Origin of the sequence: Mycolicibacterium iranicum, assembly GCF_002101705.1 — a bacterium.
Classification (GTDB): domain Bacteria; phylum Actinomycetota; class Actinomycetes; order Mycobacteriales; family Mycobacteriaceae; genus Mycobacterium; species Mycobacterium iranicum.
On sequence record NZ_LQPC01000002.1, the window covers coordinates 57672 to 173014 of the forward strand.

Below are 115343 nucleotides of genomic sequence, written 5' to 3' on the forward strand. Positions count from 1 at the left end.
CATCACCGTCACGACCCATCGATCAGCGAAGTGTCCGGCTCGGCCTAGCCGGGCGAAATCACCTGAAGGAGAGGCAATTTCATGACCCAACCCCAAGTGCACACCCACGAGCACACGCACGGATCGACCAGTCACACCCACGCCCACGGTGCGCACGACCACGAACACGTCGAACACCAGCATCAGCACACCCATGATGGCGGCGTCGAGCACAGCCATCCACACGTCCATCAGAGCGAGCTCACAGAGGACCATTCGCACGCCCACGCCTGACGCTACTCCCGCCGAGTGAAGCTTCTCCGGCACGCATGAATCGGGCACATGCGGTCAAGCGCCGAGCGGGCGCAGGAGATCTGAGCCTTACGGTGTGGCAGTCGTATTCGCTGAGGCCCTCCTCAGTCGGCACCCCACCGCCGAACGAGTTGCCGCCACGGTCGCGTCGGAGTCGCAAAACGAAGACTTCTCCTTCGTCTTGTGTCTCACGGGCTACCGGTGTGCGCATTACGCACCGCCGCATCGGCCGAGAGGAATCGATCCTGCGGTGAAAGGGCTAACTTGTTCTCCATGGGCGGCGATCGAGACGAGCGCGAGAGTGGACAACTCCGTGCCGAACTCGACGACGTGCTCGCAGCCCGCGACCAGATGCAGGGACTGGTTCAGGCGATCGTCTCCATCGGAGCGCACCTCGACCTCGACATCACCGTGCATCGGATCGTCGATGCGGCCAAGCAGCTCAGCGGTGCGCCCTATGCCGCACTCGGAATGTGCAGCCTCGACGGCACCTTCGAGTCATTCGTCTGTTCGGGTATCGACGACGACACGGCGCGGCTGCTGGGCGACCTCCATCTTGGTGCAGGCATGCGGTGGGATGACATGGCCACCCATCCGCCCTTCGACGAGTCGCGTATCCCGCCGTTCAAGGCGCTGTTGGGCATCCCGATTGTGGTGCGCGGGAAGGGTTTCGGCGCGCTCTATCTCGCCGACGACCGCACCGGCAGAGTCTTCACCGATGCGCAGGAGAACACGGTCAGAGCACTGGCGACGGCGGCGGCCGCCGCGATAGACAATGCGCGACTGTTCGAACGTGAGCGGGAATCGGCGAAGTGGACGAAGGCCAGCCGCGAGATCACGACGGCGCTGCTCTCGGGGGACCCCCAGACCGGTCCGTTGCAGCTGATCGTCAACCTGGCGTTGGAATTGGCCGATGCGGAACAGGCCATCCTGCTGGTGCCGCACGAATCGGAGTCGCCCGGCGCCGACCCCGACACCCTCGTCGTCTCGGCGACCGCGGGGCGTTATGCCTCGGAGGTGATCGGTCGCGAAGTTCCGATGGGCAGTTCGACCACCGGTGGTGTAGCTCGTCGCGGCGTGCCTCTGATCACGGATTCCTTTCAGTATCCGATCGAGGGCTTCACCGACGTCGGTGAGCGATCGGCGATCGTCATGCCGCTCATCGCCGACGGTTCCGTGCTCGGTGTCATCGCCGTGGCTCGCCGCCCCCATCAGCCGGCCTTCGGCGATGACTACTTGGATCTCGTCAGCGATTTTGCCCGTCACGCAGCGCTGGCGCTGGCATTGGCTGCCGGCCGTGAGAACGCGCTCAATCACGAACTGGCCGGCGCCGACACCGTCGACGACGCGGTCGTCGCCGCGGCCGAGGAACTGCGCAGGCTCTGGCGCGCACGCCGCGTCCTGGCCGTCACTTTTCCGAACCGTCCGGGCATCGCCGAGTCCGTCCCGAAAGTGGTGTGCGCCGGTGAGGAGGTGCAGTGGCTGGAGCTGCCCGCCGACATCCGCCGGATACTGGCAGCTCTGCGCGACGGTGACCTGCTCAGCCCCAACGCGGCGCAACCGGGCACCGCCGGGATCGCCGTCCAGCATCCGGCCGGATTGCTCGTCGTGTGGATCGAGCTCGCCGATGACCGGTCTTTCACGCTCGAGGACCAGACCTTGCTGACGGTTCTCGCGGGCCGGCTCAGCGCGGGACTGCAGCGCGTGCACCGGGTCGACCAGCAGCGCGAGACCGCGCTGGCATTGCAACACGCGATCCTCGGGCCCGCGAAATTGCCGCACGGCTTCACCGTGCGGTATCAAGCTGCCAGTGCTCCCCTGGAAGTAGGTGGCGACTGGTTTGACGTCATCGACCTCGACGACGGGCGCATCGCGATGATCGTCGGCGACTGCGTAGGCCACGGCCTCACGGCCGCGACGGTGATGGGCCAGGTGCGCAGCGCCTGCCGGGCACTGCTGTTGGACAACCCGAGTCCAAGCGCTGCTCTGCGAGGCATGGACCGGTTCGCGGCCCGGCTGCCCGGCGCGCAATGCACGACCGCCGTGATCGCCGTGCTCGACCCCTCTACAGGTGAACTCGTCTATGCGAGTGCGGGACACCCGCCGCCCATCGTGGTGCCCGCCGACGGCTGTCCGAGCGTGCTCGACGAGGCGCACACCATCGCCCTGGGGCTACGAGCCGACTGGCCTCGCCGTGAAAGCCGCGTCATGATGCCTGCCGGTGCGACGGTCGTGCTGTACACCGACGGTCTGGTGGAACGCCGCCGTGTCCTGCTGGACGAGGGCATCGGCGACGTCGCGGCCCTCGTCGAGGACGGCCGGGGCGCGGCACTCGAAGGGCTCGCGGACACCGTCATGTCAGAACTGGTACCCGACGGGGGATATCAGGACGACGTCGTCCTGCTGCTCTACCGCCACCCGGGTCCGCTTGAGCTGACCTTCCATCCTGACGCCGATCAACTGGCACCCACTCGCGCCGCGCTCCGCCGGTGGCTTGCACGGACCCGAATGACGCAGGCGACCGCGATGGAAGTCCTTGTGGCAGCAGGGGAAGCGGTCGCCAACGCCATCGAGCACGGCCACCGGCACGGTCTTCAGGGAACCGTGAGCGTGCTTGCCACGGCCATGGTCGACCATGTGCAGCTGACCATCACCGATACCGGGGCGTGGAAGAGTCCCGAAGTGCCACGCGATATTCACCGAGGCCGCGGCATCGGCCTCATGCGGGCCCTGATGCAGGACGTCACGATCGCTCACGACGCCACTGGAACCACCGTTCATCTTTACGCGAGGATGACCTGATGCCTACGCAGTTGAACCTCCGCATCACGCGCCGAGGAGACCGGACCGAACTGGTTGCGGTGGGCGAGATCGACCTGAGCAACATCAATGAGTTCACAAGCGCCTTGGATGCTGCCACCGCCGAAAAATCAAGCATCAGTTCACAACTCATCGTCGACCTCGCGGCGGTCGAGTACGTGGACAGCGCCGCCATCAATGTGCTGTCCGGAGGCGCCGACCACATCGGCAAGCTCATCGTCCATCCGCTTCTGATGACGACTTTTGCCGTAAGTGGACTGACCGAACTGATCTCCATCGAGGCTGCCTCGTCCTGACGGCACATCAGCGCTGGCCCTGAACTTTTTCCCCATCACATCTATTACCGCTGCCAGTGTGCTGCCAAATCGCTGGTTCTTCTCACCTGCGACGTCAGCCATCGCGGCACCCTTCAGTGGCCGGAATTCGGGCTTCGCAGGGGCTGTCGCGCGCAGCGGATGCTTTACGTTAACCGCGTCTGAAAGCACGCTTCAGCAGCAGGAACCGCACACCGGGGTCAGCGCCGATCGCATCAGGTGCCAAGCGACAAAGACCGACGGCCCGCCGAGGCCGTCGACAACCGGCTAGGGAGATCATGAAGGCAATTTCTCGGGTGTTGATGGTGGTGGTGGCGTCCGTCGCGGCTTTGTTCGTGAGCACTGGCACCTCAAACGCAGGTCTGGACAACGAGCTGAGCGTCGTCGACGGCCAGGGCCGCACTTTGACTGTGCAGCAGTGGGATACGTTCCTCAATAGTGTGTTCCCGCTCGACCGTAACCGTCTGACCCGTGAGTGGTTCCACTCCGGCAAGGCGACCTACATCGTGGCCGGCGAGGGCGCCGATGACTTCGAGGGCACCTTGGAGTTGGGTTACCAGGTCGGCTTCCCCTGGTCGCTGGGTGTGGGCATCAACTTCAGCTACACCACGCCCAACATCGCCTTCGACGGTTACGCCTTCGATGCTGCCGATCCGGATTTCGGCTTCGGGAACAACATCGTGACCCCGCCGCTGTTCCCCGGTGTGTCGATCACGGCAGACCTCGGTAACGGCCCGGGCATCCAGGAAGTCGCCACGTTCTCGGTCGACGTGTCGGGCGCGGGTGGTTCGGTTGCCGTGGCCAACGCGCATGGGACGGTGACCGGTGCTGCCGGTGGCGTGTTGCTGCGTCCGTACGCGCGTCTCATCTCGAAAAATGGCGACAGCGTCAGCACCTACGGCACCCCCTGGAACATGAACTGACATTTCTCGATCACGTCAGTGGCTGCCATGTATTCACAACGGACGCCGGGTGGGATGATCGGTGGTAAAGCTTGGACAACAGCTTCGTCGACGCGGGGGATCGTGTGATCGGCTGTTGAGCGAGAACGCACCTGCAAGTTGGAGGCCGCTCTATTGCCCACCACCCAGACGGCGCAGCCGGCCGCGTGACCGACGGCGACATTCCGGTCGACGATCTGGTTCCCGTCGGTACGCCCATCGATCTCGACAACTGTGCGCGCGAGCCGATCCACATTCCTGGCAGCATCCAGCCGCGCGGCGTGCTCGCCGTGGTTCGCGAGCCCCAGTTCGAGGTCCGGCAGGTCAGCGCCAACGTCGCCGACCTTCTCGGCCGTCCCCTCGACTCCGTCCTGGGGCACCACCTGTCCGCGCTGATGGGCGCGGACCAGGCCGCCCGCGTCCAGACCGCGGCGTCCATGATGGGCGATCTCCACCGGCGCAACCCCGTCGAGTGCTCCATCGAGGTGCACGGCGAACGCCGCGAGTTCGACGCCATCCTGCACCGCGAACCCGGTGGCATACTCCTCGTCGAGCTGGAGGTCGCCTTCGGCGAGCGGCCCTACTCGTTCCCGAACACCTATCAAGCGGTGCGCAGCTCCGTGGCAGAACTGAACCAGGCCGCCACGCTCAGCGAGCTCTATGACACCACCGCCAGGGCGGTCCGTGAACTCACCGGTTTCGACCGCGTGATGGTTTACCGCTACGACGAGGAATACAACGGCGAGGTGGTTGCCGAGTCAAAGCGAGACGACCTCAACTCGTTCCTCGGCCTGCACTACCCGTCGACCGACATCCCTGCGCAAGCGCGGGCGCTATACGAGAAGAGCTGGCTGCGCCTCATTTCCGATGTCGACTACAAGCCCGCACCCCTGGTCCCGGCTGTCGATCCCGCCGTCGGCGCGCCCCAGGACCTGACGCACGCCACTCTGCGCAGCGTCTCACCGATTCATATCGAATACCTGCAGAACATGGGTGTGCACGCGTCGATGTCGATCTCGCTGCTGCGGCACGGACGACTCTGGGGATTGATCGCGTGCCACCACTACGCCGGCCCGCATCTGCCGCCGTTCGGCACCAGAGTGGCGGCCGAATTCCTTGGCTCGACGCTGTCGTTGCGTCTCGTCGATCAACATGAGGACGACCAGCTTCACAAGCGCCTCGACGCGCAGGCCATGCTGACCAAGCTGACGGCCGCGTTCATCGACCACAGCAAACCGCTGACCTCCGCCCTGCTTGGGGCGCCCGATCTGCTCGACCTTGTTCCCGCCGACGGCGCCGTCGTCGACATCGGCGGCGACCGGCAGGTCCGCGGGACGGTCCCCCAACCCGAGGTGGTCGCCGCGGTCGTCTCGTGGGCCCGCAGCGCAGGCGATGACATTGCTCGCACCGACAGACTGGCACGAACGCTGCCGGACGTAGCCGTCGACGCACAGCTGGCCGCCGGGGCCCTCGTCCTCAATCTTCCAGACGGTCAATATGTCGCCTGGTTCCGGCGTGAGGTTCTGCGATCGGTGGACTGGGGTGGCGATCCGTATAACAAAGCCATCGCCAACAGCGAGGGCGAGGGGGTCCGGCTGAGCCCCCGCAAGTCGTTCGATCGGTGGCAGGAAGTGGTGCGCGAGCGCTGCGAGCCGTGGACGGCCACCGAACTTGAGTCGGCTGACTCGCTGCGACGCCACCTGGTGGAGTCGCTGTATCTCCGTGCGCGCGGCGCGTTGCGCGTCGCGGAGCTGGTGCAGCGCAGCCTCATCCCCAAATCCCTTCCTACGCTCAAGGATTGGCAGCTGACCGCGCACTATGAACCTGCGGCCGGTGGTCGAGTGGGCGGAGATTGGTACGACGCGTTCGAGCTTCCCGACGGCAGATTGATCGTGGTGGTGGGCGATGTCGCCGGACACGGGGTCACCGTCGCGGGCACAATGGCTCAGCTGCGCAACGCCCTTCGTGCCCAGCTGTTCGCCGGAGCCTCACCCGGTGATGCGGTTACGCAGCTGAACGACTTTGCCGTGTTCATGCTGCCCGGCGCGTTCGCTACGGTGCTGGTCGCAAGGGTGGATCTGACCTCTGGAGCGGTGGAGGCTGCATCGGCCGGCCATCTGATGCCTTTCCTGAGCACTTCGGCGCCCACCGCAATTCAGGCACCGATCCGGTTGTCGCCGCCGATCGGAGTCAACCGGGCCAAGCACACACAGAGCACGTTCGTCATCGAGCCGGGGCAGGGGCTCGTGCTGTACTCCGACGGGCTCGTCGAACGGCGCGGCGAGGTCATCGACGACGGGATCGATCGCCTGGCGAACAGTCTGGGCGGCGTCCATGCCATTCCCGCTTCGGCGATTTGGACGGCGATGTCGTCCGGGTATACCGACGACGACGTCACCATTGTCACGCTCCACCGGCTGTAGCGTGTCTAGCCAGCGGGGCCTCGCGTAGGCCAAAATCATTGCGCCGCACAATGTTTGCGTGCTGATCGGATAGCCCGTCGACCGCTGCGACGAATGGTGGTGTCGCGGACCCACGGCCCTCGGACTGTCACTACTTTGCTGTCGACGTCGATATAATCCACGATGCCGTCAATTCCGGGGGCGACGGCTGGCGTCTGCGGGTCGGTGCGCCGGAGAGGTTCGACGTGTTGCTAACTGATCTCTGAAACTCAACATAACACTGTGCTAGATCAAGCCCTTTGCATGGCGAATTTTTATTAGCGTACGGCCCAGCGGCAACGTTTGAGCGGATTTGAATGCATATAGTGCATATGCGCCTTCTGTGACTGTTGTGGCTTATACGTATTTGCTTATTGACTTCGTTGCACTTCAAGGCTCAATAGGTCGGAAGAATATGCCAGCTCCTAGCGAGGCCCGTGGGTTGAAACCTCTCATACAGCGAACACTGGCGAAAGCAAACCCCTTCGCTGAAATCGCGCGTATTAGAATGACAAAAATTTTGCTAGGGGGTTTAGGAATGCCGCCCATATGCTTTCCTGGCGCCGGTGATCCGGCGACTCAAAACATCGCTTTCACCGGGGAGATCTCATGGGAATCAATCTGCGCAAAACGGGTGTCGCCTGTGGCGCCGTCTTTGCCTCAGCCGCTCTGGCGCTGTCCACCGCATCGATAGGTGAGGCCGCGAGCAGGGCTCTCATCATCGGCGGTATCTCGACACCGTCGATGAGCGACACCCTCATGGCGCCGCTGTTGGGCGGCGCATTCAAGAACCAGCAGCGCGTCAGCGTCAACTGGCCGGCCCAGGCCGGCCCGACGACGGGCAAGAACCATCTCACCCTCGGTCAGTCCATCACCGCAGGCAAGACAAACCTCACGACGCAGATCAATTCCGCTCTGGGCCAGCTCGGCGCCGGTGAGAAGGTGACGGTCGTCGGACTCTCGGCAGGATCGCTCGTCGTCAACGAGGTGCTTCGCGATCTCGCCGCCAACACCAATGCGCCCGGCAAGGACAAGATCACGTTCGTCGTGGTCGCGGACTCCAGCCGACAGAACATCATCGACGACAACGCCAAGTACAACAAGAAGTTCGACTACACCTACCGGCCCGCACCCGAGACGAAGTACGACGTCATCGTGATCACCGGTGAGTACGACGGCATGGCCGACTTCCCGGACCGCTGGTGGAACGCGCTCGCCGTGACCAACGCCATCGCCGGTGCCCTTTACCAGCACGTGCCGGTGATGTACGCCGACCTGTCAAAGGTTCCCGCCAAGAACGTCGACGTCGACGTGAACTCGTTGGGCGGCAAGACAACTCACTACCTGGTGCCGGCCGAGAAGCTGCCGCTGGTGCGGATGTTCCCGTCACTGGCCTCCCGGGAAGCCGAACTCAAGGCGAAGATCGATGCGGCCTACACCCGCAACGACGTGGTCGTTGCCAAGACCGCGCCCAAGTCGCTCGTCTCCGCGATTCCCGTCGCCCTCACGGCACCGACCGGCGCTCCGGTCGCGACGACTGCGCGTGTCGTCGCCGCGGCGCCGGCGGTCGAGGCTGCACCGGCCGTCGAGGCCGCCCCGGTCCGGGTGGCCACCACGAAGGCCAGCCGGGTCGCCGCCAGCAGCGTGGCCGAGGTGCCGGCCACCGCGGCGGCATCCCTGCAGGATGACGAAGCCGACGAAGACGCCAAGGTTGACGAGGACGAGATCGAAACCGTCGCCGACGAGGATGCTGCCGCCGTTGCAGACGACAGCGACGACGACGCCGCCGAGTCCTCCTCGGACACCGAGGATTCCGACGCCAACGCGGAGTCGGGGGACTCCGCTGCTTCGAGCGACTCCGGCTCGTCGGACGACAGCGGATCTGCTGATCCCTCAGGATCTTCGGAGTAACCCTCCCCGGGCTCCGCTGACCCGATGCCCCGGCCTTTCGGCCGGGGCATCGTGGTGACCGCGGCGATTCAGCGGTCAGGCCGGGAGGTGCAGGAGCGTGCCGCGGCTGAGTAGCTGCGTCGCGGTGAGTCCGAAGGTAGATTTGAACCGGTCCGACAAGTGAGACGGGCTGGCGAACCCGGCATCAGCTGCCGCGTCTGTTAGGTTCTTGCCGTCGCGGACCGCGGCCCCCGCGGCGATGAGCCGCATCCACAATCGATACCGGCGCAGCGTGGTGCCGACCTGATCGTGAAACAGGTGGAGGAACCGCGATTCCGAGAGGCCGACGTCGGCGGCGAGCTCCCGCGCCGACGGGGCGTCTGCAGGATCGGCCACAATCAGTGCTACCGCGTTCGCGACTCGCGGATCAAGCCACGACGGTGATGCCGGTGCCGCCAGGTCCAGCCAGCGTTGGGCAGCGGCATTGTCAGTCGGAAGTTCCTCCAATGCTGAGGAATTGACATGGTCCAGGGCGAATGGTCCTGCGACGCCTCGACACTTGGCGCGACAGGCTGTCACGCGGTTGGAGGATGCGTCGACATAGCACGACACCAGACGGCCGCCGTGGGTGTCCAGACGGTGGGTCAACCGGGGCGGCACGAGAACGCTGCGCGCGACGACCTCGATGTCGCCGGCAGTCACCGTCACGTCCTCGTCGGCGCCGACGACAAGGCACCATACCGATCCGGAATGCGGCTCCAGGTTCAAACTCGGTCCGGCATACAGCGCTTGACCGGGCCACATCCACACTGCCGGGTAGCAGGATTGTGGAAGCGCAGGGATCTCCGCGGCTGTCATCGTGAACTCCTCGGACGCCAAAGGCCGTCGAAGGGAGATTAGCGTGGTCACAGCCGTCATCGTCATCGCAGCGGTGTTCTTCGCGGGCATGGGTCTCTATGCCCTGGTCGCGCCCGGCCGGTTGGTGGGCCCGTTCGACGTGACACTGGGCTCGGCGACGGCACGTTCCGAGGTGCGGGCCGTCTATGGTGGTTTCGGCATCGCCATCGCAGCAGTGCTCACACTCGCCCTCGCCGAACCCGGCCTCAGAGCCGGGATCGTGGCAACGGTGGCCGCCGCTCTGGCCGGAATGGCGTTCGGTCGTCTGGTCTCCGCGGCGGACGGTCGAACCCGCTTCTATCCCAACTGGTTCTACTTCGTGGTCGAAACCGTGGCCGCCGGCGCATTGTTCGCGGTGGCCTGATGAGCACTCTCGATGCGAGCGAACGTGCGGTGAAAGCCACGAATTGCGTTGTGTCGCTGGGCAGACACGCGCGCTCGCGGTGCAGGGCGCGGCTCAGGGGATCAGCTGCACCTTGAGATGCTCCGCCGACCGCGAGACGGCGGCGTCGTAAGCCCGCGGCGCATCCGCCAGCGGAAGCGTACCGGTGAAGATGCCCTCCACGCTGAGCCGGCCGGCCTGCAGCAGCGGGATGAGCTCGGGCCAGGTCTGCTGCACGGGTGCCGTCGTCATCCGGATGGTCAGGCTGCGCAGCAGGCAGACAAGTGCGGGCAGGGGATAGGGCTGTAGGTCGTGCACACCCACGACGGACAGCGTCCCGCCGGTGCGTATCGAGGCCAGGGCATCGTCGAGGGAGGCATCCGTTCCGACGGCGTCGATGACGCAGTCAGCGCCCAACCCGTCGGTGGCGTCCAGAATCGTCTGGGCGCCGGGGGCCGGCACGGCGTGCGCACCGACGGCCGTCGCCCGGACGCGTCGCGCCTCGACGGGGTCGACGGCGAAAACCGTCGCCGCACCGAGAAGAAAAGCGCTCCGGATGGCACATTGGCCGACCGCGCCCGCACCGATCACCGCGACGGTGCCGCCGATCGGGATGTCGGCGCGCTTGGCGGCCGCCCATCCCGTGGCCAGATTGTCGGTCAGCAGCAATGCCTGTTCGGTGTCGATGCCGTCCGGCACGGCGAGCAGCTGAAAGTTCGCGGCCGGAACTGCGAGCAGGTCGGCTTGTGCTCCGCCGAGCAGACCGGAGCCGAAGATCTGCGGACCGCGGACACATTTCACCGGATCCTGCGTGTGACAGCCCGCGCACCGGCCGCAGCCGGATACCGACGAGACCAGAACTCGGTCGCCTACCCGGAAGTCCGTTATCTCAGAACCGGTTTCGACGACCACGCCGACGGCTTCGTGTCCGATCGACACCGGCTGGTCGATCGGATAGTGGCCCTCCAGGAAGTGCAGGTCCGATCCGCAGATGGCGGTGGCTGTCACTTCCACGATGGCGCCGTCAGCTCCGGGCAGCTCAGGGTCGGGCAGGGTTTCCACCCGGATGTGGCGCTCACTGTCGATGACGACGGCCCGCATGTCAGCGCTCCTCGACGATGCGGAAGTGCGACCAGTCGGGATCCTGCAGTGCGGCGCGGTATTCGCACAGCCGCCACGGGCTCACCGTATGGATCTCCCCGTCGGGATTCTTGAAGTAGGAATGCTTCACCGCGGGGTGCGCCCACACTGTCTGCTTGATCTTTTCCTGCGTGCGCTGATGCCAGTCCGCCGTGGGTCGGGCGTGTGGCTCCATCGAACGCGCTCCGGTGGATACAAGGCGTTCGATGCACGCGTTGATGTACTGCATCTCGAGCTCGGAGTTCATGATCAGGCTGCCGCCGTGCGCCAGATGCGTGCCAGGCCCGTAGATCATGAAAAAGTTCGGGAACTTGGGCACCGTGATGCCGAGGTAGGCGAACGGCCTGTTGCCCCACTCGGTGTGCAGATCGGCGCCGTCGCGGCCGGTGACCGTCATCGGCGCGAGAACCTCGGTGGCGCGGAAGCCGGTGGCGTAGACGATCACGTCGGTGTCGTAGGCGAGACCGTCCTCGGTGACGACGCCGCGCGGGGTCACCTCCCTCACCGGCGTGCGAATGAGGTTGACGTTCGGACGCTTCAGTGTCGACAGCCAGCTTCCATTGTCCTGCAGAGTCCGTTTGCCCGTCGCCGGATAGTCGGGCAGCACGTTGGCCAGCAATGCCGGATCGTCGCCCACCTGGGTCGTGATCCAGTCGGTGAACATCATCCGGGCGAGGGCATTGACCTCGCTGACGGCGTAGCTCGTTCCGCCGTCCTGATCGACGTAGCCCGGATCGACTCGGGCGGCATCGAGACCCTTGTCGGCGCCCGGCCACATCAGTAGGAAGCGGTACCACCGCGCGTAATACGGCAGATGCTCCATCGCCCAGCGAACGCCGTCGGGCACCGGGTCGTGATACGCGGGGTTCGGGAACATCCACTGCGCAGTGCGCTGGAAGATGTCCAGACAGTCGACCCTCTCCGCGATCGCCGGTGCGATCTGAAACCCGCTGGCACCGGCCCCGATCAGCGCGACTCGCTTGCCGTCGATGTCCACCGAGTGGTCCCACGCCGCGGAGTGGAACGACGGGCCGGAGAACGTCTCTTGCCCCGGGAAGTCGGGCATGTTTGGACGGTTGAGTTGACCGACGGCGCTGATGATGGCGTTGGCGTTCAGCGTCTCGGTTCCTCGGGCCGATCGCACGGTGACGGCCCACATCGCCGTCGAGTCGTCCCACGTCGCCGACACCACCTCGGTGTTCCAGCGCGTTCGGCCGTGCAACTCATGGCGCGTCATGACGTCGTCGAAGTAGGCCGCGAGTTCGGGTTGCTCGGCGAAGAAGTGCTGCCAGTGGTTGCTCGGTTCGAAGCTGTAGCAGTACAGGTGGTTGGCGACGTCCACTCGGGCGCCGGGATAGGTGTTCTCCCACCATGTTCCACCCGGGCCGCCGTTCTTCTCGATGATGTCGAACGCGACACCGGCTTGCTGAAGACGAAGTCCGGCGAGAATTCCCGACTCCCCGCACCCGATGACGATCACCCGGAAATTTCTGGCGCGAGCCGAATCCAGCACTGCTGGGCGGCGCGGGTCGGCACCGTCGAGGTCGAGCTCCTCCAACACCAGCGCCAGGTTGTCGTCGTCCACCGGCTCGGCGGCCGCCCAGTCGAGCATCTCCTTGATCAGATCGGGGGCCAGCGGGGCAGGCTGCGGGCAGCCCCGGTCCCGGTATTCCTCGATGGCGGGCAGTGCGGCCGCGCGGGCGCGGGCTTTGTCCTCCTCGCTCATGAATCCCTGCACTTCGTTGAGGAACAGGCCGGCCTGAGAGAAGTCGCGGATGAACGTCGGATCGCCGGTGATGTGCACCAACGACAGCAGCAGTGTCGGGACGCTCACCTGTTGCAGGGCGTCGGCGATTTCAGACGTCGGGGTGGAGAAGCGCGCCCCGGAATGAAAAGTGCGCGTCATCGTGTCCTCTCATCGAATACGCTACCAGCCGTAACGTATATCTGTGGGTGACGGTACCGCAATGCCCTCGACAAATCCCTGGCGATCAGCACCGGGGGCGAAGCGCGGTCGTGCGGGCACCCAACCGGGTTCACGAGGAGCGCAGCCGCAACGGCTAGCCCGCGATGCCCGCGATCCCCGCAGATCTGGCCTTCTTGTCGGCATACATGAGTTCGTCAGCCCGTGCCAGCAACTCGTCGAGCGTGCTGATGTCGGTGTGCGGAACCTCGGTGACCCCCATGGAGGCGGCCAGTTGGTAGCGGCGGGACGCCGTCTCGTTGAACCGACGAAACGCGTCCATCAGCCGAGCTTTGAGCACGGCCGCATCGTCATTGAATTCCGGTATCAGCACGGAGAACTCGTCGCCGCCCAAGCGGGCCACGATGTCGGACCGACCCATCGTGTCGCGCAGCACTCCGGCAACGTCGGTGATGAGCTTGTCGCCGACGTCGTGGCCGTCCGCATCGTTGACCTGCTTGAGGCCATCAATATCGAGAAACGCCAGCGCGCTGTCATGGCCGTGGGTCCGCGCGGCGAGCAGCGCGGCGTTCGCCAGCAGGTGGAATCCGCGGCGATTGTTGAGTCCGGTCAGATCATCGGTGAGTGAGAGCTGCCTGATCTCCTCGTTGGCCTGCTCGAGCTCGGCGGTGCGGTCTCTGACCCGTTGCTCCAGCTCGGCGTAGATCTGGACGTGCTCCATCGCGATCGACGTCGAATCGGCCAATGCCTGCAGCAGCGACACCTCGCGCGGGGTGGGTTGGCGTTCGCGTGCCCAGTAGTTGCCGATGGCGCCGACCGGGTCGAGCTTGCGGATCGGGACCATCACCAGGCTCTTGACGAACGTCGGTCGGTAGGCCTCGTGCGGAATGCGGTTGTCGACGTAGATGTCCGGGATGATCGCGGCCTCGCGATTGAGCATCGCCCACCCGCTGATGCAGATCTCCATCGGGAAGCGGCTGCCCTTCCACAGGGGAGCGATCGCGTACTCGTCGGCGTAGTAGCACTTGCCGTTGTCGCGAAGGACGAATGTCGCACCGTCGCAGCCGGTGAGTTCTCGCGCCGCGGTCCGCACGACTTTCTGGATCTCGGGCAGGCTGCGGGCCAACGACAGCTCCTGGACGCCCTGGAGCAGGCGGGCCATGCCGCGGACATAGTCGGCATCGGAGGTGTCCGCATCGGCATCAACCGGCAACGGGGACACGCGCATCGCGCTCATGCGAACCTCCACATGGACACCTGACCGCCGCGTCTCGACGGGCACCTAGCAAAGGCTACACCGCCGTCAGTCGCCGAACCGTGAACACCGGCATTTCTGATCCGCGTCTCTCTTCCTGTTGAGATCGTGCCGGTGCCGGGCTCTGACGTCGTCCGATGCGGCATCGCCCAGTTCGCGGAGCATCTTTGGCGCTTCGGCTGCTCGCGCCCCGCGCGGGTTCCGGTTAGCCAAGGCTCGCCTAGTCCGCGGGCACATCGGTGCGGGATGGGTGGCGAGTCTCGGATACGCACCGTGTCGATCGCGGAACCGAGCAAATTCAGGCTCCGCCGCATGGACGTCGCCGTGACTAGGTCGCACGGCAGCGGGTACGTCCTCGACATGAGTGAGACCGCGCTGCTCGTGATCGACATGTTCAACACCTACTCCCACCCCGACGCCGAAGAACTGGCCGAGAACGTCGGCGAAATTGTGGGTCCGCTCGCAGATCTCGTGACGAGATCGCGAGACCGCGAGGACGTCGACGTCATCTATGTCAACGACAACTACGGGGACTTCACGGCGGACAAAGACGGCATCGTCGAATCCGCCCTCAGCGGCGCACGCCCCGATCTGGTAGAACCGCTGAGCCCCCGTACTGACAGCCAGTTCCTCTTGAAGGTGCGCCACAGCGCGTTCTATGCGACCCTTGAAGGTGCGCCACAGCGCGTTCTATGCGACCCCGCTGGACTACCTGCTGACGCGTCTCGGGGTGAGTCGCATCGTCCTGACCGGGCAGGTCACGGAGCAATGCATCCTCTACACCGCGCTGGACGGCTATGTCCGCCACTACGAGGTGGTGGTTCCGCCGGATGCCGTGGCGCACATCGACTCAGAATTGGGGGAGGCCGCGCTAACGATGATGCAGCGCAATATGAAGGCCGAACTCTCGGAGTCGACGAACTGCCTGCCGTGACGGATGTCCTGATCTGAGCGGTTCGGGGCGCTTTCTGAGGGTCCGCAGCGTCGGTGTTGTTGTACCCTCACGCCCATGGAAGTACTACGGTCTGTAGTTGTCTTGCTGCATATCGTCGGCTTTGCCCTTACCTTCGGGGCGTGGGCGGCAGAGGCTGCGGCGAGGCGCTTCCGCACCACGCGCCTCATGGACTACGGATTACTGGTCTCGTTACTGACCGGATTGGCGCTCTCGGCTCCTTGGCCCGCCGGAATCGAACTGAATTACCCGAAGATCGGGATCAAGCTGGCCATCTTGGTGGTCCTCGGCGGTCTGCTCGGGATGGGGAACGCGCGCCAACGTCGTACCGGCAATGCGGTGCCGCGCCCGGTGTTTTACGCCGTCGGCGCGCTCGCCTTCACCGCGGCTGCCGTCGCGGTCCTCTGGTGACTACTGCTCGCCCAGGCCCAGCAGGTCTGTGACGTGATGGTCGCGGCCGGCGGTGTAGCCCCCGTCCACCGCGATCGCTTGGCCGCTGACAAAGCTGGCCTCCGTGGACACGAGAAAAGCTGCGACAGAAGCAACTTCGGCGGGCCTGCCGAAGCGACGAAGTTTGTGTTCATGGCGTAGTCCTTCCCGCGGCCCCTCCATCCCCGGAATGCCCATGATCGATTCGAACAACGGCGTCTGGATGAACCCGGGGCAGATCGCATTGACCCGAATTCCGCTGGGGCCGTAGTCAATTGCGGCGTTCTTCGTGAGCAGGACGACGCCGCCCTTGGAGGCGTTGTAGGCACTGCCTCCAGCGGTACCTTCGAGGCCCTCGACGCTCGAGAGCGTGACGATCGAGCCGCGTTCACCGTCGACACGCTCCTGGGTGATCATCGCCGCGAGCGCGGCGCGCATCACCACGAAGGTGCCTTTGAGATTGATGTCGACGACGCGGTCCCACTCGTCGTCGGGCACAAGGTGGATCGGGCCACCGCCGCCGACCCCTGCCGAGTGGACGACGCCGTCGAGGCGTCCGGTTCTGTCGATCACCGTCGCGACCGCGCGCTCGACCATCGCAGAATCGAGCACGTCGCCGCTGAGATAGTGGAAGGCGCCCTGCAGATCCTGGGGTCCGTCGGGTGCGACGTCTATCCCGACGACGGTTGCGCCTTCGTCGAGCAGTCGTCGTGCGGTCGCCTCGCCGATGCCCGACCCAGCACCCGTCACCAGAACACCCTTGCCGGCCAGACCCTTGAGCATCGGCACAGTATGGCCTACGGGAATGGCGACGGGGCCGCCGTTAACATCCGAAGATGATGTCTGCCCCCGAGCACTTCCTCACCGACGGGCACGGCGGGGTACGGATCGCCGCCGACCGTCAGGGTGATCCCGCGGCGCGTGCCGTGGTTTTTCTGCACGGCGGCGGCCAGACGCGCCGTTCGTGGGGCCGGGCGGCCACCGCTGTCGCGCGGCGAGGGTGGCAGTCCGTCACCGTGGACATGCGCGGCCACGGTGAGTCCGACTGGTCGACTGACGGGGACTACCGAGTCGCCACGTTCGCCGCCGACGTGCGGGAGATCCTTCTCCGGTTGCCGCCCCGCCCCGTACTGGTCGGGGCCTCTCTCGGCGGGCTCACCTCGATGCTGCTCGCCGGCGAACTCTCGCCCGGCATCGCGTCGGCGGTCGTGCTCGTCGACATCGTGCCCGACATGGATCCCTCAGGTGCGGAGCGAATTCACGCCTTCATGGCCGACAAGATGGTGGACGGTTTCGGATCGCTCGACGAGGTGGCCGACATGATCGCCGAGTTCAACCCGCACCGGCCGCGGCCGGCCGACCTCGACGGGCTGCGAAACAATCTGCGCCGCAGGGGAGATCGTTGGTACTGGCACTGGGATCCGCAGTTCATCGACGGTTCCGCCGCGCATCCTCCGATGGAGGTCACCGACGTCGAACGCCTGCACGCCGCCGTCGCGAGGATTGTCGCCGACGGCGTTCCGATGTTGCTGGTGCGTGGGCAGGTCAGCGATCTGGTCAGCCATGAGCGCGCATCCGAATTCCTGGCACGTTTCCCGCAGATCGGTTTCGTCGACGTCGAGGGCGCCGGTCACATGGTGGCGGGTGATCGCAACGATCTGTTCGCCGACGCGGTGCTGGAGTTTCTGACCCGCCACGAAGCCTCGCAATCCTGACCATCCATCAGGTCTGATGTGTATGGTGCGGGGCGTGCGACATCTCACCGGCGCGGAGGTGCGCGATCCCGAACTGGCTCGCCTGACAGGCCTTCCGTTCGACGATGATGACATCCTCGGCTGCATCGACATGATCCTCTCCGCCGAGCCCCGCGCCGACGTCTGCACCGATTACGACCGGCGTAGCCCGGCGCGATTGCAAACCATGGTGTACGCGCACCCCGCCGTCAGCAGCTACTACAAGAACAGTGCCGGCGAACTACCCACCTTGTTTGCGTGGCGGATCGCCGAGTACTGGAAATGGACACACCGCCCGACCCTGGGCGACTACACATTCGACACGCCCCGAGCACAGGAGGATTCATGACAGAACGGTTGGCGGGCAAGGTCGCTCTCATCAGTGGCGGCGCCAGAGGCATGGGAGCCTCGCACGCGCGGTTGATGGCCTCGCACGGCGCCAAGGTCGTGTGCGGCGACATCCTCGACGACGACGGCGAACTCGTGGCCAAAGAACTCGGCGACGCCGCGCGTTACGTCCACCTAGACGTCACCCGCAGCGAAGACTGGGAGACCGCGGTCGGCACCGCCGTCGAGGAATTCGGTGGCGTTGACATCCTGGTGAACAATGCGGGCATCCTGAACATCGGCACCGTCGAGGACTACGACCTCGCCGAGTGGCACCGCATCCTCGACATCAACCTGACCGGAGTGTTCCTGGGAATCCGTGCCGTGACACCGACAATGAAGGCTGCCGGCCGCGGCTCGATCATCAACATCTCCTCGATCGAGGGCATGGCAGGCACAGTCGGGTGCCACGGTTACACGGCCACCAAGTTCGCGGTCCGTGGACTCACCAAGTCCACCGCTCTGGAGTTGGGGCCCTTCGGAATTCGCGTCAACTCGGTACACCCCGGACTGGTGAAGACACCGATGGCCGACTGGGTTCCCGAAGACATCTTCCAGTCGGCGCTGGGCCGCATTGCCCAACCCCATGAGGTCAGCAACCTCGTGGTCTACCTGGCCAGCGACGAGTCCAGCTACTCGACGGGCGCCGAGTTCGTCGTCGACGGCGGTACCATCGCAGGCCTTGCGCACAAAGACTTCTCCGCGGTCGATGTCAACCAGCAGCCGGAGTGGATCACCTAGGGGTTGCCCGCGTCGCCTTGATCCATCCGTCTGCCCAGCTCAGCGCGTGAGCTGATACCGAGCTTGCGGTAGATCTTGGTCAAGTTGTGCTCGACGGTCTTGCTGCTGATGAACATCGCTGCCGCGATGTCCTTGTTCGTCGCTCCCGTCGCCGCCATCTCCGCGACCCGCTGTTCGGACGGCGTCAACGGACTGAGCCCATCGGATGGTGCGACGACAGCGCGCGACAGCTCAGCTTTGGCCCGCCGCACCCACAGCGGCGTGCCCAGCCGTTCGAACGTCTGCACCGCCTCGGTCAAGTTCGTTGCCGCCGTATGCTTCTGGCGCAGCCGCCGCTGCAGCTGCCCCAACAACAACTGAGTCCTGGCGCGTTCGAAGGGCATCGGCAGACTGTCGTGGGTTGCCATGGCGCGGTGCGCCTCCAGTTCGGCGGCGCCCACATCGCCTCGGGCTGCCAGCAGCATGGCGCGACAGCGCGACCCCACCGCCCTCGTCCAGCTGCGGTTGTGCATCGCAGCGTTGCGTTCAAGAACTCCGGTCAGGAATTCGGCATCGTCGAGGCGCCCGACGCCGACCATCGCCTCGATCACGTCGGGAAGATGCCACCCGTACATCAGCTCCGTCGAGGGCGTCTGGTTGCGCGCCAGGAACGAGGTGTCCAATGCCTCCAGGGCTTCCCGATGGTTGCCGAGTGACTCCTCCAGGAAGCACAGCGTCATCCCCGGCCAATCCGCGATATGAGACACCCGGCGGTTCTTGACCGCGCCGAGAACCCACTGCGCATCGGCGCGCGCGGCCTCGACCCGGCCCGCGTACGCGGCGATCGCCCCGCGCACCGTCATCGGGATGATGAGCACGTCAGCGCCGCCGAGTTGCTCCGCGCGCTCCACAGCCTCGGCAGCTTCAGCCTCCGCCGCGGAGAGCTGACCCTGCCAGAGGTGATTGATCGCGAGAAAGCCTGCGATCGCCATCATGTCGCTTTCGGCGCCCCGCTCGACACAGACACTGCGCACCTCGGTGAGCTCTCGGTGAGCCTGCTCGAGTCGTCCGGTCCACGACATCATGAGGGCATGGACGAACGGGGCGCGGAAGATGATCGGGACATCGAAAGCACTGTCATAGAGCTTGAGTGCCCGCGTCAGCGATTCCTCGTCGAGACCCCGTCCGCATTGGAAGCCGACGTTTACCGACCAGGCCAGCGCGGCGCTGACAACCCCGGGAACCCCGAGCTCCTCGGCCAGCTTCACTGCGTCGCGGGCATGCCGGCGCGCATCGTCGAGCTCGCCGATGCTGTTCAGCGCGAACGACAGGCGCAACAGCACCTGGACCTGCACCGGAGCGTTGCCCGCCGCGTCGTCCAGTGCGGTCCGCAGCAGCTCGACGGCCTCACGGTGCTCGTTGTCGTACATGCGCACTGTCGCCAGCAGGCTCGTCGCGAGCGCTCGCAACATCGCGGGCTCGATCGACTCGACCCGGCCGAGCGCGGTCGCTGCCTTGGCCGTGTTTCCCGCAAGGAAATGGTTCTCCGCCGCCTTCATACGGCGTATGGGGTTGTCCCCGCCCAGCCCGATCGCGAGGTCGACCAGTTCGGCGGCGGCGGCGGGCGCCCCGCGGGCGCGGGCAGCGTCGGCAGCCTGGTCGAGGGCGGCGAAGATCTCTTCGTCCCCGCTGGCCGAAGCCAGTGCCAGGTGCCGTGCCCGCAGTTCGGGCTGCGTCTCCAGTGAGCCCATCCTGCGATGCATCGCCCGCCGCGCGGTCGGTCCGGCGTCGGTGTAGACACCGCTGGCGAGCAGCGGATGGGCGAACCGCACCCGATTGCCCTCAAGCGCGATGATGCCCGCCGACTCGACCTGCTCCAGCCGGCTGGTGATCTCCTCGACTGTCACGTCGTTGGCGCGAGCCAGAAGGTCGGTGGTCGGGTCGGCGACGCATGCCGCAGCGAGCAGCAGTTCGCGTGTCGGGTCGTCGAGCTGGCCGATGCGGCGCCGCACCAGATCGGCGAGTGTGGCAGGAAGCGGAAGTTCGGGGCCTGCCCGGCTTTCGCCGAGTGCCTGCGCCAGCTCGAGCGCGAAAAAGGGGTTCCCACCAGATATTTCGACGATGCGCAAGAGGGAGGGTCGAGTCAGCTTGCGGCCAAGTCGTTCTGAGATCAGCGTGTGCACCTGCGCCGAATTCATCGGACGCACGGACACCCGGCCTACACCGTCGGGGCGGTCGAGTTTCAGCCAGCCCGCGGCCGTGCTTTCGCCCGGCGCACAGCGCTCGGTCAGCAGGACACCGAACGGGCCCTTGAGGCGTCGCATCGCGAACTCGATCGCGGCGCGGCTGGAGGTGTCCAGCCACTGAACATCGTCGATGGCAATCAGAACCGGTGACGTCTTGACCAGCGCGTGCAGCACCGCCACGAAAGCCGCCGCGACCACCCGCTGGTCGGTCGGTGGCCCGTCGCTGCCCGCACGTAGCAGCAGGCGATCGAGGGCCAGCCGCTGCAGATCGGGCAGCGAGGCGAAGTGCTCGTCTTCGACGTCGTCGAGCAGATCGGCCAGCGCGGCGAACGCCATCACCGACTCGGCCTGCCCGACCCGGGCGGTCAGCACCCGGAAGCCGAGGTCGGTCGCGTGACGTAGCTGAGCCAGCCACAGCGTGGTCTTACCGATCCCGGCTTCGCCCTCGATGATCAGTCCGGTCGGTTTCGTGGTGGCCGCCGCCAAGAACTCAGCAACCAATCGATCGTCGCCTACTGCCTTGTCAGCGCTGGACACGCCGTTCATCATCGCAGCGGGCAAAGCGTCGCGCACCACTTCGGCGACTTCGCCACCAACATTCCGGCAATCATCGCTCACCGAACCGCGACGACGACCTTGCCCAACGCTGAGCGGTCCTCCAGTGATGCGATCGCCTCGCCGGCGCGCTCGAGGGGATACACCACCGGTACGGGCGCAGGCACCGCGCCCGAAGCCAGCAACGGCTCCAGCGCGGCCCACTGCTCCTGCAGGTAGCCGGGATGTGTCAGGGTCCACGCACCCCAGCCGACACCCACCACATCGACGTTGTTGAGCAGCAGCCGGTTCACCTTGACTGTCGGGATGTCACCGCCGGTGAAGCCGACCACGAGTAGTCGGCCGCCCGGCGCGAGGGAGCGCAATGAATCGGTAACCCGGTCGCCGCCGACGGGGTCGAGCACGATGTCCACGCCGCGCCCGCCGGTGAGCTCTTTGACCGCGTCCTTGAATCCGTCGGCGAGAACCACGTCCGAGGCCCCGGCCGCGCGCGCCACCTCGGCTTTCTCCGCGGTGCTGACCACGGCGATGGTGCGTGCTGCGCCCAGCGCGGGTGCGATTCGCAGGGTAGACGTGCCGATGCCGCCGGCCGCGCCGTGCACGAGCACCGTCTCACCCTCGGCCAACCTGCCGCGGGTACCCAACGCGAACTGCACCGTCAGGTCGTTGAACAGCACCCCGGCGCCCGCCTCGAAAGACACCGAGTCCGGCAACGTGAACACCCGTTCGGGTTGCAGCGCAACGACTTCGGCCATCGCACCGCACAGCATCGTCAGCCCGATCACCCGGTCGCCCTCGCGGACGTGCGCTCCGTCCGGAGCGCTGCGCACCACCCCGGCCACCTCTGCGCCCGGCGTGTACGGCATCGCGGGCTTGTACTGGTAGAGCCCGCGAGACTGCAGGGCGTCGGGGAACGCGACCCCGGCCGCGTGCACCTCGACGACCACCGTGCCGTCGTCAGCTGCGGGTTCGTCGATCTCGACGAGCTTCGCCGCCTGGGGTCCGTCGAGTTCGGCTATCTGTATCGCACGCAATGTCGGCCTCCTGTGTCGTCGCAGACCATTTAACCCACCCCTTGTCTGCGGCCCGCCGGTGGTGCCTGCCGGGTACAGTCACGACCCGGCAATGTGGCCGAACGGGAGGAGCGCACATGGCATCAGTCAGGAGCAGCCGACTTCGGAACAGGGCATTCGCCCCTGCCGAAGCCCTGTCTCAGGGTCGCGTGATCGACGTGCGTTCCAAGGACGGCGTGCGGATCCACACCGAGGTGTTCGGTCCCGAGGATGGTTACCCGATTGTCCTGGCGCACGGCATCACATGCGCCATCCGCGTGTGGGCTTACCAGATCGCCGAACTGGCAAGGGATTACCGGGTGATCGCTTTCGATCACCGCGGACACGGCCGCAGCGGAGTGCCGCCGCGACGGGGCGGTTACAGCCTGGACTACCTGGCCGCCGACCTCGACGCTGTGCTGGAGGCGACACTGGCGCCGGGGGAGCGGGCGGTGATCGCAGGACATTCGATGGGCGGAATTGCGATCTCGTCCTGGTCCGAGCGTCTGCCCGACCGCGTCGCCCAGCGTGCAGACGCCGTCGCTCTGATCAACACGACCACCGGTGATCTGCTGCGCAACGTGAACCTGCTCCCGGTGCCCGCGCGATTCGCGGACGCCAGGGTGCGCGCCGCCGGCGGGGTGTTACGTACGTTCGGGGGCGCGCCTCTGCTGCGCGCCGCCGACCGGCCCAGCCGCCGTTTCGTCTCGACGGTCGCCGTGGGTCGCGACGCCGACCCTGCGGTTGCCGACTTCGTCTTCGAGCTGTTCAACGGCACTCCGGCGGCCGGGCGCGGCGGCTGGGCGCGAGTTCTCATCGACCACCTCGGCCCGCGCCACATCGTGCTCGACAACCTGTCGGTACCCACGCTGGTGATCGGCAGCGCCAAAGACCGCCTGCTGCCGATGGTGTCGTCGCGCCGGATTGCGGCCACGGCGCCGAACCTGGCCCGCTTCGTCGAGCTGGCCGGTGGGCACTGCGCGATCCTGGAGCGTCCCGCCGAGGTCAACGAGCACCTGCGGTGGCTGGTCGAGTCGGTCGCGGGGGATCGAGCCAGGGCGAGCGAAGCGACGGGGAATCGAGCCGGGGCGAGCGAAGCGACGGGAGTTCAAGCCGGGGCGAGCGAAGCGACGGGGGATCAAGCGCGCCGGGCCAGTTCCTGATGCGCCTCGTCGGCCGCCCGCAGCCCGGAGCGCACCGCGCCGTCGAGAAAGCCGGTCCAGCGATCCGCGGTTTCGGTGCCCGCCCAGAAGATGTTGTCGACGGGGGCGCGTAGCCACCGGCCGTGCGCGGTCCACGATCCGGGCGGCACTGCCGCCGTCGGCCCTCCCGGGGCGAACGACTCTGCGCCCCAACGATGATCGACGTAGTCCAGCGGCCGCGACGCGGCATCGCCGAACAGCGCGGAGAAGCCGGCGAGCGCGACCTCGCGGCGCTGCTCGTCCGGTAACGGGTCGAACGTCCGGGCGTCGGTGAAGCCGAGCAGAACCCCGGGCCCGGCATCGCTTGGGCTGACGTCAAAGGTGATGAACACCGGTCCTTCGTCGGAAAGCGCCTCGCCGGAGAAGCCTTCGGCGCGCCAGAATGGCGTCGAGTACGCGGCGTACGCCTTGCTCAGGTGGCCCTGCGGCCAGTTGCGGCTCAGCCGGTCGTACTCAGCAGGAAGGGCCGGATCGAACTCGATGGCGGCGCGATGTTCGGGCGCCACCGCGACGACGACGGCGGCCGCGGCGTGTCGCCCGCCATCGGTGGTGACGGTCAGGGACCGATCGGCGTGCCGGGCGATACCACGGACGCGGGTATTCAGAACGACGCGCTCGCCCAACTCGGCCGCCATCAGCTGGGCGATCTGCTGGGTGCCCGCCAGAAACCGGTTCTGCTGCGCGCCGCCCTCGACGTCGAGCATACGGTTCAAGCCACCCGCGGCCGCCACGTAGCGCACGGCGTGCAGCATCGAGACGGCGTCGGGCTCGGCGCCCCAGGTCACCCGCGCCATGATCGCCATCAGGTCCCTCGTGGACGCGCCCGCGTGCACCGACCGCAACCACTCGTCGAGGGAGACCGCATCGAGTTGCGCGGCGATCGGCGATTTCCACGGCTGGTCCACCGGGACCTTGCTGCGGATGCGGTCGAATCGCCACTGGATTCGCGAGACGTCGAGAAGTTCGAGGATCGACAGCCGCGGGATCGTGCTGCGATACGAGCGCACCTTGCCGCGCCAGCGGATCAGGTTCTTGCCGCGCCCGTAGGTCGGCATGGTGTCGACGCCCAGTTCGGCCGCAAGGGCGAGCACGGCGTCCTGCGTCGGTCCCACGAACGTCGCACCGAGGTCGACGGCCACTCCGCCCACGAATCCGGTGTGCGACCTGCCCCCGACACGATCCCGGCCTTCCAGAACGGTCACGTCGTGTCCGCGGCGGGTGAGTTCGCGGGCCGCAGACAGTCCTGCGAACCCCGCTCCCACGACAACGACATCGGCCATCGCCCCATCCTCGCGGATCGGGCGCGCTGACGGACGCATAGTGTCGTTTTGCGCGCCGGATTCGCACTAGGCTCCCTCGTTGTGCAGGTGATGACAGCGCTGTTCGGGCCCACTGACGCGATCGATCGGGCGCGCGCGCTGCGCGACGCGGGCGCCAGCGGGGTTTTCACCTTCGAAGGTCCGCACGACGTGTTCACCCCGTTGACCCTGGCGTCCACCGTCGGCGGGTTGGACCTGATGACAAACGTCGCGATCGCGTTCCCCCGCAACCCCATTCACCTCGCGCACCAGGCCGTCGACCATCAGATCCTGACCGGCGGCCGATTCACGCTCGGGCTGGGAACGCAGGTGCGCGCCCAGATCGAGAAGCGTTACGGCACCGACTTCGACAAGCCGGTGGCCAGGATGCGGGAACTCGTCGGCGCGCTGCGGGCCATCTTCGACACGTGGACCACCGGCGAGCGGCTGAACTTTCGCGGGGAGTACTACCGGCACACCCTGATGACGCCGACGTTCGTTCCGCGCGCGGAGTTCACTCCCCCGCCCATCTACGTGGGTGCGCTCGGACCTTTACTGACTCGGCTGACAGCCGAGGTCGCCGATGGACTGCTGGTGATGCCGTTCGGATCGAAAAAGTTCCTCAACGAGGTCACGATGCCCAATGTCGACAAGGGCCTCGCCTCGGCGGGGCGCAGCCGCGCCGATCTCGCGGTCGTACCGGAGATCATCGTGTCGGTCGCCGACGAGGATCCCGATCACGCGATGGCGAGGCGACTGCTTGCGTTTTACGGCTCGACTCCCGCCTATCGGCCGGTGCTGGAGGTGCACGGGTGGGGTGAGTTGCAGCCCGAGCTCAACGCGCTGTCCAAGCAGGGGCGGTGGGAGGACATGGGGCGCCTCATCGACGACGACATGTTGCACACCATCGCCGCGTGCGGCACCCCGGCCGACGTGGCCAAGCACATCCGGGACCGGGTGGACGGAGTATCGGATCGCATCTGCCTTTATCAGCCCGGCCCCATCGACGTGAATTCGTTGGCCGAGATCGTCGACGCGCTGGGGGACTGAGTCCTAGGGTGGTACGTGACCGGACCAAAGGAGGTTGCGGGTGCAGAACCACAGTTTTCCCGGGGACGCCGATCGGTACGCCGATGGGGACTTCTCCGACGTTCTGATCATTGGTGCGGGCATCTCCGGAATCGGTGCCGCGTACCGGATCCAGGAACGTAATCCGCAGCTCAAATACACGATTCTCGAGCGCCGCTCACGCATCGGCGGCACATGGGACCTGCACCGCTACCCCGGTATTCGCTCCGACAGCGACATCTTCACGCTGTCGTTCCCCTGGGAGCCGTGGGACCGCCCCGAGAACGTCGCCGACGGCGAGGACATCCGTCAATACCTGATGAACGCTGCGCGCAAGCACGGCATCGATGGCCACATCCGGTTCGACACCAGGGTGATCTCGGCGGATTGGGACTCGACCACCGATACATGGACGGTGCGAACCGAGGTCGATGGAGCGGCACGCACCTACCGGGCGCGATTCCTGTTCTTCGGCACCGGCTACTACGACTACGACCATCCGTACCGTCCGGAGTTCCCGGGCATCGAGAGCTTCGGCGGCGCAGTGGTTCACCCGCAGCACTGGCCCGAAGACCTTGACTACACAGGCAAGAACGTTGCCGTCATCGGCAGTGGTGCCACCGCGATCAGCATGATCCCGGCGCTAGCACAGCGCGCCGGCCACGTCACCATGGTGCAGCGCTCACCGACGTATCTGCTGTCCGGTCAGCGGATCAACCCTGTCGTCAACCTGTTGCGCAAGGTGCCGCCGCGCAAGCTGGGTTACCGACTGGCCTGGTTGTACAACGTCGCCTTCATCGTGCTCGTGTACGCGATCGCCCGAAAGGCGCCGCGCCTGAGCAGGCGCTTGATCCGTGCGGTGGCCAAACACTATCTGCCCGACAACTATCCGGTCGACACGCATTTCAATCCGCGCTACGACCCCTGGGACCAGCGGCTGTGCTTGATCCTGTCGGGCGATTTCTACGAGGCAATCGCGGCGGGACGCGCCGAGGTGGTCACCGACCAGGTCGACCACATCGACGCCGCCGGAGTGGTTCTCAAGTCCGGCAAGCGGATCGACGCCGACGTTCTGGTCACCGCCACGGGTCTGCAGCTGCAGGCGCTCGGCGGCATCGAACTCAGCGTCGACGGGCAGAAGGTCGCGCCGTCGGAGCGGTTCGTCTACAAGGAGCATCTGCTCGAAGACGTCCCGAACCTGGCCTGGTGTGTCGGTTACATCAACGCGTCGTGGACGCTGCGTGCCGACCTGACCGCGCGGGCGGTGGCAAAGTTGTTGGCGTACATGGATTCTCACGGCTACACCCATGCCTACCCGCATCTGGGCCAGACGCCGATGCCGGAGAAGCCGGCGTGGAACATCAACGCCGGTTATGTGCACCGCTCCGGTCACGTGCTGCCCAAGTCCGGTATCCATCGGCCGTGGAATGTACGGCACAATTACGTCCTCGACGCGATCGACCAGCGCTTGGACAAGATCGACGAATCGATGGTGTTCGGCCGTGTGTCACCGGAATTGCATTCCAGTAGCCACATGTCGAGTGAGGATCTGCTGGAACGCAATTCCGGCTGACGTTACGGCGCGACGGTGAGCCAGTCGGCGAAGCCCGAGGGGTCGTGCCGGCCCAGCGCTCCGTGCTCGAAGAGGCCCCACCCTTCGCGCTCGACTCCGTCGGCGTCGCGGCAGACCGCGCGGCCGACATGGTCGATGACGCCGAAGCCCGCCCGACCGATGATGGCCGGGTCGTTCATGTCGTAGGTGAAGCGTTCGGTGAAGTTCTCGCCCTTCCACATGCCGTGGACCCAGTCGGAGTCCCCGCCGTAGCCGCCACCGACGTGAATGGGTACCGGAAGCTTGGATTCGACGTCGAAATGGACTGCGCTGCCGTCGAATGCGGTGGCATCGATTGTCGCACCCGTGGGGATGCGCGTGCCCGACCGGTAGTGAATCTTGATCCGCGGCCAGCCGAGCTGTTCGACGCGGCCGTCCTTCCAGATGCGGGTGCAGTCGTTGAGCGAACGGAAACCGAGGTGGTCCTCCTGGATGATCACCACGATGCCGAAATCGTCGAAGGCCATCGGCACATACAGCCACCACATGCCTTCGAAGGGCGGATCGTCGGGACGGCCGGCGGGCTCGGCCTCACCGATTGGGCGGATGCCCCATGAGCGGTCCCGGGTTCCGATCCACTGGGCCGGGTCAACCGTGATGTCGGAACCGTCGATCGAAAGGTGTCCGCTCCACGTGCCGGCCTGGGCGAAGCGCTGCGCGTCCAACGTCACGCGGTTGCCGCGCCGCATAATGTGGGGCTGCTCCTGCACGACGTCGAACAGCCCCTCCCAGGTGAGATCCGCTGCGATTCCTTCGGTTTCCTCAAGTGTGATGCGCAGCTTGCGTAGTGGTTCGACGACCTCGACGCGGTAGTTGCCGACGTGCTGATTGAGTCGGTCCTGGTCGATGGCATCGGATAGGTGCACTGCGGTCTGCGTGTCGCCGCGCCTCACGAGCAGGAAGGCGTCCTTGACCCCTAGGTTCGGGTAGTAACCGATCCCGGTGATGACGAAGATGTCGCCGGTGCGGTCGTGGGCGTTGTAGTAGGAGCGGTCGTAGAAGTTCCGATCCGAGGATCCGGGCCATGCGATTGGCTGGGGTAGCTGGTGAATCGGGTATTCGTCCATCGGTCCGAGCATCAGGCGGTCTCTCCGATCAGTCGTTTGAGCAATGATGCGTGGTAGAACAGCGACTCGACGTCGTCGGGCTTTTCGATCTCCCCGAAGTGCACGCGGCGCGCCCCGGTGCGCATGAACACGCAACACCAGACCACCGCGGAATACACGTAGAACCACCCGAGATCCCCGAGCTCCACACCGGTCAGGTGCTTGTAGGTGGCGCGGACATCGTCCTCACGCAGGAAGTCGGGCATGCCGGGTAACCCTGCCAGCTTCGACAGTTCTTGAAAAACCATATGCGCAAAGCTGATCCACGCGACGTCGAATTCGCGAGACCCAACTGTCGCCATCTCCCAGTCGAGGACGGCCACGGGTGTGAAGTCCTGGTAAATGACATTGCCGATACGCGAATCGCCCCACACCAGAACAGGTTCGGTAGACGCGACGTCATCGGGGAAACGCTCCTCAAGCCAGGCCAGGGCCCGCTCGACCAGTGGGGAACTGCCGATGTCGGGCACGCTGAACGCATACCATTCCTTGAGCCACCCGAAGTGGCGGTGCAGTGCCGTCTCTCCAGGTGGATCGACGTCTTGAAGAAATCCGAAGACCTGCTGCGCGTTCGGGATTGAATGGAGCTTCGCCAGCACCTCGACGGTGCGGTCCTGAAGCTGCCGCTGCCGCTCGGGTGCCGCGTCGAAGAGCCAGTTGCCTCCGAACGTGTAGGGCATCACGTCGGGCGGCACGACGCCGTCGACGCGGTCCATCAGAAAGAACGGCCGGCCCAGCACATCGCCCGTGCTCTCCAGCCAGCGCACCGACGGAACCGCCACGTCCGTCAATTCACCGACAAGTCTCATCACCTCGTGCTGATGGTCGAGGCGGTAGTGTTTGAAGACGGGGATGTCCGCTTCGGCGGGCGCGACCCGTGCCACCCAGTTGTGCTCGACGGGGTTGCCGGCTTGCAGCCAGCGCCCGCGCAACAGAATCGTTTCGGAGGACATGCCGTTGGCATCGACGCCACTTTCCACGGTGATCTCGGGCGTGGTGTTCGGCAGCACGGTCGAGAGCCACTGTGACAGTGCGGCCGGAACGTCGGACATGTCGCGGCTGGAGCGCTGGAGTCGGTCCACGTTGTCGACGGCTGGTTCGCTGGGCACAGAAATAGTCCTTCCCGCCGCTCTGCGGTCGTCGCACGGCACTAATACGATACCGTGGGTAGCGATATGAAAACAGGCCCGTCTTCGCCAGGCAAGACCTCAGGCGCCGGACGCCCGAGAGATCCACGCATCGACGCTGCCATATTGCAGGCCACGGCGGATCTACTTGTGGAAATCGGGTATTCGAACGTCACGATGGCCGCCGTCGCTGAGCGGGCCGGCACCACGAAGACCGCCCTGTACCGCCGATGGTCGAGCAAGGCCGAACTTGTGCACGAGGCCGCCTTCCCGGTGACACCGACAGCGATTCAGGCGCCCCCCGGCGATATCGCCGCCGATCTGCGCGGAATGATCGAGGCGGCCCGCGACGTGTTCCTCAGCCCGGTGGTGCGGGCCGCGCTCCCGGGACTGATCGCGGACATGTCGGCCGATCCTGAGCTCAGGGGCCGCGTCGGTGCGCGGTTCACCGATCTGTTCACCCTGGTGCGGGCCCGACTGCATGACGCCGTCGAACGCGGTGAGGTCCGCGACTCTGTCGACCCGGATCGGCTCGTCGACCTCATCGGCGGTGCGACTCTGCTGGCGTTGCTGCAGACACCCGACGATCTCGCGCGGACGTCCTGGGTCGACAACACCACGGACATCCTGTTGCACGGGGTGGTGACGTAGCCGCTGTGGACGCGGGATTTGCACCGCGAGCGCGCGTGTCTGCCCGCCGACACACCGTGCTGCACTGACTTTTTCTGCACGCTCGCGGGCGACGAGCGCGCGTTGGATGTCGCGGATTGCGGCGCGTCGGCGGGCAGACACGCGCGCTCGCGGTGCCGACGTCCGGCATCAGGTGCGGTCGATCTGGCTCTTGTTGCGTCGCGTCACCGCGTCGAACCGGTGGCCGAGGCCCTGGAGGCCTTGCGAATCTCCGTGCTGGGCGAACGCGATCGTCTCCTCGGCCCTGAGGGCGGGCGTGATGATCGCGGCAGCGCCGGTCGTGTAGATCTCCTTCAGGCCCCGCATCGTCGGTCGCGGCACCTCGGCGATCTGCGCGGCCAGTTCCACCGCCCGCGGCAGGAGCCGATCGTGTGCCACCACCTCGGTGACAAGGCCGATCCGCTCGGCGCGCACGGCGTCGACCACCTCGCCGGTCATCGACAAGCGCCGCGCCATCGCGGCACCGACGAGCTGCGGAAGCCTGGCCGTCATTCCGCCGCCCGGCAGAATGCCCACCCGGGCGTGCGTGTCGGCGAACACCGCACGTTCGGACGCGACCAGGAAGTCACACCCCAGCGCCATCTCCAGGCCGCCGGTGAACGTGGCGCCGTTGATCGCACCGACAACCGGTGTCCGCATCGCCGCGACGGCCGCGATGCAACTCTGCGAGCGGAACTCCTCGAAATACGAGAGGCCATCGCGGGCAGCCTCTTTGAGGTCCACGCCCGCACAGAAGGCCGGATCGCTCCCGGTGAGTACGACGGCCCGCACGGACTCGTCGTCGTCGGCGTTCGTCAACGCCGCATACGTCGCAACGATGAGGCCGCGGCTGAGCGCATTCCTGGCGGCCGGCCGGTTCAGCGTGATCACCCGCACGCCGTTGTCGTCGGACGTCAGCACGAGATCTTCGGGCATCGCAGCCGCCTATCAGAAAAAGCGGTCAGCGGAGTTCGCCAGGTCCAGCAGCGGCTGCGGCAGCGCACCGAGGGCGAACGTGACCGCTGCGGTGACGGCGACCACTGCGGTCGTCAGTGCGCTCGGAACCACCACGCTAGGGGCGTCGTCGGGACGGTCGGTGAAGAACATCAGCACGATCACACGCACGTAGAAGTACGCCGCGATCGCGCTCGCGATCACGCCGACCACGACGAGCGGGATCGCGCCGCCCTCACCGGCGGCCTTGAACACCGCGAACTTGCTGACAAAGCCGCTCGTCAGCGGAATGCCCGCGAACGCGAGGAGGAACAGCGAAAAAACAATGCCAACAAGCGGATAACGTTTACCCAGGCCGGCCCAGCGGGCCATCGCGGTGTCCTCCTCACCGTCAGCGTCGCGCACCAGGCTCACAATTGCGAACGCTCCGACCGTCGAGAAGCCGTACGCGAACAGATAGAACAGCGTCGACGACAACCCCGCCTCGTTGCCCGCGATCACCCCGGTCAAGATGAAGCCGCTATGAGCGACCGCTGAATACCCCAGCATCCGTTTGACGTCATTCTGGGTGACCGCGGTGACGGTGCCGACCACCATCGTCAGAATCGCGACTGCCCACAGCACCGGCCGCCAGTCGTCACGCAGCCCGGGAAGGGCGACGTAGAAGATGCGCAGCATCGCGCCGAAGGCCGCGATCTTGGTGGCTGCGGCCATGAATGCGGTAATCGGGGTCGGTGCGCCCTGATACACGTCGGGAATCCACGAATGGAAGGGCACCGCGCCGACTTTGAACAGCACGCCGACGAGTAGCAAGGCGATGCCGATCAGCGCCAGGGACAGATTGCCGGTTCCCGCCGCAACCGCCTCGGCGATACCCGGCAGCTTCAGCGTGCCTGCATAGCCGTACAGCATCGCGGCGCCGTAGAGGAAGAACGCCGACGAGAATGCGCCCAGCAGGAAGTATTTGAGCGCCGACTCCTGCGAAAGCAGACGCCGGCGCCGCGCCAGCCCGCACAGCAGATACAGCGGCAGCGACAGAACCTCCAGCGCGATGAACATCGTCAACAGGTCGTTGGCCACCGGGAATATCAACATGCCGCCCACGGCGAACATGGTCAGCGGGAACACCTCGGTCTGAATGACACCGGCCTTCGATGCGAGCTTCTCGGCGACACTTCCCGCGACTGCCGAAGCCTGCGGGGTGAAAGCGTCCAGCCCGCGTTCGTTCTCGGCACCGTCCTCGACGGCGATCTGACGTTCACCGATCAGAAGGATGCCAAGTACGCCGATCACGAGAATCGTGCCCTGCAGGAACAGCGCGGGCATGTCGATGGCGAGCGCACCCATGACCGCGGCGTATCCGGGACCGCCGTGCAGGTCCGTGGCAACGAGCACGACGGCCCCGAACGCGGCGACCAAAGCCACCAGGCACAGCCCCACCTGAGCGCCATAGCGTCGACGGCGCGGCAGAAACGCCTCGACGAGCACACCGAGCACCGCGGCGCCCAGCACGATCAGCATCGGGGAGATGAGGCCGTATTCGACTGTGGGGGTTGGGAGATTCATCGCGCAGGGCCTTCCGCCATCCGGGGTGCCGGGTCGGTCTGCTGGATCGTCGTCAGGGTGTGGGTGACTGCGGGGTTGATGACGTCGAGTGCGGGCTTCGGGTACACCCCGAGGACGAGCAGCAGGGCGATCAACGGTGCCACGACCGCGAGTTCCCGCGGGACGAGGTCACGGATCTTGTGCTCACCCTCGGCCAGCGCGGCGGGTACCGGACCCGTCATCATCCGCTGGTACATCCAGAGGATGTAGATCGCGGAGAGCACCAGCGCGCTGGCGGCCAGCACCGCGAACACCGGGTATCTGGTGAAGGTGCCGATGAGTACCAGGAACTCGCTGATGAACGGCGCCAGCCCGGGCAGTGACAGCGTCGCCAGACCCGCGACCAGGAACGTGCCGGCCAGCACGGGAGCCACCTTCTGCACGCCGCCGAAGGCAGAGATGAGCCGGGATCCGCGCTGCGACACCAGGAATCCGGCAATCAAGAACAGCGCCGCAGTCGAGATGCCGTGATTGACCATGTACAGCGTGGAGCCGGATTGCCCCTGTGTGGTCATCACGAAGATGCCGAGAATGATGAAGCCGAAGTGCGAAATGGACGTGTAGGCGATCAACCGCATCACGTCGGTCTGGCCGATCGCCACGACGGCGCCGTAAACGATCCCGATGACAGCGAGCGTGATGATCGTCGGGCTGAACCACGCCGCCGACTCGGGGAACAGCGGCAGGCAGTACCGGATCATGCCGAATGTGCCGACCTTGTCCATGATGGCCATCATCAACACCGCGCTTGCGGGAGTCGCCTCCACCGCCGAGTCGGGTAGCCAGCGATGAAACGGCCACAGCGGCGCTTTCACCGCGAACGCGAACATGAAGCCGCCGAACAGCAGATGCATCACCGCCGGGTTGACGACGAACTCGCCGCCGGCGACGGCCGCGACGATTGCGCGGAAGTCGAACGTGCCGGCCTCGAACGCATCGCTGTTGGCCGTCGCAACGTACAGGCCGACCACCGCTGCGAGCATGATCAGCCCGCCAAACAGGTTGTACAGCAGGAATTTCACTGCCGCCTTGCTGCGATTGGCGCCGCCGAAGCCTCCGATGAGGAAGTACATCGGGATGAGCATCGCCTCGAAGAACACGTAGAACAGCAAGATGTCGAGCGACACCAGCGAGATCAGGACCATGCCCTCGACGGCGAGCGTCAGCGCGAAATAGACGTGCACCGACCTGCCGCCCCAGCTGAGCTCGTCGCGGGCGTCGTTCCAGCCGGCGACGATGAGCAGCGGCAAGAGCACCGCGGTCAGCACGATCAGCGCCAAAGCGATGCCATCGACCCCGAGGATGTAACCGGTGCCGAAAGACGGTATCCAGCGGTAATTCTCGACGAACTGATATTGCTCACCGGCCGGGTCGAAGCTGACGGCGATGACGACGGTCACCGCGAGCACGGCCAGCGACACCGTCAGCGCCACCCACTTGGCCAGGTTGCGCGCCGTCGCGGGCAGCAGCATCACGACAGCGGCGCCCAGCATCGGGACGGCCCACAAGATGGTCAGCACGGGAAACGACGTCACCACAGGTTCACCGCCAGGATCATCGCAACGACGGCGACAGTGCCCGCCAGCATGGACAGCGCATAGGAACGCGCGAAGCCGGTCTGCAACTGCCGCAACCTCTCCGAGACCCGGGAGACCCCCGCAGCCAGGCCGCCGGCCACACCGTCCACCGCCTCGTCGTCGATCTCCACCAGGCCCCGGGTGAAGCTGAGACCGGGACGCATCAGCACCCTCTCGTTGAACGCGTCGCCGTAGAGGTCGCGGCGCGCGGCGACCGTCAGCGCCGATCCTTCAGGCACCTCTTCGGGGACCGCGCGGGTCCCATACATCCGGTAGGCGATCACGATGCCCACGGCGACGACTCCCAGCACGATGGCAGTGACCGCCCACACCGGCAGCACGTGGTGGATCTCGTGTGCGCCGACCACCGGCTCCAGCCAGTGTTCGAGCGTGCCGCCGATCGCCAGCGCGCCGCCTGCTGTCACCGAACCGACCGCGAGCAGGATCATCGGCCACGTCATCACCGCGGGCGCTTCGTGGGGATGAACCGATGCAGCCCAACGTTTTTCGCCGAAGAACGTCATCAGCATCACCCGCGTCATGTAGAACGCGGTGATACCGGCGCCGAGAATGGTTGCCGCGCCCAGGATGACGCCCTTCGCGCCGCCCGCACCGAGTGCGACCTCGATGATGCCGTCTTTGGAGAAGAACCCCGCCAGGGGCGGGATACCGATGATCGCAAGATATCCGAGCCCGAACGTCACGAACGTGATCGGGAGGGCTTTGCGCAGCCCGCCGTACCGGCGCATGTTCACTTCGTCGTTCATTGCGTGCATCACCGAGCCCGCACCGAGGAACAAGCCGGCCTTGAAGAAGCCGTGAGTGAGAAGGTGCATGATCGCGAACGCGTAGCCGGCCGGGCCCAGACCCGCGGCCAGCACCATGTACCCGATCTGGCTCATGGTGGACGCGGCCAACGCCTTCTTGATGTCGTCCTTGGCGCAACCGATCACCGCACCGAAGAGCAGTGTGACCGCGCCGACGACCACCACGGCCGTCTGAGCATGGGGCGCGAGGTCGAAGACGGGACCCGACCGCACGATCAGATACACCCCGGCAGTGACCATCGTGGCCGCATGGATGAGCGCCGACACCGGCGTCGGGCCCTCCATCGCATCACCGAGCCACGACTGCAGCGGCACCTGCGCGGACTTACCGCAGGCGGCCAGCAGCAGCGTCAGCCCGATCGCGGTCAGTGTGCTCTCGCCCAGTTGCGGTGCGGCCTCGAACACTTCGCTGAACGACACGGCGCCGATCACGGCGAACATCACCATCAGCGCGACGGCCAAGCCGATATCACCGACCCGGTTGACGACGAACGCCTTCTTGGCAGCGGTGGCCGCCGACGGCTTGTGCGACCAGAATCCGATCAGCAGATACGACGCCAGACCGACGCCTTCCCAGCCCATGTACAGCCCGAGGTAGTTATCGGCGAGCACCAGCAAGAGCATGGCCGCCAGGAACAGGTTGAGATAGGCGAAAAACCTTCTGCGGCCTGCGTCCTCCTTCATGTACCCGATCGAGTAGATGTGGATCAGCGAGCCGACACCGGTGATCAGAAGCACGAAGCAGATCGACAGCTGATCGAGTTGCAGGCCGAAGTCCACCCGCAGATCGCCGACGGGCACCCAAGTGAACAGCCTCTCGTGGATGGCCCTGGATTCGGAGTCGCGACCGAGCATGTCGGCGAACAGCGCAGCGGCGCAGACGAACGACGCCAGCGAGGCGGCGGTGCCGAGCAGATGGCCCCAGCGGTCGGTCCGCCTGCCGCACAGCAGCAGAACGGCCGCGCTCGCCAGGGGGAGCGCGATGAGCAGCCACACAGGAAGAGTCATCGGGTCAGTTCTTCAGCAGACTGGCTGCGTCCACACTGGCCGACCGGCGGGTGCGGAAGATGGTCATGATGATGGCCAGCCCGATCACGACCTCGCACGCGGCAACCACCATCGTGAAGAAGGCGACCACCTGGCCGTCGAGGTGACCGTGGATGCGGGAGAACGCGACGAACGCCAGATTCCCGGCGTTGAGCATCAGCTCGACACACATGAACATGACGATGGCGTTGCGGCGCAGAAGCACACCGGCCGCACCGATCGTGAACAGCAGCGCCGACAGATAGAGGTAGTTGTCCGGGTTCACGGGCGCTCCTCACCTTGTCCATGCTCTTCGCGTGAGCGATCATCGGGCACCGGACGCACCTGCAAGATCGCGCTCACCGAAAGTTCGGAGCCGGAGCCATCCGGGAGCCGAGCCGGGACGTCGACTGCGTTGTGTCGTGCGTAGACACCGGGATTGGGCAGCGTGGTTGGATGCCCGCCGGGGGCGAAGCGCTCGATGGCGAGCTCACGCTGAGTCTTGCGGCGCTCGAAGCGCTCCCGGTGCGCGAGCACCATGGCTCCGAGCGCGGCGGTGATCAGAAGCGCCCCCGTCAGCTCGAACGCCCAGAGATACTGCGTGAAAATGAGGGCGGCCAGACCCTCGACGTTTCCCGCCTGATTCGCCTGTTCGAGCCCAACGAACCCGGCCACCGATACGTTGCCGATCCCGGCGACGAGCAGGATTCCGAAGCCGATTCCGACCGTGATTGCCGCGACTCGTTGTCCGCGAATGGTTTCCACGAGTGATTCCGAGGAGTCGACGCCGATGAGCATCAGCACGAACAAGAACAGCATCATCACTGCGCCCGTATACACGACGATCTGCACCACCCCGAGGAACGGCGCATCCTGGGCGATGTACAGCACGGCCAACGCAATCATGGTGGTGGCCAGCGAAATTGCCGAGTACACCGCCTTCGGGGCGGCGACGACACCGAGCGCTCCGACCACCGACACCAGGGCCAGCACCCAGAACAAGATCGTCTCCGTCACTTGACGCCCCCGGGCCCTGCGTCCGCAACTGCTTCTTCGCTCCTCGCGTCCGCTTCTGCTGTTTTGCTCCTCGCGTCCGCTTCTGCTGTTTTGCTCCTCGCGTCCGCTTCTGCTGTTTTGCTCCTCGCGTCCGCTATGGCGCCGAGGACGTTGCCGCGGTAGTAGTCCTCGTCGGTGGTGCCGGGCTGCATCGCGTGCGGGGGAGCCTCCATACCCGGCTGGAGCGGCGCCAGCAGTTTGTCCTTGCCGTAGATCAGATCGGCGCGATTGTCGTCAGCCATCTCGTAGTCGTTGGTCATCGTCAACGCGCGGGTCGGGCACGCCTCGATGCACAGACCGCACCCGATGCAGCGCAAGTAGTTGATCTGATAGACCCGCCCGTAGCGCTCACCCGGCGAGAACCGTTCGGCCTCGGTGTTGTCGGCGCCCTCGACGAAGATCGCGTCCGCCGGGCAGGCCCAGGCGCACAGCTCGCATCCGATGCACTTCTCCAGGCCGTCGGCGTATCGGTTCAGCTGGTGGCGGCCGTGGTATCGCTTGGCGACGGGCCCCGGTTTCTCGGGGTACTCCTCGGTCACCGGCTTCTTGAACATCGAGCCGAACGTGACGCCGAAACCGGCGAGGGCATCGAGGAACTTAGGCATCAGCGTGCTCCTTCACCGGTAGCGGCGGCACCGGGAAGGCGCCGTCGTCCGCAGACGGGACGGGGGGGACCGGTGCGGTCCGAGTGTTCTTGGCGCGCCACCGTCTCCATCCGATCACGGCGCCCAGGATGACGACGACGATCGCAAGCCCGATCAGCGCGGTGGCCCACGCCTGGTAGCCCTGGTTCTGCAGGGTGTGCGTGGTCGCGACGATCGCGATCCAACCCAGCGAGACGGGAATCAGGATCTTCCAGCCCAGCGCCATGAACTGGTCGTAACGCATCCGAGGCAGCGTGGCGCGCAGCCACATGAAGAAGAACAGGAAGAGCCAGACTTTGGCGGTGAACCACAGCAGCGGCCACCACCCGGTGTTCGCGCCATCCCAGATGCTGAGCGGCCACGGTGCGTGCCAGCCGCCGAGGAACAACGTGGTGGCCAGTGCCGACACCGTTGTCATGTTCACGTACTCGGCGAGCATGAACATCGCGAACTTCAGCGACGAGTACTCGGTGTGGAAGCCGCCGACGAGTTCGCCTTCGGCTTCGGGCAGATCGAAAGGCGCCCGGTTGGTTTCGCCAACCATCGAGGTCAGGTAGACCAGGAACGACGGAAGCAGCAGAAAGATGTACCAGGTGTTCTCTTGCGCGGCGACGATACCCGAGGTCGACATCGTGCCCGAGTAGATGAACACCGCCGCGAACGACAGTGCCATCGCGATCTCATACGACACCACCTGGGCCGACGATCGCAGCCCGCCCAGCAGCGGATACACCGAGCCCGAAGCCCAACCGGCCAGCACGATGCCGTACACGCCGATGGAGGTGACCGCCAGGATGTAGAGCACTGCGACGGGAAGGTCGGTCAGTTGCAGCGCCGTGCGGTGTCCGAAGATCGACACCTCGCCACCCAGCGGGATCACCGCGAATGCCATGAACGCGGGGATCACTGAAATCACCGGGGCGGCAAGGTAGATCCACTTGTCCACGCCCGCTGGAATCAGGCCTTCCTTGAGCGCGAGCTTGACTCCGTCGGCCAGCGACTGCAGCAGCCCGCGTGGGCCAACCCGGTTGGGGCCGAATCGCAACTGCATCCGGCCCAGGATCTTTCGTTCGAGGAGGATCGCCGCCAGCACGGTGAGCACCAGGAAGCCGAAGATGCCGACGGACTTGGCGAGGATCAGCCACCACGGGTCGTGGCCGAACAGCGTCGGATCGGGATACGTCATTGGCCTGCCCGTCCGATCGAAACGACGGCCCCCGACGACACGCCGAGCGTCTCATGCACATGGCTGCCGGGGGAGTTCAGCGGCAACCACACCACCCGGTCGTCCATGTCGGTCACCTCCAGCGGCAGCGTGATCGCGCCGCGGTCGGTGCTGACCGCGACCAATTCACCTGCAGCCACTCCGATCTCGGCCGCAGTGGATTGCGACAGGCGCACGACGGGCGTGCGCGCGGTGCCGGCCAGGTAAGGTTCGCCATCTTGGAGCCGCCCCGCGTCGAGCAGCATGCGCCACCCGGTGAGCACGGCCTGACCGGCCGTCGCCACCGCCGGCGGAGACTCGGCTTTGGCAAGCTCGGCACGTGCCCCCGACCACATCCCTAGGCGGGACCGTTCCGCGGCAGCGGCGGCAGCCGTCGGAATGCCCAGATCCACACCGATCTCGTCGGCCAGGAAGTTCAGCACCCGAAGGTCGGTGACGGCGTTGGTCTGAAGCGCAGGCTCGAACGGACGGGCACGGCCCTCCCAGTTGAGGAACGACCCCGCCTTCTCGACTACGGGGGCGACCGGGAACACGACGTCGGCGCGCTCTGTGACTGCGCTGCGCCGCAGTTCCAGGCTCACCACAAACGGGGTGGTGTCGATCGCGGCCAACGCGGCGGCGGGGTCGGGCAGGTCGGCGACCTCCACACCACCGATCAGCAGTGCGGCCAGTTCGCCCTCCAGAGCCGCTTGCAGAATTTCTGCGGTGTCCCTGCCTTGAGCCCGGGGAAGTTCGTCGACATGCCATGCGGCAGCGGTCTGTTCCCGTGCCACGGCATCGTCGGCGGGACGTCCCCCCGGCAGCAGGTTCGGCAGCGCGCCCGCTTCGAGCGCACCTCGGTCGCCCGCGCGGCGAGGTATCCACGCGATCCGCGCTCCGGTCGCTGCGGCCAGACGGACAGCCGCCGACATCGCCCCGGGGGACATGGCCAGCCGCTCGCCGACAAGGATCAGCGCTCCGGGCATGCCCAAAAGTTCGTTGTCCGCCAAGGCGTCGAGCGCGGCCGCCTCCATGGCCGGCGCCGACCTGATGAGCGTGCCGGACAGCTTACCGAGACTGCGGGTGGCGAACGGTGCCACCGACAAGACCTGAACCCCGTGCTTGCGGACCGCCTTGCGCAGCCGCAGGAAGACGATCGGCGACTCTTCCTCTGGTTCCAAGCCGGCCAGCAGGACCGCCGGCGCCTTCTCCACGTCGGAGTAGGTGACCGTCATCGGCTTTCCCGCGATGTGCGCAGCGAGGAACGCGGCCTCCTCGGCACTGTGCGGCCGCGATCGAAAATCGATGTCATTGGTTTTCAACACGATCCGAGCAAACTTCGAGTATGCGTAGGCCTCTTCAAAGGTCGAACGACCGCCGATGAGCACGCCGGCGCGGCCCTCCGCTGCCATCAAACCGGTGCTAGCGACGGCGAGGGCCTCCGACCACGAAGCAGGGCGCAGTTCGCCGTCGTCGCGTACCAGCGGTGTCGTGATTCGGTCACCGACCGTCGCATAGGTGAACGCCCACCGGCCTTTGTCGCAGTTCCACTCCTCGTTGACCTCGGGGTCATCACCGGCCAGGCGGCGCAACACCTTTCCGCGCCGGTGATCGGTGCGCTGTGCGCATCCGGACGCGCAGTGCTCGCAGACGCTGGGGCTGGACACCAGGTCGAAGGGCCGCGCACGGAAGCGGTAGGCGGTGCCGGTGAGGGCTCCGACCGGGCAGATCTGCACGGTGTTGCCGGAGAAATAGGACTGGAACGGTTCACCGGGTGCGATGCCGACCTGTTGGCGCGCCCCGCGTTCCAGCAGGTCGATGAAGCGGTCGCCTGCGATCTGGTCGGAGAAACGCGTGCACCGGGCGCACAGGACGCAGCGTTCGCGGTCGAGCAGTACCTGTGAGGAGATATTGATCGGTTTCGGAAAGGTGCGTTTGACATCCTCGAAGCGGGTTTCGCTGCGCCCGTTCGACATTGCCTGGTTCTGCAGTGGGCACTCGCCGCCCTTGTCACAGACCGGGCAGTCCAGCGGATGGTTGATCAGCAGGAGTTCCATCACGCCGTGCTGGGCCTTGTCGGCCGCCTCGGAGGTGTGCTGCGTGCGCACGACCATGTCCGGCGTGACCGTGGTGGTACACGACGCCAGCGGTTTGCGCTGACCTTCGACCTCGACCAGACACTGCCTGCATGCCCCAACCGGATCGAGCAGCGGATGGTCGCAGAAACGTGGAATCTGCACGCCCATCAACTCGGCAGCACGAATCACCAAGGTGCCCTTGGGCACCGTGATCTGGTGGTCGTCAATCGTGAGCGTCACCATCTCGACCGGTGGCGCGTCACGGCTGCTTTCAGCGAGGGTCATGCACCCACCCCTTCCGGTGCGGCCAGCATCGATGCGTACGGGTCGAACGGGCAGCCACCAGCGAGGTGGGCCTCGTACTCGCTGCGGAAATACTTGACGGACGAGATAATTGGGCTCGCGGCGCCGTCTCCCAAAGCGCAGAAGGACTTTCCGAAGATGTTGTCGGCGATGTCGAGCAACTTGTCGATATCGGCTTCGGTGCCGGCCCCGGTCTCGAGCCGCTCGTAGATCTGGGCCAACCAGTACGTACCTTCTCGACACGGCGTGCACTTGCCGCACGACTCATGGGCGTAGAACTCCGTCCAGCGGCGGACCGCCCGCACGACGCACGTCGTTTCGTCGAAAATCTGCAGCGCCTTGGTGCCGAGCATCGAGCCGGCCTTGGCCATTCCCTCGTAGTCCAGTGGTACGTCGAGGTGTTCGGCAGTCAATAGCGGTGTGGACGATCCGCCCGGAGTCCAGAACTTCAGCTCATGACCTCCGCGCACCCCGCCCGCGTACTCGAGCAGTTCACGCAGCGTGATCCCCAGCGGCGCCTCGTATTGACCGGGTGTCGTGACGTGACCCGACAGCGAGTACAACGTGAAGCCGGGAGATTTCTCCGACCCCATCGAACGGAACCAGTCGACACCGTTGAGCAGGATCGGCGGCACGCTGGCGATCGATTCGACGTTGTTGACCACCGTCGGGCAGGCATACAGGCCCGCGACGGCGGGGAAGGGCGGGCGCAGGCGCGGTTGACCGCGCCTGCCTTCCAGCGAATCCAACAGTGCGGTCTCCTCACCGCAGATGTAGGCGCCCGCACCGGCGTGCACGATGAGTTCCAGGTCGAACCCGGAGCCATGAATGTCGGACCCCAGATGTCCTGCTTCGTACGCCTCGGCGACTGCAGCCTGCAACCGTCGCAACACCGGGACGACCTCGCCGCGAAGATAGATGAACGCGTGGTGCGCCCGGATCGCGTAGGCCGCGATGATGGCCCCTTCGACCAGAAAGTGCGGCGTCGTCAACATCAGCGGAATGTCTTTACAGGTACCGGGTTCCGATTCGTCGGCGTTGATCACCAGGTAGTGCGGCTTGGCCGCCGCACCTTCATCTCCCTGGGGGATGAACGACCACTTCGTGCCGGTCGGGAACCCCGCCCCACCGCGTCCGCGCAGACCGGAATCTTTGACGGTGGCGATCACGTCGTCGGGATCCATCGCGAGCGCCCGCTCCAGGGCCTGGTATCCGCCGTGGCGCCGATATGTGTTCAGCGACCACGGCTGCGGATCGTCCCAAAACCGGCTCAGAACAGGCGTCAGTGGAGTCATTGCGCGGCCCTCGGGTCGGTCTCCGGAGTCGACGGCCGGGCCGGAACGGTGGCCTCCGGTGCCGGGGCTGGCTCGTCTGCGACGGACTCGGCGGCCTCGGCCTGTTCGCTTGCGCCTCCCGGTGCGGAATCCGACGGCACACCGGCCTCGGGCGCCGACATGTCGTGCTCGTGTGCGTACCGCAGTCCAGCCAGCGTGGCTTCGCCGATCGGTCCAGGGTCGGGTGCATCGGAACTCGGCAGGCCGGCAAGCGTTCTCGCGGTTTCCCGGAACGTGCACAGCGCGCCGCTGCGTGACGGCACCGGCCGTTCACCGGCCCGGAGCGCATCGACCAGATCGCGGACCGACGACGGCGTCTGGTTGTCGAAGAAGTCCCAGTTGACCATGACGACCGGGGCGTAGTCGCACGCGGCGTTGCACTCAACATGCTCCAGGGTGATTGTGCCGTCGGCGGTGGTCTGGCCCGGCGCGATGTCCAGATGGCTCTCAAGGCTTTCCAGGATCGCGTCGCCGCCCATGATCGCGCACAGTGTGTTGGTGCACACGCCGACAAGATAATCCCCGGTCGGGGTGCGCCGGTACATGGAGTAGAAGGTGGCCACTGCCGTGACTTCAGCGTCGGTCAAACTCAATTGTTTTGCGCAGAAGCTGATCCCGGCAGGTGTGAGGCAGCCGTCCTCGGCCTGCACGAGGTGAAGCAGCGGCAACAGCGCCGATCTGGACTGCGGATAGCGCGCGATTATCGTCGCCGCATCGGCCGCCAAGCGTTCGGCGACGTCGGCCGGGTAGTTGGCGCGGCCGTGGATCGGCGGACCGGGTTCGTCGGGTCGCTGCCCGAGATCGAGGAATACCGTCATGACCGTCTGTTCTTCGCGCAAGCGCTCATCACCTGTCCACCCCGCCCATCACCGGATCGATCGACGCCACTGCAGTGATCGCGTCGGCCACCATGCCGCCTTCGCACATCGCCGCCACAGCTTGCAGATTCGTGAACGACGGGTCGCGGTAGTGCACGCGGTAGGGCCGCGTTCCTCCGTCGGAGACCATGTGGACGCCCAGTTCGCCGCGCGGTGACTCAACCGCTACGTACACCTGGCCTGCCGGCACCCGAATGCCCTCGGTCACCAACTTGAAGTGGTGGATAAGGCCCTCCATCGAGTGACCCATGATCTTGGCAATGTGCTCGGGCGAGTTGCCGAGGCCGTCGGGACCGACCTTGAGGTCGGCGGGCCACGCCAGCTTCTTGTCGGTGATCATCACCGGTTCACCCGTTGAGCGCTCCAGTCGCTCTACGCACTGTTCGACGATCTTGATGGATTCGCGCATCTCCTTGACGCGAATGAGGTAGCGCCCGTAGGAGTCGCACTGATCGTCGGTGATGACGTCGAAATCGTAGGTCTCGTAACCGCAATAGGGCTGTGCCTTTCGAAGATCGTGCGGCAGCCCGGTCGAACGCAGCACCGGTCCGGTGATGCCGAGCGCCATGCAGCCCGTTAGATCGAGGTAGCCGATACCCTTCGTCCGGGCCTTCCAGATGTAGTTCTCGTTGAGCAGATTCTCCATGTCGCGCAGTCGCGTCGGGAGCAGCTTGAGTAGATCGCGAACCTGGGGGAGACCTTCGTCCGGCAGATCGGCGGCCACACCTCCCGGGCGGATATAGGCGTTGTTCATTCTCAACCCGGTGATGGTCTCGAACACCGACAGGATCAGCTCGCGCTCGCGGAATCCGAGGAACATCGCCGTCATCGCGCCGAGTTCCATGCCGCCGGTGGCAAGGGCCACCAGGTGACTGGAAATCCGGTTGAGCTCCATCATCATCACGCGGATCGTCGATGCACGCTCCGGGATCTCGTCGGTGACACCGAGCAGCTTCTCCACCCCGAGGCAGTACACCGTCTCGTTGAAAAACGGTGACAGGTAATCCATTCGGGTGACGAACGTGACACCCTGCGTCCAGGTGCGGAACTCCAGGTTCTTCTCGATGCCTGTGTGCAGGTAGCCGATTCCGCAGCGCGCCTCGACAATCGTCTCGCCTTCGATCTCAAGGATGAGCCGGAGTACGCCGTGCGTCGACGGATGCTGCGGACCCATGTTGACGACGATGCGCTCACCGGCGTGCTCGGCGGCGTCCCCGGCACGCGACGAGGAAGTCGCGGCCTGCCTTGCGGCAGTGACCACTTCGTCCCAGTCCTGGCCCCCGACGACGACGAAACGCTCGGGCCGTTGCGAGGTGGTCATCAGTTGTACGCCCTCCGCTGATCGGGCGGCGGTATCTCGGCTCCGTGGTACTCGACCGGAATACCGCCCAGCGGGTAGTCCTTCCGCTGCGGGTGACCCACCCAGTCGTCAGGCATCTCGATGCGGGTCAGCGACGGATGACCGTCGAAGATGATGCCGAAGAAGTCGTAGGTCTCCCGCTCGTGCCAGTCGGTGGTCGGATAGACCCGGAACAGCGACGGGATATGCGGATCGGCGTCCGGCGCGGCCACTTCCACCCGGATGCGGCGATTGTGGGTGATCGACATCAACGGATAGGCCGCATGCAGTTCGCGGTCGACATCGTCGGGATAGTGCACGCCGCTGACACCCAGGCACAGTTCGAATCTCAGCGCAGGATCGTCGCGCAGCGTTTGCGCGACCTCGACCAGTCGATCGCGATGCACCTCGAGGGTGAGCTCGTCGCGGTAGACCACCACGCGCTCGACGGACTCGGCGAATGTGTCCTCACCCAGGGCGGCGGCGAGCGCGTCGACGACATCGTCGAAGTAGCCGCCGTAGGGGCGAGGTGTGCTTCCCGGCAGTGCCACCGGGCGGATCAGCCGACCGTAACCCGAGGTGTCACCCGAGCCTTTCGCGCCGAACATTCCGCGCCGGACGCCGATCACCTCGGGGGCGTCGTCGTCTGCCTGGTGGCCCGCGTTCGCGCTCACCGCAACAGACCTTTCAGCTCGATCGTCGGGGTCACCGCCATCGCTGCCTGCTCTGCCTCCCTGATGGCCTCCTCGCGATTCACGCCGAGTGGCATCTCCTGAATCTTGTCGTGCAGTTTCAGGATTGCGTGCAACAGCATCTCCGGTCGGGGTGGGCATCCCGGCAGATAGATGTCCACCGGCACCACGTGGTCGACGCCCTGAACCACGGCGTAGTTGTTGAACATTCCGCCCGAAGACGCGCACACACCCATGGCCAGCACCCACTTGGGTTCGGCCATCTGGTCATAGATCTGACGCAGGACCGGTGCCATCTTCTGACTCACTCTGCCCGCCACGATCATCAGATCGGCCTGCCGCGGCGTCGCCGAGAAGCGCTCCATACCGAAGCGGCTGATATCGAAACGTGGGCCCGCGGTGGCCATCATCTCGATCGCACAGCAGGCCAGGCCGAACGTCGCCGGCCACAACGACCCTTTGCGGACATATCCGGCGACCTTTTCGACCGTCGACAGCAGAATGCCGCCGGGCAGCTTCTCTTCTAATCCCATTGCAGGCCTCCCCGGCGCCACACGTAGGTGTAGGCCACGAACACGATGACCATGAAAAGCAGCATCTCGACCAGGGCGAACAGGCCGAGGCTGTCGAACGCCACAGCCCACGGATAAAGAAACACGATCTCGATGTCGAAGACGATGAACAGCATCGCCGTCAGGTAGTACCTGATCGGGAAGCGCTGAGCGGTCCCGGCAACGGCGGGGTCGGAGGCGTCCATCGGCTCAATGCCGCATTCGTAGGCCTCGAGCTTGGCGTGGTTGTAGCGTCTCGGGCCGATCAGCAGGGCGATCCCCACCGACCCGACCGCGAATACAGCAGCGATCGCACCAAGCACCAGGATCGGCGTGTACAGATTCATACTGCGCAGCAGCTCCTCGGGGGCTGTCGATGTGAGCTAGCCCACAGCCTAGCCCGGTTTTGGATGCAAGCCACTCATTTTGGTTAGTATCGCTACTGGCGCCATTCGGCGATACCGCACTGCCTCCAATGGGTAAGCGCAGCAGTAATTTTCGCTAAGCGTGGTGCTAGATCGCGGGGCGAAGGAGCGACACGACCGCGTCGCCCAGCCGGATCGGGTCGATCGGGTGCGGAACTGCCGCCTCAGCCCGCGACCAGCGGGCCAGCCACGCGTCGTCGGGACGTCCGGTCAGAACCAGTATCGGTGGGCAGTCGTCGATCTCGTCCTTGAGTTGCTTGGCGATTCCCATCCCGCCGACCGGGGTGGCCTCACCGTCGAGGATCGCGAGGTCGAAGCCGCCCGCGTCCATCTGCCGGATCACCATGGGACCGGTGGCGACCTCGACGTAGCTCAGCTCTGGCAGTGCGGGATGGATCCGTTTGCCGAGCGCCAGCTGGACCTGCTCCCTGGTCCTCGGATTGTCGCTGTAGACCAGGATCCGCAGAGGTCCCGCCGTTCGCGATGGCTCGGAAGAGGGCACAGCCATGGGCGCGATGGTAGCCGCGCACGGCTGCGGCGGTTTTCGACTTTCGGAAAATGACTGTCGCTGAAAGTGTTACAACAAGGGTCGGATCTCCGCGGGATCGAAATACTCATCAATGCGTGTGATCTGGCCACCCTCGTCCACTTTGATCACGATGCACACGCGCATCGCGATCGCGGCCCCGGTGCGGGCGGTGGCATGGAGAATGTGCTGCTGAACGAAGCCGCCCTCGAAGTGCCGGCGATCCAGGATCTCGTAGCGCCGCTCGCTGGTGGTGGTGATGAACCAGTTGATGATCTTGACCGAGCGACTGTGGTCGTTGTCCCGCGTGTCGCCGCTTTTCCACACCGCGACGTCCGGGCTGAACAGCTGGGCCACCGTATCGATGTCGCTGCCCTCGATGGCGCCGAACAGCCTGTCCGCGACGTCCGCCTGGGTTCCGCGCATAGTGTTGACCTCAACTCAACTTCAGGTTGAACACTGGTCCGCATGGACCAGACTCCCACCGTCTCCCGTTTCGACGACTTCTACAAGGATGAGACGCAGTCCCCGCCGTGGGTCATCGGCGCGCCGCAGCCGGCCATCGTCGAGCTTGAGCGCGCCGGCCTCATCAGCGGGCGCGTGCTCGATATCGGATGCGGAACCGGCGAGCACACGATCCTGCTCGCGAATGCGGGCTACGACGTCGTGGGCGTCGACGGCGCGCCCACCGCCGTCGCGCACGCCAGGCGTAATGCTGCAGCCCACGGTGTGGACGTTCGTTTTGAGGTGGCCGACGCGTTGACGCTCACCGACGACCAGACCTACGACACGATCATCGACAGCGCGTTGTTCCACATCTTCGACGACACCGACCGCGCGACCTATGTCGCCAGCCTGCACACCGTCAGCCAGGTGGGGTCGGTCGTCCATGTCCTCGCGCTCTCCGACGAGGGCCGCGGCCTCGGGCCGGAGGTCAGCGAAACCATGATCCGAGACGCGTTCGGCGAAGGCTGGGAGATCGAGTCGCTGACGAGGACGACCTACCGGGGCGTCGTCACGGCGCTGCAGGCCGACACGATGAACCTGGCGCCCGGAACGGTCGTCGACGAGCCCGCGTGGTTGGCGCGGGTACGTCGGCTCTGAGGCTGCTTACGCGAGCCGCATCACCGAGCCGCTTTCCAGCGCCACCCATACCGCACCGTCCGGTGCGACGGCAATGCCGTGTGGTTCCGACACCGTTGCGGGCAGGTCGAATTCGTCGACTGTGCCGTCCCACGCAATATGTCCGACCCGGTTGGCGGCCCATTCGGTGAACCAGCAGCCCTGCACACCGGCAGTGATCGCGTGCGGACGGCATTGCGGATCGGGCAGCGCGAACTCCTTGACCCCGTCGTCGGTGATTCGGCCGATTCGGCCCGCGCCGATCTCGGCCGTCCACACCGCGCCGCCGCCGTAGGTGATGCCGACCGGGGCCGCCCCCTTTGTCGGCAGGTCGACGATCGTGACATCGCCCGCGGGGCTGACACGCGCGACCGCGTCGGATTGATTCAACGCGGCCCAGATCGTCCCATCGGGACAGGCCGTGGCGAACGCGGGAAAGCAGTCGTCAGGCAGCGTGACATAAGTCAGGGTGCCGTCCACATCGAGGCGGCCCAGCCGGCAGCCGGTCGACTCGGTGAACCACACGGTGCCCTCCGGTGCGACACAGATGCCGTACGGGCCGCACCCCGATTCGAGCTCTACTGTTGTCATGACGCCCCGGCTGTCCACCGCGGAGATGCAGTCGTCGCCGTTTCGGGTGAACCACACCGCCTCGTCGGGTGCCACCGCGACTATTGACGGGCGGGAATCGACCGAGCCGATGGGGTACCGATCGCGGCGGCCGTCCGCGGCAAGACGCAGCAGGTCGCCGCTGTGCACAAGCGTCACCCAGATTGCGCCGTCCCGAGTCGCGGTGACGCCGTACGGGCCGGAGCCGTCGGGGAGTGCGATCAGGGTGGTCGACGTGAGACTGACGGTCATAGCCCGTCGGCATACCCTGGGTGGTCGAACGACAACCGATGTCGAACCAACAACTGCAGGCACGCCATCACCTCGTCCCCGCGCTCGTCGAGCCGGCCGTCACGGATGGCCTCCGCGAGCTCGGTTTCGTCGTCGAAGCCCAGTCCCGCGAGCGACGCGCGCACCGGCTTGTCCGTATCGTCGAGCAACTCCCGTTCCACGATGCGCAGCACGTTGGCGGCCACCCTCGCGTGAAAGCCCGTCTGCCCTCCGACGGCACGCACATCGGTATCGAGGAAGCCCGCGACGGCAGCGATGAGCTCGGCTGCGGTCGGACGGGTCGTGTATGAGCTCACGAGCCAGGCCCCTTCCCTGACAACAGATCCAGCAGATCCCATTCCGTTTCGCTGACGCGTCTGCCGATGGCGGCGAGCTCGACCGAGGGCATCTCCCCCGACAGATGTCGTTGCGCCTGATGGCGGCAGATCACACCCCACCGCAGGGTTGCGACGGTCAGCCACCAGCGAAAAGCCCTGCGGTCCACTGCGGTACCCGACACGCTCTCGTAAGCCCGCAGGAACTTCTCCACGTTGCCGAGACCCCCAGCGCCCTGCGATTCGGGCGCGCCAAACCGCCAAGCGCGAATGCAGAACCACGCCAGATCCTCGTAGACCTCGCCGATATGGGTCAACTCCCAGTCCAGCACCGCCGCGAGCCCCGATTCGTCGACGATGAGATTGCCCATCCGGAAATCCCCGTGTATCAACCGCATCGGCGATGGGTCTGGCTTCTCGTCGGCCAACCGCCGGAACGTCCACTCAAAGGTGGCTGTCGTGTCGCCGATCTCGTCGAGGCGATGCCGCCATCCGGCGAGTTCATCTGGTGCCGTCAAACCGATCCCGTCCGGATCGGCGCGGTGGATCGCTGCAAGTGCGGCAGCGCACTGCTCGAGCAACCGGGCGCGTCTGCTGTCGTCGAGCCCGCGGAAGATCTTCCGGACGATCGTCTCGCCGGCGATGGCGTCGCAGATCAGGTACGGATCGCCCACGGCGGCAGGGGAGTTGTCGGCAGTCAGAATGTGGGGCACCGGAGCTCCCGCTGCCGCAGCACGCTGCTGCACCTTGGCCTCCAGCTCCATGCTGGCGTGGATGTCGTCGCGCGCGCCGGTGCGCAGAATGAGTGCCCGACGCAGCTCAGGGCCCGTCGCGGTGAACGCCCACGTGGTCCTGCTCGCCCCGCCCGTCAGCCGCTGCAGGTCTTCGACGACGACGTCACCGAGCACTGGCTGCAGCACCTGCTGCAGTGCCTGCGCCAGCTCAGCGCTCATCGTGCCCCTCTGCTCTTCGCGCAAGCGCTCATCGCGCCCCTCTGCTCTTCGCGCAAGCGCTCATCGCGCCCCTCTGCTCTTCGCGCAAGCGCTCATCGCGACCCGAACCCGAACAGTCGCTGCGCCACCCTTCTCATCTGGATCTCCTCGGCCCCCTCGGTGATCCGGTATCTACGGTGGTGCCGATAAATGTGCTCGAACGGTTCGTGTCTGCTGTAGCCGACGCCGCCGAAGACCTGCATGGCACGGTCGGCGGCCTCGCAGACCAGTCGGTTGGCGCGGTAGTTGGCCATCGAGACCTTGTCGGACACCTCCATGTGGTGGCTGTTGTCCAGTTCGGATGCGGCGAAGCGGACCAGCAGCCGGACCATCTGTGCCTCGGTCTGCAGTTCGACGAGGGGCCACTGCACGGCCTGATTGACCGATAGCGGTTTGCCGAACACCTCACGGTCGTTGGCGTAGGCGACGGCGCGATCGATGCAGTATTGCGCGGCGCCCAAGCTCGAAGCAGCCTGTCGGATTCTGTTCTCGTGCAGGAACGTCTGGCCCACTTCGAGTCCGCGGTCCACCTCGCCGAGAATCGAACTCGACGGCACCCGAACGTTCTCCAGCACGACCTCGCCGTGATCGGTAGGCATGTTGAACGTCCACCAGTAGTAGGGCACCGTGAATCCCGGCGCGTCGGTCGGTACCAGGAACGCAGTGATGCCGCGCGCCTGCCCCGTGTCTCCCGACGTCCGCGCAAACACCAGGTCGTGGGTTGCGCGATGCACACCGGTGTTGAACCTCTTGGCGCCGTTGATCACCCAGTCTTCGCCGTCGGGCACGGCGCTGGTCTCCAGCCAGGTGGCATCCGAGCCGTGGTTGGGTTCGGTCAGGCCGAAGGCCATCGACCGTTCACCGGTGATCAGTGCGTCGGTCCACTCCTTCTTCTGTTCCTCGGTACCGAACCGGTCCATCATGATCACCTGCGGGAAGTTTCCGACGATCGAGGACTCGTCCTGCAGATCGTTGTGCAGACCGAGCCCCTTGTGCGCCAGATGTTCCCGGATGACGGCCATGTCGATGTTGCTGCCGTCGCGCCCGCCGAACTGTGACGGTAGGCCGTAGCGCAACCAGCCTGCCGCATCGGCACGCCTGCGCATCTCGCCGAGAAGATCTTCCCACTCCCGCCGCGGGGTGCCGCCGTTGTCCCAATCGGTGCGCGCATGTTCGCGGCGGTGATCGAAGTACTGGATGTTCTCCCGTTCCAGTGGCTTGATCTCGGCTTCGATGAAGGCATCCATCTCGGCGAGGAGGCCGGGCAGGTGGTCGGGAAGTGTGAAGTCCACTGGTTCTCCTTTGAACGTCGTCGGTCAGTACCCGTAAAGCGTCTTCTTCCAAATCCCTGACAGGGTGGCGATGGCGTCCTGGTCGCTCATCTCGAATCCGAGGCCTGATTCACCGACGAACACGGTGGTGAAGTTCTCGAACAGCAACGCGATCGCCGCGGCGGTGTGCTCCGGATTGAGGTCCGATCCGAACCCTTGTTCCTGCGCGCGGCGTACCGACGCAGCCACGATGTCCATGCCGAAGCGCCGGAACTCGTTTTGCACTAGCGCAAAGCGTGGCTGGGTCGCCGCGAGTTGGGCAACCGCGATCATGATCCCGATGTTCTGTTTGAACATCGTCCAGTAACCGGTGACGACCTCGGTGAAGAAAGCATCGTCGTCGGGGGACTCCGGCAGCGCGAGGCTCAGCCCCGACGGGGTGACAACCTCGTGCAGGAAGGACTGTGCCAGCGCCGCCAGCAGGTCCTCTTTGTCGGTGAAGTAGCGGTAGAAGACCGCCGGCGACTTTCCCGCCGCAGACGTGATGTCTCCGAGCGTCGTACCGTGGAATCCTCTCTCGGCGAACAGTTTTCGTGCCGCCTGTTCGATTGCGCCACGCGTCTGAAGCCCTTTGGCGCTGAACGTCACCGACGGTCCCGGCGTCATGAGCGGCTAGCCCAGAATCCGGTCGCCGGCGCGCAGTAACGAACTGGGCAGACCGTGGCCCACCGCCGTCTGCGCGACTCGGGCTGCGGCGACGGTGGCCTCGAGGTCGACATCGACGTGGATATCGCTGTCGCGCAGCAGATAAACGAGATCCTCCATTGCGATGTTGCCGCTGGCTCCCGGTGCGAACGGGCAGCCGCCGAGCCCGCCCACGGAGGCGTCGAGTCTTGTCACCCCGGCAGCGACGGCGGCCCAGGCGCTTGCCAGTCCGGCGCCGCGGGTGTTGTGAAAGTGCGCGCCCAGCGGGGTGTCGCCGATCAAGGGTCGCACGCCTGCGATGAGATCGCTGACCCGTCGTGGCGTGGCCGTTCCGATGGTGTCGGCAATGGCAAGGCGATCGGCTGAGGCATCGGTGGCCGTCGAAATGATGTCGAGCACCCGCTGCGGATCCGTCGCGCCGTCGAACGGGCAGTCCCAGGCGGTGGCGACGATGACCTCGACGGTGACGTCGCTGTCGTGAGCGATCGCGACGATCTCGGGAATTTGCATGGCCGCCTCGGACGAGGAGCGACCCACATTGGCGCGGCTGTGGCCGTCAGCGGCCGACACGACGAACTCGATGGAGCGCATGCCGGCCGCGATGGCCCGTTTTGCACCGTTAGGACTGGCCACGAGCGCCGAGAACTCGATGCCGGGGAAGTGGTGGAGTTCGGCTGCCAACTCTGCGGCATCGGCCAGAGCGGGCACCTTAGACGGCGACACGAACGCCGTCGCCTCCATCTCGCGCACACCGGTGGCGGCAATCGCGGCGAGCAATTCGAGTTTGGCCGACAACGGAATCGGCTCCTCGATCTGAAGGCCGTCGCGCATCGAGACGTCCCGGATGTCGACATGCCGCGGCAGATCGGTCATAAGACGCCCTCCGCTCGCAACGCGTCGAGCTCCTCGATGCCTCTGCCGAGCAAACCGCCGTAGACATCCTCGTTGTGCTGCCCAGGGCGTGCCGAACCGGCGCAACGGATCGTGCCCGGCGTCTCAGATAGGACCGGTATCACGCCGGGGCCCTTGATATTCCGTCCGACTCGTTCGTCCCAGTGGTCGGCGATCATTCCCCGCGCCTGCAGCTGTGGATCCTCCACAACCTCGGCGACGGTGTTGATCGGGCCGCTGATTACCCCGGCCTCGGAGAGTGTCGAGATGATGTCGGCGGGCTGACGCTGCGCAGCCCATGCGCCGATGATGGTGTCCAGCTCGTCCTGATTGCGGCCTCTCGCAACGTGATCGGCGAATCGCTGGTCTGTCGCGAGATCGGGCTGGCCCATCGCAGCACAGAGCCGGCGGAAAACGGTGTCCTGGTTGGCCGCGATGACGACCCAGCTGCCGTCCGCCGTGGGATAGATATTGGACGGGGCGATGCCCTCCAGTCGGGTACCTGAGGGGCCCCGCACAATGCCGCCCACGTCGTAGTCGGGAATGGTGGATTCCTGGACGGCCAAGCATGATTCGGTGAGCGCGGCGTCGACGACCTGCCCGTCGCCGGTGACGGAGCGCCGGTAGAGCGCTGCCAGCGCGCCCTGCGCGGCGAACATTCCGGCGAGGCTGTCGCCGAGGGAAAGAGCCAGCCGCGGGGGAGGGCCGCCGGGAAAACCGTTCATGTGCCGCAATCCGCTGGCTGCCTCGGCCACCGATGCGTAACCCGCCTTGTGGGCGTCGGGGCCGGTCTGGCCGTATCCCGACACACGCACCAGAATGATGCCTCGGTTGCGTTCCCGCAGAACGTCGTAGCCAAGTCCCCATTTCTCCAGCGTGCCGGGGCGAAAGTTCTCGACGATGATGTCGCTGCGCTCCACGAGGTCGAGGAACAGGTCTCGTCCCTGCGGCACTCTCAGGTTCAGCGTGACGGCCTTCTTGTTGCGTGCGTGGACCGTCCAGAAGAAGTGGTACCCGTCCAACTCCGCCTGACCCCATGTGCGCAGGGGGTCAGGCGCTCCCGGGGGCTCGATCTTGATGACCTCGGCGCCCATGTCGCCCAGGAGGCGACCGGCGAACGGGCCAGAGATCAGCGTGCCGACCTCGATCACCCGGATGCCGTCGAGCGGGCCAGTCGTCGTCATCGCGCACCCGCGAAACCGTGGCGCGTAAGCCACTCGCCGATGATCCCGACTGCTTCGCGAAGCTTGTCGCGCTGATCGGCGCCTGAGTAGTAGTGATTGGCTCCGGGTATCTCGTGCATCTCCTTATCTTCATGCCCGATCGCTTCGAAAATTCTGCGGGTGTGGCTGGGAGTACAGGCATCGTCGGCGAGGTTGCCGATGACCAAGGCCGGGACGGCGATGTCAGGACCCGCCTTGACGGCGTCGCCGTTGGCGTCGTCGTAGCTCCACTGCGAGAGCCAGCTGCGCAGCGTGCAGAATCGCGCCAACCCGACGGGGCTCATGTTCACCACCTGAGGATCGCCCAGATAGCAGGTGCCCGGGGTGCGTTCGTTCGGATCGACCGTCGGATCCAACCAGCGCGGATCGGCCATCGTGCCGTGAACGACGAACGCGAACTCGTCATCCGGTCTTCCGGCGGCCTTGAGTTCGGCCAGTTTTCCCTTGACCCACTTGGTGATCCGGCGATTCCGGTCGATCTGTGCCTGGTGGTAGCGCTGAAGGAACTCGGAACTGTACGGCGGCTGGTTGGGGTTGTGGGGGTTGTACAGATCGAGTTCGGGGTCGCGCTTGGTGGGGTCCGACTCGTCGAGGATCGACGCGTCCAGCCACTCGGTCATCGTGCCGTGTCTGCTGATATGGGCTGCCAGCAGCATGATGCCGTCCGCCGGGATCAGCCCCAGCTTGGTCAGGTCCGGACCGTCGCCGGACGGGCTGGCGGTAACCGTTGGGTGCTGGGCCTGCTGCTGATAGAAGACCGACAACGACCCGCCGCCACTCCATCCGGCGAGAACGACCTTTTCGTAGCCGAGCCGGTGCTTGGCGTCCTTGATGCACTCGCCGAGGTCTTCGACCACCTTCTCCATCAGCAGTGCCGAATCGGTACCGCGGAACCGGCTGTTGCAGTAGATGACATGGTGACCGGCCCGGGCGAGCGCGTTCATCATCGGCAGGTAAGCGCCGCCGCCGATCGGGTGCATGAACACCAGCACGGTGTCGGAATCGACCGTCTTGGGTTTCAGCAGATGGCTTTCCAGCACGACGAGTTCGGCGACTCCGCCATACACGTCGCGGACATTGGAATTGTTCTGGTAGGCAACCAGATAGGGGATCCGGTCGTACTCGTGCTTCACGGGTGCCTCGGTGGTCGTCATCTAATGCTGCCCCAGGTCGTTGGCGAGGATTTCGGCGGACGGCACCAGTCGGCGCCGAGTGTCGATGGCGATCACCGACCAGTCCACCCGGTCGTAGTCGTGAAATTTGCGGCGCGCCCGCTCACGGGCTTTCTCCGGCGCACCGTGGTGGACGCCCTGCGGCGCATGGGAGACCAGTCCGGGGGGCATTGGGATTCCGTACAGCGAGCCGTCGTGGAAGAACGCGATCTCGTCGTAGTCCACGTTGCGGTGGTACCAGGGCGTGCGTTCGGTGCCCGGGACCATCTCGGCCGGCTTGGGTAGGAAGTTCATCACGTAGACGCCGGTCGCCTGCATGAAAAGGTGCACGGTCGGTGGAAGGTGGACGCTCTCGGACGTCACGACCGTGTAGTCGTCGATGTTGAACGTGAAGGGGAAGTTGTCTCCGCGCCAGCCTTCTACGTCTAGCGGATTGTGTTGGTAGAAAAGGCTGGTCGGTCCGCCCTCGTGAATGAGCCGGACCTCGTACTCTTCCCTGCCGTCGTCATCGATAGGTTGCGGCTCGGGAATGATCGCCTGCGCCGGGTCGAACGGGAAATGCCGGCCGAGGGTGCCCGGTGGCGGAACGCGGAACTCGTCGGTCGCCTGGATCATCAGCAGCGTCGTCTCCTCAGCGGGAATCTGCCGCCACGTGCACGCCTTCGGGATGTAGATCCAGTCGCCCTGCCGGTAGTCCAGCGGACCGAATTCGGTCTCCAGCGATCCTGATCCGCGGTGCACGAAGGAGAGCAGGTCGCCGTCGACATAGCGAACGCAGAACGGCATCGGCTCGGAACGCCGCGACAGCAGCACGAGACAGTCCGCGTTGGAGAACATGAGCAGGGGACGGCCCTGTGGATCGGTGGCGTCGCTCGGTTTCAGTTCGGAACTCAGAACGTCGGTGGGACGAAGGGGACCGACAGTGCGGTAGGCCGTTGGATCGTTGCGCCGGTACATGTTGGCCGTGCGGCCGACAAAGCCCCCGCGACCGAGCTCATCATCCTTGAGCCCATCGAGATCTGCGTGAACACGCTTGGGAGTCTTGCCTTTTCGAAGGTGGACAAAGGATTCCATAGTCGTCTCCTCGATCAAAAGTAAAAATGACTTTAGTTTTATTTCAGAGACCGGTCAAGGGTGGGCGTAGTTGTCGGTGGTTCGAACTATTGTTCGATATGTGGATGTGGTGGTGGAGGCGTTGGCGGGGGTGGGTGAGCAGGTCGCCATCCTGTCGAAGGCTTGTGACGAGTTGTCTCATCGCGAGTTGATCGAGCTGTTGGTGGAGCTCACGACGGTGCTGCGGACGATCCCTGCTATCGAGCATCGGATCGTGTCGCGGTTGACCGACGAGACCGAGCCGGGCGCACTCGGGGAGGCGTCGTGGAAGAAGGTGCTGACCACAGCGTTGCGGTGCAGTGAGAAGGACGCCAAACGCCGACTGGAGCGTGCGGCGACGTTGGGTCCGCGGCGGGCGATGACCGGGGAGCCGCTGGCGCCGTTGTTGGAGTCGACTGCTGCCGCGCAGGCGCGTGGTGTCCTCGATGAGGAGCATGTGAAGGTCATCGCTGATTTTCATGCCGCGTTGCCGTCGTGGGTGGATGCCGGGACGCGCGCTGATGCCGATCGTGAGTTGGCGCGGGTGGGGTCGGGGTTGGGTCCAGAGGCGTTGCGGCAGGCTGCGGGGCGGTTGTTGGGGATGATCGATCAGGATGGTCCTGAGCCCACCGAGACCGATATTGCGCGCCGGTGTGGGGTGGCGTTGGGGCCGCAGCGTCCTGATGGGACCCGCTCGATCCGGGGTGTGATCGATGCCGAGACCGGGGCTTTGTTGGAAGCAATCCTGGCCAAAGAAGCCGCCCCTGGCGCCAACACTCCCGACGCCGAGGCCGAACCAGGCGCTGGGGACGAGCCGGGCGCGGAGGCTGCGTCGAGCGGCGCGGGTGCGTCGAGCGCGAAGAGCGAGCCGGCCGATTCTGCGCGGGCTCGTCGTGATGGCCGTTCGCAGGCTCAGCGCAATCACGACGCCTTCAAGGCCATGGCCCGTCGCGTTCTCGAGAGCGGGCTGGGCACCCACAACGGGTTGCCTGTGACGGTGATCGTGTCGACGACGCTTCAGGAGTTGGAGAAGGGTGCCGGGGTGGCGGTCACCGGGGGCGGTTCACTGCTGCCGATGCGGGATCTGATCCGCCTGGCTGCCCACGCCCATCACTACCTCTACGTGTATGACCAACACAGCGAACAATCGCTGTATCTGGGCCGTGCCAAACGGCTAGCCACCGCTGCCCAACGCCTTGCGCTGCACGCGAAAGAACGAGGCTGCACGCGCCCGGGCTGCAGCGTGCCCGGCTATTGGGCCCAGGTGCATCACGCTGCCGCGGATTGGAAAGACGACGGGCAGACCAACATTGACGATCTGACCTTCGCCTGCGGAGCCGATCATCGCATGCTCGACAACACCGGCTGGCGCACCCGCAAGAACACCAAGGGGCAGACCGAATGGCTTCCGCCACCGGATCTCGACACCGGTCAACACCGCATCAACGGCTACCACCACCCCGAACGCTACCTACTCCCCGAAGACGACGAAGACGGCGACGGACCGTGAGAGTCGTTGCCCCTCAGTCGGTCAGGTCGACGCGAACCGTGAGCAGGTTCGTTCCGAAGGTGCGCACGCCGACGTTGTTGTACTGCGGCAGATCGCGCATCCGCGCCTTGGCGTCATCGTCCGGCAGCAGCACCGCGGTGCCGCGATGCCAGCGGCCTTTGAGCCGCACACGGACATTGGGGTTGGCCATGATGTTGCGGATGTACTGCGACCTATCGCCGAACTCGGAGACGAACCAGAAGGCATCACCGATGCGGCGTCCCCCGAGGGGCGTGGTGCGGGGCCGTCCCGACTTCCGCCCGGTTGTCTCGAGCAGGGTCTGGAACGGCAGGTGACGCATGACCGGGTTGGCGATGTTCTTCTGGAAGAACTTCGTGACGCGATCGCGAGTCGAATCGGGCATGCGTTCACCTTTCTGTGGTTCTGCGGAGTCACACCATCGCGGTGCGTGGGATCTTGATCCCCATTGTGAGCGCGCCGGCGAGTTCGCGACTGGTGTCGTAGTCGAAAATCACGTGTCCGACAATGACATCCACATCGCGCTTCAACCGCTGCAGTGGATTGTCGAGGAAATGAGCACTCGCGCCAGAGGCTCCCAGCAGTTCGCCGATCACAGCGCGGGACTCGTGCACGATGTGGGCAGCGGCCACTCTCGCGCGGCCGCGAACCGGACGCTCCACCGGATCGCCGGCGGCGACGATCGCATCGATCTCACCGACAGTATCGGCGAGCAGGCTCCGCAGTGCCCGCAGTCGCACCTGCGCCCCGCCGAGATGGACGGCGGCCACCGGCTTGTCCTTTTGCATGACGCCTTCATATGCCAGGAACCGCTGCGCAAGTCGATCTGCATAGATCTCGACGGCCCGCTCGGCGCTACCAAGGGCGGGCATCGCCGCCAGCAGTGCCAACGCGGGCACCATCGGCCACCGGTAGGTGTCTGCCTGGTGCAGCGCCGCACCCGGCGCAGTGCCGGTGTAGATGTCGGCGACGTGCACCAGGCGGTGGTCGGGAACGAACGCGTCGTCGATGACGACGTCGTTGGACCCAGTCCCGCGCATCCCGTCGGTGTGCCAGACGTCCTCGATCCGCGCATCGTCGATAGGTAGCAGGGCAAGGACGGGGACGATCGAACTCGGATCGCCGGCAGACCGTTCGCACAGCGCACCCACCATGATCCAGTTGCCATCCATCACCCCGGTGGCCCAGGACCACCGCCCTGTCAGCCGGATGCCGCCGTCACAGACGATGCCGCGGCCCGTCGGCGCCAGCGGAGCCGGTGCGAGGAACGGGCGGGTGGCGAACCCCTCGCTCTGGGCCGCTTCGCTGAACAGCGCCAGCATCCAGTTGTGGAGTGCGTAAAAACCGAGCGTCCATGCGCTCGACGCGCAGCCGTGCGCCATCTGCCGAACCGGGTCGAGGATCGCCGAAAACGGCGCTTCGCGACCGCCGTAGCGGGCGGGGACGAGGAGATCGAAGAGCCCCGACTCGGTGGCGTCCGCGAGCGTTGCCGCGGGCAGTCGGCGCGCTCGTTCGGCCTCCGCAGCGCGGTCGGCCAAGCGAGAGACGAACTCTGGGGTGACGGGGGACTGATCGGTCGCGATCGTAACCATGACCGAAAGTTACCATACCTTTTGGTATGGAAAGCGGGGGTCAGTGCCGGAGCATGAGATCCAGGAAGCGGTCCTGCTGCACGTCGATGGTGCCGGGCGGCGAATCGGAGAGATGGAGGAAGCCGATGCCCGCGGCGAATGTGGCGTTCGCTCGGAGTTCGGCGTCCTCGCCTTCGAAGCCGGCTTCCTCAAAAGCAGCCAGGACAGATTTGAGTACCAAGTGGTCGGCGGCGCGCACACTCTCGGCGACTACAGGGTCGACGCGTGCCCATTCCCGCATCGCGCGCTCGAGAGTCCATTGCCGTTCGCCGAGCAGAGAGATCATCATCTGCGCGAGTCTTTCGCGGGGCGACAGATGACCGAGCTCGCCGAAATGGCTCCGGTCGCGGTCGCGCAGCTCACCCCACGCCTGCACGAGCGCGGCCCGGTAGCCAGCCATGTCCTTGAAATGCCAGTAGAAGCTGCCCTTGGTGACTCCGAGCCGATTGCACAGGCGCTCGACCTTCAGCGCTTCGAGCCCCTCGTCGGCCAGCAATAGGTATCCGGCCTGAATCCAATCGTCGACCGACAATCGCCCCCCGCCGGCGCGGATACTCGCCATTCGCCGCAGCCTACTGACATTTCTCGACTACATCGGTCGTCATTGCGGCTACGTGAATTCTTACGGCCTCGTTCGTTTTGCGAAGGGACTTTCGTGCGCAAATGGACGCTTTCGTCCTCTTCGGAGCGTCGTTCTTCGCAGTCGTAAAATTCGCTTCGTCGCAGCACGACGCGCCGTCTGACGTGGCCGGGGTTTCTCCCAGCCTGCCCACATGCTTTACTGCAACCGCTACAACTGAAGTTTTCCTGGGCCCCTCCGTTGCCGAAATTGGGATTCGGAGCGGTGAGACAGCGCGGTGAAGACATCGCTGTGAGGTCTGTGGCGTGGATGTCCGCCCGGGATGACGCAGGACAAGCCGCGCCAGGCGGTACCGGAAGATGGATGGATTGACGGTATGAGATTTCTTGACAGGATTCGCGGTCCCTGGGCACGCCGTCTCGGCGTAGCCGCTCTTGCTGCGTTGATGCTGCCGGGCGTAATCGGCCTCACCGGAGGTTCGGCGACCGCTGGGGCGTTCTCCCGGCCGGGTCTGCCGGTCGAGTACCTCATGGTGCCGTCTCCGTCGATGGGACGTGACATCAAGGTGCAGTTCCAGAGTGGCGGTCCGAACTCGCCCGCGGTGTACCTCCTCGACGGCCTGCGCGCCCAGGACGACTTCAACGGCTGGGATATCAACACCCAGGCGTTCGAGTGGTACCTCGACTCCGGGCTCTCGATCGTGATGCCCGTCGGCGGTCAGTCCAGCTTCTACGCGAACTGGTACAAGCCGGCCTGCGGCAAGAACGGCTGCCTCACCTACAACTGGGAGACGTTCCTGACGCAGGAACTGCCCGCGTGGCTCAACGCCAACCGTCAGGTCAAGCCGACGGGTATGGCCGCTGTCGGTCTGTCGATGGCCGGCGGCTCCTCGCTCGTACTCGCTGCGCATCACCCGCAGCTGTTCCCCTACGCCGGCTCGATGTCGGGCTTCCTGAACCCGTCCGAAGGCTGGTGGCCCTTCCTCATCAACATCTCGATGGGTGACGCCGGCGGCTACAAGGCCAACGACATGTGGGGCCCTGCGGAAACCGACCCGGCATGGAAGTACAACGACCCGATGGTGCAGATCCCCAACCTGGTCGCCAACGGCAGCCGGATCTGGGTGTACTGCGGCAACGGTCAGCCCAATGAGCTCGGCGGCGGCGACCTGCCTGCCACGTTCCTTGAGGGCCTGACGATCAAGACCAACATCACCTTCCGCGATAACTACATCGCCGCGGGCGGAACCAACGGTGTCTTCAACTTCCCGAACAACGGCACGCACAACTGGGCGTACTGGGGCCGGGAACTGCAGGCGATGAAGCCTGACCTGCAGACGCACCTTCTCGGCTGAGAGAACTGACGAAAGAAGCCCCCGGCCTACTCGGTCGGGGGCTTCTTCGTTCCCGGAAACGCGCGGTTACTGTGGCCGTCATGACCGAAATCAACGCGATGGTGGCCCACGAGGACGCCGAAGGCGGAATCGTTGTGCGCCCCGAGGTGGTCGACGAGTCCTTCCTGCCCGAGGGGGACGTAAAGATCCACGTCGAGTTCTCCAGCGTCAACTACAAGGACGCTCTGGCCATCACCCCGAAAGGGGGAGTGGCCCGCTCCTATCCGCTGATCCCCGGCATCGACGTCGTCGGGACGGTGACTGCCAGCAGCTCGCCGGAATTCGCCGTCGGCGACCGCGTTATCGCCCACGGCCAGGACATCGGCACGGGTCGGCACGGGGGCTATTCGCAGACCGCGCGATATCCCGCCGATTACCTGGTGAAGCTCGCCGGCTTGAGCACCGCCGACGCCGCGGCGATCGGAACCGCAGGCTTCACTGCGGCCATGAGTGTCAATGCAATTCGCGCCCACGGGATCAGTCCGTCGGACGGGCCCGTGCTTGTCACGGGCGCCACCGGTGGCGTCGGCAGCATCAGCGTCGACTTGCTCGCTGGCCTGGGCTACGAAGTGGTCGCCTCCACCGGCAAGGCCGACACCCATCAACTGTTGCGTGATCTCGGCGCCGCAGAAGTCATCGATCGCGTGCCAGGTCCCGACGAGAAGGTGCGCCCCCTCGGCAAGGCGCACTGGGCCGCCGTCGTCGACTGTGTCGGCGGAAAAACCCTCGCCTACGCGCTGAGCACCATGAAATACGGTGGTGTGGCGGCAATCTCCGGCCTTGCCGGATCTCCCGATCTGCCCGCGACGGTGATGCCGTTCATCCTGCGCGGGGTGACCCTGGCAGGTATCGACTCGGTGCTCCTGCCGATCGACAAGCGCCGGGCAGTGTGGGCGCAGCTGGAATCAGAGCTGCTGCCACAGCATTTGGCGCGCATCACCAGAGACGTGCCGGTGCGCGAAGTCGCCGACGTGCTCGGCACGATCATCGGCGGCGGCGTCACCGGCCGCACTCGCGTAGTCGTCCACGACGGGTTCTGACGCGGTCCTACTTCAATTCGGCGGAGGACAGGCCGAGCAGGCGTCGTGCGACCACGAGCTGCTGGATTTGCTGGGTGCCTTCAAAGATGTCGAGGATCTTCGAGTCGCGGGCCCACTTCTCCAGCAGCGTCTGCTCCGAATACCCTGTGGTGCCGGCCATTTCGACAGCCTTCAAGGTGATGTCGCTGCCCACTCGGGCTGCCTTCGCCTTGCCCATCGAGGCTTCCTTGGAGTTGGGGATCTTGTTGTCGGCCTGCCATGCCGATCGCACGGTCAGCAGGTATCCCGCCTCCCAGTCGGCCTCCATCCGCAGGAACTCCGCAGCCGCCGCGCTCTGTGCGTGCGCGGGCTTGTCATAGGAGATGTCGATGCCCGCGTCGGTGAGGATCTTGCGCAACTCCTCCAGCGCGGCTCCCGCCCCCCCGACCGCCATGGCCGCTACCACCGGTCTGGTGGCGTCGAATGTCTCCATGACTCCGGCGAAGCCCTTCTCCACCTGAATCTCCGGGCTGCCCAACAGGTTGTCCTTCGGAATGCGCGCATTGTCGAAGCGGATCGCGGCGGTGTCGGAGGCCTTGATGCCGAGCTTGTTCTCCAGTCGCTCCACGGTCACGCCGGGATGGTCGCGCGGCACGATGAACGACTTGATCGCCGCACGGCCCTTCGTCTTGTCCAGCGTCGCCCACACCACGATGTGAGTGGCCCGCGAGCCCGCGGTCACATAGATCTTTTCGCCGTTGATCACGTACTCGTCGCCGTCGAGCACAGCGGTCGTCGTCACCGCCGCAGAGTCCGACCCGAAGCCGGGTTCGGTGATCGCCATGGCGGCCCACACCTTGCCCAACCGTTCCAGCTGCTCGGGGGTGGCCACGCTGGAGATCGCCGCGTTGCCCAGCCCCTGATAGGGGACCGACAGCAGCAAGGCGACGTCGCCCCAGCTGACCTCCAGCGCGTTCAGCAGCGCAGACATGTTGGCGCCGTTGACGTTTCCCTTCGGCCCATCGCCGTCGCGAGTGAACGCCTCGGTGCCTGCGAACGAGATCGTCTTGGCTTCCGAGATGCCCTCGAACAGCGTTGCCAGCGTGTCCAGTTCGACGGGGTAGTCGTGTTCCCGAAGGTCGTACTTGCGCGAAATCGGCCGCAGCATTTCGGCAGCACCCTGGTGGCCCTTCTCGATGACCGCCTGCAGCTTCTTCGGCATTTCCAGATTGATCGCCATGTTCGATACGCCTTTCTAGAGGATGCTGCGGTTAGAGAACGACGACACCCTCGGCGACGCCGATGGCCCGCAGATCGCGGTACCAGCGTTCGACCGGGTGTTCCTTGGTGTATCCGTGCCCGCCCAGGAGCTGGACGCCGTCGAGGCCGATCTGCATGCCCTTGTCGGTGCCGAGCTTCTTGGCCAGTGCGGCTTCGCGTGCAAACGACAGACCCTGCTCTGCGCGCGCGGCGCCCCGCCACGTGATGAGACGCAGTCCGTCGAGTTCGATCGCGATGTTCGCCGTCATGAAAGCCACCGACTGGCGGTGCGCGATCGGCTCACCGAATGCCGTGCGTTCCTTGATGTAGGGGATGACGTAGTCGAGCACCGCATGCGAGGTGCCGACCGCAAGAGCCGCCCAGCCCAGCCGGGACAGCGCGATTGCCTCTGAGTAGTCCCGGGCGTAGTCGGCGGCCGTCGCGCCGTCCTCGCCCAGCCGTGCGCTCACGGGCACGGTCACCTTGTTCAGCTCCACTCGTCCCAGTGCCGCGGCGCGGATGCCCATGCTGGGCTCGGCCGTCACGGTCAGCCCGGCGGTGGAGGCTTCGACGATGAACAGCGCGGGCCTGCCCTCGAGTTGGGCGGCGATGATGAACAATTCGGCGTCGGCGGCCGCAGGCACCAGCGACTTAACCCCGTCGAGGCGGTAGCCGCTGGGGGTGCGCACGGCCGTCGTCTTCAACGCGGTGGGGTCGAACAGCGGATGCGGCTCGGCGATGGCCAGGCACGCCTGTGGCACGTTCTCGCCTGCGAACTCCTTGAGGTAGGTCGCCTGCTGATCGGCACTTCCCCAGTGCGTCAGTGCCGCGGCCACGCCGCCGGGGGCCAGGATCGGCAAGGCGAGGCCCATGTCGCCGTACGCAAGCGCCTCTGCGACGAGTGCGTTGGTGACGGTGCTTCGGTGCTCGGCGATGCCGTCGAATTCCTCGGGGATGTTGATGGCCGTGATGCCGAGCTCGGTGGCCTTCGCAATGAGGTCGGGCGGGTAGGCCGCCGCCTCGTCGGCGTCGTGGGCCTTGGGCCGCAGGATCTCCTCGGCGAACTCCTCGACCGTGGCGACGATCATCTTCTGGTCGTCGTCGGGGGTCAGGTCGAAATAGTCCGAATTCTTCCCGGGCTGTGGGCCCTCCAACCTGGTCGCGGGCTTGCCGAGCCCCTGGATCCGCTTGAACTGCCGCGTCGTCGCACCCGCTGCTGAGAACGCCTGCTTCACGCCGTACTTCAGGCCTCGGTTGAACGGGTCGCGCAGGTTGTACTTGTCCAGGAACTCCTGACCCACGAGTGGAGTGAGAAGGGCGATCCCGACGTCGATGGCCGTGCGCTGGTGCTTGTGGACGCCGACGGCGCTCTCCTGGCCGTTCCGTTTGGAGGGAATGGTGTTGGTCATGTCGCCTTCCTCGTAAACGCCGAAGCTGTCTTCACCGCAACTGACTCCAGAGTAAGGTATGCCAACTGACTCGTCGGTAAGTTCCGCGAATCTGTAAGACAATTCACAAAGCGGCTGGTGACGAGATCTTAGCTGAACGGCGCCACCGACCGGTGGTGTGAGCGCGTGGACACGATGTGCGGCAATGAGATTGACTTCTTACGGATCCGGCGAAATCGGTTTGCAGGTGGCAATGCGGACCTATTCTTCTGCGATGAAGTTTGCGGTGGGGTGCCCACAGGTCACGCGGACGCTTCGGGCCCATGCGAGGTGGGTGGCGCGGGCGCGTTTCGATGACTATCTCGTCGCGGCGGGCGCCGTGACGTCGGCGCTGCCGGTCGTCGGCCGGCATATCGAACCGTTCGCGGGCATCGCGGCCCTGGGCGTATGGGGGATCCGCTACCTGCCCGACTTCGTATCTTCGGCGAGGACGCGCGTCGGCCCAACGGCTTCCGCGCAGCGCCGGGCGCACCTCGATGGTCTCGGCGACGTGATGACCGCCGGAATGGGCGGGGTCGTCGCCGCGGAAACACTGGCAGACCCGTGGCCCGTCTCGAATACCGGGGCGCCGTGGCGCAACGCGTCCGGCCGTCGCCGCGGCGTCTACCGTGCGTCGGTGCCCTACGGCGAGGAGCCCGGTCAGCTGCTCGATGTGTGGCGTCGCGCAGATCTCGTCGGCCCCGCGCCTGTGCTGGTCTTCATCCCAGGCGGAGCATGGGTTTTCGGCAGCCGCATCCTGCAGGGCCACGAACTGATGGCTCACCTCGTGGAAATGGGTTGGGTGTGTCTGTCCGTTCAGTACCGCACCAGTCCCAGACATCGCTGGCCCCGCCAGATCGTTGACGTCAAAGCCGCGATCGCGTGGGCCCGCAATAACGTGCACGACTTCGGCGGGGATCGCGAATTCGTCGCCGTCGCCGGATGCTCGGCAGGAGGTCACATGGCGTCCCTCGTCGGGTTGACTCCCGGCGACCCGCACTGGGAGGCCGATCTTCCGGCATCTGCCGACACCTCGGTCGATGCGGTGGTCAGTGTGTACGGCCGGTACGACTGGGAGGATCGGTCGACGCCCGAGCGTGCGCGGTTCATGGACTTCCTCGAGCGGGTGGTGGTCAAACGCGAACAATCCCGGAAACCCGACCTCTTCCGCACCGCGTCGCCGCTGGCGCGGGTGCACCCGGCGGCTCCGCCATTCCTGATATTGCACGGCGACAGTGACGTCATCATTCCCGTCGCAGAGGCGCGCACTTTCGTCGCGAGGCTGCGCGCCGCGTCGAACAGTCCTGTCGGCTACGTCGAACTGCCCGGCGCCGGCCACGGATTCGACCTCACCGACGGCACGCGGACCGGCGCCGCAGTCCGCGCGATCGGGCTCTTCCTCCAGCACGTCCACCGGTCGCGCGTGGGTGCCCCGGCGGTCGCGACCGGCTAGCCGCGACGGTCAGGTTCCGAGGTGATGCGGCCATCGAAAGCCGCCCCCGGCAACTCCCGCGACTGGGCGGCTCACCGCAACGCGGACAGCACCGTGTCGTGCAGCAATCCGTTGGTGGCCAACGCACTTCCGCCGTGCGGGCCAGGCTGCCCGGCAAGGTCGGTGAACCGGCCGCCCGCCTCCCGCACGAGGATGTCCAGCGGCGCGAGGTCCCACAGCTTCACCTCCGGTTCGACAGCGGCGTCGACCGCGCCTTCAGCGACCAGACAGTACGACCAGAAGTCGCCGTAACCGCGCACCCGCCAGACGCTGTCGAGCAGTTCGACGAATCGGGCACGCAGATCGTCCCAGCCAGTAGTCAGATCGGAGAACGACAGGCTCGCCGAGTCGAGGTCAGCGACTCCGGACACCGAAATGCGGCGCGTGGAGCCGCCGAACGACGTGAAGGCACCCTGCCCCTCGGCGGCCCACCAGCGGCGGCCAAGCGCCGGCGCGCTGACCACACCCACGACCGGAACACCGTCGGCCAGCAGGGCGATCAGCGTCGACCACACCGGCACCCCGCGGACGAAGTTCTTCGTGCCGTCTATCGGGTCGACCACCCACTGCCTGCCGGTGAACTCTTTGGTCCCGCCGAACTCCTCGCCGAATACCGAGTCATCGGGCCGGTGTCGCGCCAACCCTGCGCGAAGCAACTTCTCGGTGTCCAGGTCGGCGTCGGTCGCCGGTGTCATGTCCGGCTTCGTCTCGACGCGCAGATCGACCGCGCCGAACCGCTGCATGGTCAGTGCGTCCGCTTCGTCGGCCAGCTGCAGCGCGAGGTCAAGGTCGTCTACGGAGGTACCCATAGGTGTCGTCCTACCATGTCGGTGTGGTCGAAATCGCGCTCATCCTTCTCATCCTCGGTGCGTTCGTCCTTTTGATCGGGCCTCGCATAATGCGCAAGCGCGGTGCAGGAAGCGATTGGCTGCAGGGGACCTTGCTTGTCACCGGGGTGAGCCCCAGGCCCGAGGGGGTTACCGGTGAGCAGTTCGTCACCATCACCGGTGTCATCAACGGTCCGACCGTCAACGAGTACACCGTGTACACGCGATTGACCGTCGACGTGAACCAATGGCCGACGATGGGTCAGCTGATCCCCGTCATGTATTCACCCGGCAATCCGGAGAAATGGGCGTTCGGCTCACGGCCGGAGCCGACGCCGCCGCCGCCGGACCAGCAGCCCTACAGCTAGCAACGTCAGCCGTGCCCGATTCGTAGCAGTTCGGCCACACTGGTCAGCTTCACGCGAGGTCGGCCCGACCCTTGACCCGCAGTGCGCTCGTGTTCGTCGATCAGTTTCCAGTGGTCGTTCGTCACGAGCTTGGGCTGGCGCTCGAGCAGCCAACCCTGCACCGTGTCGGGTTGATCCGACCCGAGGTCGGCCAGCTCGGCGGTAGCGAGATCGGCCAGCAGAGTCTCGACGGTATCCGCCGAATCCTTCTTGTTGCTGCCGATGACGCCCGTCGGCCCGCGCTTGATCCAACCGACGACGTATTCGTTGCGGCTGCCCTCGATCTTCCCGTCGACGTGCGGGATCGTGCCCGCGCGTTCGTCGAATGGCAATCCCGGAGTCGGCAGCCCGCGGTAGCCGACCGCGCGGACGACGAGCTGTGCGGGAACCTCCTCGCGCTCACCGGTGTCCTTGGCCGACACCCTCCCGTCGGGGCCACTGATCAGCTCGTTGCGGCCAAGCACGATCGACTCGACACGGGAGTCGCCTTTGATCTCGATCGGCGAGGTGCGGAATCGGAAGACGATGCGGCGCTTGGCGCCCTTGGGTGCGGTGTCGGCGTATCCCCGCAACACCTTGATGTTGTTGCGCACCGTCTTACCCGCGGTTTCAAGGTCTTCCTCGGTGATATCGGCCAGGTCTTCGGGATCGACGATCACATCGACATCTCCAAGCGCTTCGAGGTCGCCGAGTTCCCGCAGTTCGAGCGTTGTGAAGGGTGCCTGCAGCGGGCCGCGCCGACCGATGATGAGTACCTCTTCGACGCCGCGGGCATGCAGCGACTGCAGGGCGTGGTCGGCGATGTCGGTCTCACCGAGAATGTCGGGATCGCTGACGAGTATGCGTGCTACGTCGATGGCGACGTTGCCGTTGCCGACGACAACCGCCCTGCCACCTGAGACGTCGGGCGCCATCTCCTCGAAGTGCGGGTGGGCGTTGTACCAGCCGACGAAGTCCACAGCGGCGACGCTGCCCGGCAGGTCCTCACCGGGGATGCCGAGCGACCGGTCGGACTGGGCGCCGATCGCATAGATGACAGCGTCGTAGCGCTCGGCGAGCTCGGACGGGTGCACATGGTCCCCGACCACGAGGTTGCCGAAGAACCGAAAACGCGGGTCACCCGAAATCTTGTCGAACTGGGCGCTGATCGACTTGATCTTGGGGTGGTCGGGAGCCACTCCCGACCGCACCAGGCCCCACGGCGTCGGCAACATCTCCAGCATGTCGATCCGGACGTCGCGCTCGGCGTCCGGGCCGCCTGCCTTGAGAAGGGAGGCGGCGGCAAAGTATCCCGAAGGTCCAGAGCCGACGATGGCCACGTAGTACGGCCGCAAAGCGGGCATGTTTGACGCTTTCTGTCACGTGCCCGGTGCGCGCAAGGGGCTGTCGCGTCGCGGCCGGACGAGGTTCTGGCCCCGACTCTAGAACGCGACGAACGTCATCGACGGCATTCGGAGAGGTCGATGCGAAATCAGTCGGTGTGGTCGACAGTCCGGCGTTGTCGGCGGAGTAGGTAACCTGAATCCCCGTGGATCCCGACCGCCAAGCCGACATCGCCGCTCTCGACGCCACGCTGACCACAGTGGAGCGTGTCGTCGACATCGATGGGCTTCGCGAGAAGATCACGCAGCTCGAGCAGCAGGCATCCGATCCGAAACTGTGGGACGACCAGGCGCACGCACAGAAGGTCACCAGCGACCTGTCGCACGCGCAGAACGAGTTGCGGCGTGTCGAGGAATTGCGCAGCCGCGTCGACGACCTGCCCGTGCTCTACGAACTCGCCGCCGAGGAGGGTGGGGAAGACGAACTCGCCGAGGCCGACGCCGAGCTCGCGAAGCTCCGCGAGGACATCGAGGCGATGGAGGTCCGCACACTGCTGTCGGGCGAATACGACGAGCGGGAAGCACTGGTCAACATTCGTTCCGGTGCGGGCGGCGTCGACGCCGCCGACTGGGCCGAGATGTTGATGCGGATGTACGTCCGCTGGGCCGAGAAGCACGACTATCCCGTCGAGATCTTCGACACCTCCTATGCCGAAGAAGCCGGGATCAAGAGCGCCACCTTCGCCGTCCACGCGCCCTACGCCTACGGCAACCTGTCCGTGGAGCAGGGCACCCACCGGCTGGTGCGGATCAGCCCGTTCGACAACCAGAGCCGGCGCCAGACCTCGTTCGCCGACGTCGAGGTGCTACCCGTGGTGGAAACCACCGACCACATCGAGATCCCCGAGGGCGACGTCCGCGTCGACGTCTACCGGTCCAGCGGCCCGGGCGGACAATCGGTGAACACGACCGACTCGGCGGTGCGGCTCACCCACATTCCGACCGGAATCGTGGTCACCTGCCAGAACGAGAAGTCTCAGCTGCAGAACAAGGTGTCGGCGATGCGCGTTCTGCAGGCGAAGCTGTTGGAGCGCAAGCGCTTGGAGGAGCGCGCCGAGATGGACGCCCTCAAAGGTGACGGCGGCAGCTCCTGGGGCAACCAGATGCGGTCCTACGTCCTACACCCCTATCAAATGGTGAAGGATCTGCGCACCGAGTACGAGGTGGGCAATCCCGCCGCGGTGCTCGACGGCGACATCGACGGATTCCTCGAAGCAGGGATCAGGTGGCGCAACCAAAAAGACGACAGCGACGACTAGCCCTTGAACAGCACGCTTCTTGCATTCGATTTCGCGTCCCGATGGCACGGCTTCTGGCGGGGCGACATCGGCGTGTGGATTCTCGACCGCGGTGTCCGCATCGCGCTGCTGCTGATCGGCGCATTGCTGGCCGCGCGGTTCATCAACTGGACGGCGCAGCGTGTCGTGCGTCGCATCGACGCCGAATACCAGGAAAGCGACCAACTGGTGCGCTCGGAGAGCGCCAAACACCGCCAGGCGGTGGCGTCGGTGATCTCCTACGTGTCGGTCGGCCTGCTTTTCGTAATGGTCGCCGTGCAGATCACCGACGTCCTGGCGATACCCATCGGCTCACTCGTCGCTCCCGCCGCCGTGATCGGTGCCGCGCTCGGTTTCGGTGCCCAGCGACTCGTCCAGGACTTGCTGTCGGGGTTCTTCATCATCACCGAGAAGCAGTACGGCTTCGGCGACCTCGTCGCGCTCACCGTCTCCGGTATCGCCCTACCCGCCGAGGGCACCGTCGAAGACGTGACGCTGCGCGTGACGAAGCTTCGGTCGTCCGAGGGCGAGATGTTCACCATTCCCAACGGTCAGATCGTGAAGACGGTCAATCTGTCCAAGGACTGGGCCCGTGCGGTCATCGACATCCCGGTTCCCGCATCGGCTGATCTCAACCGGGTCAACGACGTGCTGCACGAGGTGGCGAACAAGGCCACCGACGATCCGCAGCTGCACGATCTTCTTCTCGATGCCCCCCAGTTGATGGGCGTGGAAAGCATCGAATTGGACACGGTGACCCTGCGGATGGTGGCGCGCACGCTGCCGGGCAAGCAGTTCGAAGTGGGCAGGCGAATGCGCATTCTTGTGATCCGGGCTCTGCGCATCGCGGGGATCGTCGCACCCGGCGAAGTGGCCCCGCCGGTCGTCGCAGCCATCCCGCATCCCGCGAGATCCGACGCCGACAAGAGCACCGCACGGACGGACCCGGAGAAGTGAAGTTCACCTTGAGGAGACGAGAGGGAGAGGGCCGCAACTGGCCCCATTACATCTTCGGCGGGCGCATGCGGACGTCCACGGCAGGCCTGTTGCTCGCGTTCGTGGCGCTGTTCTGGGTGAACCAGAACTATCAACCCGCCCCGCCTGCCACCACCGTGGATCCCGGCCAGCAGGTGGTGCCGCCGGGCTTCGTGCCCGACCCGAACTACACGTGGGTGCCGCGCACCAACGTCCAGACCCGTGAGCCCGAATTCACGACCACCACGCCGCGCACCACCACGACGACGACCACCACGACGCCGGAGACGACCACGTCGACGACGGCACCGGAGACGACGTCGAGCACCCCCGTCGGGCCGGTGGTTCCGTTCGGTCCGTCGACGACCGTCATCGACCCCGACGGGCCGGGACCGCAACGCCCCGAGACGTTCACTCAGGCGCCACCGATCGTCCCGCCGACCACGGTCGCGCCACCGGAAGCGACACCGACGACGACGCCGCCGCAGCCCTAGTGCCAAGGTAACGACAAGCGACCCCGCTACACTGGCGTGCCGTGATGATCACCCTCGACCGTGTGTCAAAGCAGTACAAGTCGTCCGCCCGTCCGGCGCTCGACAACGTCTCGGTCAAGATCGACAAGGGTGAGTTCGTCTTCCTCATCGGGCCGTCGGGTTCCGGCAAGTCGACGTTCATGCGTCTGCTGCTGGCCGAGGAGAACCCGTCGTCGGGTGACATCCGGGTCTCCAAGTTCCACGTCAACAAACTGTCCGGCCGGCACATCCCAGGTTTGCGTCAGGTCATCGGCTGCGTGTTCCAGGACTTTCGGCTGCTCCAGCAGAAGACGGTGTTCGAGAACGTCGCGTTCGCGCTCGAAGTGATCGGCAAGCGGGCCGACACCATCAATCGTGTGGTGCCCGATGTCCTCGAGATGGTCGGTCTGTCGGGCAAGGCGAACCGGTTGCCCGCCGAGCTGTCCGGCGGTGAGCAGCAGCGCGTCGCGATCGCCCGCGCGTTCGTGAACCGGCCGCTTGTGCTGCTGGCCGACGAGCCCACCGGAAACCTGGATCCCGAAACCAGCAAGGACATCATGGACCTGCTCGAGCGCATCAACCGGACGGGCACGACGGTGGTGATGGCCACTCACGACCACCACATCGTCGACTCGATGCGCCAGCGCGTCGTCGAACTCGAACTCGGCCGGCTGATTCGCGACGAACAGCGCGGCGTCTACGGAATGGATCGCTAAGTGCGCTTCGGATTTCTCATCAACGAGGTCCTCACGGGGCTTCGTCGCAACGTGACCATGACGGTCGCAATGATCCTCACCACCGCCATTTCGATAGGCCTGTTCGGGGGCGGCCTGCTGGTGGTGCGGTTGGCTGATCAGTCGCGCGCTATCTATCTGGACCGTGTGGAGAGCCAGGTCTTCCTCACCGGCGACGTGGCCGACAACGACCCGACGTGCGACAACGACCCGTGTAAGGCGTTGCGGCAGACCATCGAGGATCGTGACGACGTCCGTTCCGTGCGGTTCCTCAACCGCGACGAGGCCTACGAAGACGCGATTCGGAAGTTCCCGCAGTACAAGGATGTCGCGGGCAAAGACGCGTTCCCTGCGTCGTTCGTGGTCAAGCTCAACGATCCCGAACAGCACCAGAACTTCGACGAGGCGATGATCGGCCAGCCTGGTGTGCAGAGCGTGCTGAACCAGAAAGATCTGATCGACAGACTCTTCGCCGTCCTCGACGGCATCAGCAACGCGGCCTTCGCGGTGGCGCTCGTGCAGGCGATAGGCGCAGTTCTGTTGATCGCCAACATGGTTCAAGTCGCGGCGTACACCCGCCGCACCGAGATAGGCATCATGCGACTGGTTGGTGCCACCCGCTGGTACACACAGCTGCCGTTCCTGCTTGAGGCGATGCTCGCCGCGTTGATCGGCGTGCTGATCGCCATCGGGGGATTGATTCTCGTGCGAGCGTTGTTCCTGGAGAACGCGCTCGACCAGTTTTATCAGGCGAATTTGATTGCCAAGGTCGACTACGCTGACGTTCTCTATTACAGCGCGCCGTGGATGTTGTTCCTCGGCTTGGCGATGTCCGGTGTCACGGCCTACGTCACGCTGCGGCTCTACGTACGAAGGTAGCGGTGTCCAAGAAAGCCAAGCCCAGCAAGGACAGCAACAACCAGGTGGTGGCGTCCAATCGCAAGGCTCGGCACAACTATTCGATCCTGGAGACCTACGAGGCCGGTGTGGCGCTGGTCGGCACCGAGGTGAAGAGCCTGCGTGAGGGTACGGCGTCGCTCGCCGATGCGTTCGCCACCGTCGACGATGGGGAGATCTGGTTACGCAACCTGCACATCCCCGAGTATCACCACGGCACCTGGACCAATCACGCACCGCGCCGAAACCGCAAGCTGTTGTTGCATCGCAAGGAGATCGACAACCTGGTCGGCAAGATCCGCGACGGCAATCTCACGCTGGTTCCGCTGTCGCTGTACTTCACCGGCGGCAAGGTGAAGGTCGAGCTGGCACTGGCCCGCGGTAAGCAGGCCCACGACAAGCGCCAGGACATGGCCCGTCGCGACGCAGCACGTGAGGTCACTCGCGAACTCGGCCGGCGCGTCAAGGGCATGCCCTCCTGACGGGCATCCTCAGCGCCCTCATCGCGGCGCTGGGCTACGGCGTCAGCGACTTCGTCGGGGGAATCGCCTCACGCCGGGTCGCCGCCCTGCGAGTGGTGATCGTGTCCTATCCGCTGGCGCTGATACTGCTGACGGTCGTGTCTTCGGTGGCCGGCGGGCAGCTCAGCACCCAGGCGGTGCTGTGGGGCTTGCTCGCCGGGATAGCTCAAGCGTTCGGCGTGTGGTGGTTCTATGCGGCGCTGGGTGAGGGACCCATCTCGGTGGTGTCTCCGCTGACTGCGGTATTGGTCGCGGGCATACCCGTCGCCGTAGGTCTCGCGATGGGGGAACGACCGGGTGCTTGGCCCGCGGTCGGCGTCGTACTGGCGCTGGTGGCGATCGTGCTGGTCAGCCGGGACACTACCGACGAAGATCTCCGGCCGCATCGCTTCACACCCCGGGTGGCGCTGCTGACCGTTGGGTCCGGAGTCGCCTTCGGGATGAATTTCGTCGTCCTCGACCAGGTCCCGCCCGAAGCGAACCTTTGGCCCCTGGTCTTCGGTCGAATCGCAGCCACCGCCATCGTGTTCGTCGCCGCGTTGGCGACAGCGAACCTGGTTTTTGAACGCGGTGTGCCGCTACGTTTGGCGTTATTCGCCGGTGTGCTCGATTCGGTTGCCAATATCGCCACGCTAATGGCCCTGCAGTCGTCATTATTGTCGCTAGCCGGTGTGCTGGTGGCGCTCTATCCTGCGGCGACGGTCGTGTTGGCGATTGCGGTGCTGCGCGAACGAGTGACTCGCTGGCAGTCGGTTGGCATGGCGCTGGCGCTTGCTGCCGTCGTGATGATCGCGGCAGGTTAAGCGGCGCTCGTTTGAGGGCAACCGACTGGTGTTGTCCGCGCGCGGGACAGGGGGTGTCGCCGTCAACGGGTACCGCGGTCGCATTGCTCTTCTCATCACAGCAACGGTGCTGGTGATGGTGAATGCGCTTGCGTTCTGGGGTGACGACGCGGCCTCCAGGTTCGACAGGATTCTGCAGGTTTGCACCGCCGCGGTGGCGATCGTCTACGGGCTGATCGTCGCGCGCGGGGTGCGCGGGAGCGCGCGGGTGTGGCGGTTGCTGGCTGTCGGAGCCGTCGCCTGTCTGACGTTGGGTGAGATCGCATGGTGGAACCGCAGCAGCGGCGTAACCCCTCTGACATGGGTCGTTCTCTACTGGCTGTTCCTATCTCTTGCCATCGCGTCGGTGGTGGTGCTCGCCGTCGCGGCACGCGGGATCCAAGTATCCGTGGACAGCTCGCTGCGTCATACGGCGCTCATCACAGTGCTCGACGGGGGCGTTGCCGCTGCGTCCTTCGCGCTGTTGGTGATCATCGGCCATTTCGGAGCTTTTTCGATGGCCTCGTGGCCGCAGTCCGGTGTCCCGGCAGTGGAGACGGCCTACGCGGTGGGCCAGCTGATCCTGGTCGTCTTCGCCGCAGTGGTCGGGATGATGTATTCGGCCGATCGTCCTTACCGATCCAATTACCTGCAATTGGCCTGCGGTTTCGTGGTGATCGTGGCGTCCGACCGGGTCGTCGCGTACTTCGACTCCATCGGCGCGCCCTATGCCCAGACCTGGGGCGGCATCGGCGTGGTCCTCGGACCTCTATTCATCGCGCTGGCGATGCGGGACAGAGCAGAGCGGGCGGAGCCCGCAAACCGTATTCGACCGATGGACTGGGCGCAGTTGATCTTGCCCTACACCGGATTTCTCGGGATCTCGATCCTGCTGTCCTATCACGTCCTGAACGGGCATTTACTCGACACCTATGTGGTCTCGACAACCCTTGTGATGGTGTTCTTGGTCGCGGTGAGGCAGATCGCCGCGATGGGAGCGCAGCGGATGTTGACCGTCCGTCTCTATGACGCTCAGCGCGGCCTCGCCCACCAGGTGTTCCACGATTCGCTGACCGGGCTCCCGAACAGACTGCTGTTCGCGCAGCGCCTCGACGAGGCGATGCAGCGCGGAGAGTTCGTGCTGATCTTCGTCGACCTCGACGACTTCAAAGAAGTCAACGACCGGTTTGGACACGCCGCGGGCGACGAGTTGTTGCGGGCAGTGGGGGAGCGGTTGATGCGCAGTCTCAGCTCCCGCGACACGCTGGCCCGCATCGGAGGTGATGAATTCGCCATCCTCATCGTCGGTGAACACAGCGTGCCCGAGGTGGTTGCGGATCGGCTTCGAGTGGCCCTGCGTGAGCCCTTCCCGGTCCACGGATCGTCGGTGCGCGTTCGCGCCAGCATGGGCCTGGTCAGGTCCGGAGACGGAGGAGCCACGCAGACCTCGGACGACCTCCTGCGACAGGCCGACATCTCGATGTACGCGGGCAAACGAATCGGCAAGAACACCGCGGTGGTCTACCAGCCGACGGCCGGTGTGCGCGCCGAGTTTCCCGCTGCGCTGCGTGAAGCCCGCGGCGGGGTGCCCGAAGGCTTCAGCCTGGCGTACCAGCCTGTTGTGCGACTGCCCGATGAAACGTTGGTAGCCGTCGAAGCGCTGGCCCGGTGGACGGCGCCCAACGGGATTCTCATCCCTCCCGAAACCTTTGTGGCAGTCGCCGAATCAGCGGGTCTGGGTGCCACACTCGACGCACTCGTACTGGACCTCGCGTGTCGCGAAGTCGCGGACGCGGGACTCGGCGAGGTGAACATCCACGTCAACGTGGGCGCCGCGCGGCTCGGCAACCTCGGCTTCGAGGAGCAGGTGCGGCACACACTGAGCCATTGCGCGATGGATCCGCACCGCCTCGTGCTGGAGATCACGGAGACTCTGCCGATCGTCGACCTCGATGACGCGGCTGCGCAGATTCAGCGGTTCAACGAGATCGGGGTGCGTCTCGCATTGGACGATTTCGGCGCCGGCTACAACTCGTTGACCTACCTGCACGCACTGCCGGTGCAGATTGTGAAGCTCGACCGCAGCCTGGCTGTCGGTTCCGACGCCGGTCGCGATCTTGCCCTCTATCGGTCGGTGGTCAGGCTGTGCAGCGATCTCGGTCTGGACGTCGTGGCCGAAGGCATCGAGACCCGGTTGCAGGCCGACACCGTCCATGCGGCGGGATGCCAGTACGCCCAGGGCCATCTCTTCGGCAGGCCGGTGCCGATGGCCGAGCTCAGCGCTGAGTGGCGTGACGGTTTACGTGAGCATGCGCCGCAGCTGGCGAACGGGCCGTCCAATCGGGACTAAATATTCGCTGGCTCGTGTTGATACGGCCGGTAGTATGGAGTGTCCGCCGAAGGTCGGCGGGTGTGGCGAAGTTTCACAGACAAGGGGCTGAACGGTTTCGACTTCGCGCATCGAATCAAGGGAAGCGTGCCGGTGCAGACAACTGACCACCGTAAGCGTCGTTGTAACCAATTAAGCGCCGATTCCAATCAGCGCGACTACGCCCTCGCTGCCTAAGCGATAGCTAGTCCGTCAGACCGGGAGAGCCCTCGACCCGGACCCTGGCGTCATCTAGAGGGATCAACCGAGGAGTTCGGTCGCGGGACTCCTCGGGACACCAAACAGCGACTGGGATCGTCATCCTGACTTGTTCGCGTGATCAGGAGATCCGAGTAGAGGCATAGCGAACTGCGCACGGAGAAGCCTCGAGGGAATGCCGTAGGACCCGGGTTCAATTCCCGGCAGCTCCACCGGAAAGAAGAAGGTCAGGGACACAGTCCCTGACCTTCTTCCCTTTGAGCTGGCGTGGTGACCTTCCACCCGGCCTTCTACCCTCGACCGCATGGGGAGAATGAAGGATTGGGGAAACGCTTTCGTGCGCTGGTTTCTCGCGCTGCCGAAGGGCAGAAAGTACGTCGTCTCGCTCGGGATGGTTGTGGTCACGTATCTGATCGTGGTGCCGCTCTATAACGTAACGGTTGAACCACCGTCTGCGTCGGATCAGGTGAAAGTGCAGTGCGGTGATGTGAAGACGGTGTACGTCAGTCAAGACGACCCGCGACTCATATCAGGGCTGGAGCGCAACGACCTCGGTGCTATCTGCCTCGCCCCCTGACCGGTGACACGTTTCCCAGGCCGCTCGAGAAGTCCGTGGACTGGTGGGGCGGTAAACGGTCGTGTCCCGTCGGCGAGTGCGCGGCAGGGCGGAATGATCGGTGATTCGTTCTCGATGCCGATGCCCCACATGACATTTCGACGCGCCAGGCGTCGTTCAATGCCCTCGGGCCCATTAGACGTCCGTACACTTCGCCCCTATGACACTCGTGGGGTTGGTGCCGGATGAATGCTGGCAGGTCGTCGTTGTCACGGCAGACGCTTACGATCCCGAATGGCCCGACGGCACCCAAGACGATGACAAACGGCCCCCGGCGAAATTGGCAGTCTGGTATCGCGACAGCGACTCCACAAAGAAGGACCGCGAATGGCTGCAATACGGGGATACCGTCGACGCTGTGGTCGGCTGGAACGGTGTCGGCCCCGCCAACGACGACACCGGGAAATCACCGCTCGGTTCGTTTCCGCTCGGCCAGACATTCGGCCGCAAGGACCGGCCCGACATCTCGTTCGGCAATTACTTCACCGCCGGCCCACACGACTATTGGGACACCGGTTGGAAATGGCGGCAGCGTGAAATCGCGGGATGTGAGCCGCTGGACCCGCCATCGAGCTACAACCATCACTTCAGCGCGGCAAAAGATCCGCACGACGACAACGACGACCTCGAAACCGAATCCCTGGACCAGGACGCTTACAACCTTGCCGTGCTGGTCGATCACAACCCCACGAACCGTCCAGGCTGGGGATGCGCCATCTTCCTGCACTGCGACGACGGGTCGAGGACATGGGGCTGCATCACCATCGGCGAAGACGTGCTTTCGGATCTGCTGCCCTGGTTGAAGACAGGCGCTCAACCTCACCTGACGGTTCTTGTCTCTCCCGTCGATGCGCCTATCAAAAGCCCTCCGATCGAATGCCCGCAGGGGGAGTAGCCGTTCGACGCGGCGCGCCGGATCTCGACAGACCTGGCCCACTTCTGCTTCAGCGGAGGACGCGGTAGCGCAGGTGCGCGACGCCGGGCGCGTCGAGGACACGCACGAGTTCAAGGTTGGGCGTGCCCGGTGAGAAGCCCTCGAACAGGCGCTCACCGGATCCGAGGATTGCCGCGCTCACCTGAAGGTCGATCTCGTCGACGATCCCCGCCGCGATGGCCTGCCGGGCGCAGGACGCTCCGCCAGCGATGGAGATCGGACCTCCCTCGGCCACGGCGACCGCCTGCTTGTACGCGGACTCGATTCCATCGGTGACGAAGAAGAAGGTGGTGCCGCCTTTCAGCTCGATCGGGGCGCGCTTGTAGTGGGTGAGCACGAACACCGGGCAGTGGTAGGGCGGCTCGTTGCCCCACCATCCCCGCCAGTCCGAGTCCCACTCACCGCGGATGGGCCCGAACATGTTGCGGCCCATGATCGTTGCCTTCATACCGTCCAACATCTCCGATACGACCTGCCGGTTGACCGGATGCTCCGCATCGGGTCCGAGGTGCCACCGGTGCAACGCTTCGCCGCCGATCCCGAGCGGGTGCTCCTCGCTCTGGTGAGGTCCCGCGACGTATCCGTCTGTCGAGATTGACATCGACAGGTTGGTTCTGCTCATAGGGCTCCAATCGTCATCGGTCTGACTTCTGCGTGCTCCAAACCTCATCATGCGCGGCCGAATTTGCGTCGAACTCGTTATCTCAAGCTGTCGCGCACTCCCGCGAACGGGCGCAACATGGAGGCGATGAGCGTCGCGACCGGTCCCGAACCGACCAGGCACACCGTGCTCGCCGAGACCGACACCGGGGCCTACCACTCGCTGCGGCAGCGTCCGGTGACCCGCGCCGAGCGGTACGCACTCGGAAAGAGCCTTCGCAAACGAGTGCCCCGCAAGACGCTGGCCGAGTGGACGCCGCCGGCCGACCGGCCGGACCCGATCAGTCTGATCGAGACCAATCACCGCGGCAGGCTAGAGCGGCTGATCCCGGTGCGGGTTGGACGAATGGTCGCCTCGCCCTACGGGTTTCTCCGCGGCACCGCCGTCGTCATGGCCGACGACGTGGCGCGGCTGCCGGCGACAGGCATCATGCCGGTCGTGTGCGGCGACTCGCACCTGGGCAACTTCGGCTTCTACGCATCCCCGGAGCGCGACCTCGTCATCGATCTCAACGACTTCGACGAGGCGCACCCGGGCGGCTGGGAGTGGGATCTGCGCCGGTTGGTGGCCAGCATCTGGGTCGCCGGGCGCCACAACGGCGCCTCCGAGGACGATTGCGCTGCGGCTGTGCGCTCCTGCGTCTCGTCCTACCGGATCGAGGTGCGCAGGCTCGCCGACGAGCCGTTGTTCTCCCGATCGTTCACGCGGCTCGACGTCGACCGCCTCGCCGGGGAGACAGCCGGCGCTTTGGCCGACGAGGTGCGACGGTCGGCCGCGAGGGCTCGCCACCGCACGAGCGACCGTGCGCTGCCCCGCTTCACCAAGGAGGTCGACGGCGTGCGCAGGATCGTGGAGGAGCCTCCGCTGATCACCCGGCTGCCCGACCATGAGGCAGAGGCACTCGCCGAGGCGCTGGACGACTATCTGCCTACGCTGTCCTCTCATTGGCGCCGTGTCCTGGGCGGATACACGCTGCTCGATGTCGCGCACAAAGTGGTCGGCGTCGGCAGCGTGGGCCTGCGCGCGTATGTCGCTCTGCTAGAAGGTTCTTCGCCCGAGGATGTCGTGTTCCTGCAACTCAAGCAGGCCCGCCGCTCGGTGCTGGCGCGCCACGTCCACGGCGAATCCGCGTGGCACGCCCACCAGGGTCAGCGCGTGGTCGAGTATCAGCAGGCGCTGCAGACAGTGAGCGACCCTCTGCTGGGATGGACCACCGTCAACGGTCTGCAGTTCTACGTGCGGCAGTTCCGCAATATGAAAGGGACCATCCCGCTCGACGCGATGCACGGCACCGCGTTGATCGACTACACGAGCGTCGTCGGCCAGTTGCTCGCCAAAGGGCACGCCAGGACGAGCGGCGCCTCGATGATCGCCGGCTACATGGGCCGATCGGAACGTGTCGACGACGCCCTCTGCGTCTTTGCGCGGCGCTACGCCGACCAGACCGAGGCCGACCACGCTGCGATGGTGGCGGCCGTCGACAGCGGGCGGTTGCCGGTGGAGCGCGGCGTGTGATGAGTGCGCCGCGGCATCGACGGCTGATGTGGCTCTGTCATGGGCGCGACGCGACCGCTCCGGTGACACTCTGGGTGGTGTGAACCCCGCGCGGCTGACAGCCGTCATCTGGCTTCTGGGTGCGACTGTCTATCTCGCGTGCGAAGGGATCTCGGCGGCACGCGTAGACGGGTACAGCTATGTCAGCGATTTCATCAGTGACCTAGGCGTGGTCCCGCTGATGAACATCGGCGCGTTCATGGTGCACGGGATGCTTTTCGCAGCAGGCGCATTCGTCATCGGTAGGGGCTGGTTGCGGCGGAGTCGCGTTGCTCAGCTTTTCGTCGCCGCAGCCGTGGCGAACGCCGTCGGCAACGTGTTGGTGGGCACGTTCCCGAGTGGATCGGCTCAGGCACACTGGCATGTCGTCGGTGCGGGACTTGCGATTGTGGGCGGCAACGTCGCAGTGATCGCCGGCGGGGTCGGCAGCCACGCCCTCGGAGCACACCGTGGATTGGGCTGGGCCGGCATCGCCCTCGGAAGCCTCGGCATCGCCAGCCTTCTGGTGTTGATCGCCGACGGGTCACGTGTCGTACCGCCCGGGCTCGTCGAGCGGGCGTCGGTGTACCCGATCATCGCGTGGGAACTGCTGGCCGGGGCTGCACTCTTGGTTCGCGGAACAGACACCCGACGGGGCTAGGATCCCGCGTCATGACCCGCACCATCACCGAGCCCAGCCGTGAGATCGACGTCATCCACGAGACCGACGTGCTGGTCGTGGGTTCGGGGCCCGGCGGCCTCGCCGCGGCGCTGGCGGCGGCGCGCGCCGGTGTCGACGTGGCCCTGGTCGAACGATTCGGATGCTTCGGCGGCAACATCACGGCCGTCGGTGTCGAGGGCTTCGCCTGGTACCGCCACGAGCAGACAGTCGAGGCCGGTGGCATCGGGTGGGAGTTCGAGCGGCGCGCCAAGGACATGGGGGCGGCCGTGCCCGAAAGTCAGTCGCTGTCTTACGAACTGGACTCTGAGGGCTTCAAGCTGGTTGCCGATCGGCTCGTCGAGGAGGCCGGCATTCACGCGATGCTGCACCGGCAGTTCGTCGCGCCTCTGATGGAGGGCGACACCGTCATCGGCATCATCACCGAATCCAAAGCGGGCCGCGAGGCGATCCTCGCTCGCCGCGTCATCGACGCGACGGGGGACGCCGACGTGGCGACCCGGGCGGGTGCGCCGGTGCACAAGACGCCGGTCGAGCAGATGATGGCTGCCTCGGTGATGTTCCACCTGGCGGGAGTGGACAAGGCGGCGTTCCTTCAAGGCGTGGCCGACGATCCGCAGACGTATCGCGATTGGGCGGCCGGAGAATTCGCCGCCGACGACATCGACCCCAAGGACGCCGATCGCTACTCGCCCTACTTGGAGAAGCCATTTGCGAAAGCCATCGAGGACGGTGTGCTTCCCGCGGACCTGAAAACGATCGGCGGCACGTGGGGTGCCATGCACGACACCGGCGAGCTCACCTACATGAACCTTGTTCACCTGTCAGGCTGCGACGGCACCGACCCCGACAGCCTCACCCGCTTCGAGATCGAGGGCCGCCGACAGGCGATGCTTGCGATCGAGGCCCTGCGCCGCTACACCCCGGGTTGCACGGCAGCGAGATTGCGGAACTTCGGCATGACGATCGGGGTGCGCGACACCCGCAAGATCGACGCCGTCTACAACCTCACCGAGACCGACGTACGTGAGCAGGGTCGATTCGAAGACAGCATTGGCATCTACCCGGAATTCATCGATGGCTACGGCGTTTTGGTGTTACCGACGACGGGACGCTACCTGCAGATTCCGTACCGGTCCCTGCTGCCGAGGTCGGTGCGGCACCTGATCGTTGCCGGGCGCGCGACCGGCGGCGATCGCATCGCCCACGCCGCGACCCGAAACATGTCGTGCTGCGCGGTCACCGGGCAAGGCGCCGGCGTGGCGGCCGCGGTGTCGCTGCACTGCGATCAAGATCTGGACGACGTCGACATCGCCGCGGTCCAGAAAGAACTCATCCGCCAGGATGTCCGGATCAGCTGACGGCTGCGTCACCCAACTGCAGAAGCCCAATTCGCGCCGAGAAATTCGGCGTTTTTGGTGCTCTGGTCGTTGGTCGGCAGTACCGGGGTTCCGGTGACGGCGGGCAGTGCGTCGTAGGCGGCCTTGTCGACCGTCCCGGCCTCGGCCATCTGCTCGGCCCGAACCGGCCTGGCCAATCCCTTGAGATACAGATTCTGGCCCTCGTCGCTGTAGAGGAACTCCTGCCACAGGCGCGCGGCCGCGGGGTGCGGGCCGTCCTTGTTGATGGCCTGGAAGTAGTATCCGCCGACCAGGGCGTCGTTGGGCACGAACACCTTCCACGTCGGGATCTTCTTCGACTCGGCCGCATTCAGGTAATCCCAGTCGATGACGACAGGCGTCTGGCCGGATTCGACCGTGGCGGGCGTGGGGTCGACGGGCAGGAAGTTACCTGCGTCGTTGAGCCGCCGGAAGAAGTCGACACCGGGTGCGATGTCGTCGGCCGACCCGCCGTTGGCGATCGACGCCATCAGCACGCCGTTGGCCGCGGCGCTCGCAGTGGTGGGGTCACCGTTCAGCGCGACTTTGCCTCGGAACTCGGGCTTCAAAAGGTCATTGACGCCGGTGATTTCCGGAACCTTCGACGAGTCGTAACCGATCGACATGTAGCCGCCGTAGTCGTTGACCCAGGTGCCGTCGGGATCCTTGAACTCGTCGGGAATGTCGTCGAATGTCGCCACCTTGTACGGGGCGAACATCGACGTGTTCGCCAGCGCGATCGCCTGGCCCAAGTCGAAGACGTCGGGTGCGGTGCTGCGACCCTTCTGCTGATTGGCCGCGTTGATCTCGTCCTGGCTGTTCGCGTCGGGCTGGGCGGAGTTGACCTTGATGCCGTACTTCTCGGAGAAGGCGCTGATGATCTCGCCGTAGTTTGCCCAATCCGGCGGCAGCGCAATCACATTGAGCTCGCCTTCGGCTTTGGCGGCTTCGATGAGGCCTTCCATGCCGCCGAAGTCCTCGGCCGACGTCGCCTCCCTGGCATTCACACCGGACTCGGTCTGGCCGCTGCTTTCCTCTTTCGCCGGCGGGGCGCACGACGCAAGCCCGAAGACCACGAGCGTTGAGGCGGTGAGCGCGAGGAACCGTGATCTGGCCATTGCCGACCCTTCTGAAGGAGTGGGACCCAACTCAGCGAGGGAACCTTATCGCGACTATCGGTCCGCGGCGGCCTGTTCCGGCATCAGCGGGGAGGACCGCCCACCGAAGACAGCGTCGGGGTCTGTGCCACCTTGCTCGCGGCAAAGTCGGCGGCTTGTGTCACCAGGCCGTCGGAGATGTAGCGGGCATGCGCACCGAGGTCGTTGCCTGCCGAGCAGACGAAGTCGTTGGGAACGCACAACTCGATGGTCTTCGGCTGGTACAGCGAGCCGATCTTCACCGGTGGCTGCTGGATGACACCCATGAATCGCTCCGACGGCGTGCCAAGCAGCGTCACCGCGGCAACGTGATCGGCGATGTCGGAGGGCATCGGCTGTGGAACCTCCGACGCCGAGACCCCGTCGGGAATCAATTCTGTTGTCACGAAACCCATGACGGCCGCGCCCTGGGAGTAACCACCGAGCACCAGCTTGGTCTGGGGGCAGTTCGTCGCGACCTCCTGCACGTGTGTGCTGGCGTCGGCGATGCCCTGAATCGCGGTCGGGAAATCGGGGCTGGCCGGGTAGTCGACCGCGTACACACGCACGGACTTGTCGCCGAGCTTGCTCTGCAGGTCGTCCACGAATGCCTGCCCCATCGCACCGAGGCCCGGGGCCTCCGTCGTTCCGCGTGCGAAGACGACCTCGACGTCGGGGCAGCCGGGGGTCCCCATCGGCAGCGGCGCCCGGGCCGGGCTGGCGACGGGACCCAGTGGGGCAGGAGCCGGACCCAGCGGGGCAGGAACCGGAGGTATCGGCGGAGGCGGCACCGGAGGAAGCGGCTGCGCGAAGGCGTGCGGCGCGACCAGCGGCATGATCAGCAGACTGGCGGCGACAGCCAAGGCGGGGCGTGCGACACCAGTTAGACAGTCTGACAGTCCCACGGTTCGATGGTTGCACAGTTGTGTTCCGAGGGCACGCCCAAAACTCGGGTATCGCGGATCCGGGGTGTGCCACCTGCTCGCCGAATCGGTCTCCGGTGTCGTAGTGAACACCGATTCGAGGCCAGGATTCCCGGTTCGGCGATTTCCTCAGTCCAGCGGATTGATGCGCGGGACGATCAGCGGATCGGCTGGCGTGAAAGGAAATTCGGGCAGGTCGTCGATGTGGGTGTTGAAGGCGGCAGCGAGGACCTCCCGTGAGTACGCGCTCGCCGATGCGCGATAGCCGATGTCGGCGGGGAACGGCTGGTCGAAGAAGATCAGGAAGTGCCACTCGTCGGTCCCGATGTTCTCGATGTGGTGCGGGTAGGCCCTCGGGATGAAGTACATGTCGCCGGTGGTCATCGTCCAGGTATCGAGCGTGCCGTCGGGATTCATGATCGTCATCCGGGCGTCGCCGTGCTGCACGTAACCCATCTCAGCGGTGACGGGATGCCAGTGTGGTTCTCGCATGCCGTCCTCGGTGACGCGCAGCGAGTACATCGAGATGTCTTTGAGCACCGGCCAGAACTGGCTGCGCGCAAAGCGTGCATTACCGCTCACGTAGTTCAACCCGGGTGCTTGGGCTTCGACGTCGAACTTGTGCGGGTCATTGAAGTACGCCCTCGCGGGGATGTCCGGCGCACCGGTGCGGGCGGCCAGTTTGTGGTCGCGAGTGTCACGACGAATCTTGGCCATGTCGGAGGCGGGCAGATCGTAGGTGTTGCCCAGAACCGCGTCGGAGAAGGCGCCCAGAGTCGCGCCGAATCCGAAGTCTTCGGGGCGTTCGTTGCGGAAGGCGATGATGAACTCCGCGACATCGTCGCCGATGTTCTCGATGTGGTGCAGCGACCCGGATGCGGCGTGGAACATCTGGCCTGCCGTCACGATGAACGTCGAGAAGCTGCTGTGGTCGTCGAGGATCGACACCAGCGCGGTTCCTCGGACGCAGTAGGTGAGCTCGTTGGCGTTGGCGTGCCAGTGCGGTGTGCGCATCGCACCCGGATTCAGCAGGACCCGTTTGATCGACAACCCCTTGAGGATCGGGAGATTGTCGGCGGTCACTCGACGCATGGAGCCGAGGTCGGACTCCTCGACGATCTCGCCGTCGTGCAATGACGCGGTGTGGCTGCTGCGCGCGATGGACGTCGTCATGGTGTCCTCCTGACGGAATTTGTCGCTGACGCAGACGAGTCTGCTCCGTAGCATCCGCGCTGTCATGGACGTTGGCCGAGCTTCGCACTACCTGCTGGCGGTAACTCGTGGCAGGACTTTCTCCGCAGGTGCTTGCCGATGGTGCAGAATTACGCAGGTGACGAACCCGCCGCAACGCCCAGGAGATCCTGGCCGGCGAGGCCGCGGGATGCCGCCACCTGACCCGGCGACGCGACGACTTCCGCGACCCGGCGGACCGGACTCGCCGACAGAGCAGATATGGGCCCGTCCTGCCCAGCCGATGGGAGCCGCCCCGACCGAGAAAATCCGGCGGCCACCGCCGCCACCACCGCGCCCGCAGGCGCCGCCACCGCGACCTGTGCCTCCCCGGCAAACGTCGCCGGGCCCGATCGCAGAAAGCCCAAAGCGAGCAACGTTTTTCACTCGGCAAACCATCGTCCCGCTTGCGGTCATCGCGGTCGCCGTGCTGGCGGGCGGGCTTGCAGGCGCCGAACTCTATGCCCGCCACCGCGCGGACGGCATCCTCGTCGCCGTGGCCGAATGCGTCGTTGAGGACGGGGCGACGATCTCCTACGGGGTGAATCCGCCGTTCCTGTGGCAGCACATCACCGGCCACTACACGAACATCTCGGTCGAAACAGCGGGGGATCGCGTGCAGTCGGCGAAGGGAATGACGGCAGACGTCACCCTGCGAGACGTGCGCCTTCAGGATTCCGGCGATTCCAAAGGCACCATCGGGGCGTTGGACGCGACCCTGACGTGGACGTCGGCAGGCATCAAAGACACTGTCGCCGAGAACCTACCCGTGGTCGGCAGCCTGGTCACCGATGTCAGGACCGACCCGCAGTCCAGCACGATCGTGATGAACGCGGGCGACTCCAGCGTCACCGCGAAACCCGTTGTCTCAGAAGGAGACCTCAACCTGGAGGTGCTGGAGGTCGCGGGGCCGTTCCCGAAGGAGACGGTACAGTCGGCGCTCAACGACCTGACGAAGAAGCTCAACGACAACTACCCGCTCGGAATTCACGCCGACAGCGTCGAGGTCACCGAAAGGGGAGTCGTCGGAACGTTCTCCAGCCAAGACGCCGCCATCCCGAACGAGGAGACGAACGCCTGTTTCGCGCGGCTATAGGTGCCTCAGCCGCGGCCGCGCGCCAGTTCCTCAAGTAGCGGTCGGGTGCGGTACGCGACCACCTCGTGCATGGCGACCGACATCGTCGTGCGTTCGACACCGGGAACCGCGAGAACCAGACCCGCGACTCGATACAGGTCATCGGCATCGGTCGCTACGACACCGACCAACAGATCGGCCGCACCTGAGAGCCCGGTGACCTGGGTGATCTGGGTGACGGTCTCCAGCTCGGCAATCACGTCTTCGAGCTTGTGCTGGTCCACCACGACGGTGATGAACGCCTTCAGCGGATATCCGAGATCACGCGGAGAGACGCACCGGTCGATGGGCGCGAGCACCTTCTCCTGATCCCAGCGCGCCAATCGCGCCTGCACCGTGTTTCGTGCCAGGTTGAGCATCGTCGCCAGCTGCACCCCCGTAGCCCTCGGTGCGTCGCACAGGGCCAGTAGCAACCGTGCGTCGGTGCGGTCGAGTTTCGCCATGTCGCGCAGTATCCCACGTCACACCGATCGAATTATGGGCAACATGCTCAATCAGTTATTGATTGCTTGCTCACATTGCGCGCCCCTGCCACTCTAGAGGAAGCAATACGCCCAGCAATCGCCGAGGTGGTGAGCCCCGATGACGGATCTCGACGTCCGCCGACCCGACCGAAACGCCTACGAACTCAGCGACCGCTACCGCGCGGGATCGGGGGCGGTGCTGCTGACCGGTGTGCAGGCCATCGCTCGGGCTCTCGTCGAACAGCACGAGCGGGACGCGCGTGCCGGACTGAGGACGGCGACGTTCATCTCCGGCTATCAGGGCAGCCCCCTGGGCGGAGTCGACCGCATGCTGGCCGGAATGCCCGACGTGCTGGGCGCCCACGACATCACCTTCGTCCCCGGGCTGAACGAGGAACTTGCGGCGACCTCCGTGTGGGGCAGTCAAGCGGTGCTGGGCGCGGGTACGCCGACCCACGACGGCGTGTTGGGCGTCTGGTATGGCAAAGGGCCCGGCCTCGACCGCGCCACCGACGCTCTCCGGCACGCCAACATGTACGGCGTCAACGCTCGCGGCGGAATGCTGCTCCTCGTCGGTGACGACCCCGCCTCCAAATCGTCCACCGTGCCCGCGGTCAGCGAGCGCTCCTTGGCGGCGCTGGGAATCCCTGTCCTGTTCCCACGCAACGCCCGTGAGATCGTCACGATGGCAATGCACGGGATCGCGTTGTCCAGGGCGTCAGGCTGTGTGGTGGCGCTCAAGATCGTCGCCGACGTGGCCGACGGCGCGTGGTCGGTCGACGCACAAGACCTCGAAGTCGACATCGTCGTTCCCGAAATCTACTGGGAGGGAAAGCCCTTCTCGTACCGACAGCGTCCGATGGCGGCACCCGCGGACAGTCTGCTCGCCGAGGCTGACCTGTACGGGCCGCGTGCGGAAGTCGTCCGGGCCTACGGTACGGCCAACCGCCTCGACGTCATCGAGCTCGACTCCGCGACTGCGCGCATCGGAATCGCCGCCACCGGAACTGCTTTCGATTCGGTGCGGCAGGCTCTGTCCGACCTCGGCGCGGACGACTTTGCGCTGAGGCGGGCCGGTGTCCGACTTCTGAGAATCGGGATGCCCACCCCGCTGGGTCCCGACACGGTCACCGCGTTCGCCGACGGCCTCGACGAGATCCTGGTGGTCGAGGACAAGACCGCGTTCGTCGAGACACAAATGCGAGAGATCCTGTACGGCAGGCACGGCGCACCGCCGATCATCGGCAAGAAGGACGCGCAGGGGCGTCTGCTCGTTCCCGCAGGCGGTGAGCTGACCGCCGGACGACTGCTCGCGCCGCTGCGCCGTGTCCTCGGACAGCACCTCGACCTCAAGAAGCCGCCACCGCCTCCGTTGGCGCTGGAAGTCCTTCCCGCCCAACGTGCGGCCTACTTCTGCAGCGGATGCCCCCACAACCGCTCGACCGCGGTTCCCGAAGGGTCGCTCGCCGGCGGCGGGATCGGCTGCCACACGATGGTCACGATGTCGGGCCGCAAGGACAGCGCTGTCACCGGCCTCACCCAGATGGGCGGCGAAGGCAGCCAGTGGATCGGTCAGGCGCCGTTCACCGATATCCCCCACCTGTTCCAGAACATCGGCGACGGCACGTTCTTCCACTCCGGCCAACTCGCGGTGCAGGCCTGTGTCGCCGCCGGGGTGAACATCACCTACAAGCTGCTCTACAACGACGTCGTCGCGATGACCGGCGCCCAGCACGCCGAAGGGGCACTGGCGGTCGCTGCTCTGACTCACAAGCTGAAATATGAAGGTGTGCAGCAGATCATCATTTGTGCCGACGAGCCTCGCCGTCACCGCAAGCGTGCTCTGGCCGAGGGCACGCTCGTGTGGCACCGGGACCGCCTCGACGAAGCGCAGAAGAGGTTGCGCGACGTCAAAGGTGTGACGGTCCTGATCTATGACCAGCACTGTGCCGCCGACGCGCGCCGACAGCGCAAACGCGGCAGCCTGCCCACCCGGACAACCCGGGTGATCATCAACGAGGCCGTCTGCGAAGGCTGCGGCGACTGCGGTGTGAAGTCGAATTGCCTTTCCGTGCAACCTGTCGACACCGAGTTGGGCCGCAAGACCCGTATCGACCAGACGTCCTGCAACACCGACTACAGCTGCCTCGACGGCGACTGCCCATCGTTTGTCACTGTGGAGGTGACGGGTAAGCAGCCGCCGACCAAGCGGGTGCCGTCGCCGCCCGTGCTCCCGGAACTGGCCGCGGAACCCATCACCTCCACGCACAACGTGTTCTTCGCCGGAATCGGCGGCACCGGCATCGTCACGGTGAACCAGGTGCTGGCCACCGCCGCCTTACGGGCGGGATACGACGTCGAGAGCCTCGACCAGATCGGCCTCAGCCAGAAGGCGGGTCCTGTAGTCAGCCATCTCCGGTTCGCCGCACACGAGCTCGACCCCGCCAACCGGCTCACACCCGGCAGCGCGGACTGTTTCGTCGCCTTTGACCTGCTGGCTGCCGCCGACCCGAAGAATCTCAGCTACGGCGATCCCACCAGAACGGTGTCGGTGGCCTCGACCAGCAAGACGCCCACCGGGAACATGGTGTACGACAAGACGATTGCCTATCCTGACACGGCGTCTCTGTTGGACCGGTTGGGCCGCGTCTCGCGCAGCGTGCAGTCTTTCGACGCGCTGGCGGCGGCGCAGGCGTTGTTCGGTGACACCGCCGCGGCGAACTTCCTGTTGATCGGCGCGGCCTATCAGACGGGGGCGCTGCGCATACCGGCGTATGCCATCGAGGAAGCGATCGGGATCAACGGCGTCGCCGCCGCGGCAAACGTCGCCGCGTTTCGTTGGGGCCGCGTCGCGATCGCCGATCCGGCACACTTCCACGACGTGGTCTCGCCCATGACCGATCGGCGCGCGGCGCCTGCGCCTGTGCACGTGCTGGCGGGCACCTCGTTCTGCGGGCACGTCGGCGACCTCATCGCGCGGCGCGCATCCGACCTCGTGGCGTTTCAGAATGACAAGGTCGCACGCAGGTATGTGGATGTCATGGAACAGATCTGGACCGCAGAACGTGCCGTCGGCGCCCGCACCGAGTTCAGCGAGGCGGTCGCGAGGGGGCTGTACAAGTTCACCGCGTACAAGGACGAGTACGAGGTGGCGCGGCTGCTCACCGACCCTCAGTTCCTGGACCACGTCAAGTCCGAAGTGCCGGGCGGCGAAAAGCTGACCTACAGGCTGCACCCGCCTACGCTGCGGTCGATGGGCCGCACATCGAAGATCGGTCTGGGCCCGAGAAGTCATGTCGCGTTGCGTGTTCTGGCCAAAGGGAAGCTGCTGCGCGGAACTGTCTTCGATCCGTTCGGGTATGCACGTGTTCGCAAGGTCGAACGGGAACTTCTGGCCGAATACGTCTCCGTCGTGGTGCGACTGGCCGGCGAACTCGATACCGACAACTACGACCACGCAGTCGAAGTGGCCGGGTTGGCGGACATGGTGCGCGGCTACGAGGACATCAAGCTCACAAGTATTGACGCCTACCGCACCCGATTGCGAGAGCTGGGGCTCTAAACACGTTGCTGCACATGCTTGGTGATCCACTGGGCCGCCAGCTTCACCAGTCCGGACTGCGGGTAGCGCACATGCGCGGAGAAGTCGTCGCCGCGTGAACAGATCGGGTCACCGGTGTTGCACAGGTCTGCCGTCCTGGCGCCGAAATCCGGGCTGAGGACGGTCAGCGGTCTGCCGAACCGGGCCGACGGGTTGCCGAAGACGGCGATCGCCGCCACATGGGGCACGACGGCCAGCGGCAGCGGCGCGGTGTAGCCCAGTCCCGCGATGGGTGACGTGGCGACGACGTCGATGACGGCCGCGCCCTGGGAATAGCCGCCCATCACGATCTTGCTGTCGGGGCATTGCGCGGCAATGGTTTGAACGCGCCTGCTGGCGTCATTGGCGCCGGTGGCGACCTGCGCGAAATCCCACGAAGCCGGGTACTTCACCGCGTAGGTGCCGATCGACTGTCCCTTGACCATCGGCTGCAGCGTCTTGACCAACGACGTGCCGACCACGCCGAGGCCAGGCGGTTCGTCAGTCCCGCGGGCGAAGACGATCTCGATGTCATTGCAGCGGGGTGCGGCCGTCACGACGGGTGCGCTGAGAGCGGCTGATGTCAGGGCCATCACGAGCGCCGATCCCGCGGCGATCAGCCGTCGGCGCGTCAGCGCGGCGATGATGCGAACAGCCACGGGCCTCTCCTCGACCTGGCGGTTACTGGACGATGACGGGCATGGTGTACCCATCTGTCACAATTTTCACTCCAGCACCAGTATGCCGTGGGTCACCGACGGGCGATGCGCCAGCGCACGACCCGCGAGCGGAAAGGGTGGCCGATCCCAACTAGTGGGTGACAGGGTCAGCGCGGACGCGCGGAACGCAGCAGCGTGAAAAAGCTGTGCGACGGGTCTTCGGCGCCCGGCGAACCGACAGGTGTGCCCCGGGTGACGGGGTGGCTGAGGTCGCGTGTCGACGGGTCATTCACGTGGGCGGTGTCGGTGACGATGGCGCGTTCGACGATCTTCCACGTCCCGCCCCGCTTCTCGTAGCGGTCGAGATACCGTCCGCCGACGATGACGTCGACGTCGCGACCGTCGGCGACGAACGTGTGCGTGGCGATCGTGTAGACCTCGCCCTCGGCGGTGTCCCCGTCGATCGAGAAATCAGCCGTGGTGACGTGGTGCTGCATGGACCGCAGATAGGGCCGCGCCGCGGCGATCTGATCGATGAAGACGAGCGCCGATCCCGAGGAGAAGCGTCCGTGAGAGTCGGAAGCGTCCGGGTGGTAGAGGCGCCGCAGTTCGTCGACGTCTCCGCGGTCGACGGCGCGGCAGTAGCGGTGCACGAGTTTGCGAAGTTGATGCTCGTCGAGCATCTCCTGCAGAAGCGCGTCGTCGGACGTCATGTCAGGGCCACCCTTCAGTCCTGTACAGCTTTGGCGATCGCCACATAACGGGTCAACGACGTGGCGGCGTGCCCGCGCGGGCTGTGAAGTTCCGATACCGCCGCGTGGATGACGCGGATGAGCGTCCAGGCTCGAGCCCGGTCCTCGTCGAGGGCGGCGGCGTCGACGAGCCGGTAGAAGCGGCGCCGGACGCCGTCACGGACGTCGCCGGAAAGATCAGCCCAGCGGTGCCACAGCATCGGTGCCAGTTCGTAGTGCGGGTCGCCGTTGAGAGGGCGTGGCGAGATCGCCAGCCAGGGCTCGCGGTCTGCGCTGAGCACGTGTCGGTAGTGCAGGTCGCCATGCAATACGACGCCCGCGGTCGCCGCCTCGGAGGTCAGCTCCCTGCTCAACGCTGCCGCCTGCTCCACCAGTCGGTGTGGGATCGGTGCCCCGCGTGGCAGGTGGTCCAGCTCGATCGTTCGCTGCTGAACAATCGAGGTGAGCGAGGTCAATTGCGGCATCGCTGGCACGTGCAGCGCGCCGTAGAGGCCGGCCGCGATCGCGCATGCCTCGGCCTCGGGCAGCGTCTCCAGGCTCGGCAGGGTAAGGCGTTCCAGCAGTACCGCCCGCTGGTGCGGATCGGCCCGAAGTAGCCGTACTGCGCCTCGGCCGCCCCAGCGCCGCAACACCAGGTGGTCATGCTCGGCTGCCTGTCCGGCTCTGCCGACCCGCAGAACAGCGGCCACACCGTCGTCGGTGCGCACCGGCAGCAGGTGCGCGTGGGTGCCGTCGTGGGCGGGCCCATCGGTGCGCAATCCCCACAATTCCAGCAGCTGCCGCGCTGTACTGGACGGCTCTTCTGATGTCATCGAATGATGTTGTCGCAGAGGCTAACCGGAGGGCTGTCTGGCCTGCTGTTCTGCGGCGTGATCCTCGATCGCCTTGCCGATGGCGTGCGCCGCCTGGTCGACGAACGAAGTACCGCTGTCGGTGACCCAGTCGCGGGAGGCGATCGGTCCCGTGAGCTGGCCGGTGAAATGCGGAATAACGAACTCCGCGAACAGTTCGTAGCTGCGCAGCTTCGCGGCGGGCGGAGCCCAGTCGTGGTCGAAAAGCAGGAAGGCGCCGAAGCCGCCGTTGCTTGCCTCGACGAGTTCTTCGATCTTGGCGATCGCATCGGCGGGCGTGCCGATCACGGCGAATCCGGATTCCCGGTTGTTCGCGATGATCTCGGCGGGCGTCTCGCCCTGAACAGGTCCAGCGGGCAGGATATGCGTGAAATAGTTTGAGAACTGCGCGATTCCGTACTCGACGTCGCGTTCGGCCTGTTCTCGGGTCTCGGCGAGATGCATCGGTCCGACCAGCCGCCACTTGGACCGGTCCGCGACGTGGCCGTGTTGCGCCGCAACCTCCTCCCACGTATTCCAATGCTGGGCAAGCAGATCCATGCCCTGCCTGGCGGTGGCGGCGATCGACAACATGCCGATGCCGTGCCTGCCCGCGCCGCGCGGGCCGGTGGGGGAAAACGACGCGGCGACCGCGATGTCGAAGCACGGGTCGCTGTAGGGCTTGAGTTGCAGTCGCGCGTCCTGCAGCGTGAATCCGTCGGTGTGCATCGCGACCGTCTCGCCGCGCAGCAATCGCACGATCGCATCGAGGCACTGCTCCATGCGGGGCCGTTGTTCATCGGCAGGGATTCCCAGCATGTGCGCGTCAGAGGTGAGCTGGCCCGGCCCGCAGCCGAGCATCACGCGACCCCGGGTGAGGTGGTCGAGCAGCACCATGCGGTCGGCGAGCATCAACGGGTTGTGATAGGGCAGCGAGCTGACGCCCGTGCCGAGTTTGATGTGCTTGGTGCGTTCGGCTGCGACGCCGATGAACACCTCGGGGGAGGCGATGATCTCGAATCCCGCGGAGTGGTGTTCACCCACCCACGCCTCGTGGAAGCCGAGGCGGTCCATCGCCGAGATCAGATCGAGATCGCGTTCGAGCGCGAGGGTGGGGTTCTGTCCGACCGGGTGGAACGGTGCCATGAAATTTCCGAAGCGCATCTAGCCATTCTGACCGTCGTCCCGGCCCCGCAGGCACGCATCAGGAATAGTCGCTCGCCTTCGAGGCATTGATCGGCGTCGCCGGGGTACCTGCTCGGGCGTGACGTCTGAGACAGCTGCGCCGACCACCGAATCGACGAAACTCGCGCGCAAGATCACCGGTCCGCTGTTGTTCCTGTTCATCCTGGGTGACGTCCTGGGCGCCGGCATCTACGCGCTGATGGGCGAGCTTTCGGCTGAGGTCGGCGGTGTGCTGTGGGCTCCATTGGCCGTGGCGTTGGCTTTGGCCCTGCTGACCGCCGGGTCCTACGCCGAGCTGGTGACGAAGTATCCACGTGCCGGGGGAGCGTCGGTCTTCGCCGAACGCGCCTTCGGTAAGCCGCTGATCTCGTTTCTGGTGGGGTTCAGCATGCTCGCCGCCGGCGTGACCAGCGCTGCCGGCCTGGCGCTGGCATTCTCCGGTGACTACCTCGCGACCTTCGTCGATGTCCCCGTCCCGCTGGCGGCCGTGGCATTCCTCGCGTTGGTCGCCTGCCTGAATGCTCGCGGCATCAGCGAGTCGTTGAAGTCGAATGTCGTCATGACGGTCATCGAGCTGTCAGGGCTCGTGCTGGTCGTCGGGGTCGTCGCTCTGATGGTAGGGCGGGGTGACGGCGATCTGGCGAGGGTCGGCGCGTTGCCCGACGGCACCACACCCGCGCTGGCGATCCTCGGCGGCGCTATCCTCGCGTACTACTCCTTTGTCGGCTTCGAGACCTCGGCGAACGTGGTCGAGGAGATCAGGGATCCCAGCCGGGTGTACCCACGCGCGCTGTTCGGTGCCCTGCTCACCGCCGGTCTCGTCTACGTGCTGGTCGGTCTCGCGAGCGCCATCGCGCTGCCGTCGGCGGAACTCTCTCAATCCTCAGGTCCGCTGCTCGACGTCGTCGCGGCGTCCGGGGTGGCGGTACCCGACTGGTTGTTCAGTCTGATCGCCCTCATCGCCGTGGCCAACGGCGCTCTGCTGACGATGATCATGTCGAGTCGGCTCACCTTCGGCATGTCCGAACAGGGTCTGCTGCCAAGCATTTTCGCGCGTGTGCTGCCCAATCGCCGCACACCGTGGGTCGCGATCGTCGCAACGACCGTCGTCGCGATGATGCTCACGCTGATCGGAGATCTTTCGACACTGGCCGAGACGGTGGTGCTACTCCTGCTCTTCGTGTTCTTGTCGGCGAACGTGTCGGTGTTGGTGCTGCGCCGCGACCACGTCGACCACGACCACTTCCGCGTCTGGACGTTCGTTCCCGTTCTCGGAATCGGCTCGTGTCTGCTGCTACTCACGCAGCAGAGCAGCACGGTGTGGCTGCTGGCCGCTGCGCTGCTGGCGGCCGGGGTGGTGCTCTACTTCGTCGCCCGAAGGGCCGGCGCGGCGACGGGGACGCCAAACGGCTCCTCGTAGGCGCTCGGGGCCGTGCGGAAAGTTCGCCGGCAGCCATTCGGGAGCCGGGCAGCGCGCTTGCCCGCCCGCGAACTGGTTTGTAGCGGCCCGCCAGGTGGAATAATGGATCGATGCCGCACACTGACCGGGTGTCTAAGCCCGCGTTGGACGAGTCTCTTCGGTCCAGTGGCGATCTCCGTGTCGGCAGTTTTCGGTTTTGGTTCGTCGGCCAGCGGTGGGAATGGTCCGACGAGGTTGCCCTCATGCACGGTTATCAGCCGGGCTCGGTCACGCCGACCACTGAGCTCCTCCTCGGGCACAAACACCCCGACGATCGCAGGCATGTGCAGGAGCTTCTCGACCAAGCCCTGCACGCGGGCGGCGCGTTCTCCAGCAGGCACCGCTTCATCGACACGAACGGTCGTGAACACACCGTCCTCGTCCTCGCCGATCGAATGCTCGACGACAGCGGCGCCGTCGTGGGCACCGAGGGCTATTACGTCGATCTGACGGCCACCCTGCACGAGGTGCGCCGCGACGCCCTCAACAATTCGCTGCCCGACCTGTTCGCCGCGCGCGCGGAGATCGAGCAGGCCAAGGGCGCGCTCATGCTGGTCTACGGGGTCGGCCCCGACCAGGCCTTCGAACTCCTGCAGTGGCGTTCGCAGCAGACCAACGTCAAGGTGCGGTTGTTGGCCGCCCAGATCGTCGAGGAGTTCCACACTGTGCGTGCCCAGCGTGACGACTTGAGACGGGAATTCGACCACCTCCTGCTGACCGTGCATCAGCGCGTCGGGTGAGGGTGCGAGAACGCGTGGGACTGCTGGAGATCGTGCAGGACGTGCACGACGGCGCCGTCGTGGTCCGCGCGGGCGGCGAAGTCGATTCGCGCACAGTTGATTCGCTGTCTGAGGCGCTCACGGCCGCGGTCGCCGAGGCTGTCACCCGTCCGGCCCGGGTGCTCGTCGTCGAATTGGACGGTGTCACATATTTCGGCAGCGCAGGGCTCAACGCCCTGCTCAATTGCTCCGAGAAGGCGCGCGCGGAGGGTGTCGCGGTGCGTGTGGTAGCGACCGGCGCCGAGGTCCTGCGGCCCATCGAGGTGACGAAGATCAACACCGTCCTACCGCCCTACCGCAGTCTGGGCGAGGCTCTTGCGGTGACGGACGAAACGCAGTGAGCGGCAAGGGGCCTGTTGGCTCTTCACCGGCCGACGTATTCGCCGGCGGCGGCGAGATCGGTCGTCAACATGCGGACGTCGACTGGGCGGCCACTCCGCTCGGCCCGCCGGAAACGTGGCCGCAGAGCCTGGCGACGGCCGTGGGAATTCTGCTGACGTCGAAGTTCTCGATGTGGATGGGGTGGGGCCCAGAGCTCACCTTCTTCTGCAACGACGCCTACCGCCGCGACACCTTGGGACGCAAATATCCTTGGGCGTTGGGGCGCCCGGCCTCCACGGTGTGGGCCGAGATCTGGCAGGACATCAGCGCGCGAGTCGAGCGTGTCCTGTCGACCGGTGAAGCGACCTGGGACACCGAACTGCTGCTGTTCATCGAGCGCGCCGGGTACATCGAGGAGTCCTATCACACGTTCTCCTACAGCCCGTTGCGCGACGACGACGGACGTGTGGTCGGACTGTTGTGCGTCGTCAGCGAGGACACTCTGCAGGTGATCGCCGAGCGGCGGATGACGACGCTGCGCGATCTGGGCTCGGACCCCAGCCTGATGCGTACCGAAGAAGAGGTGCTGAGCTTCGCCGACCGCCAGCTCGCGCGCAACCTGCGCGACCTCCCCTTCACACTCACCTATCTGTTCGACCAGAACGAATCTGCGTATTTGGCGGGTGCGAGCGGTATCGCACCGGGTCATCCCGCGGCGCCCGAGCGGCTCACCGGCGCGCCAGGTGAGCTCTGGCCGGTGGCCACTCCCGCGCGAGGCGAGTCGATGCTCATCGACGTTGATGGTGACGCGTATCCTGTTCTGCCCAGCGGTGATTGGCGCGAACCGCCCACGCAGGCGCTGATCGTGCCGCTGCTGCATCAGGGCGGGTCGCCCAGCGGCTTTCTGGTGGCGGGTCTTAATCGGTACCGGCTGCTCGACGAGGCGTATCAGGGCTTCGTCACCCTCGTCGCCGGACACCTCGCCGCGGGCATCGGCTCGTCGCGCAGCTATCGCGCCCAGCAGCGGCGTGCTGAGGAACTCGCCGAGCTCGACCGCGCGAAAACCATCTTTTTCTCCAACATCAGCCACGAGTTCCGCACCCCGCTGACGTTGATCCTCGACCCGGTGGCCGAGCTGCGCCGTGCCGACAACGTCGACGAGCGGATGCGGGAAGAACTCGACGTGGTGTGGCGCAACGGCTTACGGCTCACCAAGTTGGTGAACACCCTGTTGGACTTCTCCAGGATCGAAGCGGGGCGCACACAGGCGCTGTATCAACCGGTCGACCTCGGCGCGCTGACCGCCGAACTGGCAAGCGTCTTTCGCTCTGCCATCGAACGCGCCGGACTGACCTTCGACGTCGATTGTCCGCCGGTAGGCGAGCCGATGTATGTCGATCGCGACATGTGGGAGAAGGTCATCTTCAACCTGCTGTCGAACGCCCTGAAGTTCACCTTCGAGGGCACGATATCGGTCACGGCAAGTCGTGACGGCGACGAAGCGGTGATCGAGGTGGCCGACACGGGAACCGGGGTGCCCGCCGACGAGATGCCGCGCCTCTTCGAACGATTCCATCGGATCGAGAACGCCAAGGCGCGATCCCACGAGGGCAGTGGCATCGGTCTGGCTCTGGTCAAGGAACTGATCGGGTTGCACGGTGGCACGATCAGCGCCGACAGTGCCGAGGGCCGGGGCACCACGTTCACCATTCGCATGCCGTTCGGCGCGGCGCACCTTCCCGCAGATGAGATTTCCGCAGAGTCCGACAGGCGCACCTCGGGCGGTCGCGCAAACGCCTACGTCGAGGAGGCGTTACGCTGGGTTCCCGGCGGTACTGCTGCCGACATCGACGAAAGTGCTTATGCGGCAGGGCTATCAGACTCCCATAGGCGTCCGTCCCCGACGTCGGCGCGGGTGCTGATCGCCGACGACAACGCCGACATGCGCGAGTACCTGACACGTCTTCTTCGCGCCGACGGCTATCAGGTGGACGCTGTCGCCGACGGTAGGGAAGCGCTGGAAGCGGTGCGGGCGGATGCCCCGGACATCGTGATCAGCGACGTCATGATGCCGCGACTGGACGGGTTGGGACTGGTCGCGGAGTTGAGGGCCGACCGCCGCACCTCGGCCGTGCCGGTGCTGCTGTTGTCGGCGCGCGCCGGGCAGGAAGCCTCCATCAGCGGCCTTCGGGCAGGTGCCGACGACTACCTCGTCAAACCGTTCGCCGCGGCTGAACTCCTCGCCAGGGTCCGCGCCAACGTGGAACTCGCGCGGCTACGCGAACACCACGCGCGTTGGCGCACAGCACTTGTCGACTCCTTACAGGAGGCGTTCTTCGTCTGCGACGACGTGGGCACCGTCATCGAGCTGAACCCGGCCTTCACCGAGATGCTCGGCTACGGCGGGGCCGGCCTGCCCTATCCAGCGCCCCACGCGTGGTGGCCGTCCGCCGACAGCGACGCCGAAGCGCACCGGCAGATAACCAACGCGTTCTCCGCTCTGATGGACCAGCCTCACGGCACCATCTCGACCGTGCCCGTCACGCACAAAGACGGCCACCGCCTCTGGGTCACCGCGACGTTCACCCGCGCCGAAGATCCTGAGACCGGCCGTGATGTCATCGTCGGCACGATGCGCGATGTCACCGCCGAGCGCTACCTCGTGCAGCGCGAGACGGCATTGGCGTCGCTCAACGAGAACCTGGCCCAGGCGGACACTCTCGACGACGCCGTGCTCGCCGCCGCACAGGAGTTCGCGGCCATCTGGAATGCCCGGCGTGTCATCGCCGTCACGTGGACCGCCGGCGACGACGCCGATGCGGAAGGGGCCGTACCGAATCTGGTCAGCGTCGGCGAATCGACCCGGTGGGAGGGCCTGCCCGCCGAGGTGCACGATGCGATCACCGCCCTTCGCGATGGCGATCTGCTCGATCCCGACACGTCCTCGGCGGGAGGCGCGGGGATCGCGATGAGGCATCCGCGCGGCGTCCTCGTCGTCTACATCGAACTGTTCGAGCAGCGGCTCTTCACCTCCGAAGACCACACGCTCCTGACAGTCCTCGCGGGCCGCCTCGGGCAGGGGCTGCAGCGCGTCCATCAGATCGACCAGCAGCGCGAGACTGCGCTCGCGTTGCAGCACGCCATCCTGGGTCCGTCACTGTCGAGTGGTTTCGCCGTCCGATACCAGCCCGCCACCAGCCCGCTGCAGGTGGGAGGCGACTGGTACGACGTCGTCGACCTCGACGACGGCCGGATCGGCCTGATCGTGGGGGACTGCGTCGGTCATGGTCTGGCTGCCGCGACCGTCATGGGCCAGTTGCGCAGCGCGTGCCGGGCGCTGCTGCTGGAACATCCCAGCCCCGCGGCTGCACTGTCGGCTCTCGACAGGTTCGCTGCCCGGTTGCCCGGTGCGCGCTGCACCACCGCCTTCTGCGCGGTGCTCGATCCCCTGACGGGTGAGGTCACGTACTCGTGCGCCGGGCACCCTCCGCCGATCCTGGTCTTCGCCGACCGGACGACGCGGCTGCTCGAAGGTGCCCGGGCAACCCCGCTCGGGCTGAAGGATCCGCCGCACCGGACCGAGGCCACCGAGACCATGCCCGCCCGGGCCACCCTGCTGCTCTACACCGATGGACTGGTGGAACGGCGCCGCGAATCGATCGACGACGGGATCGCGCGAGCCACCGACATCGTCCAGGACAACCGAGCCACCGCGCTGGACGAACTCGCGACGGCCATCATGGCGAGGCTTGCGCCCGCAGATGGGTATCAGGATGATGTGGCACTGCTCCTGTACCGACAACCCGCGCCGCTCGACCTCGACATGGCCGCGGACGTCGAAGAGCTGGCGGCCAGCCGTACCCTGCTGCGGGGCTGGTTGGAGAGTGCAGGCGTGCCCGCCGACCAGGCCCTGGACGTGCTCATCGCCGTCGGTGAGGCGCTCGCCAACGCCATCGAGCACGGTCACCGCGACAGCCCGAACGGGCGGGTCCGATTGCGCGCGATCGCCCTGCCCGATCGTCTCCAGCTGACCGTGATCGACACGGGGAGCTGGAAAGCCCCGGCAGAGATCCCAGCGATCCACCGGGGGCGGGGCATCGCGCTGATGAAGGCCTTGATGCACGATGTCACCATCGAATCGGAGGCCACCGGCACCACCGTGCACATGAACACCAGGATCGCGTGATGGCGACCCCGCTTCAGCTCAGCACCCATCGCCGCGATGACGGCCGACTTGTGCTGGCCGCTGTCGGCGAGCTCGACCTCAGCAATATCGAGGTGTTCAGCAGCGCGCTGCGCGACGCTGCGGCCGGAGCCGACGGCACGCCGTTGCGCGTGGACCTCACTGCGGTGGAGTATCTCGACAGCGGCGCGATCAATGTGCTTTTCGATCATGCGGAGTCCATCGACCTTGTCGTGAATCCGATGCTGCTGCCTGTGCTGACGGTCAGCGGGCTGACCGAAGTCGTGACAGTCAAGCCGGGTCCGGACAGTTAGTCAGCTGCGCCGCCGCTGCGGGCTCGATGGGTCGCCCTCTCGCGGGCGCGGCGTTTTCCCTCGTGCATCGCCGCCACCCTGGCGACTGGGATGGTGTGGCCGTGCGCGATCAGGTCCTCCGGCAATCGCTGAGCAGCGGGCATCTCGTCGGCCCAGGGATCTTTCCCGGCCAGGGCGTCGACAGCGGTCCGCACGGTGAAGTCGGCGGGCGATACCCGGTCGAGGTCTGACCATGCGACCGGGAACGACACCGGCGTGCCTGCCCGCAGCCTCGGGCTGTAGGCCGCGGCCACCGTCGCGCCTCCTGCGCGGGTGGCATCAACGAATACTTTGCCGGCCCGGTCCTCGACGATGAAGGCCGTCGTGGCGATCGACGGGTCGAGGGCCTCGGCCCGGGCAGCCAACGCGCGGGTCGCTGCGGCCACATCGTCGCCCGGTGCGCTGTCGTCGATGGGCACGAAGATGTGCACGCCTCGCGACCCGCTCGTCTTCACCGCGCCGGACAAGCCGCTGTCGGTGAGCGCCCGGCGCACCAAATTTGCCACGGCCACCACCGCGGAGAAGTCGGCGTCAGCGGGTGGGTCGAGGTCGAGGATCAGGTGGGTCGGACGGTAGATGTTGTCGGCCAGTCCGAGCGCGGGGTGGTATTCGATCGCGCGTTGATTCGCCAGCCACAGCAGCGTGCGCCGGTCGTCGCACAGCGCATAGTGGATCTCGCGCTTGGACGCCTCGGCCCAAATGCCCACGGTGCGGACCCAGTCGGGCGTGTACTTGGGGACGTTTTTCTGCATGAACGGAGCACGGCCCCGCAACGCGCGCAGCACGGTCAACGGCCGGTCGGCCAGCACGGGCAGCATCCTGTCGGCGACGGCGTCGAGATAGTCGACAAGGTCGCGTTTCGTGGCACCGGAATCCTCGGTGAGCTCCTGATCCAGGTTCGTCAGGTCCACTCCAGCCCGCTGCTCGTCGGTGCTCATCCACCCAGCCTATGGGCCGCAGGCCGGCGAAAAGATGCTCTGCCAACATAAGTCGGGATTCCGCCGCGATATCCATGATCGGCGCTTAACGTTTGGGTTCATATGGACCGGAGCCCATCGAGGGAGCCCGACGATCCGCCCACCGCGATCGACACGGCGCCACCTGCTACCGCGACAGCGGAGACCTCTGCCGTACCGCAGGTCGACGATCAGGAAAAGCCGGGACGGGAACTCCGCGGATGGATCCATCATTTCGTCGCCGGTGTCGCGTTCGCTGTCGCGATACTGACCATCTGGCAGGTCTTTCGGCCGCTGTCGCAGGGCAGCCAGTTCTACCTCATCGTGTTCCTGTCAGGATCCCTGCCGCTGGTGTATCTGGTCTACCGATCGGGGTGGGGAAGGCTCGACCCCGAGGACAGGCCCGGCGTTCTGGACTGGGTCCTGGCGGCGCTGACTCTTCTGGTGTGCCTCTATCCGGTGCTGCCCATGCGCATCGGATCGGCCGGCGGCGGCTACAACGCGTTTCTTGACCGCCAGGGCACGCTCGGTCCCCTTGACGTCGTGATGGGCGCACTGCTGCTGGTGCTCATCCTCGAAGCGTGCCGACGGACCACCGGCTGGGCGCTGCCGATCGTGTGCGGGCTGTTCCTGGCCTACGGGTACTACGGGGGACTGTTGCCGCAGGGGTGGGCGATCGCCCACGCCGGTTTGGATTTCGACCAGATCATCGACGCGCTGTACAACTCGGGCAGCGGATTCTTCGGAACCCCTCTCGATGTCGCGGCGACCTACATCGTGTTGTTCACCATCTACGGTGCCGTACTCGAACTGTCCGGCGGCGCGCGGTTCTTCGTCGATCTCTCGGTGGCCGCATTCCGCCGTTCACGCAGCGCTGCGGGGCGGACGGCGGTGGCGTCGGGGTTCCTGCTCGGCACGGTGTCCGGATCAGGCACCGCGACCGCAGTCAGCGTGGGTGCGGTGACATGGCCGATCATGCGGCGCGCGGGATACACGCCCGAACGAGCGGGCGGCGTGCTCGCCGCAGCCGGTGTGGGTGCACTACTGTCACCGCCCACCCTGGGTGCGGCGGCGTTCATCGTCGCCGAATACCTCGAGGTCTCGTACCTGACGGTGCTGGGGTGGGCCATGATCCCGACGGTCCTCTATTACCTGGGCATTTTCCTTGCCGTGGAGATCGATGCCAGGCGCTTCGGGATGAGGGCAGCGCATCTGGAAACCAAGTCTCCGTGGAAGTTACTGGGCCGCTTCGGATATCACTTCTCGTCACTGATCGCGATCGTGGTGCTACTGGCGGTCGGGATGTCTGCGACGCGGGCGGTGGTGTACGCGACCATGTTGGCTGTCCTGCTCTCTTTTCTCGACCGCCGCTACCGGCTGACTCCGCGACGGCTGTTCGATGCACTCAGCACAGGAGTGCGCGGGGTACTGCCGGTGGTCGCCGTATGTGCCGCCGCCGGCGTGATCACGGCGATGACGACGAAAACCGGTCTGGGCGCTCAGTTTTCGTCAGTCCTCGTCGGTGGTGTTGATGCGCTCACCGACAACCGCACGATGATGCTGGCCCTGACGGCCGTGTTCGCGGCCGTCGCGCTGGCGCTTCTTGGCCTGGCGATCCCGGTGACGGCCTCGTTCGTCATCGGCTGGGTCATCATCGGGCCTGCACTGCTGGCGCTCGACGTTCCTGCTCCCGCGGCTGCGATGTTCGTCTTCTACTACTCGGTGCTGTCCGAGGTCACGCCGCCTACGGCGCTCGCGGCCGTCGGCGCGTCCGCGGTCACCGGCGGCCGTGCGATCCCGACCATGTGGCAGGCGCTGCGCTACGCAGCCCCTGCCTTCCTGGTGCCGATCGCCTTGGTGTTGACCGATCCCGGTGAGTACCTGCTGGGCCGCGGGCCGTGGATCGGCGTCGTCTGGGCGTCGGCCGTCGCGGCCGTCGGCATCGTCGCACTGTCGTTCGCCGCTGGCGGCTGGGCGCTCGGCGCGGGCGCGATGGGCCGAATCTCGCGCATCCTCACCGCGATTGCGGCCCTGCTGTTGCTCTTCCTGAATCCCGTCACGATCGCGGCCGGATTCGCGTTCCTGCTGGGCGCGGTAGCGCTCACCTTCATCAGCAACAAGAGGAGACCGACATGAGGATGACCAACGGGAGGACGACGAACATGAAACGCAGCGTGACGGTGTTGGCGGCACTGGTGCTCACCGGGGCAGCGGCAACAGCCTGTGGCGGCAGGCAGGATGCGCCTGCCGCCGATTCCGGTGGCGAGATCACCTGCGAGGTGGGCTCCGATACGCGGGTCAGCATTGCCACAGGAAATTCGACCGGCGTGTACTTCTCGCTCGGAAATGCCTACGCCGAACAGATTTCGGCCGCCACCAACGGCACTGTGAAGGCGACCGCAGCGGAGACGGGTGCGTCGGTGCAGAACATCGAACAATTGGTCGCGGGCAGCTACCAGGTCGCGTTCTCGCTCGCCGACACCGCATCTGACGCCATCGAAGGCACCGGTAGCTTCGACGGCAAAGAGCAGCCGATACAGGCGATTTCGCGCATCTACCCCAACTACACCCAGGTCGTCGTCCGCAAGGACAGCGGCATCACGTCGCTCGCCGACATGCGGGGCAAGCGCGTGTCGACAGGATCGCCGGGCTCCGGTACCGAGGTCATCGCCAACCGGCTGCTCGAAACCGCGGGCCTGAACCCTCAGTCCGACGTCGCCGCGCAACGGCTCGACCTGACCAAGACCGTCGACGGAATGAAGGACGGGTCGATCGACGCGCTGTTCTGGTCCGGCGGTCTGCCGACACCGGGCATCACGGATCTGTTCACCTCGATCGGCAACGATGTCAGCTTCATCGACATCACCTCGCAGCTGGGCCCGATGGCCGAGATCAGCCCCGCCTACGAGGAAGGTCTCATCCCGGCTGCGACCTACCAGCTGCCGTCCGACGTACCGACGATTGTCGTGCCCAACATGCTCCTGGTGCGCAACGACCTCGATGCCAATCTGGCGTGCGTGCTGACCAAGACGCTGTTCGAGAAGCAGCCTGAGCTGGCCAAGGTCGTCGGCGCGGCCAAAGGCATCACGCTGGAGAACGCGCGCAACACCGATCCCGTCCCGCTGAACCGCGGCGCCGAGCTCGCCCTCGACGAGCTGAACGCCCCGAAATAGCTCTCAGGTGGATCTCTCCGCACCGCGCCTGGTGCGAGCCGCGGTCGCGCAGCATTGCGTTTGCTGTAATGACTGCTGTGGAATTGTTGCGAGTTAGCTGTGTTTTTTGCGGCGCAGTGTGAGACGGTTGACATCGCAACTAGACCACCTTGTACCCGACCCCAGGGAGTGTCCGAATGAATCGCGCCCGTACCGCCGTTCTCGCTCGCAGTGCGAAAGCACTTGGGGTGGTGGGGCTCGGCGCATTCGGCGCCATGGCATTTGTCGGGCTCGGTTCGGGCGTGGCCGGAGCGGACGTCGAAGAAGTCGCCCCGGGACCCATCGTCACGAGCCGGCAGGCGTCGGAGAACTCGGTGATCCGCATCAACGATCCCGGCGTGGCCCGGGGAATCTCGGAGGCTCGACTGGGTGAGTCGGGCGTCGTTCACGCGCAGGGAGAGGTCCGCGACAGCACGAAAGCGGTCAACGGAACCCGGTCCCGCCCGTTCCGCGGCGGTTACGCACCGGGCCCTGCCATCGGCGACTGGTGATCTGACCCCTTAGGGCCGCAGCTGAAGCTGTGAAAACGCTGTCAACCCTCGATTGACAGTGAATGTTTTGACGGGCTACATGTATGACACGTGACACACCATGTGTCACGCGGGCCGCTGTTTTTGCGGCGGATGTCAGCCTGATCGGGGGCGGTGGTAGTGGCGCATGCCGGGCGGTCCGGGATCGGCAGGGTCATCCGCATGCTGGCGCTGCCCATCATCCTGGGCTGGATCGCGCTGACCGTCGTCACGAACGTCGCGGTTCCGTCGCTCGAAAAGGTCGGTGAGGAACACACCGTCGGATTGAGCGCCCAGGACGCCCCGTCCCTGGTGTCGATGAAGCGCATCGGCGCGGACTTCCAGGAGTTCGACTCCGATAGCAGCGCGATGATCGTCATCGAAGGCGAACAGCCTCTCGGTGACGCCGCGCACCGCTATTACGACGAACTGATCGACAAGCTCGAAGCCGACACCGAGAACGTCCAGCACGTCGCCGACTTCTGGGGCGACCCGCTGACGGCCTCCGGCGCGCAGAGCACCGACGGCCTGGCCGCCTACGTGCAGGTCTACCTCCACGGCAATCAGGGGGAGCCCCGCGCCAACGAGGCCGTTGCCGCGCTTCGCGCGATTGTCGCCGAGGTACCCGCGCCGCAGGGCGTGAAGGCCTATGTGACCGGTGGCGCACCCCTGATCGCCGATCAGCACAGCGCCGGTGACAAGAGCATCTTCCGGGTCACGATGATCACCTTCGGCGTCATCATCGTGATGCTGCTCCTCGTCTACCGGTCGGTGGCGACGATGATCCTGACGCTGCTGATGGTATTCGTGGAGCTCGGCGCGGCCCGAGGAATGGTTGCGTTGCTGGCCGACAACGAAGTCATCGGTCTGTCGACCTTCGCGGTCAGCCTGCTGACATTGATGGTGATTGCCGCCGGAACCGACTACGCCATCTTCGCGATCGGCCGCTACCAGGAAGCCCGGGGAGCGGGCGAGGACCGTGAAACCGCCTACTACACGATGTTTCGCGGCACCGCGCACGTCGTCCTCGGATCGGGGCTGACCATCGCAGGGGCGATGCTGTGTCTGAGCTTCACCCGGTTGCCGTACTTCCAGACGATGGGCGTGCCCTGCGCGGTCGGCACTCTCGTCGCTGTTCTCGCGGCGCTGACCCTGGGCCCCGCGGTGATCGTGATCGGCAGCCGTTTTGGGCTGTTCGAGCCCAAGAGAGCGATCAGTTCCCGCGGCTGGCGGCGTATCGGCGTCTCTGTGGTGCGCTGGCCCGGCCCCGTGCTGGCCGCGACGATCGCGCTGGCGCTGGTCGGCCTCGTGACGCTGCCGGGGTATAAGACGAATTACGATGCCCGCGACTACCTTCCGGCGGATGTGCCCGCCAGCATCGGGTACAGCGTCGCAGACCGGCATTTCGGCACCGCCCGGATGAATCCCGAGCTGCTCATGGTCGAAAGCGACCACGATCTGCGCAATCCGGCGGATTTCCTCGTCATCGACAAGATCGCGAAGGCCATCTTCCGGGTGCCCGGAGTGGCGCGGGTGCAGACGATCACCCGGCCTGACGGCAAGCCGATCAAGCACACCAGCATCCCGTTCCAGATGAGCATGCGTAGCACGACGAGCCAGCTCAACGAGAAGTACATGCAGGACCGGATGGCCGACATGCTGGTCCAGGCTGACACGATGCAAACCAACATCGACGTGATGACGCGGATGTCGGATCTGATGACCCAGATGTCGGCGGTCACCCACAGCATGGTCGAGAAGACGAAAGCCACCGCGGTCGACATCGTGCAATTGCGGGACCAGATCGCCAATCTCGACGACTTCATTCGCCCGATCCGCAACTACCTCTACTGGGAACCGCACTGTTACAACATTCCGGTGTGCTGGTCCATGCGGGCGATCTTCGACACCCTCGACGGCATCAATCCGTTGACCGACGACATCGTGGCACTGGTGCCCGAGCTCGAACGTTTGGATGCGTTGATGCCGCAGCTGATCGCGCTGCTGCCCAGTCAGATCGAGACGATGCGTTCCATGCAGGGCATGATGCTGCGGCAGTACCAGACGCAGAAGGGGCAACTGGATCAGAACGCCGCGATGTCGGAGGATTCCGACGCCATGGGGGAGGCGTTCGACGACTCGATGAACGACGACTCGTTCTATCTGCCGCCCGAAGCCTTCGACAACGACGACTTCAAGCGTGGCATGGAGAACTTCATCTCACCCGACGGCAAGTCGGTGCGCTTCATCATCAGCCACGAGGGCGATCCGGCGACGGTGGAGGGTATCTCGCGTGTCGTGCCGATCAAGACTGCGGCCAAGGAAGCGATCAAGGGCACCCCGCTGGAAGGATCGACGGTCTACCTCGCGGGCACCGCGGCCACCTACAAGGACATGCGCGACGGCGCCTTCTACGACCTGATCATCGCCGGAATCGCCGCGGTCACACTGATTTTCGTCATCATGCTGGTCATCACGCGCAGCGTGGTCGCCGCCGCGGTGATCGTCGGCACCGTGCTGCTCTCGCTGGGCGCCTCGTTCGGCCTGTCCGTCCTGCTCTGGCAGCACATCGTGGGGCTCGAACTGCACTGGATGGTCCTGCCGATGTCGGTGATCCTCTTGCTGGCCGTGGGTTCGGACTACAACCTGCTGTTGGTGTCGCGTTTCAAGGAAGAGCTGTCCGGCGGTTTGAAGACGGGCATCATCCGCTCCATGGCAGGCACCGGCTCGGTGGTGACCTCCGCCGGGCTGGTATTCGCCTTCACCATGGCGACATTCGCCTTCAGCGACCTGAAGGTGATGGCCCAGGTCGGTTCCACGATCGCCCTCGGCCTGCTGTTCGACACACTGATCGTGCGTTCGTTCATGACGCCGGCCGTTGCTGCGCTTCTCGGCCGGTGGTTCTGGTGGCCGCAGAAGATCCGCAGCCAGGCGTCGTTGCGGCGGCTGGCCAGGATCCGTCCGGAGTCCGCTACCGCGACGCGCTGAGCCGCGCCGCCAGCTCGTCGATCTGGGTGGCGCCCAGCTTCGCCAGCAGGTCTCCCGGATCCTCGAAGACGTCGGAAGCGCCGGCTTCGAGAAGCTCACCGCGCGAAACACCGCCGCTCAGGACGGCGATCGACGGCACGCCTGCCCGTCGTGCCGCCTCGCAGTCCCACACCGCGTCGCCCACGAAGACGGCGTCCTGCGCCGATACCCCGGCCCGATCGAGTGCAACCTCGACGATGTCGGGCTTGGGCTTGGCGGTGTCGACGTCCTTCGAGGACGTCACCGCCGAAACGATGTCGTCGCAGTCGAGAACCTTGCGCAGCATTGCCAATTCGTCTTCGGGAGCCGAAGTTGCGAGCACCACCTGCAGACCTTTGAGGGCGACCCAGCGAAGCAGATCCCGGGCACCGGGCAGGGGAGCGAGCAGAGCCGAGTTCTCTTTGTAGAACCTGCTGTGCCCGTCCTTGAGCCGGTCGAGAACGTCTTGTCCGGCGTCCTCGGCCAGTGTGCGCACCAGCGTGGTGCCGTCCATGCCGATGCAACGGTGGATGCGCCAGCTACTGACGGGCAACCCTTCCTCGTCGAAGGCGCGCAGCCAGGCGTGGACGTGTAGGTAATTCGAATCGACGAGGGTGCCGTCGATGTCGAACAGAATTGCAGGACTGGGCTTTTCAGTGCTCACGCCGGGTCAGGGGACCGGGATGTTGACGGTCGGCCCGCCTGGAATCGATACACCGCCTCCGCCGGGTCCGCCGCTGCCGGTGGGGCCGCCGGGGATCGAGCCGCCGCCTCCGCCGGGGCCGCCGCTGCCGGTGGGACCGCCGGGGATCGAGCCGCCGCCTCCCTCAGGTCCGCCGCCGCCGGTGGGGCCACCGGGGATCGAGCCGCCGCCTCCCTCAGGTCCGCCACTGCCGGTGGGGCCGCCGGGGATCGAGCCGCCGCCGCCGGGTTCGGTTGACGGTGCGGGCGCCGGCTCTGTCATGGTCGGTGTGGTCGTCGTCGTGGTGGCGCTCGACTCCGAGGTCGTGGTCGTCGATTCGGTGGACTCGCCGCCGCCGTCGTCGCCGCCTCCGCATCCGACGGCGAGCAGCATCAGTGCCGCCGCGCCCGAAGAGAGCAACGTCCTTTTCGCATGAGAATTCATGAATTCACCTGACTGTCGAGGAACTCCACGCAGGTACCCAGGTACGAATGGCTCAAACGTGTGCCAGCGGACGCTACTCGTCCGCGCAGGCGCCCTCGGACGACGAATCCTGCGCGTCACCTGCAGACGCATCATCGCTGCCGGCATCAGCCGATGGCGAGTCGTCGGGTGCGGGTGCCGCTTGCGCCGATTCCACCGAATCGGATTCCGTCGCGTCTTCCTGGGGCGATTCATCGACGTCCGACGAAGACTCGGCGGGTTCCGCTTCTGCAGGAGGGTCCTCCGAGGCCGTCGGCGACGAAGGTGAATCCGATGCGTGATTCACCGGCGGGGGCGCCGCGGCGGCTCCCAGGTCCCGAGTGTCTGGATCGGCGCCGGGCGACGCGGGCGCGGCAATCGTGTCGCCGATCTCTTGCAATGACTCGATCAGAAACGACACCGGCCCGGTCAGCTGATCGCTGACAGGCTCTTCGGCCACCGGCGCGAGAAACCCGAAATAGTCGTCGCTGATGCCGTCGACCCGGCCGTTGAGTACTCCGTCCACGATTCGTGCCGGAAGATTCGTGGCCGCACTGGCCGCGCCGACGACGTCCAGATCGAGGAGCGAGTCGACGACATCGCCGACGGTCGATCCCGCCGCCATGACGCCGCTGACAATCGGTAACGCCAATCGGACGACGAGGCTGGCCGTCATCTCGAACGGCTGGCCACTTCCGACCACCTTGACCAGATTGGTGACAGGCATGGCTATCGAGCGGATGACGGCGTCGACGATCTCGACGACATCACCGCCCTCGACCGCATCGACGATGTCTGTCAGTGACGTGTATTGATTCCCGGCGACCGCAGTCACGATCGGCAGTGGCGCGGCAAGGTATTCGCTCAGGCGATCGCCGGCGTTGTCCAGAGACCGCATCACCACTTGCGGGTAGTAGGCCGTCGGACTCGGTGACGAGTCGATTTCGACTGCCGATGGGGTGATCCGGATGGTGTCGCCGGGCCCAAGTGGCTCGAACGGAGCCACGGCGACGACGCCCGCGCCAACGACAGCGATCACCGCCGTGGCCCATGGACGTATCGATTTCGCCATCACGCACCCCCAGAATCGATCACCTGGGCGCTGCCACGCAGCGGCCCTGGGCGATCAGTCCCTAAAAATAGCTCATCCGCAGGTCAGAGCGAGATGCTTTACCGCGTGTCGGGTATCGGCGAGTTCACGGCGTCGCTACGCACCGAGCCGTTGGGTAACGTTCCGTGCCATGACCGCCACTGCGATCAGGATGACCCGATGAGCGGGGGCCTGTTCGCGCTCCTCGACGACGTAGCGGCGTTGGCCCGCCTCGCGGCCGCGTCCGTCGACGACATCGGTGCGGCAGCTGGGCGGGCGACAGCGAAGGCCGCAGGCGTCGTCATCGACGACACCGCGGTCACGCCGCAGTACGTCCACGGCATCGCCGCCGAGCGCGAGCTGCCGATCATCAAACGGATCGCGCTGGGCTCGCTGCGCAACAAGGTCGTCTTCATCCTGCCTGCGGCGCTGCTGCTCAGTCAGTTCGTCCCGTGGCTACTGACGCCGATCCTGATGCTGGGCGCCACTTATCTGTGTTTCGAGGGCGCCGAAAAGGTTTGGGGCATGATCCGGGGCGAGGATTCACACGGCACGCCCGCTGCCGCCGGGGGACCGGACGCCGAGAAGCTCATGGTGACCGGGGCGATCCGCACCGACTTCATCCTCTCGGCCGAGATCATGGTCATCGCGCTGAACGAGGTGGCCGACCAGTCGTTCCTGCCCCGGCTGCTCATCTTGCTCGTCGTGGCCGTGGTGATCACCGTCGTGGTCTACGGCGTCGTGGCCGGGATCGTGAAGATGGACGACATCGGGCTCACCCTCACCCAGCGGTCGTCGGCATTCGCACAGAAGGTTGGTCGCGGCCTCGTGGCCGGAATGCCCAAACTGCTGTCGGCGCTGTCGGTCATCGGAACCGTGGCGATGCTGTGGGTCGGCGGCCACATCCTGCTGATCGGGGTTGACGAGCTCGGCTGGCACGCGCCCTATGGATTGGTCCACCACGCCGAAGAGGCGGTGCATCACGTCGGGGGCGTCGGCGGCGCGCTGGCCTGGTTGATCAACACCGCCGCCTCCGCGGTGATCGGCCTCGTGGTCGGCGCCATCGTAGCGGCCGTCGTGCACATTCTGCCCTTCGGCAAGAAGGCCAAGCACTGACCCGTCTCAGTGCGCGAACCGGATATCGAATCCTGCTTTTCGAGTGGCCAGTTGCTGCTGCCGCGCAGCGGCGGTGACGTACTGGGTCGTCGGCGGGAGAACGGCATTCAATGCGGCCAGCGACACCCGTCGCGCGGACACCGTGGGTGTCACCGACGACGTCAAGTCGAGGTCCTGGAACCGAATCGACACCGTGCCCTTGTTGAACCCGCCCGTCGACACCCAGTTGTAGACGCCGGGGTCGGTCGGCGAGATGACGAACGTGAAGCGGCCGTCCGGATCGGCGACGGCTTGGGCGTTGTTAAGGCTGGTCTGCTCGTCCCAGTAGTTGTCGGTGATCGTCCAGAGGTTGGTGACGGGCACGGTGAAGTAGCGGGCGTTGCCCGGTTCGATGGTGACGACCAGAGCCTCGTCATCGGCCAGTTCGAAGTAGCCCGCACTCTGCAGTTGCGTCGCGAGGAACTCCGCGTTGCGCGTCGGATTCCGTAATTCGTTGGGTTGGACGCGTTCGCCGGTTTCGGCGTCGGTGGTGGCGACCTTGATGTATTTCGACTCCATGCCGAGGCCGAGCGCCATCACGACGGCGGTGAAAGTGCCACGCACGATCGGCGGCGTTTTCTTCATCGGCGGGATCAATGACACCAGTGCTGTCAGCAGCGGGCTGCGGGTGACCGCCGGCCCCAGGCCGGGGATCGCGAATCCGCCGAGTTGGCTGAACAGGCTGTCCCGCGGACCCGACAGCCTTTCGATCGCCAGGCTCATCGGGGGCTGGGTTGACCAGTCCGACAGCGTGTTTCGCACAGCGATCAATGTCGTATCGGGTGTCAGCTGCAGGTGGTTGCGCTGTCCGGGGGCGGCCGCATCGCCGCTGACGGTGATCGTGAACGAACCGTCAGGCTCGACGAGAAGTTCGCGCCCGCTCAGATTGTCGGCGGTGATGCCCGAAAGTCCGGTCAGCACACTGAAGTTGGTGTCGGCGGGCAGCTCCCCGGTGAACTGTCCTCTGATCACGTAGGTCGACGTCATGTTGACGCCCATGAAGCGGTAGATCGTGTCGGGGTTGTCGTAGAGGATGCGGGATCCCTTCACGTCTTTGC

Annotated in this window: 104 protein-coding genes, 1 other RNA gene and 1 pseudogene (2 of these 106 cut by a window edge); 49 read left to right on the plus strand and 57 right to left on the minus strand. The window is 65.7% G+C overall.

The features are described 5' to 3' along the window. The 7 genes from AWC12_RS00230 to AWC12_RS00260 form a co-directional block, all read left to right on the plus strand. Positions 1-48: the final stretch of an ArsR/SmtB family transcription factor gene (locus AWC12_RS00230; protein WP_051226489.1), read on the plus strand. 333 nt of this gene lie to the left of the window's left edge; 48 of the gene's 381 nt are visible here — the last part of the coding sequence; the start codon falls outside the window, past its left edge; it ends in the stop codon at positions 46-48. Between the two features lie 33 nt (positions 49-81). Continuing rightward, the gene (locus tag AWC12_RS00235) at positions 82-273 is read left to right on the plus strand and encodes a hypothetical protein (RefSeq protein WP_024444760.1); all 192 of its coding nucleotides are present in this window, start codon (positions 82-84) and stop codon (positions 271-273) included. Positions 274-564: 291 nt separating this feature from the next. Then, complete coding sequence (locus AWC12_RS00240) at positions 565-3093, plus strand: SpoIIE family protein phosphatase (protein WP_085171561.1); 2529 nt, start codon at positions 565-567, stop codon at positions 3091-3093. Next, the gene (locus tag AWC12_RS00245) at positions 3093-3407 is read left to right on the plus strand and encodes an STAS domain-containing protein (RefSeq protein WP_085171563.1); all 315 of its coding nucleotides are present in this window, start codon (positions 3093-3095) and stop codon (positions 3405-3407) included. Before AWC12_RS00240 ends, AWC12_RS00245 begins: the two co-directional genes overlap by 1 nt. Positions 3408-3703: 296 nt before the next feature. Then, positions 3704-4348 carry a porin MspA gene (locus AWC12_RS00250; RefSeq protein WP_085171565.1) on the plus strand — a complete coding sequence of 215 codons (645 nt, stop codon included), beginning with the start codon at positions 3704-3706 and terminating at the stop codon, positions 4346-4348. Between the two features lie 185 nt (positions 4349-4533). Further along, entirely contained in the window at positions 4534-6789 is a 2256-nt protein-coding gene (locus AWC12_RS00255; protein WP_085171567.1) for a SpoIIE family protein phosphatase, read from the plus strand. A gap of 627 nt (positions 6790-7416) precedes the next feature. Next, the gene (locus AWC12_RS00260) at positions 7417-8718 is read left to right on the plus strand and encodes a PE-PPE domain-containing protein (RefSeq protein WP_207576351.1); all 1302 of its coding nucleotides are present in this window, start codon (positions 7417-7419) and stop codon (positions 8716-8718) included. Between the two features lie 75 nt (positions 8719-8793). Here the strand turns inward: AWC12_RS00260 and AWC12_RS00265 are convergent, their stop codons facing one another. Beyond that, entirely contained in the window at positions 8794-9555 is a 762-nt protein-coding gene (locus AWC12_RS00265) for a helix-turn-helix domain-containing protein (protein ID WP_085171731.1), read from the minus strand. A gap of 43 nt (positions 9556-9598) precedes the next feature. Between AWC12_RS00265 and AWC12_RS00270 the strand changes: the two genes are divergently transcribed. Further along, a complete protein-coding gene (locus AWC12_RS00270) occupies positions 9599-9958 on the plus strand; it encodes a DUF4345 domain-containing protein (RefSeq protein WP_024444753.1) in 360 nt (119 codons plus the stop codon). 93 nt (positions 9959-10051) lie between these two features. Here AWC12_RS00270 and AWC12_RS00275 read toward each other — a convergent pair whose 3' ends face one another. From AWC12_RS00275 to AWC12_RS00285, 3 genes are all read right to left on the minus strand, one after another. Beyond that, positions 10052-11077, minus strand: coding sequence for an alcohol dehydrogenase catalytic domain-containing protein (locus AWC12_RS00275; protein ID WP_085171569.1), 1026 nt, complete (start codon positions 11075-11077; stop codon positions 10052-10054). A gap of 1 nt (position 11078) precedes the next feature. After that, a complete protein-coding gene (locus AWC12_RS00280; RefSeq protein WP_085171571.1) occupies positions 11079-13022 on the minus strand; it encodes a flavin-containing monooxygenase in 1944 nt (647 codons plus the stop codon). Between the two features lie 154 nt (positions 13023-13176). Then, complete coding sequence (locus AWC12_RS00285; RefSeq protein WP_085171733.1) at positions 13177-14277, minus strand: sensor domain-containing diguanylate cyclase; 1101 nt, start codon at positions 14275-14277, stop codon at positions 13177-13179. 378 nt (positions 14278-14655) lie between these two features. Between AWC12_RS00285 and AWC12_RS00290 the strand changes: the two are divergent. Together AWC12_RS00290 and AWC12_RS00295 are read left to right on the plus strand one after the other, a co-directional pair. Continuing rightward, a pseudogene (locus AWC12_RS00290) lies at positions 14656-15229 on the plus strand (cysteine hydrolase family protein). A 75-nt stretch (positions 15230-15304) separates the two neighbouring features. Beyond that, positions 15305-15658 carry a Fe-S protein gene (locus tag AWC12_RS00295; protein WP_085171573.1) on the plus strand — a complete coding sequence of 118 codons (354 nt, stop codon included), beginning with the start codon at positions 15305-15307 and terminating at the stop codon, positions 15656-15658. Here AWC12_RS00295 and AWC12_RS00300 read toward each other — a convergent pair whose 3' ends face one another. Then, positions 15659-16459 (minus strand): SDR family NAD(P)-dependent oxidoreductase, encoded by an 801-nt coding sequence (locus AWC12_RS00300; RefSeq protein WP_085171575.1) that lies wholly within the window; start codon positions 16457-16459, stop codon positions 15659-15661. It abuts the gene before it with no gap. Between the two features lie 53 nt (positions 16460-16512). On the opposite strand from AWC12_RS00300, the gene AWC12_RS00305 reads away from it, so the two are divergent. From AWC12_RS00305 to AWC12_RS00315, 3 genes are read left to right on the plus strand one after another with little or no spacing between them, the layout of a single operon-like run. Then, the gene (locus AWC12_RS00305) at positions 16513-17391 is read left to right on the plus strand and encodes an alpha/beta fold hydrolase (RefSeq protein WP_085171577.1); all 879 of its coding nucleotides are present in this window, start codon (positions 16513-16515) and stop codon (positions 17389-17391) included. A 34-nt stretch (positions 17392-17425) separates the two neighbouring features. Continuing rightward, positions 17426-17758 carry a hypothetical protein gene (locus tag AWC12_RS00310; RefSeq protein ID WP_412098639.1) on the plus strand — a complete coding sequence of 111 codons (333 nt, stop codon included), beginning with the start codon at positions 17426-17428 and terminating at the stop codon, positions 17756-17758. Continuing rightward, complete coding sequence (locus AWC12_RS00315) at positions 17755-18537, plus strand: glucose 1-dehydrogenase (protein WP_024444745.1); 783 nt, start codon at positions 17755-17757, stop codon at positions 18535-18537. Before AWC12_RS00310 ends, AWC12_RS00315 begins: the two co-directional genes overlap by 4 nt. Here the strand turns inward: AWC12_RS00315 and AWC12_RS00320 are convergent. Both AWC12_RS00320 and AWC12_RS00325 read right to left on the minus strand, forming a co-directional pair. Next, a complete protein-coding gene (locus AWC12_RS00320; protein WP_234813785.1) occupies positions 18534-21308 on the minus strand; it encodes a helix-turn-helix transcriptional regulator in 2775 nt (924 codons plus the stop codon). The genes AWC12_RS00315 and AWC12_RS00320 overlap by 4 nt on opposite strands. Positions 21309-21376: 68 nt before the next feature. Next, positions 21377-22351 (minus strand): NADPH:quinone oxidoreductase family protein, encoded by a 975-nt coding sequence (locus tag AWC12_RS00325; protein ID WP_085171579.1) that lies wholly within the window; start codon positions 22349-22351, stop codon positions 21377-21379. A gap of 116 nt (positions 22352-22467) precedes the next feature. Between AWC12_RS00325 and AWC12_RS00330 the strand changes: the two genes are divergently transcribed. Continuing rightward, positions 22468-23532: an alpha/beta fold hydrolase gene (locus AWC12_RS00330; protein ID WP_085171581.1), complete on the plus strand. Its 1065-nt coding sequence runs from the start codon at positions 22468-22470 to the stop codon at positions 23530-23532. On the opposite strand, the gene AWC12_RS00335 is transcribed toward AWC12_RS00330, so the two are convergent. Beyond that, positions 23508-24851, minus strand: coding sequence for a flavin monoamine oxidase family protein (locus AWC12_RS00335; RefSeq protein ID WP_085171735.1), 1344 nt, complete (start codon positions 24849-24851; stop codon positions 23508-23510). The two genes, AWC12_RS00330 and AWC12_RS00335, sit on opposite strands and share 25 nt — an antisense overlap. Before the next feature lie 90 nt (positions 24852-24941). On the opposite strand from AWC12_RS00335, the gene AWC12_RS00340 reads away from it, so the two are divergent. Together AWC12_RS00340 and AWC12_RS00345 are read left to right on the plus strand one after the other, a co-directional pair. After that, positions 24942-25919: a TIGR03617 family F420-dependent LLM class oxidoreductase gene (locus AWC12_RS00340; protein ID WP_085171737.1), complete on the plus strand. Its 978-nt coding sequence runs from the start codon at positions 24942-24944 to the stop codon at positions 25917-25919. Positions 25920-25959: 40 nt separating this feature from the next. After that, positions 25960-27510 (plus strand): flavin-containing monooxygenase, encoded by a 1551-nt coding sequence (locus AWC12_RS00345; protein ID WP_085171583.1) that lies wholly within the window; start codon positions 25960-25962, stop codon positions 27508-27510. Positions 27511-27512: 2 nt separating this feature from the next. Here AWC12_RS00345 and AWC12_RS00350 read toward each other — a convergent pair whose 3' ends face one another. Together AWC12_RS00350 and AWC12_RS00355 are read right to left on the minus strand one after the other, a co-directional pair. Next, positions 27513-28628, minus strand: coding sequence for an Rv3169 family protein (locus AWC12_RS00350; protein WP_085171585.1), 1116 nt, complete (start codon positions 28626-28628; stop codon positions 27513-27515). Further along, on the minus strand, positions 28628-29764 hold the full coding sequence (locus AWC12_RS00355; RefSeq protein WP_085171587.1) for a phosphotransferase family protein: 1137 nt from the start codon (positions 29762-29764) through the stop codon (positions 28628-28630). Before AWC12_RS00355 ends, AWC12_RS00350 begins: the two co-directional genes overlap by 1 nt. A 66-nt stretch (positions 29765-29830) precedes the next feature. Between AWC12_RS00355 and AWC12_RS00360 the strand changes: the two genes are divergently transcribed. Further along, positions 29831-30433, plus strand: coding sequence for a TetR/AcrR family transcriptional regulator (locus AWC12_RS00360; RefSeq protein ID WP_024444736.1), 603 nt, complete (start codon positions 29831-29833; stop codon positions 30431-30433). A 168-nt stretch (positions 30434-30601) separates the two neighbouring features. Here the strand turns inward: AWC12_RS00360 and AWC12_RS00365 are convergent, their stop codons facing one another. The 17 genes from AWC12_RS00365 to AWC12_RS00445 form a co-directional block, all read right to left on the minus strand. Continuing rightward, a complete protein-coding gene (locus AWC12_RS00365) occupies positions 30602-31387 on the minus strand; it encodes an enoyl-CoA hydratase (RefSeq protein ID WP_085171589.1) in 786 nt (261 codons plus the stop codon). A gap of 12 nt (positions 31388-31399) precedes the next feature. After that, complete coding sequence (nuoN, locus tag AWC12_RS00370; protein ID WP_085171590.1) at positions 31400-32971, minus strand: NADH-quinone oxidoreductase subunit NuoN; 1572 nt, start codon at positions 32969-32971, stop codon at positions 31400-31402. Next, positions 32968-34548 carry an NADH-quinone oxidoreductase subunit M gene (locus AWC12_RS00375; RefSeq protein WP_036464020.1) on the minus strand — a complete coding sequence of 527 codons (1581 nt, stop codon included), beginning with the start codon at positions 34546-34548 and terminating at the stop codon, positions 32968-32970. The genes nuoN and AWC12_RS00375 overlap by 4 nt, the downstream gene beginning before the upstream one ends. After that, positions 34542-36422 (minus strand): NADH-quinone oxidoreductase subunit L, encoded by a 1881-nt coding sequence (gene nuoL, locus AWC12_RS00380; RefSeq protein ID WP_085171592.1) that lies wholly within the window; start codon positions 36420-36422, stop codon positions 34542-34544. The genes AWC12_RS00375 and nuoL overlap by 7 nt, the downstream gene beginning before the upstream one ends. A gap of 4 nt (positions 36423-36426) precedes the next feature. Further along, a complete protein-coding gene (gene nuoK, locus AWC12_RS00385) occupies positions 36427-36726 on the minus strand; it encodes an NADH-quinone oxidoreductase subunit NuoK (RefSeq protein ID WP_024444731.1) in 300 nt (99 codons plus the stop codon). Beyond that, on the minus strand, positions 36723-37457 hold the full coding sequence (locus tag AWC12_RS00390) for an NADH-quinone oxidoreductase subunit J (protein ID WP_024444730.1): 735 nt from the start codon (positions 37455-37457) through the stop codon (positions 36723-36725). The genes nuoK and AWC12_RS00390 overlap by 4 nt, the downstream gene beginning before the upstream one ends. After that, a complete protein-coding gene (nuoI, locus tag AWC12_RS00395) occupies positions 37454-38101 on the minus strand; it encodes an NADH-quinone oxidoreductase subunit NuoI (RefSeq protein ID WP_085171594.1) in 648 nt (215 codons plus the stop codon). The genes AWC12_RS00390 and nuoI overlap by 4 nt, the downstream gene beginning before the upstream one ends. Beyond that, on the minus strand, positions 38094-39326 hold the full coding sequence (nuoH, locus tag AWC12_RS00400; protein ID WP_024444728.1) for an NADH-quinone oxidoreductase subunit NuoH: 1233 nt from the start codon (positions 39324-39326) through the stop codon (positions 38094-38096). Before nuoH ends, nuoI begins: the two co-directional genes overlap by 8 nt. Further along, complete coding sequence (locus AWC12_RS00405; protein ID WP_085171596.1) at positions 39323-41707, minus strand: NADH-quinone oxidoreductase subunit G; 2385 nt, start codon at positions 41705-41707, stop codon at positions 39323-39325. Before AWC12_RS00405 ends, nuoH begins: the two co-directional genes overlap by 4 nt. Beyond that, complete coding sequence (nuoF, locus tag AWC12_RS00410) at positions 41704-43020, minus strand: NADH-quinone oxidoreductase subunit NuoF (RefSeq protein WP_024444726.1); 1317 nt, start codon at positions 43018-43020, stop codon at positions 41704-41706. The genes AWC12_RS00405 and nuoF overlap by 4 nt, the downstream gene beginning before the upstream one ends. Next, the gene (gene nuoE, locus AWC12_RS00415) at positions 43017-43877 is read right to left on the minus strand and encodes an NADH-quinone oxidoreductase subunit NuoE (RefSeq protein WP_085171739.1); all 861 of its coding nucleotides are present in this window, start codon (positions 43875-43877) and stop codon (positions 43017-43019) included. Before nuoE ends, nuoF begins: the two co-directional genes overlap by 4 nt. Before the next feature lie 28 nt (positions 43878-43905). Continuing rightward, entirely contained in the window at positions 43906-45258 is a 1353-nt protein-coding gene (gene nuoD, locus AWC12_RS00420; protein WP_207576352.1) for an NADH dehydrogenase (quinone) subunit D, read from the minus strand. After that, the gene (locus tag AWC12_RS00425; protein WP_085171598.1) at positions 45258-45950 is read right to left on the minus strand and encodes an NADH-quinone oxidoreductase subunit C; all 693 of its coding nucleotides are present in this window, start codon (positions 45948-45950) and stop codon (positions 45258-45260) included. The genes nuoD and AWC12_RS00425 overlap by 1 nt, the downstream gene beginning before the upstream one ends. After that, the gene (locus AWC12_RS00430; RefSeq protein ID WP_024444722.1) at positions 45947-46501 is read right to left on the minus strand and encodes a NuoB/complex I 20 kDa subunit family protein; all 555 of its coding nucleotides are present in this window, start codon (positions 46499-46501) and stop codon (positions 45947-45949) included. Before AWC12_RS00430 ends, AWC12_RS00425 begins: the two co-directional genes overlap by 4 nt. Continuing rightward, positions 46492-46866 carry an NADH-quinone oxidoreductase subunit A gene (locus tag AWC12_RS00435; protein ID WP_024444721.1) on the minus strand — a complete coding sequence of 125 codons (375 nt, stop codon included), beginning with the start codon at positions 46864-46866 and terminating at the stop codon, positions 46492-46494. Before AWC12_RS00435 ends, AWC12_RS00430 begins: the two co-directional genes overlap by 10 nt. 166 nt (positions 46867-47032) lie before the next feature. Then, on the minus strand, positions 47033-47452 hold the full coding sequence (locus AWC12_RS00440) for an Rv3143 family two-component system response regulator (RefSeq protein ID WP_024444720.1): 420 nt from the start codon (positions 47450-47452) through the stop codon (positions 47033-47035). 69 nt (positions 47453-47521) lie between these two features. Beyond that, a complete protein-coding gene (locus tag AWC12_RS00445; RefSeq protein ID WP_085171600.1) occupies positions 47522-47896 on the minus strand; it encodes a nuclear transport factor 2 family protein in 375 nt (124 codons plus the stop codon). A gap of 42 nt (positions 47897-47938) precedes the next feature. On the opposite strand from AWC12_RS00445, the gene AWC12_RS00450 reads away from it, so the two are divergent. Then, on the plus strand, positions 47939-48574 hold the full coding sequence (locus AWC12_RS00450; RefSeq protein WP_085171602.1) for a class I SAM-dependent methyltransferase: 636 nt from the start codon (positions 47939-47941) through the stop codon (positions 48572-48574). 6 nt (positions 48575-48580) lie between these two features. Here AWC12_RS00450 and AWC12_RS00455 read toward each other — a convergent pair whose 3' ends face one another. From AWC12_RS00455 to AWC12_RS00495, 9 genes are all read right to left on the minus strand, one after another. Further along, a complete protein-coding gene (locus AWC12_RS00455) occupies positions 48581-49453 on the minus strand; it encodes a Vgb family protein (RefSeq protein ID WP_085171604.1) in 873 nt (290 codons plus the stop codon). Next, complete coding sequence (locus tag AWC12_RS00460) at positions 49450-49788, minus strand: DUF6285 domain-containing protein (protein WP_024444716.1); 339 nt, start codon at positions 49786-49788, stop codon at positions 49450-49452. Before AWC12_RS00460 ends, AWC12_RS00455 begins: the two co-directional genes overlap by 4 nt. Next, on the minus strand, positions 49785-50759 hold the full coding sequence (locus tag AWC12_RS00465) for a phosphotransferase family protein (protein ID WP_085171606.1): 975 nt from the start codon (positions 50757-50759) through the stop codon (positions 49785-49787). The genes AWC12_RS00460 and AWC12_RS00465 overlap by 4 nt, the downstream gene beginning before the upstream one ends. A 92-nt stretch (positions 50760-50851) precedes the next feature. Beyond that, positions 50852-52090, minus strand: a complete 1239-nt coding sequence (locus AWC12_RS00470; protein WP_085171608.1) for an acyl-CoA dehydrogenase family protein — start codon at positions 52088-52090, stop codon at positions 50852-50854. Positions 52091-52114: 24 nt separating this feature from the next. Beyond that, entirely contained in the window at positions 52115-52735 is a 621-nt protein-coding gene (locus AWC12_RS00475; protein ID WP_085171610.1) for a TetR/AcrR family transcriptional regulator, read from the minus strand. A 6-nt stretch (positions 52736-52741) separates the two neighbouring features. Continuing rightward, on the minus strand, positions 52742-53647 hold the full coding sequence (locus AWC12_RS00480) for a hydroxymethylglutaryl-CoA lyase (RefSeq protein ID WP_085171612.1): 906 nt from the start codon (positions 53645-53647) through the stop codon (positions 52742-52744). Next, positions 53644-54849, minus strand: a complete 1206-nt coding sequence (locus AWC12_RS00485) for a CaiB/BaiF CoA transferase family protein (protein WP_024444711.1) — start codon at positions 54847-54849, stop codon at positions 53644-53646. The genes AWC12_RS00480 and AWC12_RS00485 overlap by 4 nt, the downstream gene beginning before the upstream one ends. After that, entirely contained in the window at positions 54846-56042 is a 1197-nt protein-coding gene (locus tag AWC12_RS00490) for an alpha/beta hydrolase family protein (RefSeq protein WP_085171614.1), read from the minus strand. The genes AWC12_RS00485 and AWC12_RS00490 overlap by 4 nt, the downstream gene beginning before the upstream one ends. Then, positions 56043-57134 (minus strand): homogentisate 1,2-dioxygenase, encoded by a 1092-nt coding sequence (locus tag AWC12_RS00495; RefSeq protein ID WP_085171616.1) that lies wholly within the window; start codon positions 57132-57134, stop codon positions 56043-56045. A 100-nt stretch (positions 57135-57234) separates the two neighbouring features. Here AWC12_RS00495 and AWC12_RS00500 point away from each other — a divergent pair, with 100 nt between their 5' ends. Then, positions 57235-58662, plus strand: a complete 1428-nt coding sequence (locus AWC12_RS00500) for an HNH endonuclease signature motif containing protein (RefSeq protein ID WP_085171619.1) — start codon at positions 57235-57237, stop codon at positions 58660-58662. Between the two features lie 13 nt (positions 58663-58675). Here the strand turns inward: AWC12_RS00500 and AWC12_RS00505 are convergent, their stop codons facing one another. Genes AWC12_RS00505 through AWC12_RS00515 form a run of 3 tightly spaced genes read right to left on the minus strand, consistent with a single transcriptional unit; the run spans position 58676 to position 60873 of the window. Then, positions 58676-59065 (minus strand): nitroreductase/quinone reductase family protein, encoded by a 390-nt coding sequence (locus AWC12_RS00505; protein ID WP_024444293.1) that lies wholly within the window; start codon positions 59063-59065, stop codon positions 58676-58678. Positions 59066-59093: 28 nt separating this feature from the next. After that, on the minus strand, positions 59094-60272 hold the full coding sequence (locus AWC12_RS00510; RefSeq protein ID WP_085171621.1) for an acyl-CoA dehydrogenase family protein: 1179 nt from the start codon (positions 60270-60272) through the stop codon (positions 59094-59096). A 40-nt stretch (positions 60273-60312) separates the two neighbouring features. Then, the gene (locus AWC12_RS00515) at positions 60313-60873 is read right to left on the minus strand and encodes a TetR/AcrR family transcriptional regulator (protein ID WP_085171624.1); all 561 of its coding nucleotides are present in this window, start codon (positions 60871-60873) and stop codon (positions 60313-60315) included. Positions 60874-61267: 394 nt separating this feature from the next. Between AWC12_RS00515 and AWC12_RS00520 the strand changes: the two genes are divergently transcribed. Together AWC12_RS00520 and AWC12_RS00525 are read left to right on the plus strand one after the other, a co-directional pair. After that, positions 61268-62245, plus strand: coding sequence for an esterase family protein (locus AWC12_RS00520; protein WP_085171741.1), 978 nt, complete (start codon positions 61268-61270; stop codon positions 62243-62245). An 80-nt stretch (positions 62246-62325) separates the two neighbouring features. Beyond that, positions 62326-63324, plus strand: coding sequence for an MDR family oxidoreductase (locus AWC12_RS00525; RefSeq protein WP_085171743.1), 999 nt, complete (start codon positions 62326-62328; stop codon positions 63322-63324). A gap of 7 nt (positions 63325-63331) precedes the next feature. Here AWC12_RS00525 and AWC12_RS00530 read toward each other — a convergent pair whose 3' ends face one another. Then, positions 63332-64543, minus strand: a complete 1212-nt coding sequence (locus AWC12_RS00530) for an acyl-CoA dehydrogenase family protein (protein ID WP_085171626.1) — start codon at positions 64541-64543, stop codon at positions 63332-63334. Positions 64544-64574: 31 nt separating this feature from the next. Further along, positions 64575-65972 carry an acyl-CoA dehydrogenase family protein gene (locus tag AWC12_RS00535; RefSeq protein ID WP_024444299.1) on the minus strand — a complete coding sequence of 466 codons (1398 nt, stop codon included), beginning with the start codon at positions 65970-65972 and terminating at the stop codon, positions 64575-64577. Between the two features lie 253 nt (positions 65973-66225). Here AWC12_RS00535 and AWC12_RS00540 point away from each other — a divergent pair, with 253 nt between their 5' ends. Continuing rightward, positions 66226-67443 carry an alpha/beta hydrolase gene (locus AWC12_RS00540; protein WP_085171628.1) on the plus strand — a complete coding sequence of 406 codons (1218 nt, stop codon included), beginning with the start codon at positions 66226-66228 and terminating at the stop codon, positions 67441-67443. Positions 67444-67514: 71 nt separating this feature from the next. On the opposite strand, the gene hisN is transcribed toward AWC12_RS00540, so the two are convergent. Then, the gene (hisN, locus tag AWC12_RS00545) at positions 67515-68291 is read right to left on the minus strand and encodes a histidinol-phosphatase (protein ID WP_085171631.1); all 777 of its coding nucleotides are present in this window, start codon (positions 68289-68291) and stop codon (positions 67515-67517) included. Between the two features lie 23 nt (positions 68292-68314). On the opposite strand from hisN, the gene AWC12_RS00550 reads away from it, so the two are divergent. After that, on the plus strand, positions 68315-68677 hold the full coding sequence (locus tag AWC12_RS00550; protein ID WP_024444302.1) for a hypothetical protein: 363 nt from the start codon (positions 68315-68317) through the stop codon (positions 68675-68677). 5 nt (positions 68678-68682) lie between these two features. On the opposite strand, the gene AWC12_RS00555 is transcribed toward AWC12_RS00550, so the two are convergent. Then, positions 68683-70059, minus strand: a complete 1377-nt coding sequence (locus AWC12_RS00555; RefSeq protein ID WP_024444303.1) for an FAD-dependent oxidoreductase — start codon at positions 70057-70059, stop codon at positions 68683-68685. Between the two features lie 185 nt (positions 70060-70244). On the opposite strand from AWC12_RS00555, the gene prfB reads away from it, so the two are divergent. From prfB to AWC12_RS00610, 11 genes are all read left to right on the plus strand, one after another. Next, positions 70245-71357, plus strand: coding sequence for a peptide chain release factor 2 (gene prfB, locus AWC12_RS00560; protein ID WP_024444304.1), 1113 nt, complete (start codon positions 70245-70247; stop codon positions 71355-71357). 3 nt (positions 71358-71360) lie between these two features. Beyond that, the gene (locus tag AWC12_RS00565) at positions 71361-72332 is read left to right on the plus strand and encodes a mechanosensitive ion channel family protein (protein WP_085171634.1); all 972 of its coding nucleotides are present in this window, start codon (positions 71361-71363) and stop codon (positions 72330-72332) included. Between the two features lie 65 nt (positions 72333-72397). Further along, the gene (locus AWC12_RS00570; protein ID WP_234813780.1) at positions 72398-72844 is read left to right on the plus strand and encodes an Rv3103c family proline-rich protein; all 447 of its coding nucleotides are present in this window, start codon (positions 72398-72400) and stop codon (positions 72842-72844) included. A 44-nt stretch (positions 72845-72888) separates the two neighbouring features. Continuing rightward, positions 72889-73578, plus strand: a complete 690-nt coding sequence (gene ftsE, locus AWC12_RS00575) for a cell division ATP-binding protein FtsE (RefSeq protein ID WP_024444307.1) — start codon at positions 72889-72891, stop codon at positions 73576-73578. Next, positions 73579-74475 (plus strand): permease-like cell division protein FtsX, encoded by an 897-nt coding sequence (ftsX, locus tag AWC12_RS00580; protein WP_024444308.1) that lies wholly within the window; start codon positions 73579-73581, stop codon positions 74473-74475. 2 nt (positions 74476-74477) lie between these two features. Then, positions 74478-74975 carry an SsrA-binding protein SmpB gene (gene smpB, locus AWC12_RS00585; protein ID WP_024444309.1) on the plus strand — a complete coding sequence of 166 codons (498 nt, stop codon included), beginning with the start codon at positions 74478-74480 and terminating at the stop codon, positions 74973-74975. Next, the gene (locus AWC12_RS00590) at positions 74972-75817 is read left to right on the plus strand and encodes a DMT family transporter (protein ID WP_110808532.1); all 846 of its coding nucleotides are present in this window, start codon (positions 74972-74974) and stop codon (positions 75815-75817) included. The genes smpB and AWC12_RS00590 overlap by 4 nt, the downstream gene beginning before the upstream one ends. Positions 75818-75932: 115 nt before the next feature. Further along, positions 75933-78185, plus strand: coding sequence for a putative bifunctional diguanylate cyclase/phosphodiesterase (locus AWC12_RS00595; RefSeq protein ID WP_085171745.1), 2253 nt, complete (start codon positions 75933-75935; stop codon positions 78183-78185). Between the two features lie 83 nt (positions 78186-78268). Then, positions 78269-78637, plus strand: a transfer-messenger RNA (tmRNA) gene (ssrA, locus tag AWC12_RS00600). A gap of 89 nt (positions 78638-78726) precedes the next feature. Beyond that, the gene (locus AWC12_RS00605) at positions 78727-78999 is read left to right on the plus strand and encodes a hypothetical protein (protein WP_024449420.1); all 273 of its coding nucleotides are present in this window, start codon (positions 78727-78729) and stop codon (positions 78997-78999) included. A 199-nt stretch (positions 79000-79198) separates the two neighbouring features. After that, on the plus strand, positions 79199-79933 hold the full coding sequence (locus AWC12_RS00610; RefSeq protein WP_085171642.1) for a hypothetical protein: 735 nt from the start codon (positions 79199-79201) through the stop codon (positions 79931-79933). 49 nt (positions 79934-79982) lie between these two features. On the opposite strand, the gene AWC12_RS00615 is transcribed toward AWC12_RS00610, so the two are convergent. Further along, entirely contained in the window at positions 79983-80594 is a 612-nt protein-coding gene (locus AWC12_RS00615; protein ID WP_085171644.1) for a dihydrofolate reductase family protein, read from the minus strand. Between the two features lie 117 nt (positions 80595-80711). Between AWC12_RS00615 and AWC12_RS00620 the strand changes: the two genes are divergently transcribed. The 3 genes from AWC12_RS00620 (at position 80712) to AWC12_RS00630 (ending at position 84206) form a co-directional block, all read left to right on the plus strand. Next, a complete protein-coding gene (locus tag AWC12_RS00620; protein WP_085171647.1) occupies positions 80712-82148 on the plus strand; it encodes a DUF2252 domain-containing protein in 1437 nt (478 codons plus the stop codon). A gap of 79 nt (positions 82149-82227) precedes the next feature. Next, positions 82228-82827 (plus strand): DUF998 domain-containing protein, encoded by a 600-nt coding sequence (locus AWC12_RS00625; protein WP_085171747.1) that lies wholly within the window; start codon positions 82228-82230, stop codon positions 82825-82827. Between the two features lie 11 nt (positions 82828-82838). Further along, the gene (locus AWC12_RS00630) at positions 82839-84206 is read left to right on the plus strand and encodes an FAD-dependent oxidoreductase (protein ID WP_085171648.1); all 1368 of its coding nucleotides are present in this window, start codon (positions 82839-82841) and stop codon (positions 84204-84206) included. Between the two features lie 8 nt (positions 84207-84214). Here the strand turns inward: AWC12_RS00630 and AWC12_RS00635 are convergent, their stop codons facing one another. From AWC12_RS00635 to AWC12_RS00645, 3 genes are all read right to left on the minus strand, one after another. Then, positions 84215-85342: an ABC transporter substrate-binding protein gene (locus tag AWC12_RS00635; protein ID WP_085171650.1), complete on the minus strand. Its 1128-nt coding sequence runs from the start codon at positions 85340-85342 to the stop codon at positions 84215-84217. Positions 85343-85425: 83 nt separating this feature from the next. Beyond that, a complete protein-coding gene (locus tag AWC12_RS00640) occupies positions 85426-86196 on the minus strand; it encodes a cutinase family protein (protein WP_412093780.1) in 771 nt (256 codons plus the stop codon). Between the two features lie 216 nt (positions 86197-86412). Next, positions 86413-87456: a cupin domain-containing protein gene (locus AWC12_RS00645; RefSeq protein ID WP_085171749.1), complete on the minus strand. Its 1044-nt coding sequence runs from the start codon at positions 87454-87456 to the stop codon at positions 86413-86415. 157 nt (positions 87457-87613) lie between these two features. Between AWC12_RS00645 and AWC12_RS00650 the strand changes: the two genes are divergently transcribed. Next, the gene (locus tag AWC12_RS00650) at positions 87614-88609 is read left to right on the plus strand and encodes an LmeA family phospholipid-binding protein (protein ID WP_234813781.1); all 996 of its coding nucleotides are present in this window, start codon (positions 87614-87616) and stop codon (positions 88607-88609) included. Positions 88610-88614: 5 nt separating this feature from the next. Here the strand turns inward: AWC12_RS00650 and AWC12_RS00655 are convergent, their stop codons facing one another. Beyond that, entirely contained in the window at positions 88615-89091 is a 477-nt protein-coding gene (locus AWC12_RS00655) for an Lrp/AsnC family transcriptional regulator (RefSeq protein ID WP_024449430.1), read from the minus strand. Between the two features lie 139 nt (positions 89092-89230). Between AWC12_RS00655 and AWC12_RS00660 the strand changes: the two genes are divergently transcribed. Next, positions 89231-92674: an indolepyruvate ferredoxin oxidoreductase family protein gene (locus AWC12_RS00660; protein WP_085171654.1), complete on the plus strand. Its 3444-nt coding sequence runs from the start codon at positions 89231-89233 to the stop codon at positions 92672-92674. Here the strand turns inward: AWC12_RS00660 and AWC12_RS00665 are convergent. The 4 genes from AWC12_RS00665 to AWC12_RS00680 all read right to left on the minus strand — a co-directional run bounded on the left by AWC12_RS00665 (position 92671) and on the right by AWC12_RS00680 (position 96097). Continuing rightward, entirely contained in the window at positions 92671-93285 is a 615-nt protein-coding gene (locus AWC12_RS00665) for a cutinase family protein (protein WP_420087670.1), read from the minus strand. The two genes, AWC12_RS00660 and AWC12_RS00665, sit on opposite strands and share 4 nt — an antisense overlap. A gap of 233 nt (positions 93286-93518) precedes the next feature. Continuing rightward, positions 93519-94064 (minus strand): nuclear transport factor 2 family protein, encoded by a 546-nt coding sequence (locus AWC12_RS00670; protein ID WP_085171658.1) that lies wholly within the window; start codon positions 94062-94064, stop codon positions 93519-93521. A 14-nt stretch (positions 94065-94078) separates the two neighbouring features. After that, a complete protein-coding gene (locus tag AWC12_RS00675) occupies positions 94079-94915 on the minus strand; it encodes an aminoglycoside phosphotransferase family protein (protein ID WP_085171661.1) in 837 nt (278 codons plus the stop codon). A 21-nt stretch (positions 94916-94936) separates the two neighbouring features. Next, the gene (locus AWC12_RS00680; protein ID WP_085171663.1) at positions 94937-96097 is read right to left on the minus strand and encodes an LLM class flavin-dependent oxidoreductase; all 1161 of its coding nucleotides are present in this window, start codon (positions 96095-96097) and stop codon (positions 94937-94939) included. 100 nt (positions 96098-96197) lie between these two features. Between AWC12_RS00680 and AWC12_RS00685 the strand changes: the two genes are divergently transcribed. The 5 genes from AWC12_RS00685 (at position 96198) to AWC12_RS00705 (ending at position 103174) form a co-directional block, all read left to right on the plus strand. Further along, positions 96198-97538 (plus strand): APC family permease, encoded by a 1341-nt coding sequence (locus tag AWC12_RS00685; RefSeq protein ID WP_085171665.1) that lies wholly within the window; start codon positions 96198-96200, stop codon positions 97536-97538. 110 nt (positions 97539-97648) lie between these two features. Further along, on the plus strand, positions 97649-98317 hold the full coding sequence (locus tag AWC12_RS00690) for a PAS and ANTAR domain-containing protein (protein WP_085171668.1): 669 nt from the start codon (positions 97649-97651) through the stop codon (positions 98315-98317). A gap of 14 nt (positions 98318-98331) precedes the next feature. Beyond that, positions 98332-98697: an STAS domain-containing protein gene (locus tag AWC12_RS00695; RefSeq protein WP_234813782.1), complete on the plus strand. Its 366-nt coding sequence runs from the start codon at positions 98332-98334 to the stop codon at positions 98695-98697. Beyond that, complete coding sequence (locus tag AWC12_RS00700; protein WP_085171670.1) at positions 98694-102863, plus strand: SpoIIE family protein phosphatase; 4170 nt, start codon at positions 98694-98696, stop codon at positions 102861-102863. The genes AWC12_RS00695 and AWC12_RS00700 overlap by 4 nt, the downstream gene beginning before the upstream one ends. After that, positions 102863-103174 (plus strand): STAS domain-containing protein, encoded by a 312-nt coding sequence (locus AWC12_RS00705; protein WP_024449439.1) that lies wholly within the window; start codon positions 102863-102865, stop codon positions 103172-103174. The genes AWC12_RS00700 and AWC12_RS00705 overlap by 1 nt, the downstream gene beginning before the upstream one ends. Here the strand turns inward: AWC12_RS00705 and AWC12_RS00710 are convergent. Then, the gene (locus AWC12_RS00710; RefSeq protein ID WP_024449440.1) at positions 103171-104151 is read right to left on the minus strand and encodes a DNA polymerase domain-containing protein; all 981 of its coding nucleotides are present in this window, start codon (positions 104149-104151) and stop codon (positions 103171-103173) included. The genes AWC12_RS00705 and AWC12_RS00710 overlap by 4 nt on opposite strands. 102 nt (positions 104152-104253) lie before the next feature. On the opposite strand from AWC12_RS00710, the gene AWC12_RS00715 reads away from it, so the two are divergent. The 4 genes from AWC12_RS00715 to AWC12_RS00730 all read left to right on the plus strand — a co-directional run bounded on the left by AWC12_RS00715 (position 104254) and on the right by AWC12_RS00730 (position 110878). Continuing rightward, positions 104254-106305 (plus strand): TRAP transporter permease, encoded by a 2052-nt coding sequence (locus AWC12_RS00715; RefSeq protein WP_024449441.1) that lies wholly within the window; start codon positions 104254-104256, stop codon positions 106303-106305. Beyond that, positions 106302-107342 carry a TAXI family TRAP transporter solute-binding subunit gene (locus tag AWC12_RS00720; RefSeq protein ID WP_412093781.1) on the plus strand — a complete coding sequence of 347 codons (1041 nt, stop codon included), beginning with the start codon at positions 106302-106304 and terminating at the stop codon, positions 107340-107342. Before AWC12_RS00715 ends, AWC12_RS00720 begins: the two co-directional genes overlap by 4 nt. 176 nt (positions 107343-107518) lie before the next feature. Then, a complete protein-coding gene (locus AWC12_RS00725; protein WP_024449443.1) occupies positions 107519-107872 on the plus strand; it encodes a hypothetical protein in 354 nt (117 codons plus the stop codon). Positions 107873-108073: 201 nt separating this feature from the next. Further along, positions 108074-110878, plus strand: a complete 2805-nt coding sequence (locus AWC12_RS00730; RefSeq protein WP_165762745.1) for an MMPL/RND family transporter — start codon at positions 108074-108076, stop codon at positions 110876-110878. On the opposite strand, the gene AWC12_RS00735 is transcribed toward AWC12_RS00730, so the two are convergent. The 3 genes from AWC12_RS00735 to AWC12_RS00745 all read right to left on the minus strand — a co-directional run bounded on the left by AWC12_RS00735 (position 110862) and on the right by AWC12_RS00745 (position 113112). Beyond that, positions 110862-111560 carry an HAD family hydrolase gene (locus tag AWC12_RS00735; RefSeq protein WP_085171673.1) on the minus strand — a complete coding sequence of 233 codons (699 nt, stop codon included), beginning with the start codon at positions 111558-111560 and terminating at the stop codon, positions 110862-110864. The genes AWC12_RS00730 and AWC12_RS00735 overlap by 17 nt on opposite strands. Positions 111561-111566: 6 nt before the next feature. Beyond that, positions 111567-112022: a hypothetical protein gene (locus tag AWC12_RS00740; protein ID WP_085171675.1), complete on the minus strand. Its 456-nt coding sequence runs from the start codon at positions 112020-112022 to the stop codon at positions 111567-111569. Between the two features lie 73 nt (positions 112023-112095). Continuing rightward, positions 112096-113112, minus strand: a complete 1017-nt coding sequence (locus tag AWC12_RS00745) for a hypothetical protein (protein WP_085171677.1) — start codon at positions 113110-113112, stop codon at positions 112096-112098. A gap of 198 nt (positions 113113-113310) precedes the next feature. On the opposite strand from AWC12_RS00745, the gene AWC12_RS00750 reads away from it, so the two are divergent. Continuing rightward, positions 113311-114246 (plus strand): DUF808 domain-containing protein, encoded by a 936-nt coding sequence (locus AWC12_RS00750; RefSeq protein ID WP_024448910.1) that lies wholly within the window; start codon positions 113311-113313, stop codon positions 114244-114246. Positions 114247-114252: 6 nt separating this feature from the next. On the opposite strand, the gene AWC12_RS00755 is transcribed toward AWC12_RS00750, so the two are convergent. Continuing rightward, positions 114253-115343, minus strand: partial view of a DUF1214 domain-containing protein gene (locus tag AWC12_RS00755; protein ID WP_085171679.1) — the 3' portion only. 802 nt of this gene lie beyond the right edge of the window; only the last 1091 of its 1893 coding nucleotides appear in the window; its start codon lies off the right edge, out of view — the gene reads right to left on this strand; the stop codon is at positions 114253-114255.

Excerpts from the sequence above, each read along its gene's own strand:
- AWC12_RS00235 (WP_024444760.1), top strand. The coding sequence starts at position 82 with ATGACCCAACCCCAAGTGCACACCCACGAGCACACGCACGGATCGACC.
- AWC12_RS00240 (WP_085171561.1), top strand. The coding sequence starts at position 565 with ATGGGCGGCGATCGAGACGAGCGCGAGAGTGGACAACTCCGTGCCGAA.
- AWC12_RS00245 (WP_085171563.1), top strand. The coding sequence starts at position 3,093 with ATGCCTACGCAGTTGAACCTCCGCATCACGCGCCGAGGAGACCGGACC.
- AWC12_RS00250 (WP_085171565.1), top strand. The coding sequence starts at position 3,704 with ATGAAGGCAATTTCTCGGGTGTTGATGGTGGTGGTGGCGTCCGTCGCG.
- AWC12_RS00260 (WP_207576351.1), top strand. The coding sequence starts at position 7,417 with ATGGGAATCAATCTGCGCAAAACGGGTGTCGCCTGTGGCGCCGTCTTT.
- AWC12_RS00265 (WP_085171731.1), bottom strand. The coding sequence starts at position 9,555 with ATGACAGCCGCGGAGATCCCTGCGCTTCCACAATCCTGCTACCCGGCA.
- AWC12_RS00275 (WP_085171569.1), bottom strand. The coding sequence starts at position 11,077 with ATGCGGGCCGTCGTCATCGACAGTGAGCGCCACATCCGGGTGGAAACC.
- AWC12_RS00280 (WP_085171571.1), bottom strand. The coding sequence starts at position 13,022 with ATGACGCGCACTTTTCATTCCGGGGCGCGCTTCTCCACCCCGACGTCT.
- AWC12_RS00285 (WP_085171733.1), bottom strand. The coding sequence starts at position 14,277 with ATGAGCGCGATGCGCGTGTCCCCGTTGCCGGTTGATGCCGATGCGGAC.
- AWC12_RS00295 (WP_085171573.1), top strand. The coding sequence starts at position 15,305 with ATGGAAGTACTACGGTCTGTAGTTGTCTTGCTGCATATCGTCGGCTTT.
- AWC12_RS00300 (WP_085171575.1), bottom strand. The coding sequence starts at position 16,459 with ATGCTCAAGGGTCTGGCCGGCAAGGGTGTTCTGGTGACGGGTGCTGGG.
- AWC12_RS00305 (WP_085171577.1), top strand. The coding sequence starts at position 16,513 with ATGATGTCTGCCCCCGAGCACTTCCTCACCGACGGGCACGGCGGGGTA.
- AWC12_RS00315 (WP_024444745.1), top strand. The coding sequence starts at position 17,755 with ATGACAGAACGGTTGGCGGGCAAGGTCGCTCTCATCAGTGGCGGCGCC.
- AWC12_RS00320 (WP_234813785.1), bottom strand. The coding sequence starts at position 21,308 with ATGAACGGCGTGTCCAGCGCTGACAAGGCAGTAGGCGACGATCGATTG.
- AWC12_RS00330 (WP_085171581.1), top strand. The coding sequence starts at position 22,468 with ATGGCATCAGTCAGGAGCAGCCGACTTCGGAACAGGGCATTCGCCCCT.
- AWC12_RS00335 (WP_085171735.1), bottom strand. The coding sequence starts at position 24,851 with ATGGCCGATGTCGTTGTCGTGGGAGCGGGGTTCGCAGGACTGTCTGCG.
- AWC12_RS00340 (WP_085171737.1), top strand. The coding sequence starts at position 24,942 with ATGACAGCGCTGTTCGGGCCCACTGACGCGATCGATCGGGCGCGCGCG.
- AWC12_RS00350 (WP_085171585.1), bottom strand. The coding sequence starts at position 28,628 with ATGCTCGGACCGATGGACGAATACCCGATTCACCAGCTACCCCAGCCA.
- AWC12_RS00360 (WP_024444736.1), top strand. The coding sequence starts at position 29,831 with ATGAAAACAGGCCCGTCTTCGCCAGGCAAGACCTCAGGCGCCGGACGC.
- AWC12_RS00365 (WP_085171589.1), bottom strand. The coding sequence starts at position 31,387 with ATGCCCGAAGATCTCGTGCTGACGTCCGACGACAACGGCGTGCGGGTG.
- nuoN (WP_085171590.1), bottom strand. The coding sequence starts at position 32,971 with ATGAATCTCCCAACCCCCACAGTCGAATACGGCCTCATCTCCCCGATG.
- nuoL (WP_085171592.1), bottom strand. The coding sequence starts at position 36,422 with ATGACTCTTCCTGTGTGGCTGCTCATCGCGCTCCCCCTGGCGAGCGCG.
- nuoI (WP_085171594.1), bottom strand. The coding sequence starts at position 38,101 with ATGCCTAAGTTCCTCGATGCCCTCGCCGGTTTCGGCGTCACGTTCGGC.
- nuoH (WP_024444728.1), bottom strand. The coding sequence starts at position 39,326 with ATGACGTATCCCGATCCGACGCTGTTCGGCCACGACCCGTGGTGGCTG.
- AWC12_RS00405 (WP_085171596.1), bottom strand. The coding sequence starts at position 41,707 with ATGACCCTCGCTGAAAGCAGCCGTGACGCGCCACCGGTCGAGATGGTG.
- nuoF (WP_024444726.1), bottom strand. The coding sequence starts at position 43,020 with ATGACTCCACTGACGCCTGTTCTGAGCCGGTTTTGGGACGATCCGCAG.
- nuoE (WP_085171739.1), bottom strand. The coding sequence starts at position 43,877 with ATGACGGTATTCCTCGATCTCGGGCAGCGACCCGACGAACCCGGTCCG.
- nuoD (WP_207576352.1), bottom strand. The coding sequence starts at position 45,258 with ATGACCACCTCGCAACGGCCCGAGCGTTTCGTCGTCGTCGGGGGCCAG.
- AWC12_RS00430 (WP_024444722.1), bottom strand. The coding sequence starts at position 46,501 with ATGGGATTAGAAGAGAAGCTGCCCGGCGGCATTCTGCTGTCGACGGTC.
- AWC12_RS00435 (WP_024444721.1), bottom strand. The coding sequence starts at position 46,866 with ATGAATCTGTACACGCCGATCCTGGTGCTTGGTGCGATCGCTGCTGTA.
- AWC12_RS00440 (WP_024444720.1), bottom strand. The coding sequence starts at position 47,452 with ATGGCTGTGCCCTCTTCCGAGCCATCGCGAACGGCGGGACCTCTGCGG.
- AWC12_RS00445 (WP_085171600.1), bottom strand. The coding sequence starts at position 47,896 with ATGCGCGGAACCCAGGCGGACGTCGCGGACAGGCTGTTCGGCGCCATC.
- AWC12_RS00450 (WP_085171602.1), top strand. The coding sequence starts at position 47,939 with ATGGACCAGACTCCCACCGTCTCCCGTTTCGACGACTTCTACAAGGAT.
- AWC12_RS00455 (WP_085171604.1), bottom strand. The coding sequence starts at position 49,453 with ATGACCGTCAGTCTCACGTCGACCACCCTGATCGCACTCCCCGACGGC.
- AWC12_RS00465 (WP_085171606.1), bottom strand. The coding sequence starts at position 50,759 with ATGAGCGCTGAGCTGGCGCAGGCACTGCAGCAGGTGCTGCAGCCAGTG.
- AWC12_RS00475 (WP_085171610.1), bottom strand. The coding sequence starts at position 52,735 with ATGACGCCGGGACCGTCGGTGACGTTCAGCGCCAAAGGGCTTCAGACG.
- AWC12_RS00480 (WP_085171612.1), bottom strand. The coding sequence starts at position 53,647 with ATGACCGATCTGCCGCGGCATGTCGACATCCGGGACGTCTCGATGCGC.
- AWC12_RS00485 (WP_024444711.1), bottom strand. The coding sequence starts at position 54,849 with ATGACGACGACTGGCCCGCTCGACGGCATCCGGGTGATCGAGGTCGGC.
- AWC12_RS00490 (WP_085171614.1), bottom strand. The coding sequence starts at position 56,042 with ATGACGACCACCGAGGCACCCGTGAAGCACGAGTACGACCGGATCCCC.
- AWC12_RS00495 (WP_085171616.1), bottom strand. The coding sequence starts at position 57,134 with ATGGAATCCTTTGTCCACCTTCGAAAAGGCAAGACTCCCAAGCGTGTT.
- AWC12_RS00505 (WP_024444293.1), bottom strand. The coding sequence starts at position 59,065 with ATGCCCGATTCGACTCGCGATCGCGTCACGAAGTTCTTCCAGAAGAAC.
- AWC12_RS00510 (WP_085171621.1), bottom strand. The coding sequence starts at position 60,272 with ATGGTTACGATCGCGACCGATCAGTCCCCCGTCACCCCAGAGTTCGTC.
- AWC12_RS00515 (WP_085171624.1), bottom strand. The coding sequence starts at position 60,873 with ATGGCGAGTATCCGCGCCGGCGGGGGGCGATTGTCGGTCGACGATTGG.
- AWC12_RS00520 (WP_085171741.1), top strand. The coding sequence starts at position 61,268 with ATGAGATTTCTTGACAGGATTCGCGGTCCCTGGGCACGCCGTCTCGGC.
- AWC12_RS00525 (WP_085171743.1), top strand. The coding sequence starts at position 62,326 with ATGACCGAAATCAACGCGATGGTGGCCCACGAGGACGCCGAAGGCGGA.
- AWC12_RS00530 (WP_085171626.1), bottom strand. The coding sequence starts at position 64,543 with ATGGCGATCAATCTGGAAATGCCGAAGAAGCTGCAGGCGGTCATCGAG.
- AWC12_RS00535 (WP_024444299.1), bottom strand. The coding sequence starts at position 65,972 with ATGACCAACACCATTCCCTCCAAACGGAACGGCCAGGAGAGCGCCGTC.
- AWC12_RS00540 (WP_085171628.1), top strand. The coding sequence starts at position 66,226 with ATGAAGTTTGCGGTGGGGTGCCCACAGGTCACGCGGACGCTTCGGGCC.
- hisN (WP_085171631.1), bottom strand. The coding sequence starts at position 68,291 with ATGGGTACCTCCGTAGACGACCTTGACCTCGCGCTGCAGCTGGCCGAC.
- AWC12_RS00555 (WP_024444303.1), bottom strand. The coding sequence starts at position 70,059 with ATGCCCGCTTTGCGGCCGTACTACGTGGCCATCGTCGGCTCTGGACCT.
- AWC12_RS00570 (WP_234813780.1), top strand. The coding sequence starts at position 72,398 with ATGCGGACGTCCACGGCAGGCCTGTTGCTCGCGTTCGTGGCGCTGTTC.
- ftsE (WP_024444307.1), top strand. The coding sequence starts at position 72,889 with ATGATCACCCTCGACCGTGTGTCAAAGCAGTACAAGTCGTCCGCCCGT.
- AWC12_RS00595 (WP_085171745.1), top strand. The coding sequence starts at position 75,933 with ATGGTGAATGCGCTTGCGTTCTGGGGTGACGACGCGGCCTCCAGGTTC.
- AWC12_RS00605 (WP_024449420.1), top strand. The coding sequence starts at position 78,727 with ATGGGGAGAATGAAGGATTGGGGAAACGCTTTCGTGCGCTGGTTTCTC.
- AWC12_RS00610 (WP_085171642.1), top strand. The coding sequence starts at position 79,199 with ATGACACTCGTGGGGTTGGTGCCGGATGAATGCTGGCAGGTCGTCGTT.
- AWC12_RS00615 (WP_085171644.1), bottom strand. The coding sequence starts at position 80,594 with ATGAGCAGAACCAACCTGTCGATGTCAATCTCGACAGACGGATACGTC.
- AWC12_RS00620 (WP_085171647.1), top strand. The coding sequence starts at position 80,712 with ATGGAGGCGATGAGCGTCGCGACCGGTCCCGAACCGACCAGGCACACC.
- AWC12_RS00630 (WP_085171648.1), top strand. The coding sequence starts at position 82,839 with ATGACCCGCACCATCACCGAGCCCAGCCGTGAGATCGACGTCATCCAC.
- AWC12_RS00635 (WP_085171650.1), bottom strand. The coding sequence starts at position 85,342 with ATGGCCAGATCACGGTTCCTCGCGCTCACCGCCTCAACGCTCGTGGTC.
- AWC12_RS00640 (WP_412093780.1), bottom strand. The coding sequence starts at position 86,196 with ATGCCGCTGGTCGCGCCGCACGCCTTCGCGCAGCCGCTTCCTCCGGTG.
- AWC12_RS00645 (WP_085171749.1), bottom strand. The coding sequence starts at position 87,456 with ATGACGACGTCCATCGCGCGCAGCAGCCACACCGCGTCATTGCACGAC.
- AWC12_RS00655 (WP_024449430.1), bottom strand. The coding sequence starts at position 89,091 with ATGGCGAAACTCGACCGCACCGACGCACGGTTGCTACTGGCCCTGTGC.
- AWC12_RS00660 (WP_085171654.1), top strand. The coding sequence starts at position 89,231 with ATGACGGATCTCGACGTCCGCCGACCCGACCGAAACGCCTACGAACTC.
- AWC12_RS00665 (WP_420087670.1), bottom strand. The coding sequence starts at position 93,285 with ATGGCCCTGACATCAGCCGCTCTCAGCGCACCCGTCGTGACGGCCGCA.
- AWC12_RS00670 (WP_085171658.1), bottom strand. The coding sequence starts at position 94,064 with ATGACGTCCGACGACGCGCTTCTGCAGGAGATGCTCGACGAGCATCAA.
- AWC12_RS00675 (WP_085171661.1), bottom strand. The coding sequence starts at position 94,915 with ATGACATCAGAAGAGCCGTCCAGTACAGCGCGGCAGCTGCTGGAATTG.
- AWC12_RS00680 (WP_085171663.1), bottom strand. The coding sequence starts at position 96,097 with ATGCGCTTCGGAAATTTCATGGCACCGTTCCACCCGGTCGGACAGAAC.
- AWC12_RS00690 (WP_085171668.1), top strand. The coding sequence starts at position 97,649 with ATGCCGCACACTGACCGGGTGTCTAAGCCCGCGTTGGACGAGTCTCTT.
- AWC12_RS00705 (WP_024449439.1), top strand. The coding sequence starts at position 102,863 with ATGGCGACCCCGCTTCAGCTCAGCACCCATCGCCGCGATGACGGCCGA.
- AWC12_RS00710 (WP_024449440.1), bottom strand. The coding sequence starts at position 104,151 with ATGAGCACCGACGAGCAGCGGGCTGGAGTGGACCTGACGAACCTGGAT.
- AWC12_RS00715 (WP_024449441.1), top strand. The coding sequence starts at position 104,254 with ATGGACCGGAGCCCATCGAGGGAGCCCGACGATCCGCCCACCGCGATC.
- AWC12_RS00720 (WP_412093781.1), top strand. The coding sequence starts at position 106,302 with ATGAGGATGACCAACGGGAGGACGACGAACATGAAACGCAGCGTGACG.
- AWC12_RS00725 (WP_024449443.1), top strand. The coding sequence starts at position 107,519 with ATGAATCGCGCCCGTACCGCCGTTCTCGCTCGCAGTGCGAAAGCACTT.
- AWC12_RS00730 (WP_165762745.1), top strand. The coding sequence starts at position 108,074 with ATGCTGGCGCTGCCCATCATCCTGGGCTGGATCGCGCTGACCGTCGTC.
- AWC12_RS00740 (WP_085171675.1), bottom strand. The coding sequence starts at position 112,022 with ATGAATTCTCATGCGAAAAGGACGTTGCTCTCTTCGGGCGCGGCGGCA.
- AWC12_RS00745 (WP_085171677.1), bottom strand. The coding sequence starts at position 113,112 with ATGGCGAAATCGATACGTCCATGGGCCACGGCGGTGATCGCTGTCGTT.
- AWC12_RS00750 (WP_024448910.1), top strand. The coding sequence starts at position 113,311 with ATGAGCGGGGGCCTGTTCGCGCTCCTCGACGACGTAGCGGCGTTGGCC.